This is a genomic window from Spirosoma panaciterrae DSM 21099 (genome assembly GCF_000374025.1).
Lineage (GTDB): Bacteria > Bacteroidota > Bacteroidia > Cytophagales > Spirosomataceae > Spirosoma > Spirosoma panaciterrae.
The window spans coordinates 1-99,616 of record NZ_KB893190.1 but is presented as its reverse complement, the minus strand read 5'-3'; the positions used below and the strand labels follow the sequence as shown (position 1 = coordinate 99,616).

At 48.6% G+C, this 99,616-nt stretch carries 90 protein-coding genes, 1 rRNA gene and 1 pseudogene; 47 read left to right on the top strand and 45 right to left on the bottom strand.

Going from position 1 to position 99,616, the window contains the following annotated elements; genetic code table 11:
* A pseudogene (locus B153_RS0119265) lies at positions 1-265 on the top strand (IS5 family transposase); the annotation flags it as partial.
* Between the two features lie 633 nt (positions 266-898).
* Complete coding sequence (locus tag B153_RS0119260; protein ID WP_020598379.1) at positions 899-1,273, top strand: hypothetical protein; 375 nt, start codon at positions 899-901, stop codon at positions 1,271-1,273.
* Positions 1,274-1,595: 322 nt separating this feature from the next.
* Here the strand turns inward: B153_RS0119260 and B153_RS0119255 are convergent, their stop codons facing one another.
* From B153_RS0119255 to B153_RS0119245, 3 genes are all read right to left on the bottom strand, one after another.
* On the bottom strand, positions 1,596-1,907 hold the full coding sequence (locus B153_RS0119255; protein ID WP_157634751.1) for a hypothetical protein: 312 nt from the start codon (positions 1,905-1,907) through the stop codon (positions 1,596-1,598).
* Positions 1,908-2,115: 208 nt separating this feature from the next.
* Positions 2,116-2,385, bottom strand: coding sequence for a hypothetical protein (locus B153_RS0119250; RefSeq protein ID WP_020598377.1), 270 nt, complete (start codon positions 2,383-2,385; stop codon positions 2,116-2,118).
* Between the two features lie 188 nt (positions 2,386-2,573).
* The gene (locus B153_RS0119245; RefSeq protein WP_020598376.1) at positions 2,574-2,918 is read right to left on the bottom strand and encodes a carboxymuconolactone decarboxylase family protein; all 345 of its coding nucleotides are present in this window, start codon (positions 2,916-2,918) and stop codon (positions 2,574-2,576) included.
* Between the two features lie 209 nt (positions 2,919-3,127).
* Between B153_RS0119245 and B153_RS0119240 the strand changes: the two genes are divergently transcribed.
* The 3 genes from B153_RS0119240 (at position 3,128) to B153_RS0119230 (ending at position 4,825) form a co-directional block, all read left to right on the top strand.
* Positions 3,128-3,316, top strand: a complete 189-nt coding sequence (locus tag B153_RS0119240) for a hypothetical protein (RefSeq protein WP_157634750.1) — start codon at positions 3,128-3,130, stop codon at positions 3,314-3,316.
* Positions 3,313-4,143, top strand: coding sequence for an SPFH domain-containing protein (locus tag B153_RS0119235; protein ID WP_020598374.1), 831 nt, complete (start codon positions 3,313-3,315; stop codon positions 4,141-4,143). Before B153_RS0119240 ends, B153_RS0119235 begins: the two co-directional genes overlap by 4 nt.
* Positions 4,144-4,432: 289 nt before the next feature.
* A complete protein-coding gene (locus B153_RS0119230) occupies positions 4,433-4,825 on the top strand; it encodes a hypothetical protein (protein ID WP_020598373.1) in 393 nt (130 codons plus the stop codon).
* On the opposite strand, the gene B153_RS0119225 is transcribed toward B153_RS0119230, so the two are convergent.
* The 4 genes from B153_RS0119225 to B153_RS35450 form a co-directional block, all read right to left on the bottom strand.
* A complete protein-coding gene (locus B153_RS0119225) occupies positions 4,794-5,237 on the bottom strand; it encodes a response regulator (RefSeq protein WP_020598372.1) in 444 nt (147 codons plus the stop codon). The two genes, B153_RS0119230 and B153_RS0119225, sit on opposite strands and share 32 nt — an antisense overlap.
* Positions 5,238-5,430: 193 nt before the next feature.
* Complete coding sequence (locus tag B153_RS35455) at positions 5,431-6,213, bottom strand: DUF5958 family protein (RefSeq protein WP_020598371.1); 783 nt, start codon at positions 6,211-6,213, stop codon at positions 5,431-5,433.
* Positions 6,214-6,249: 36 nt separating this feature from the next.
* Positions 6,250-6,678, bottom strand: a complete 429-nt coding sequence (locus B153_RS38580; RefSeq protein ID WP_245564910.1) for a hypothetical protein — start codon at positions 6,676-6,678, stop codon at positions 6,250-6,252.
* Entirely contained in the window at positions 6,621-7,514 is an 894-nt protein-coding gene (locus B153_RS35450; RefSeq protein WP_245564909.1) for a ComEC/Rec2 family competence protein, read from the bottom strand. The genes B153_RS38580 and B153_RS35450 overlap by 58 nt, the downstream gene beginning before the upstream one ends.
* Before the next feature lie 261 nt (positions 7,515-7,775).
* Between B153_RS35450 and B153_RS0119210 the strand changes: the two genes are divergently transcribed.
* The gene (locus B153_RS0119210) at positions 7,776-8,240 is read left to right on the top strand and encodes a hypothetical protein (protein WP_020598370.1); all 465 of its coding nucleotides are present in this window, start codon (positions 7,776-7,778) and stop codon (positions 8,238-8,240) included.
* Between the two features lie 253 nt (positions 8,241-8,493).
* Here B153_RS0119210 and B153_RS0119205 read toward each other — a convergent pair whose 3' ends face one another.
* The 7 genes from B153_RS0119205 to B153_RS0119175 form a co-directional block, all read right to left on the bottom strand.
* On the bottom strand, positions 8,494-8,796 hold the full coding sequence (locus tag B153_RS0119205; protein ID WP_020598369.1) for a hypothetical protein: 303 nt from the start codon (positions 8,794-8,796) through the stop codon (positions 8,494-8,496).
* Between the two features lie 100 nt (positions 8,797-8,896).
* Complete coding sequence (locus B153_RS0119200) at positions 8,897-10,108, bottom strand: pyridoxal phosphate-dependent aminotransferase (RefSeq protein WP_026262274.1); 1,212 nt, start codon at positions 10,106-10,108, stop codon at positions 8,897-8,899.
* Between the two features lie 232 nt (positions 10,109-10,340).
* Positions 10,341-12,341: an FAD-dependent oxidoreductase gene (locus B153_RS0119195; protein WP_020598367.1), complete on the bottom strand. Its 2,001-nt coding sequence runs from the start codon at positions 12,339-12,341 to the stop codon at positions 10,341-10,343.
* Positions 12,342-12,530: 189 nt separating this feature from the next.
* A complete protein-coding gene (locus tag B153_RS0119190; protein ID WP_020598366.1) occupies positions 12,531-14,003 on the bottom strand; it encodes a RagB/SusD family nutrient uptake outer membrane protein in 1,473 nt (490 codons plus the stop codon).
* A gap of 18 nt (positions 14,004-14,021) precedes the next feature.
* Positions 14,022-17,498 carry a SusC/RagA family TonB-linked outer membrane protein gene (locus B153_RS0119185; RefSeq protein WP_020598365.1) on the bottom strand — a complete coding sequence of 1,159 codons (3,477 nt, stop codon included), beginning with the start codon at positions 17,496-17,498 and terminating at the stop codon, positions 14,022-14,024.
* Positions 17,495-18,514: a FecR family protein gene (locus B153_RS0119180; protein ID WP_020598364.1), complete on the bottom strand. Its 1,020-nt coding sequence runs from the start codon at positions 18,512-18,514 to the stop codon at positions 17,495-17,497. Before B153_RS0119180 ends, B153_RS0119185 begins: the two co-directional genes overlap by 4 nt.
* Positions 18,515-18,538: 24 nt before the next feature.
* Positions 18,539-19,219 carry an RNA polymerase sigma factor gene (locus B153_RS0119175; RefSeq protein ID WP_245564908.1) on the bottom strand — a complete coding sequence of 227 codons (681 nt, stop codon included), beginning with the start codon at positions 19,217-19,219 and terminating at the stop codon, positions 18,539-18,541.
* A gap of 221 nt (positions 19,220-19,440) precedes the next feature.
* On the opposite strand from B153_RS0119175, the gene B153_RS0119170 reads away from it, so the two are divergent.
* Together B153_RS0119170 and B153_RS0119165 are read left to right on the top strand one after the other, a co-directional pair.
* Positions 19,441-20,259 (top strand): hypothetical protein, encoded by an 819-nt coding sequence (locus B153_RS0119170; protein ID WP_020598362.1) that lies wholly within the window; start codon positions 19,441-19,443, stop codon positions 20,257-20,259.
* A gap of 126 nt (positions 20,260-20,385) precedes the next feature.
* Entirely contained in the window at positions 20,386-21,012 is a 627-nt protein-coding gene (locus B153_RS0119165) for a cysteine hydrolase family protein (protein ID WP_040761704.1), read from the top strand.
* 95 nt (positions 21,013-21,107) lie between these two features.
* Here the strand turns inward: B153_RS0119165 and B153_RS0119160 are convergent, their stop codons facing one another.
* The gene (locus B153_RS0119160; protein WP_020598360.1) at positions 21,108-21,974 is read right to left on the bottom strand and encodes a TraB/GumN family protein; all 867 of its coding nucleotides are present in this window, start codon (positions 21,972-21,974) and stop codon (positions 21,108-21,110) included.
* Positions 21,975-22,120: 146 nt separating this feature from the next.
* Between B153_RS0119160 and B153_RS0119155 the strand changes: the two genes are divergently transcribed.
* Together B153_RS0119155 and B153_RS0119150 are read left to right on the top strand one after the other, a co-directional pair.
* Complete coding sequence (locus tag B153_RS0119155; protein WP_020598359.1) at positions 22,121-25,495, top strand: methylmalonyl-CoA mutase family protein; 3,375 nt, start codon at positions 22,121-22,123, stop codon at positions 25,493-25,495.
* A 134-nt stretch (positions 25,496-25,629) separates the two neighbouring features.
* Positions 25,630-26,703 (top strand): glutaminyl-peptide cyclotransferase, encoded by a 1,074-nt coding sequence (locus B153_RS0119150; RefSeq protein ID WP_020598358.1) that lies wholly within the window; start codon positions 25,630-25,632, stop codon positions 26,701-26,703.
* Between the two features lie 62 nt (positions 26,704-26,765).
* Here the strand turns inward: B153_RS0119150 and B153_RS0119145 are convergent, their stop codons facing one another.
* Positions 26,766-27,095, bottom strand: coding sequence for a YegP family protein (locus tag B153_RS0119145; RefSeq protein ID WP_020598357.1), 330 nt, complete (start codon positions 27,093-27,095; stop codon positions 26,766-26,768).
* A gap of 245 nt (positions 27,096-27,340) precedes the next feature.
* Between B153_RS0119145 and B153_RS0119140 the strand changes: the two genes are divergently transcribed.
* Positions 27,341-30,271, top strand: a complete 2,931-nt coding sequence (locus B153_RS0119140; RefSeq protein WP_020598356.1) for a TolB-like translocation protein — start codon at positions 27,341-27,343, stop codon at positions 30,269-30,271.
* A 78-nt stretch (positions 30,272-30,349) separates the two neighbouring features.
* Here the strand turns inward: B153_RS0119140 and B153_RS0119135 are convergent, their stop codons facing one another.
* From B153_RS0119135 to B153_RS0119115, 5 genes are all read right to left on the bottom strand, one after another.
* Positions 30,350-31,672: an ABC transporter permease gene (locus B153_RS0119135; protein ID WP_020598355.1), complete on the bottom strand. Its 1,323-nt coding sequence runs from the start codon at positions 31,670-31,672 to the stop codon at positions 30,350-30,352.
* A 90-nt stretch (positions 31,673-31,762) separates the two neighbouring features.
* Positions 31,763-32,677, bottom strand: coding sequence for an ABC transporter ATP-binding protein (locus B153_RS0119130; protein ID WP_020598354.1), 915 nt, complete (start codon positions 32,675-32,677; stop codon positions 31,763-31,765).
* 256 nt (positions 32,678-32,933) lie between these two features.
* Entirely contained in the window at positions 32,934-33,371 is a 438-nt protein-coding gene (locus B153_RS0119125) for a hypothetical protein (RefSeq protein WP_020598353.1), read from the bottom strand.
* Between the two features lie 98 nt (positions 33,372-33,469).
* The gene (locus tag B153_RS0119120) at positions 33,470-34,714 is read right to left on the bottom strand and encodes a dicarboxylate/amino acid:cation symporter (RefSeq protein ID WP_020598352.1); all 1,245 of its coding nucleotides are present in this window, start codon (positions 34,712-34,714) and stop codon (positions 33,470-33,472) included.
* 290 nt (positions 34,715-35,004) lie between these two features.
* Entirely contained in the window at positions 35,005-35,466 is a 462-nt protein-coding gene (locus B153_RS0119115; protein ID WP_020598351.1) for an SRPBCC family protein, read from the bottom strand.
* 154 nt (positions 35,467-35,620) lie between these two features.
* Between B153_RS0119115 and B153_RS0119110 the strand changes: the two genes are divergently transcribed.
* The 7 genes from B153_RS0119110 to B153_RS0119080 all read left to right on the top strand — a co-directional run bounded on the left by B153_RS0119110 (position 35,621) and on the right by B153_RS0119080 (position 44,219).
* A complete protein-coding gene (locus B153_RS0119110; protein WP_020598350.1) occupies positions 35,621-39,631 on the top strand; it encodes a hybrid sensor histidine kinase/response regulator transcription factor in 4,011 nt (1,336 codons plus the stop codon).
* Positions 39,632-39,891: 260 nt separating this feature from the next.
* A complete protein-coding gene (locus tag B153_RS0119105) occupies positions 39,892-40,245 on the top strand; it encodes a LytR/AlgR family response regulator transcription factor (protein ID WP_020598349.1) in 354 nt (117 codons plus the stop codon).
* Between the two features lie 276 nt (positions 40,246-40,521).
* On the top strand, positions 40,522-41,064 hold the full coding sequence (locus B153_RS0119100; RefSeq protein ID WP_020598348.1) for a sigma-70 family RNA polymerase sigma factor: 543 nt from the start codon (positions 40,522-40,524) through the stop codon (positions 41,062-41,064).
* A complete protein-coding gene (locus B153_RS0119095) occupies positions 41,048-41,833 on the top strand; it encodes a HEAT repeat domain-containing protein (RefSeq protein ID WP_020598347.1) in 786 nt (261 codons plus the stop codon). The genes B153_RS0119100 and B153_RS0119095 overlap by 17 nt, the downstream gene beginning before the upstream one ends.
* Positions 41,834-41,891: 58 nt before the next feature.
* On the top strand, positions 41,892-42,671 hold the full coding sequence (locus tag B153_RS0119090) for a DUF4097 family beta strand repeat-containing protein (protein WP_020598346.1): 780 nt from the start codon (positions 41,892-41,894) through the stop codon (positions 42,669-42,671).
* Between the two features lie 23 nt (positions 42,672-42,694).
* Complete coding sequence (locus B153_RS0119085; protein ID WP_020598345.1) at positions 42,695-43,402, top strand: DUF4097 family beta strand repeat-containing protein; 708 nt, start codon at positions 42,695-42,697, stop codon at positions 43,400-43,402.
* Positions 43,403-43,502: 100 nt separating this feature from the next.
* A complete protein-coding gene (locus B153_RS0119080; protein ID WP_020598344.1) occupies positions 43,503-44,219 on the top strand; it encodes an endonuclease III domain-containing protein in 717 nt (238 codons plus the stop codon).
* A 97-nt stretch (positions 44,220-44,316) separates the two neighbouring features.
* Here the strand turns inward: B153_RS0119080 and B153_RS0119075 are convergent, their stop codons facing one another.
* The 3 genes from B153_RS0119075 to B153_RS0119065 all read right to left on the bottom strand — a co-directional run bounded on the left by B153_RS0119075 (position 44,317) and on the right by B153_RS0119065 (position 46,700).
* Complete coding sequence (locus B153_RS0119075) at positions 44,317-45,054, bottom strand: hypothetical protein (protein WP_020598343.1); 738 nt, start codon at positions 45,052-45,054, stop codon at positions 44,317-44,319.
* Between the two features lie 95 nt (positions 45,055-45,149).
* A complete protein-coding gene (locus B153_RS0119070; protein ID WP_026262269.1) occupies positions 45,150-45,641 on the bottom strand; it encodes a hypothetical protein in 492 nt (163 codons plus the stop codon).
* Between the two features lie 93 nt (positions 45,642-45,734).
* Positions 45,735-46,700, bottom strand: a complete 966-nt coding sequence (locus tag B153_RS0119065; RefSeq protein ID WP_020598341.1) for an OmpA family protein — start codon at positions 46,698-46,700, stop codon at positions 45,735-45,737.
* A 263-nt stretch (positions 46,701-46,963) separates the two neighbouring features.
* Here B153_RS0119065 and B153_RS0119060 point away from each other — a divergent pair, with 263 nt between their 5' ends.
* Together B153_RS0119060 and B153_RS0119055 are read left to right on the top strand one after the other, a co-directional pair.
* The gene (locus B153_RS0119060; RefSeq protein ID WP_020598340.1) at positions 46,964-47,989 is read left to right on the top strand and encodes a threonine aldolase family protein; all 1,026 of its coding nucleotides are present in this window, start codon (positions 46,964-46,966) and stop codon (positions 47,987-47,989) included.
* A 124-nt stretch (positions 47,990-48,113) separates the two neighbouring features.
* The gene (locus tag B153_RS0119055) at positions 48,114-49,712 is read left to right on the top strand and encodes a carbon-nitrogen hydrolase family protein (RefSeq protein WP_020598339.1); all 1,599 of its coding nucleotides are present in this window, start codon (positions 48,114-48,116) and stop codon (positions 49,710-49,712) included.
* 90 nt (positions 49,713-49,802) lie between these two features.
* Here B153_RS0119055 and B153_RS0119050 read toward each other — a convergent pair whose 3' ends face one another.
* A complete protein-coding gene (locus B153_RS0119050; RefSeq protein ID WP_020598338.1) occupies positions 49,803-50,621 on the bottom strand; it encodes a peptidoglycan-binding domain-containing protein in 819 nt (272 codons plus the stop codon).
* A 116-nt stretch (positions 50,622-50,737) separates the two neighbouring features.
* The gene (locus B153_RS0119045) at positions 50,738-51,877 is read right to left on the bottom strand and encodes a DUF819 family protein (protein ID WP_020598337.1); all 1,140 of its coding nucleotides are present in this window, start codon (positions 51,875-51,877) and stop codon (positions 50,738-50,740) included.
* 156 nt (positions 51,878-52,033) lie between these two features.
* On the opposite strand from B153_RS0119045, the gene B153_RS0119040 reads away from it, so the two are divergent.
* Both B153_RS0119040 and B153_RS0119035 read left to right on the top strand, forming a co-directional pair.
* Complete coding sequence (locus B153_RS0119040) at positions 52,034-52,441, top strand: Rrf2 family transcriptional regulator (protein ID WP_020598336.1); 408 nt, start codon at positions 52,034-52,036, stop codon at positions 52,439-52,441.
* Between the two features lie 67 nt (positions 52,442-52,508).
* Positions 52,509-53,153, top strand: a complete 645-nt coding sequence (locus B153_RS0119035; RefSeq protein ID WP_020598335.1) for an NAD(P)-dependent oxidoreductase — start codon at positions 52,509-52,511, stop codon at positions 53,151-53,153.
* Between the two features lie 59 nt (positions 53,154-53,212).
* Here the strand turns inward: B153_RS0119035 and B153_RS0119030 are convergent, their stop codons facing one another.
* The 4 genes from B153_RS0119030 to B153_RS0119015 form a co-directional block, all read right to left on the bottom strand.
* Positions 53,213-54,202: a hypothetical protein gene (locus B153_RS0119030; RefSeq protein ID WP_020598334.1), complete on the bottom strand. Its 990-nt coding sequence runs from the start codon at positions 54,200-54,202 to the stop codon at positions 53,213-53,215.
* Positions 54,203-54,230: 28 nt separating this feature from the next.
* On the bottom strand, positions 54,231-55,259 hold the full coding sequence (locus B153_RS0119025; protein ID WP_020598333.1) for a zinc-dependent alcohol dehydrogenase: 1,029 nt from the start codon (positions 55,257-55,259) through the stop codon (positions 54,231-54,233).
* Positions 55,260-55,342: 83 nt separating this feature from the next.
* A complete protein-coding gene (locus tag B153_RS0119020; protein WP_020598332.1) occupies positions 55,343-56,686 on the bottom strand; it encodes an MFS transporter in 1,344 nt (447 codons plus the stop codon).
* A 54-nt stretch (positions 56,687-56,740) separates the two neighbouring features.
* Complete coding sequence (locus tag B153_RS0119015; RefSeq protein ID WP_020598331.1) at positions 56,741-57,628, bottom strand: glycerophosphodiester phosphodiesterase family protein; 888 nt, start codon at positions 57,626-57,628, stop codon at positions 56,741-56,743.
* 162 nt (positions 57,629-57,790) lie between these two features.
* Between B153_RS0119015 and B153_RS0119010 the strand changes: the two genes are divergently transcribed.
* Positions 57,791-58,810 carry an LLM class flavin-dependent oxidoreductase gene (locus tag B153_RS0119010; RefSeq protein WP_040761701.1) on the top strand — a complete coding sequence of 340 codons (1,020 nt, stop codon included), beginning with the start codon at positions 57,791-57,793 and terminating at the stop codon, positions 58,808-58,810.
* 71 nt (positions 58,811-58,881) lie between these two features.
* Here the strand turns inward: B153_RS0119010 and leuS are convergent, their stop codons facing one another.
* A complete protein-coding gene (gene leuS, locus B153_RS0119005) occupies positions 58,882-61,746 on the bottom strand; it encodes a leucine--tRNA ligase (RefSeq protein ID WP_020598329.1) in 2,865 nt (954 codons plus the stop codon).
* 140 nt (positions 61,747-61,886) lie between these two features.
* On the opposite strand from leuS, the gene B153_RS0119000 reads away from it, so the two are divergent.
* The 10 genes from B153_RS0119000 (at position 61,887) to B153_RS0118960 (ending at position 71,484) form a co-directional block, all read left to right on the top strand.
* Positions 61,887-63,737: a hypothetical protein gene (locus tag B153_RS0119000; protein ID WP_020598328.1), complete on the top strand. Its 1,851-nt coding sequence runs from the start codon at positions 61,887-61,889 to the stop codon at positions 63,735-63,737.
* Between the two features lie 178 nt (positions 63,738-63,915).
* Positions 63,916-65,115, top strand: a complete 1,200-nt coding sequence (locus B153_RS0118995) for a S8 family peptidase (RefSeq protein ID WP_020598327.1) — start codon at positions 63,916-63,918, stop codon at positions 65,113-65,115.
* Positions 65,116-65,361: 246 nt separating this feature from the next.
* Entirely contained in the window at positions 65,362-66,429 is a 1,068-nt protein-coding gene (locus B153_RS0118990) for a sulfite exporter TauE/SafE family protein (RefSeq protein WP_020598326.1), read from the top strand.
* Positions 66,430-66,502: 73 nt separating this feature from the next.
* Positions 66,503-67,696 (top strand): trans-sulfuration enzyme family protein, encoded by a 1,194-nt coding sequence (locus B153_RS0118985; protein WP_020598325.1) that lies wholly within the window; start codon positions 66,503-66,505, stop codon positions 67,694-67,696.
* Positions 67,697-67,742: 46 nt separating this feature from the next.
* Positions 67,743-68,477: a phosphoadenylyl-sulfate reductase gene (locus B153_RS0118980; RefSeq protein WP_020598324.1), complete on the top strand. Its 735-nt coding sequence runs from the start codon at positions 67,743-67,745 to the stop codon at positions 68,475-68,477.
* A gap of 83 nt (positions 68,478-68,560) precedes the next feature.
* Entirely contained in the window at positions 68,561-69,463 is a 903-nt protein-coding gene (gene cysD / locus B153_RS0118975; RefSeq protein WP_020598323.1) for a sulfate adenylyltransferase subunit CysD, read from the top strand.
* A gap of 40 nt (positions 69,464-69,503) precedes the next feature.
* The gene (locus tag B153_RS0118970; protein WP_020598322.1) at positions 69,504-69,791 is read left to right on the top strand and encodes a nucleotidyltransferase family protein; all 288 of its coding nucleotides are present in this window, start codon (positions 69,504-69,506) and stop codon (positions 69,789-69,791) included.
* Positions 69,775-69,999 (top strand): HepT-like ribonuclease domain-containing protein, encoded by a 225-nt coding sequence (locus B153_RS37750; RefSeq protein ID WP_020598321.1) that lies wholly within the window; start codon positions 69,775-69,777, stop codon positions 69,997-69,999. The genes B153_RS0118970 and B153_RS37750 overlap by 17 nt, the downstream gene beginning before the upstream one ends.
* A gap of 3 nt (positions 70,000-70,002) precedes the next feature.
* The gene (locus B153_RS38880) at positions 70,003-70,218 is read left to right on the top strand and encodes a HepT-like ribonuclease domain-containing protein (protein WP_083928223.1); all 216 of its coding nucleotides are present in this window, start codon (positions 70,003-70,005) and stop codon (positions 70,216-70,218) included.
* Positions 70,219-71,484: a sulfate adenylyltransferase subunit 1 gene (locus B153_RS0118960; RefSeq protein WP_020598319.1), complete on the top strand. Its 1,266-nt coding sequence runs from the start codon at positions 70,219-70,221 to the stop codon at positions 71,482-71,484. It begins immediately after the preceding gene.
* Positions 71,485-71,602: 118 nt separating this feature from the next.
* On the opposite strand, the gene B153_RS0118955 is transcribed toward B153_RS0118960, so the two are convergent.
* Positions 71,603-73,111 (bottom strand): glycine--tRNA ligase, encoded by a 1,509-nt coding sequence (locus B153_RS0118955; RefSeq protein ID WP_020598318.1) that lies wholly within the window; start codon positions 73,109-73,111, stop codon positions 71,603-71,605.
* A 198-nt stretch (positions 73,112-73,309) separates the two neighbouring features.
* Between B153_RS0118955 and B153_RS0118950 the strand changes: the two genes are divergently transcribed.
* Together B153_RS0118950 and B153_RS0118945 are read left to right on the top strand one after the other, a co-directional pair.
* On the top strand, positions 73,310-74,251 hold the full coding sequence (locus tag B153_RS0118950) for a ribose-phosphate pyrophosphokinase (RefSeq protein ID WP_026262266.1): 942 nt from the start codon (positions 73,310-73,312) through the stop codon (positions 74,249-74,251).
* Positions 74,252-74,342: 91 nt separating this feature from the next.
* Entirely contained in the window at positions 74,343-74,906 is a 564-nt protein-coding gene (locus B153_RS0118945; RefSeq protein ID WP_020598316.1) for a 50S ribosomal protein L25/general stress protein Ctc, read from the top strand.
* A gap of 124 nt (positions 74,907-75,030) precedes the next feature.
* Here the strand turns inward: B153_RS0118945 and B153_RS0118940 are convergent, their stop codons facing one another.
* Positions 75,031-77,322 (bottom strand): heavy metal translocating P-type ATPase, encoded by a 2,292-nt coding sequence (locus B153_RS0118940; protein WP_020598315.1) that lies wholly within the window; start codon positions 77,320-77,322, stop codon positions 75,031-75,033.
* 4 nt (positions 77,323-77,326) lie between these two features.
* On the bottom strand, positions 77,327-77,536 hold the full coding sequence (locus tag B153_RS0118935; protein ID WP_020598314.1) for a heavy-metal-associated domain-containing protein: 210 nt from the start codon (positions 77,534-77,536) through the stop codon (positions 77,327-77,329).
* Positions 77,537-77,802: 266 nt separating this feature from the next.
* Between B153_RS0118935 and B153_RS0118930 the strand changes: the two genes are divergently transcribed.
* Entirely contained in the window at positions 77,803-80,901 is a 3,099-nt protein-coding gene (locus tag B153_RS0118930) for an efflux RND transporter permease subunit (RefSeq protein ID WP_020598313.1), read from the top strand.
* A gap of 305 nt (positions 80,902-81,206) precedes the next feature.
* On the opposite strand, the gene B153_RS38275 is transcribed toward B153_RS0118930, so the two are convergent.
* The gene (locus B153_RS38275; RefSeq protein WP_211221692.1) at positions 81,207-81,380 is read right to left on the bottom strand and encodes a hypothetical protein; all 174 of its coding nucleotides are present in this window, start codon (positions 81,378-81,380) and stop codon (positions 81,207-81,209) included.
* A 20-nt stretch (positions 81,381-81,400) separates the two neighbouring features.
* Here B153_RS38275 and B153_RS0118920 point away from each other — a divergent pair, with 20 nt between their 5' ends.
* Together B153_RS0118920 and B153_RS0118915 are read left to right on the top strand one after the other, a co-directional pair.
* Positions 81,401-82,078 (top strand): response regulator, encoded by a 678-nt coding sequence (locus tag B153_RS0118920; RefSeq protein ID WP_211221693.1) that lies wholly within the window; start codon positions 81,401-81,403, stop codon positions 82,076-82,078.
* Between the two features lie 100 nt (positions 82,079-82,178).
* Complete coding sequence (locus tag B153_RS0118915) at positions 82,179-83,594, top strand: sensor histidine kinase (protein ID WP_020598310.1); 1,416 nt, start codon at positions 82,179-82,181, stop codon at positions 83,592-83,594.
* Between the two features lie 213 nt (positions 83,595-83,807).
* Here B153_RS0118915 and B153_RS0118910 read toward each other — a convergent pair whose 3' ends face one another.
* From B153_RS0118910 to B153_RS0118890, 5 genes are all read right to left on the bottom strand, one after another.
* Positions 83,808-84,032 (bottom strand): hypothetical protein, encoded by a 225-nt coding sequence (locus B153_RS0118910; protein WP_020598309.1) that lies wholly within the window; start codon positions 84,030-84,032, stop codon positions 83,808-83,810.
* A 110-nt stretch (positions 84,033-84,142) separates the two neighbouring features.
* Positions 84,143-84,457 carry a hypothetical protein gene (locus B153_RS0118905; protein WP_020598308.1) on the bottom strand — a complete coding sequence of 105 codons (315 nt, stop codon included), beginning with the start codon at positions 84,455-84,457 and terminating at the stop codon, positions 84,143-84,145.
* A gap of 95 nt (positions 84,458-84,552) precedes the next feature.
* Complete coding sequence (locus B153_RS0118900) at positions 84,553-86,148, bottom strand: peptide chain release factor 3 (RefSeq protein ID WP_020598307.1); 1,596 nt, start codon at positions 86,146-86,148, stop codon at positions 84,553-84,555.
* A gap of 135 nt (positions 86,149-86,283) precedes the next feature.
* Positions 86,284-86,661 carry a DUF423 domain-containing protein gene (locus tag B153_RS0118895; protein ID WP_020598306.1) on the bottom strand — a complete coding sequence of 126 codons (378 nt, stop codon included), beginning with the start codon at positions 86,659-86,661 and terminating at the stop codon, positions 86,284-86,286.
* A gap of 106 nt (positions 86,662-86,767) precedes the next feature.
* Positions 86,768-87,427, bottom strand: coding sequence for a YggS family pyridoxal phosphate-dependent enzyme (locus B153_RS0118890; protein ID WP_020598305.1), 660 nt, complete (start codon positions 87,425-87,427; stop codon positions 86,768-86,770).
* Between the two features lie 125 nt (positions 87,428-87,552).
* On the opposite strand from B153_RS0118890, the gene B153_RS0118885 reads away from it, so the two are divergent.
* The 8 genes from B153_RS0118885 (at position 87,553) to B153_RS0118850 (ending at position 94,316) form a co-directional block, all read left to right on the top strand.
* The gene (locus B153_RS0118885) at positions 87,553-88,494 is read left to right on the top strand and encodes a hypothetical protein (protein WP_020598304.1); all 942 of its coding nucleotides are present in this window, start codon (positions 87,553-87,555) and stop codon (positions 88,492-88,494) included.
* Positions 88,495-88,612: 118 nt separating this feature from the next.
* Positions 88,613-88,975, top strand: coding sequence for a 30S ribosomal protein S6 (rpsF, locus tag B153_RS0118880; protein WP_020598303.1), 363 nt, complete (start codon positions 88,613-88,615; stop codon positions 88,973-88,975).
* A 13-nt stretch (positions 88,976-88,988) separates the two neighbouring features.
* Complete coding sequence (gene rpsR / locus B153_RS0118875; protein WP_012925715.1) at positions 88,989-89,240, top strand: 30S ribosomal protein S18; 252 nt, start codon at positions 88,989-88,991, stop codon at positions 89,238-89,240.
* Between the two features lie 86 nt (positions 89,241-89,326).
* Entirely contained in the window at positions 89,327-89,770 is a 444-nt protein-coding gene (rplI, locus tag B153_RS0118870; RefSeq protein ID WP_020598302.1) for a 50S ribosomal protein L9, read from the top strand.
* A 218-nt stretch (positions 89,771-89,988) separates the two neighbouring features.
* Entirely contained in the window at positions 89,989-91,011 is a 1,023-nt protein-coding gene (locus B153_RS0118865) for a GSCFA domain-containing protein (RefSeq protein ID WP_020598301.1), read from the top strand.
* Between the two features lie 40 nt (positions 91,012-91,051).
* On the top strand, positions 91,052-92,155 hold the full coding sequence (locus tag B153_RS0118860; RefSeq protein ID WP_020598300.1) for an Mrp/NBP35 family ATP-binding protein: 1,104 nt from the start codon (positions 91,052-91,054) through the stop codon (positions 92,153-92,155).
* 41 nt (positions 92,156-92,196) lie between these two features.
* Positions 92,197-92,463, top strand: coding sequence for a NifU family protein (locus B153_RS0118855; protein WP_020598299.1), 267 nt, complete (start codon positions 92,197-92,199; stop codon positions 92,461-92,463).
* Positions 92,464-92,660: 197 nt separating this feature from the next.
* Positions 92,661-94,316, top strand: coding sequence for a D-alanine--D-alanine ligase family protein (locus B153_RS0118850; protein WP_020598298.1), 1,656 nt, complete (start codon positions 92,661-92,663; stop codon positions 94,314-94,316).
* 59 nt (positions 94,317-94,375) lie between these two features.
* Here the strand turns inward: B153_RS0118850 and B153_RS0118845 are convergent, their stop codons facing one another.
* The gene (locus B153_RS0118845; RefSeq protein WP_020598297.1) at positions 94,376-95,458 is read right to left on the bottom strand and encodes a Gfo/Idh/MocA family protein; all 1,083 of its coding nucleotides are present in this window, start codon (positions 95,456-95,458) and stop codon (positions 94,376-94,378) included.
* Between the two features lie 320 nt (positions 95,459-95,778).
* Here B153_RS0118845 and B153_RS0118840 point away from each other — a divergent pair, with 320 nt between their 5' ends.
* A complete protein-coding gene (locus B153_RS0118840; RefSeq protein WP_020598296.1) occupies positions 95,779-96,141 on the top strand; it encodes a hypothetical protein in 363 nt (120 codons plus the stop codon).
* Between the two features lie 82 nt (positions 96,142-96,223).
* Here the strand turns inward: B153_RS0118840 and B153_RS0118835 are convergent, their stop codons facing one another.
* The 4 genes from B153_RS0118835 to rrf form a co-directional block, all read right to left on the bottom strand.
* Positions 96,224-96,520 carry an antibiotic biosynthesis monooxygenase family protein gene (locus tag B153_RS0118835; protein WP_020598295.1) on the bottom strand — a complete coding sequence of 99 codons (297 nt, stop codon included), beginning with the start codon at positions 96,518-96,520 and terminating at the stop codon, positions 96,224-96,226.
* 107 nt (positions 96,521-96,627) lie between these two features.
* A complete protein-coding gene (locus B153_RS0118830) occupies positions 96,628-98,784 on the bottom strand; it encodes a xanthine dehydrogenase family protein molybdopterin-binding subunit (RefSeq protein WP_020598294.1) in 2,157 nt (718 codons plus the stop codon).
* A gap of 2 nt (positions 98,785-98,786) precedes the next feature.
* Positions 98,787-99,278 (bottom strand): (2Fe-2S)-binding protein, encoded by a 492-nt coding sequence (locus B153_RS0118825; RefSeq protein WP_020598293.1) that lies wholly within the window; start codon positions 99,276-99,278, stop codon positions 98,787-98,789.
* 125 nt (positions 99,279-99,403) lie between these two features.
* Positions 99,404-99,515 (bottom strand): 5S ribosomal RNA (gene rrf, locus B153_RS0118820).
* Positions 99,516-99,616: the final 101 nt, after the last annotated feature.

Below are 99,616 nucleotides of genomic sequence, written 5' to 3'. Positions count from 1 at the left end.
CGGCGATCAAGCCTACAACGGCGTGTTTGCTCAAGAGCTTGACCGTTGGAGTATCGATTTTGAGAAAGCGTCGCGGCCTGAATCAGCCCAAGGTTTTGTACCGGTGGCCAAACGATGGGTAGTGGAACGAAGCATTGCCTGGACGAACTATTTTCGGAGAATCGTCAAAGACTATGAGCATACAGCATCTTCTTCGGTCAGTTGGCTGTATCTGGCCAATAGCCAGATCATGTTACAACGAATCGAGACTTATTGCCAAAGATGATTTCCCAACATACTCTTAACTTAAGGTAATATTCTGTTTATGAGCTAGTTAAGCTAAGCTTAACTTTTAAAATTTAGCATCCGTGTTAGTCATTTACGAAACTATTTTTCAGACTTAGTGGCTGCTATTTCTTAGCGTAATGTTAGATTTCAACATGAACAAGCCATCAAAGAATTACTTTAATGGCTTGTTACGACACAAAACCTAATGATTAACATTCAAATTCCGCTTAACTCTTCTTGCTGCCTTCGCACACCGATAACAGCAGAAAGCGGTATCCATTCGAATGCTTTCGTACTTCGTGTTACAGTGTAAACACACCTTTTGGTAAAAGACTCGATCTCGGCGACGCTCGGCCCGGATGTATTTGAAATTACGCACTGGTTTAGGTTTCTCTTCTGTATTCATAGTTGGGATTGGTTATTTAAAATTGGACTCAATAATCCTTCGAAAAGCCTATAATAAATTTCTATAAGTCTGCCAAAACCCACAGCTCGTTAGAGGTGCCCCGTCATTTTTCGTTTAAAAATAGGGGTATATATAGGCGTCACAGGTGTAGAATTGATTACCGAAAAGATTAGCTTTACAAAACAGAGAGTATACAACTGGTTAGATCTAGTTTGCTACGAGAGAATGAAGAGATTTTTTTTAGCCATTTTCACCTGCTGGCTGGTTGGCGCAGGAGCCGCAAAAGCTCAAATCAGGGTAGGGAGCATTAATATTGACAGCCTGGATATTCAGTACATTGAGTTAATTGGCTTTAATCGATCTACCTGGGAGGCTAGCGTCTGGATTGACTTCGGCCGGAATTATACTACTACTAAATCAAGCGAGTTCCTGAAGCCCGTTAACGATCATGAAGGGGTACGTTTTGCTTCTGTCGTTGAAGCGCTGAACTATATTTATAAAAACGGGTGGGAGTTAGTAAACGTGTACATACCCTCCCCTGATTCTCCCCGCCATTATGTACTACAGCGGAGAAACCGGGCTGTAAAAAGAATTGACTAACTGATGTTGTTTGTCTGTGCCTAACCTATTGGCACTGATACGGCGTCAGTCCGGTTTAGCGGCACCCTGAATTTGTCCGATTTGTGAACTACGTCTGTTCAAATTGTTCAGGGCTTTGGTAGCCCAGCGATGACCGGGCTGCCAGCGCCGTGCTTTCTCACCCTAGTATAAACGACCTCAATGTAGTCGAAGCGTTTAGTATGGATCGTTTTTTCATGCCGACCGATCGGCCCGTGCGGCTGGAGGCATGGTTAAAGGGGCCGGACATTTTCTAAAACTGGAAACGTTTAAACAGGCTCCGTATCCATTTTTTCAGGGCAATCTAAAAATAGAACTGAATTACTTTGGGTCCATTCGCTACATTAGGGGCGATGTCGAACCGAATTAATTTAGCCAAATTATAGTATTCGTTAGGCGAAGCATTGCGGAATATAAGAAATCCACCTTCTATCGAGAAGGGCACATCGTATTGTTGCCGAGCGTTGCCTACGTACAGATTTGCTTTCGTGATACTATTGTCCTGAATAACAGCCTGAACGATTTTCGCCGTTTTTTCACCTTCTGTCAATACCTCTTTCTGGCAGGCACTTACGAGCAGAAAAACATTGAGTACGAATAGGATTATTGGTTTCATCGAGCCAGGATGCAATACTTCGTGAATCATCCTAACGAGTTGATCCTGCCTTTTGTTACTGAAATTAAGCTGCCCTTTCTGCCCGGCAGTTCCTCCAATTTTGCTCGAAATACATACTTTTCTCGCTCAAAAAGCGCAGCTACCAGGCAATAGGGCTTCCTTCTTTTAGAACTTATTCAGCATTGGCGGATAAACCCTTCAAATCCATTTATTTGCCTTTAAGCTCAATATCGTTAAAATCATACTTATACCGACGGGGTTGCCCTAAGTAGCTTGGTAATACCACAAATTGGCCGGTCTTGGTATCCAGAATAATACTTTCCCGTTCGCTGGTAACTGCCTGAAATCGGCGCGTATCAAGTATACCTGGTTCCGGTTGACCCGAAGGGGTGAAATTTGCGAGTAAAAGGATGCCCAACAGCGTGAGTGCGCCCAGAAAAAACGAACGGAGGTCAATGGAAAAATGAATCGCTTTCATCGTTGATCACTTGTTTTGTGTACCTGATGAAGACAAACCATCCTTGCATTTACCCGCCTTCTGGTTTAGCATTCTGAGAACAATTGTCCACTTTCTTCACCTCCTGGTAATAACTTTTGCGGTGGTTCAGACGCGATGATGATACTGAAGCTGTATGCAAAAGCAATAAAGCGCAAAAAGGTAGAAGATTACACCGATTTGGCACTGGCTTCCTCAAAAAGCCGCATAGCCATCAGCCCGGTTCCAACGGCCCCGCCTGCCCGGAGCGCAGCGGCAATAAAAACCGTTTCAGCAATTTCCTCACGAGTTGCCCCAGCCCGAACGGCATTGTCAATGTGCGATTCGATACAATAGGCGCACTGGGTGGTCAGCGCTACAGCCACCGACATCAGCTCCCGGTATTTGATGGGTATAACCCCGTCGGTTCGTTCGGCGGTATGCTTGAGGTTAAGGAATGCGGCAGCCTCTTTACGTGCCGACTGAATCAGCATTTCCGTATACGCCCGGTCTTTGGGAGTTTGATATTCGGCCATAGAATCTGGGAAGTTCGAGTGGTTGAACAATTGGTCGATCGGTTCTATGTAAATCTAGTCGTTTCGGGTATCTCGAACAAGTTTTCCAGGCGGATGCCGTCTGATTGCCTTTTTTCGCCAGCTAGTGCCTGCTTTTGCCGCTTAAAAACAAGTTATTCGTCCAATCGAAAGTGGTGCGTATTTTCATCCTGATTTCCGAACCCGATTCTATGACCCTCCTGCGAGTCCTTCAACTGTTTGGCTTTCTGGTGTTTTCGGCCCTCTTTCTGGAGGGTTTGTACTGGCTGCTCAATCAGCCCAGCGACCTGCTGCTCGTTGTAGCAGGTTTACTAATTGCCCTTTACATCTGGGTCAGCCTCAAAACGCGTTTTTTTACTAAACCCCCGTTCAAACCATGATCAAAAAACTTACCCTTGCCGCCATTCTCCTTGTCGTTATCGTGGTGTTTCTGGCCAATTCCTGCACCACAGTCGATGCCAGCCACGAAGGGATCAAAGTCAGCAAAATTGGCTCGGATCGGGGCGCTTCCGACATTGAGAACGTTACGGGCTGGATCTTCTACAATCCGTTTACTTCCTTCATTGAACAATACCCGACCTTCACTCAGACCAAGGATTTTGACCCGTTCAACGTCAGCGCCAAAGGGGGGACCCTCTTCAAAATAGACCCAACGCTGAACTATCACCTGGTGAAAGGGCAGGGAGCGAACGTGTACCGCAAGTACCGGAAGGAGTTGCCCGATATTGAAAACAACATCCTCCGCACCATCGTCTACAATTCGTATCGGGATGTAGCCAATGCGTTTACGCCCGATTCGCTGGTCAATAACCGGGTGGGCTTTGAAGAGCTGGTCGAAGCCAAGTTGCGGAAAGCTTTATCGGACGATGGGTTTGCTTTTGAGAACATCACCTCCAACCTGACGCCCCCTGAATCGCTACAGGCCATGATCGACGCCAAAAATACGGCCGTTCAGAACGCATTACGGCTTCAGAATCAGATCGCGGCCGAAAAAGCATCGGCCGAAATTGCCGTTACCAAAGCCAACGGGATTGCCCGGGCCAGAATCATCGAAGCCGAGGCCGAAGCCCGAGCCAACGAACTAAAGCAGAAAACCCTTACTCCCCTGCTGGTGCAACAGGAATGGATCAAAAAATGGAATGGACAACTGCCCACGACTCAACTCGGCTCGGGTACGTCGACGATGATTCAACTGCCCATTAAATAACTTCCTGTCAACGATACAAGGGCTTACCAACCCACCCGGATCGAATGGATATGAACCCGGATTCGGCACTACATCTTCCCATGCGGGCTACTTACTGCGATTGTGCAGGCTGTAAGCCTGGATGGTAAATCGTATAAGTACTCATGCGAATACCAAAAACCAAATCATTGAATTTTCGTTTATTACTTGTAGAGTACCACTAAGTATGAACTCGTCTATTTAACTACTTGCGCATATTGGAACAGTTTACCGAAAAATATCCCAATAAGTAATTATACTAAATCCCACAATGACGATCACGTTCACTCCTTTAGAAATTCCGTTTAAGGTGGGCGCTACCGTTTTTGTCAATCAGGAACACGGACAGCGACTTTCAACACCTAATGGACCTGTTTACCCGTATTTTGAAGCCAAAATCGAACGCATTTTCTTCGATGGACGGCTTGAAGAAATGAGTGTAATCGATGAGCCCGTCGATACCTACGAGCTGAAGGTAGCTACGGCCGTTTATGAACTCAAACCCATTGGGCCGTATAAGGATCTGGTAAAAATGCCCTTACGGCTGAGATTGCCCATCAAGGAGCCGAAACTATTCAGCACTGAACAGGAACTAAAAGATTACCTGAAATCGACCCAGACAGCCTGGCCTGTCAAGCCTGATCTGGAAGACGCACCGTCTTAAACCAGTACTCCCGAATGGAGATCACCATATCGACGAGTTGGCTGTGTGTATAAGGCTTGTTGATAACCGACTGCGCTCCCAACTGATAAGCCAGAGAAACCTTCTCGGTATCGTCAACTCCTGTCAGGATAATAACCGGAATACCAGCCAATGCCTTGTTGATCTTAAGTTGCAACAGGATTTCGATGCCATCGGGATACGGCATGTATAAATCCAGGAAAATCAGATCGGGTTTGGCAGCTGGCTCTCTGAGTACTTCCAGTAAGATAAGTCCATTGTAAAAAATCCGGAGCCGACAGTTCGGTATAAACTGATGCATGGTCATCTCAAAGAGTGCCGCATCTTCTTCGTCGTCATCAACTAGATACACTACTTTTTCAGGGGTATTCTCAGTTAGAGATGTCACGGTCATACGCAATGCCTAAAAAGTATGGATACATTTTCAGTTAGTAACCATTTGGCGACCAAACCTTCCTTCTGAATTTAGCCAGACCCCACCAACTCAGACAAAAACAACTGTAATTCAGCACATTACAGCATAATATTTATTTAGGATTCATCGAATCCCCAAACCACTTTTCAATTATAAGCTGTATAGCCTTCAATTAGGTGATGCCATCAGAACCCAATTCGCCAAACAGGCTTCGGTTATAGATTTCGATAAGGTATCTTTCCAGCACCGCAAGGACAATTTTTCGGGCTCGTTCGGTTTCTACCTGATACTTGGCCGAAAATGCATTCGTTAACGAGGAAAGTAGAATCGACAGACCGGGCGACACGGAGGGGTTAAGCGTGTTTAGAGACGCTGTCAGCACGTCGTCGTAGCTAAGAAAGACACGCTCGGACTCATCTGATGGCTCCGCCGATTTCACTGGGGTGGTAGCCCCTGTTTGATTCCACAACCGGGCCAGTGTTTCAAACTCCATCCGAAAGCTCGGGTTGTTGTACCCATCCTTGATGGCGGTCTGATGATTGACCAGAATCGCATCGACCACCCGATCGTCGGACAGATCCCAATACCACCAATTGTCTGGATTGCCTTTCAATAGCGCATAATGCCGTTGATAAACGATCCTGAACAGATAGAGAAGTATTTTATTGAGTGCATCGCAGTTGTCGCCCGGCATAAACAGTATATGCTGCATAACCGACAGCCAATGCCTTTTCAGCACCGATTCGGGTAGCTCAATCCCGATCTGTTTACGCATAGCATTCGCCTGATCGACTTCGGCCTCCGTAGGGCTCAGTTCCTGTACGAAGCCGCTGAGATCACTAAAAATCATTCGCTTTTCCCGTTCGCTCCGTTGTTGAAACCGGGCGATCAATTCGGAATCGGAGCCGACTCCCTGCGCAAACTGCACAACGCTCACTTCATCTTCCAGGCGCATATCGAATCGGATTAGGGTTGATTACAGGGTATTCGTTCATCTTGACGGATAAGGACCAAACAGGCCTTTCACGGTCAGGTTTTCATTGGCATCGTTCAGGATAATGACCTGATAAGTAGCCCCACCGGGTGCTACCCGCACCACGATATGGCCCTTATCGCTCTTCAGCCGATTTACTAATTCGCCAATAACCAGTTTATTAGCTTCGAGCATATCGGTCGCAAAAACATCCCGTTCACCTGGGTATATTTCGGGCGAATACATCCGGTCCAGTACATCATGCCCTGGATGGTCGGACGACCACACGGGAATCACAAACACCCGTGGCCGAAGTGCGGCCAGCAGGTTGTCGTTTTGGGAGTCCCGGTTGCCGTGATGATCAAGAATATGAACGTCGACGGGACCAACTACCTTCGAAACAGGCGTCTCAACGTCGTTCCAGGCAGGCGAACCAAATCGGACCACGCCGGGCAAATCGCCCCCGAAAAGTAATCGAATGCACCATAGCGTAGCCGAATGGCAATACTGCACATATTTTCCGAAGGGAGCTGCGAGGTGTTCAGCGCTGAACGGTCGGGGAAGAGCTGCCGGGTAGCGGTTCCAGAACCTGTCCATAGCTCCCCATTGGCAATGATGTTTCGGATCTCAAATGTATTCGTATAAGCAGAAGGGTCTTTTTTCAGGACAATCTGGTCAGCTCGTCCGGGCTTGCTACGCTCAAAAACGGTACCTTTCTGCCTGCTGTGCCAGTCGACAAACGCCCGATAATTCGTCATCATAGAATTGTTCTGAGGGTAAGGATAGGCATAATCAGGCCATCCCCGATCAATCAGTTTATCGATGGGTAGAAAAGCCGCTACCTGTGTAATACCCGTCAATACAAAATTGCCCTGGTCTGCTTTGGGCGAAAGCGAGGACGGACTCCCCATGTGGTCATTATGAAAGTGGGTCAACTGGGCATAATCCAGCCTGGGTGGTAACTGGCTCATGGTCATCACTTTTGTAATGTACCTTGCGATCCACTCACCGGGCTGCCGATCGGCACTGGGTACGGCCCTGGTGTTCCGTGGACTTAAGGTCCGTTCGGAAGTAGGATCCAGCGCCCCGGCGTCGATCAGGAGGGTTGTTCCATCGGGTAGAATAAAAAACGTAGCGTTTCCTCGTCCCGTGTTGATGTGATGTATATCCAGAATACCTGATTTCCAGGGAGCGAGCGTTTCCCCTATCGGTTGGGCATTTCCAGTAAGGCTACACGCGTACAACAGTGTTATCAACAGCCAGAGAGTCGCTCTTGCTTTCATGGTGAATAGATGCTTAAGAATCTCCTCCTAAAAAGTCGCTGTAGCCACTAAACTACCAACCCCCTAACCGTAACCACGCCCCTGCCACTGAACGATTTTCATCCCTGCACGGGATGCTGAAGCAAGTTCATCCGTCAATTGAATGCGTCTACCCCGTCGATTCACGAATTCACTCTCATTTGTCTGCCTGGTTGGCACGGGAGCCGTAGGTTTGTCGACAGAACATTTGTTCAGATTTTACCAATTAACCTACGATATACGATGTCTGACCGTTTGCTAATCCTGTTCATTCTCAACCTGGGCACGGCGTTTGGTGCCGGGCTTTACGAAAGCCGAATCGTTCTTCCCCAGTGGTTTCCAAAATCCGTGAGCGGTGGCTACCAGATCGATACGTCGGCAATACGCAACTCTGACGTGGGGCGTCGTTTCTGGGCCTTTGTCACAACCCTTCCGCTTACAGTACTCACGTTGGCTAATCTGGTCATTGCGTGGCAAACGAACTCACCCAATCGATCTCTGTGGCTAGCCGCAGCCCTAATTTCATTGATCGAGCGTATCAGCACATTCACTTTTTTCATTCCCACGATTATCCGTTTGCAAAACACTCAATTGCCCGAGTCTGCTCCTACCAGCCGTTTAGCGGCATTTTGGATCCGAGCCAATTACCTGCGTAATGCCCTGGTGCTTATTGCCTGGGCTTTATCACTACTAGTTATTTCTCACTAGTAGTTACTAAATGTGACTTTTAGAAAAAACGAAGTCTATTAGAATAGAATGTTTAGCACTATTCTTTTACACAATGAAACGTAAACTTCTTTTACCGATCCCTGGCCCCTGGACACTCGTTTTTGCTATCTCGTTCGCCTTATTCATGCTGTTCGTAAACTTTATCTGGCATCTGTTCAGCTAACTGTTCAACCGAATATAGGGTGAGTACAAACCACTGATTTTGCGCGCCCTTGCGTAGGAGAAAACTACGCTAGAGCATGGCCCCTCTGATCAGCCTAAGGCTGTCTACTGACTGATCTTTCAAATACAGGAACTGCATCCGTTCGGGATCGTCCCGGTAGGATTCAAAATCAGCCTGTTCCGGAAATGTAACGATATGAATTTCGTATGGGTAGCCCATTTCGGTGGCAATGACGGCCTCTTTGGCTGGTCTTGCGCGGTATACCAACACACCATTGTGTCGTTGCAATAGCGGCAGAACGTGATCTTCAAAGGCATGAAAGGTCTCTTCCTGGCCCTCTTTCACGTACAGAATCTGAATGAAGTATAGCATCGGTTTTAGGATAGAAATGGAGTAAATGAGAAGGCACAGCGCAAACAGAGAATCAATACGTTACTCTGTGTCGCTGTGCCTCGGTGTTTATTTTGGGGATTTACTTTCTTCGACTTTCCAGAAAGTGTTCAATCCGGTCGATAGCCAGGTTCAGTTCGTCGATCGTTGGCAAACAAACGATTCGGAAGTGATCATTATGCGTATAGTTAAAGCCGTTACCAGATACAACCAGTACTTTTTGCTCGGTTAGCAGATTCAGCACAAAATCGTCATCGTCTTCCAGATGGAACTGGCTGAGATCGATTTTCGGAAAAATATATAAGGCGCCTTTGGGCTTCACGCACGTTATGCCCGGTATCGCAATCATGCGTTCATAGGCCAGCATCATCTGTTTATAGAGCCGCCCCGTGGGCATCACCAGATCGTTGATACTCTGATAGCCACCCAGAGCCGTTTGAATGGCAAACTGGGTAGGCACGTTGGCGCAGAGCCGCATACTCGCCAGCAAGGTCAGTCCTTCGATATACGATTTGGCTCGCTGACGCGCCCCGCTTAGAATCATCCAGCCCCCCCGGAAGCCAGCCGCCCGGTAGTTTTTGGATAACCCACCCATCGTGATACACAGGGTATCGTGGACCATTTTGGAAATTGGATAATGAACAGCCCCGTTGTAGAGAATACGGTCATAAATCTCATCCGAAAAGACAATCAACTTATGCCGTTCGGCGATCCGGGCAATGCCTTCCAGCGTTGCCTTGTCATACACAGCGCCCGTCGGATTATTGGGATTGATGACTACCACAGCCCGTGTACGCGGGGTAATTTTACGCTCCAGATCACGAAGGTCAGGATTCCAGTCGGCGGCTTCGTCGCAGATGTAATGAACGGGCTTTCCGCCACAGAAGGCTACAGAAGCCGTCCAGAGCGGGTAATCGGGCGATGGAACCAGAACCTCATCCCCTTCGTTGAGCAGGGCCTGCATAGAAAGCATGATCAACTCACTGACCCCGTTGCCGATGTAGATGTCGTTGATCGTAATCCCTTGCATGCCGATGTTCTGGGTATGGTGCATGACCGCCTTTCGGGCCGCAAACAAACCCCGCGAATCGGCATATCCCTGTGCATTGCGGATATTGAGAATAATATCGTGAACGATTTCGTCGGGCGCATCGAAGCCGAAGGTGGCCGGATTCCCGATGTTCAGGCTGATAATCTTATATCCCTGGCTCTCCAGTTCCAGCGATTTCTCATAAATAGGCCCCCGAATGTCGTATTTCAAATGCGTGAGCCGGTCACTTTTCAGTATTTCCATCCCAGGTACTTCTACTTCCTCAGGTATTTCGAGGTCAATGCTGTCTAATTCCATCCTGCAAAAGTACAGAAACTATCGAGTAAAATCAGAGGTAAATCAGGCAGTTACCAAAATATTCTATCCGTATTACGCACCAATATCCACCTTCTGCCAAACGTTTGGGAAGTATGCATAAAAATCCCCGCAAACCAGGCGATTTGCGGGGATCGATACCAACCTATCTTCTAACGGCTTACTTGTTGGGCACAAACAGCACGGCATCCGCTACGATGACCCCATCTGCTCCCTGTGTGGATACTTCGACATAGTTTTTCTGACCGGGCGATAACGAATACGCTCCCAATGACACCCACTCACCTGCGGTCTGTCCTTCTACCCGAATATCGGCTTCCCGGATGGTGACTGCTTTGGGTTGTTTGCCATCCGAAACGGTAATGTGTGTATTGGCCGACGCACCCGCCACTTTCGGAAAATACAGATACACCTGATACGTACCCGCTTTCGTTACTTCGGGCGTAAAGCGCATGCTTTTCACGGCCCCGTCGGCAGTTGTCGAAAAATAACTAAGTCCGTAAGCTCCTTTATTGTCGCGCTTCCATTCGCCCGTATGAGTCACATGGGCGGCATCATCATTATCGACCAGAATTTCGGGCGTACTGCCATCGGCCAGCGGATTAGCTTTAAGCAGTTGCTGCAATTTCTTCACGTCAATAGCCTGTACCGATGTGTTGCCATCGATGGCCATGCTGGCGGCAATGGCCGACGATTGCGCCAAGACCATGAAAACGGGCTCCATCCGAATCGATCCGTAGGCGATATGACTGGCCGACAGACAAACCGGCACCAGCAGGTTTTTACATTCGGCCGCTTTGGGGATCAGACAACGGTAAGCAATCGGATAAGGCGGGAAGCCACCCACCTGTACATCGCCCTCGTTCTTCACCATTTTCACCCCGTTTTTTTCGATGACAATTCGCTGGCAATTATGCGAGTCCATGGTATAGGCAGCCATGCCTACGCCATCCGGCACCACTTCGCGCCCCTGGCAATTGGCCTGAGTCATGACATACTCACCTACCATCCGCCGGGCTTCGCGAACATACATCTGGGTCGACCAGTTACCCGTGTCGGTGTATTCATCTTTTGGATACCCCAGTTTGAGCATTTCGGCCTGTATATCCTTTCGCATCCGGGGGTCATGCCCAATAAAATACAGCAGCCCTTTGTTATACAGTTCATGTTGCTTCTGAATCTCCGCCCGACGGGCATAACTCCCTTCGGGATACTCGTAGTTCATCCCGATCATATCGGTCGAAAACGGGCCGTTGTTGTTGATATCGGTTTTATGATTGGGCATCCAGTCGGGCTTCAGAATCGTATTGAAGGCCAGCTTCGGATTTTTGTCGATGGCCCGCAACAGAAGTTCATATCGGGTTGAATCGTATCCCTCCGGCTTTGTAATGGGGATCATATTGGCCTGGTCGCTGGTGAGGCAAATGCGGAAGTTATACGTCTGTACCTGTTTGTTACCACTGCCCATGGGCTGCAATTGAGCCGGACTAATGCCCCACAGCAATCCGCTCTCTGGTTTTCCGGGAACTTTGTACGGGTCCACACCATCGGCAAACTGGTGTTTATCCAGCAGTTGAACGCCGTTGTAGGTTTCGTTGTAGGTCTTGTTATCTTCCCGCCCAACGGTATAGCTAACGCCCGCTTTCGCCATCAGATCACCTTCATAGGTGCAATCCAGAAACATTTTCGCATTGATCACCCGGTTTCCTCCCCCACCCGTCGATGGCTCGATGGTGATGCTTTGAATCCGATCGCCCTGTTTTTTGGCCGACGCCAGGCGGTGGTTGTAGAGCACAGTTACATCGGCCCGTTTGATGTATTCCTTAAACAAGTTTTCAGCTACGTGCGGCTCAAAAATCCACTGCTCAAATTTTCCGTAATGTTTGCCAATACGGCGGTAATAATCACGGGCAATACCCGAAATGGCAAATTTATTACCAATGTCGGTGTACCCTAACCCCCCGGATGTCAGCCCTCCCAAATGTCGGCCGGGCTCGATCAGGATCACCGATTTGCCCATTTTTTTAGCTGTGTAAGCGGCCATAACCCCTGCCGATGAACCGCCGTATACGCACACATCGACGGTTACGGGTGTGGATTGAGCATCGAGTTTCGAATGAAAGACAGAAAAACAGATTACCAGTAGAAGGAGTTTTTTCATAAGGAATGGAAACAAATTGGCAGATACCTATACCCCAAAGTAACTTATCAGGCTACCCTACCTGTAACAATGCGTCAGACATGGCCAGGTAGGGTCAGTAATAGTCAAGTATAACCAGGAAGTGGTAGGTTACAATAAATGCCATTCTTGACATACCTGACCAATCTTGACCACACTTGACTACCCTATTTAATAGCCTGGATTTTGGGTTAATTGAGGGTTCACGTCGCGTTCGGTTTGCGGAATGGGGTACAAATAATGATGTTCATCGACCAGGATGCTGGGATTCTGGGCTTTCATAGCAGCAATGAGCCGTTTGGTACGCACCAGATCATACCAGCGATGCCCTTCAAAGGCTAATTCCAGCCGTCGTTCGAGCAGCACACTGTCGCGAAACTGCGCCTGACTCAGGTTGGCCGTTAGATTGGGCAAACCGGCCCGGTTCCGAATCCGATTGACATGGGCGTAGGCATCAGCATTATTGGGGCCCTGTTCGTTTAGGGCTTCGGCATACATCAGCAGCACATCGGGATACCGGATGATGGGATAATTGTTCCCTCCATCCCCATTGGCCGTAGCCGAGGGATCAAGGTATTTGTACACATAACAGGGAAACAATACGCTGGAAGGAGCCGCTGGCGTTGTGGTAGCCGAATAGAGTTTTAGCGTCACGTTTCGGCGTTTATCGTCGGCCCGGTAGGTCTTATAGAGGTTCTCCGTTGGTGGATCGTCACCAAATCCAGCCACCCCGTTCACCCGATCAAAATTGGGCCGCATGTACCCCTGCATCCAGCTTCCTTCGTTGAATCCGCCACTCAGCGCCTGCATTTCAAAGACGGCTTCCTTCCCGTTCTTGTTGGCAATCAGAAACGCATCGGCAAAGTTGGCCCATAAATCATAGGTACCCAGGTCGATCACTTCCTTCGCTTTGGCCGATGCTTTGGCCCATTCCTGACGGGTCAGATATACTTTCGCCAGAAACGCCTTGGCAGCCCCTTTTGTAGCCCGTCCTTTATCGGCCGTCGAATAGGTTGTCGGAAGGATATTCTCGGCCTCTGTAAAATCCTGTACAATCAGGGTATACACTTCATCGACGGAGGCTCTCGCTACGTTGAGATTGTCCAGCGAGGTAGTTTCGGTGGTAATCAAGGGCACCCCGCCAAACAAACGGACCAGGGTAAAATAATAGAAACCCCGCATGAACTTGGCCTCCGCAATGAAACGAGCCTTTGTGGTTTCGTCCATGGCAATCGCAGGCACCCGACCAATAACGGCATTGGCCCGGTTTATGGCCTGATACACCGTTGACCAGATCGACTGAAACGTAGCGGTTGCCGGGGTAAATGTAAACTTGTCCAGGTCATTCTTCGGCTGATTGGCGGTCGATCGCCCGTTACCCCATTCGGCATCGTCGGTGGCCTGATCCTGTAAGATCCACATGACCTGCGCGTACATATTGGCGTTGTTCAGAGGGTCATATACCGCACTGACGGCCGCTTTGGCATCGTCTGCATTTTTATAAAAATTGGTGGGGGTAAAGCTCGATTCAGGCTTCTGGTCCAGCACTTCACAGGCAGTTAAGGTAATGAGCGGAAGAACGAAAGCGAGAAAGTGCGAACGTTTTCGCCAGCAACTCGCCATCCATTTTGTCGATAAGTTCATACTTGTAAGATGTTTTGATTAGAAACCGACATTTAATCCAAACAGAATCGTTTTGGCAGCCGGGTAGCTGGCGTAGTCAAATCCCTGGCTGCGGCTATCCTGCCCAAATCGGTTTACTTCGGGATCATAGCCCGAGTAATTAGTCCAGGTCAGGTAGTTCTGAGCGGTCACGTATACGCGCAACGACTGAATTTTCATCGACTTCACTACGGCATTCGGCAGGTTATACGCCAGTTGTATATTTTTCAGCCGCAGGTACGAGCCATCTTCGATTTGCCGGGTCGACACGCGGTTGGCCGGTCGGGTTGTGGAGGCTCTTGGAATGTCGGTATTCGTGTTGGCTGGGGTCCACCGATTCAGCATGTCACGGTCCTGGTTGGATGTTGCGTTCAGATACTCCAGTTCATACCGATTGGCATTGAGAATGTTATTGCCATAAACGCCCTGAAAAAATGCCGTTAGCTCCAGCCCTTTGTACGAAAACGTATTGCTGATCCCACCAATAAATTTGGGTTGCGCCCGTCCGATGATCGTCCGGTCATTATCGTCGATTTTTTTATCGCCGTTCAGATCCAGGTATTTGCGGTCGCCGGGTTTACGCGCCTGCGGGTCACTTAGCGCAGCCAGTTCATCGGTGGTCTGGTACAATCCGTTGGTCACATAGCCGAAGAAGGTTCCCAGCGGCTCGCCGACCCGGATAATTCCCGAGTTGAGGTTCTGTCCGATATTCGCCACCTGTCCGGCAAAAATCTGGGGCACTCCACCAATGTCCAGTACTTTGTTGCGATTGAGGGAGAAGTTCAAATCGGTCCGCCATTTGAAGGCCCCGTCAAGATTGTAGGACGACAGACTCAGTTCAATGCCTTTATTTTCGACCTTCCCCAGGTTTTTGATCGCACTCGAAAAACCCGATGTGCTGGGTATGGTCACGTTCAGCAGCAGATCCTTTGTCCGTTTCACATAGAAATCGGCGGTTAAGGTGATCCGATTGTTCAGCAACCCAAGATCAAGACCCATGTCGGCCTGGGTAGTTGTTTCCCAGGATAAATCGGGGTTGGCGATCTGACCAGGACCCAGGCCTGTTGAGACCGCATTCCCAAACACATAGTTCTGGGTTCCCAGCAGCGAATAGGCCGGGTAGTTACCGATACCATCCTGATTACCCGTTGAGCCGTAGGTGGCCCGCAACTTAAGATCACTGATAGCTGAAACACGTTTCAGGAATGGCTCTTCGGAAACACGCCAGGCTAAAGCCGCCGAGGGGAAATACCCATACTGCTTGTTGGTACCGAACCGGGACGATCCATCCGCCCGAAAGGAGGCCGTGAGCAGATACTTATCCTTATACCCATAGTTGATCCGGGCCAGATACGATTGCAGCCCCCAGGTACCGACGCCCGAACTGGGCGTCAAGGGTACCGACCCCGAACCCAGATTACTCGACCCCAGGTTATCATTCACGAAGTTACGGGCGGCCGCTGTGCTCGTCTCCGTCCGGCTGGCCTGTTGGGTATACCCCAGCAGCGCCGTCAGGTTGTGCACGGTGTTAAACGTACGGGTATAGGTTAGCAGATTTTCATTCAACCAGGTCATGGATTGGCCGTTGAAGATCGAAGCGGCTCCCCCCTGCGCCAGTCCGCTCGACACCGACCGGGGCAAATAGGCGTCCTGCTTCTGCAAGATTCCATCAAGCCCCAGCGACACCCGCAGATTTAGCCCATTGATAATCTGATAGTCGCCAAATACGCTTCCAAACACCCGGTTTGCCGTATTCCGGTTTTTACTGTCGTTTGCCAGAGCCACCGGATTGTCGGCGGTAAAAGCAAGAGCAGGGTCCGTAATCAGGTAATTACCATCGGCACCCCGAACGGGTAAAATGGGCGGAAATTGCAGCGCGGCCATCGTTACCAGTCCGGCACTGCCCAGATCGCCATCGGTGCGGGATTGATTCGTTACGGTACGGCTAACCGTCAGGCTGTTACCGATCTTGATTTTTTCGGTTAGCTTACGGTCCAGATTAACCCGAAATGAATACCGTTCAAAATCGGAGTTGACCACAATCCCGTTCTGTTTGAAATACCCACCCGATATGGCATATTGCGTACGATCGTCGCCCCCGCTCATCGAGAGCTGGTAATTGGCCATCGGAGCCTGCCGGAAAATCTGATCCTGCCAGTCGGTACCTTCACCAAAGGCATCGACCTGAGCCTGTGTATATACAGCGGGCCGTCCTTCGTTGGTATTGGCATCATTCACAAACTGGGCATATTCTCGTGCATTCAAAACCGGATACTTCCGCCGAACATTCTGAATACCATAGTATACATCCAGATTAATGGTGGACTTCCCGGCTTTTCCCCGTTTCGTTGTAATGATAACGACCCCATTGGCTCCCCTGGATCCGTAGATAGCCGTTGAGGAAGCGTCTTTCAGCACAGAAATGGATTCGATGTCGCTGGGATTAAGCGTACTGAGCACATTGAAACTCGAACCGCTTCCGGCTCCGTCGTTCTTAAAGGGAATGCCATCGATCACATATAACGGTTCGTTGTCGCCCTGAATGGAGTTGCCTCCCCGGATTCGTATGCTGGTGCTGCTGCCCGGCGCACCCGAGTTCTGGGTAATCTGTACCCCGGCTGCCCGGCCCTGAATGGCCTGATCGAGCGATGTAACGGCTACTTTACGAATCTCATCCACCGGAACGGTTGAGACGGCTCCCGTCAGGTCGCTCTTTTTCACCTGACCATACCCCACAACGACTACTTCATTCAGTGATTTAGTATCGGGAACCAGTTGTACATCGATCGTTGATTGATTCCGCACTTCCCGCTCCTGGCTGGTATACCCAACAAAACTGAAGACCAGAATTACCCTGTCATTGGTCACGGTCAGGCTGTATCGCCCCTGCGCGTCGGTGGTGGTACCTCGAGGTGACCCTTTCACCACCACACTGACACCTGGCAGGGCTTCACCCGTTTCGCTGGTGACCCGCCCACTCACCCGACTATCAGTCTGATTAAGTTCGGTCATTTGAGCAACGGCCAGATTGGCCAATCCGGATAGCTGAACAGGGCCCGCCGTTGTCGTGGTCGTAGCGGCTTCGGGAGTACGGATGATGACCCGGTCCGTGTTTTTCGGCGGCAAAATCAGGTAAGCCCCTGAACGTAGTTTCTTAAACCGAAGGCCAACGGGTTTCAGCAGGGCATTCAGATTAGTTTCGAGTCGGCTGCCCAGATTGAGCGATTCCAGTGGACTGAAGTGCCTGGCCACCACCGACTCTTCGAAAAGGATATCGACGCCATAATGGTCTTTCAACTGGAGGAGCGTCTGTCGGAGCGACTGATTGGCCACGCTGACCTCTTTCCCCTTCGTCGGCTGCCCATTATCGATCTGCTGGTTCGTGCGGGCATAAGCAAGGGTTTGGGCTATGGTATGCCCATAACCAACACTGAGCAACCAACCGGTGATCAGCGCAAACGGTAGTGATTTTGTCATTGAGTAAGCTGGGTTTCGGAAGCAGTGGAAAAAACAAGTTTCTGGTCGCGGTGGCTGACACGCAGTCCCAGCAACTCAGCCAGGGCCTCGGCTAGTTCGTCGGACGACCCGGCCCGGATGGTTCCGGTAAGGGTTCGACGGGCCAGCGCCGGATCGGTAAGTTGAACGGTTACCCCAAACACGGTCTGAATCTGATGGGCCACATCACGCAATGGGGTATTGTTGAAGCTGAACAGTCGATAGCGCCATTCCGCAAATTGCGTGGTATCGGCCTGAATATGTCTTCGCAAAGCGCCCCGGCCGTCCAGCGTAACCCGATCGCCGGGTTTCATAAGCAGTTGTTGCTCAGGCTGGTCTGCCACTGTATAATGCAGGTTGACCTTCCCTCGTTTGAGCACCACTTCAGCCTGGTCCGTTCGACTTCGTACCGAAAATTCTGTTCCCAGAACCTCAACAGCCAATCCATCCAGAGCCTGTACCACAAACGGCTGGTCATCCGGTAAATGCTTTACCGAAAATACAGCATCGCCCGTCAGCAATACATTCCGGGAGAGCCAGCCATAGCCCAGCCGGGGTATCCGTAAGTTCGAATTACTATTGAGGGCTACCGTTGACCCATCGGGCAGTTCCAGGGAGCGCAACTGGTACCGATTTGTAACAATCGTTCGGTAAAACAGGGCATTTCGGAATACCCATCCGCCCGCCAGCAAAGCCAGCCCGACTGAAGCGGCTGCCACCCACCTACCCGGCCGCCACAGGTGTTGCCTGGTTGTTTCAATTGGCCACAGCGGGGGCGCATGAATCTCGGAAGGCGAATCGAGCCGTTGCCGGAACCCTTCCAGATGGTGCGCCACATCGGGTGTATACTGCGGAAAGCTCCGTTCCCATTCATCGAGCCATTGGAAGTACAGTTCCCGGCTACCCGACTGGGCGAGCCATTCACCAATCGCTTTTTGCTGAACCGATGTTGCCTGCCCGGCAAAGTAGGTAAAAATCAATTCTTTAGAAGGTTGCATACCAGGTAGCTAGTTCGTTGAGTGTCAGAACAGGAGGGTAATCAGCAGGAGGCTCCAGCTAATCAATCGCTGATTACGAAGTAGTTGCCGTACCGTAGAGGTTGCCCGTAGAAGATGATTTTCAACGGTTTTCGGTGAAATACCCATTTCCTGGGCGATTTCCTTGTACGATTTACCCTCAAAACGGCTCAGCAGAAATACCCGCTGGCGTTGTGCCGGAAGTTGCTGAACCGCGTGCTCCAGGGCCCGATACAGTTCATCCTGTTGAAGCAACCGATCGGGCTGGGTGGTGTCGAGGTCGGGATGATCGAGATGATCGGGAAGAACTTCCTGTCGCCCTAATTCCCAGCGAAGGCTGTTGTAGGCACGGTTACGGGCTGCCTGGTAGAGGTAAGCGCGGTAAGAACCCGTGACCTGTTTATACAGCTCTTTTGTATAAAACGTGTAGAACAAATCAGCTACCAGATCCTCAGCAAGTTGCCGGTTATAGACATACCGAACCACATGGCTGCATAACGGAGCAAAATACTGCCTGAAGAGTAGCTCGCACCCGAGTCGAGGATCATCGTTGAATGCATTACGGATAAATAATTCACCGTCGTTGGGCATTGGATTCGGCGCGTCGGCCTGACTCCTGACGAGTGGTACTTGTCCATCAGAATCGGGTCCCATTGGTCGGAGAATAGCAAACACAGGAGCAGGCATTGCGTTGAGGGTCTGGTATGGTAAAGACAAGTTCAGCCCGAAAATCCCCCAATCGATTTTTATTTTTTATCCATAAAATGCAAATCAACCCGTTGAGCGTTCTCTTCTGGCGGCTGAGGTTCGGGAGTCAAATCAGGTGTAGACACCTATTGCCGAGACATGGGTTGGGTAGCCCATGGCGACTCCTGTCTTTTGGTTTAAACTAACTTATTCAGTCCTTTATGCCACTCCACCGTACCCTGCTGCTGTCTGTTCTTAGCTGTTTTTTTCTATCGGGCACGTTGGCCCAGACACCTCCTCCGCAAAAGCTGTATATGTACCTGATCTATCACAAACTGAATCCGGGACTCACGATTCAGGATGCGCTTCCTGTGGAGCGGGAGTGGAAAAAGATCAACCAGGCGGCTGTTGACGAAGGACGGCTTGAAGGCTGGTATATGACCGTCAAACAGTTTACGTCAAATCCCAACCAGACCGAATACGATTACGTCACGCGCATTATTTCGAAGGAAATGGCCATTCGTGGGGCTTCGCCCGAAGCCATGGCCCGGATCTATGGCGACAGTGTACAGGCCAAAATGGCCGACCTGCAAAAGCGGGATCGCAACACGGCTCCGGTTGTAAAAATGGAAATCTGGGAAATCAGCGACGGAACCTACGCGCCTACGTTTGCTCCCGACAACACCCAGTTTATGATCGTGGAACGCATGAAGCGTCTTACACCGGGAGCCGATTACGAGAGTGTGCTCAAACAAATAAAGAAGTTGGGCGAAGAGCGCATCAAACGGGGGAATTTGCTGGCCTGGGATTTTGCCTCGCTGGTGATTCCGAATGGGAGCGAAAAAGGCTATGAATTCAGTACCTCGCAGTTTGTCAAGAGTTTGAGCGATGTAGCCAATCCGGTTCAGGCTGATTCGCCTACTCCCATTATGCCAGCCACGGCCTATAAGCAACTTCGAAGTCAGACCGCCCAAACATTCGATGTGGTTCGGCAGGAAGTGTACCGATTTATGGAATACACGACCAAACCAGGCAACTAACCTGGTGGACTGTTGGCTCGCAACCTCCTCCCGTTTTAAACTTTCCGGCCCTTTTTTAGTAATGCAACAAAGATCCGAACGAACCGATCGGTTCTTTGTTGCTATGGCGATTACATGCTAAAAAAAATGGAAACGAAAGAGACTGACTTACATGGAAATGCTCCCGATTCGTCGCCTGTCGTTTTGTTGATTATCGATATGATTAACGACCTGGAATTTCCGGGGGGCGATGAACTGGAAACACCCGCCCGCAAGGCAGCTGATGCCATTGTTGCCTTAAAACGCAGGGCAAAGGCACAAAAGATTCCGGTAGTTTATGTGAATGATAATTTTGGGCGCTGGCGTTCTGACTTTACCGAGGTTACTGACCACGTACTGCACGATGGGGTCAGGGGCCGCTATCTGGCCGAGGTACTGACACCCGATTCCGACGATTATTTTGTACTCAAGCCAAAGCATTCGGGGTTTTACGCCACTACGCTCGATACGTTGCTGACGTATCTGAAAGCCAGTCATTTAATTCTAACAGGTATTAGTGCCGATTCATGCATTCTGTTCACGGCCAATGACGCCTACATGCGCGATCTGAAGCTGTCCATACCTGCCGACTGTGTAGCCGCCATAAAGCCAACCTACACATCGGAAGCGCTGGCTTACATGAAACGAACGCTCAACGCCGACACGACGCCTTCAACCGAACTGAATCTGGACGAATTGGTTCAAGTCGATCAGGATGCAGAGAAAGTCTGTTAGCTACATGCGCGTTATTGCCCTTCGTTGATAGAAGGGCAATAACGCGCATGTGGTACTTTCGATTGACTCAAACCAGTTTGTCAGCCAGTAGTCAGTTATTGCACAGGCGTAACGCTATAGCCTTTTTTGCGGAGAAGATTGATAACGCCGTTTTCATTGCCGAGATGGCCCGCTCCAAACGCAAAAAAGGTGGGCTTTTCCCTGGCTGCTTTTTCAATAACCGGAATCCAGCTCGTATTGCGCTTTTCGAGCAGATCACCCTCAAACTCATTCATACCTGCATCGAACTGACTGGTTTTCATTTGCTTCATCAGTTTTTCCAGATCATGGGCTTTGTAGGCCGTCAGAAAGTTCTGAAATTCTTTACTGGCCTCTTCGGGTTTACGAGCCATATCGACCAGGCTTTTGAATTGCACATCCAGCGGAATTTTGTCCAGGGCAGCCATCTGTGCCTCCAGCGATTCAAGCCCAAGTACTTCTTTTTTCTCTTTCTGAGCCATCTGCATAAAGGTCAGGTCATAGGAAGCAGGCTCACAATTCAGGATCCCCATGTACATCAGGGACAATAAGCCAATGGGTTTCATCATGCCCAACTGCGCCAGATTCATATTCATTTTCTGCTTTAAATACGATTCCAGCAGTTTATAATCATCCGCCGAGAGGTAGTCTTTCGCCGTCTTCCCGTTGGTCATCATGGCGGCTTTCATCATACCTGCCATCATAGTCGGGTCATCCAGATCCAGTTCCAGATACACCTGCTGCGCATCACTGACAGCCTTTTTTGCCTCGTCTGAAATCGACAAATCCGTTGGACAAACCATATGAAATGTCCCATAGAGATAAGACGGCTGTGTCAGACCCGGTCCTGTTACTTTATAGAGCAATGCGTGGTCCTGGGCCTGCGTACAGAAGGCACTCAACAGCCACCACACCAACGGAACCACCTTTACCTGTATTTGCATAAAATTCGTTTAAAGTCTGTATACAAATGTACTAAAACAAACCATCGTTAAATGCCGTAATTCACAGACGAACCGTTCATACGAAATACATTTCCGCCGAGTGTGTAACTTTGGAGGAGTAGCCGAGTTCTCAATCAATACCCAGCATGGTAGCCCAACAGCCTAAACCCGTTCAATCGCAAGCGTTTGCCCATAAAATCCGCCTGGTAACAGCGGCTTCCCTATTCGACGGGCACGACGCAGCCATCAATCTGATGCGCCGACTCATGCAGGCAGCCGGTGCCGAAGTGATTCATCTGGGCCATAATCGGTCAGTGGCCGAAATTGTCGACTGCGCCATTCAGGAAGATGTTCAGGGAATTGCGGTGACCAGTTATCAGGGAGGCCATCTCGAATTCTTTAAATATATGTACGATCTGCTGCACGAGCGTGGGGCTGGTCATATCAAAATCTTCGGGGGTGGTGGCGGTACGATTCTGCCAACCGAGATCGAGGAGCTTCAGGCGTATGGCATAGCCCGAATCTACTCGCCCGACGACGGCCGGACTATGGGATTGCAGGGAATGATCGATGATGTATTGCACCAGTGCGACTTTGCTCCCCCAGCTCCCGATTCGAAAACGGCGGTCCTTTCACCTACTGAACCGAATACCCTTGCCCGATTCATTACCTCCGCCGAAAATCATCCTGAGCAATTTGCCCATGCATTCCGCCCGGTCATCCTTCATTCGACGGCCGTTTTAGGGATTACGGGTACAGGCGGTGCCGGTAAATCATCGCTGGTCGATGAACTGGTGCTTCGATTTTTGCGTCGATACCCCGACAAAACCCTGGCCATCCTCTCCGTCGATCCATCAAAACGAAAAACAGGGGGGGCGTTGCTGGGTGATCGAATTCGGATGAATGCCATTCAGTCGCCAAGAGTGTATATGCGTTCGCTGGCAACCCGCCAATCGAACCTGGCGCTGAGCCGTCATGTACAAGATGCCATCGATGTGTGTAAAGCAGCTCATTTTGACCTGATTATCGTTGAAACCTCGGGGATTGGGCAGTCGGACACCGAGATTACCGAACATGCCGACAAAACGCTCTATGTGATGACCGCTGAATATGGCGCAGCAACCCAACTCGAAAAAATCGACATGCTTGATTTTGCCGATGTGATTGCTATCAACAAATTCGACAAACGAGGCTCACTGGATGCTCTACGCGATGTTCGAAAACAATATCGGCGCAATCATAATTTATGGGATGTTTCAGACGACGAACTACCTATTCTGGGAACCGTAGCCGCCCAATTCAACGATCCGGGGATGAATGCCCTGTTTGATCGGTTGATGAGTCTGGTTGGCGTGGGGCAAGGGGCTGGGGATATAAAGCCGGGAAGCCTTACCACCGCACCTAGCCCAGAGCTTCTGGCTCCCAGCCCCATCATCCCCCCAAGCCGGGTTCGGTATCTGGCTGAGATTGTCGAAGAAAGCCGACGGTACGACGCCTTTGTGCAGGAACAGACCACGCTGGCCCGGCAACTGTATCAGATTCAGGGAACCCTGGCCCTACTGGCAGAGGGTGTGGTTAAAGATGAATTGCAAACGTTATACAACGAGCTTGACGTACGGCTCCATCCTGACGGCCGCACCTTACTCAGCCAATGGCCTGCTCTACAGCAACGCTATACGGCTGAGGTTTATGAATACACGGTTCGGGACAAAGTGATCCGGCAGCCATTGTTTTCCGAAACCTTATCGCACCTGAAAATCCCGAAAGTCAGCTTACCCAAATACCACGATTGGGGCGATGTACTGCGCTGGCTACTGACGGAGAACGTACCGGGTGAGTTTCCGTATGCGGCTGGGGTATTTCCACTCAAACGCGAAGGCGAAGACCCTACCCGTATGTTTGCCGGTGAGGGTGGCCCCGAACGCACCAATCGCCGGTTTCACTACGTCTCGAAAGGGCTGCCTGCCAAGCGACTCTCAACCGCCTTCGATTCGGTAACGCTTTATGGGGAAGACCCAGCCATGCGGCCCGATATTTTTGGTAAGATTGGCAATTCCGGAGTCAGCATTTGCACCCTCGACGATGCCAAGAAGCTTTACTCCGGCTTCGATCTTTGCGATCCGGCCACCTCGGTTTCCATGACCATCAACGGCCCTGCCCCTATGCTGCTGGGCTTCTTCCTGAATGCAGCCATCGACCAGCAGTGTGAGAAATGGTTAAGGGCAGAGGGCAGTGGGCTTAGGGCAGAGGGCAATTCTTATCCTGTTGCCCCAAGCCCTCTGCCCTCTGCTCCTTCCTACAACGGGCCTCTTCCTGAGGGGAATAACGGACTGGGGTTGATGCTGCTTGGGACCACGGGCGATAAGGTATTGCCGAAAGAGGTGTACGAAAAAATCAAAGCGGATACCCTACGGCGCGTACGGGGAACCGTTCAGGCTGATATTCTGAAGGAGGATCAGGCGCAGAATACCTGCATTTTCTCGACCGAATTTGCGCTCAAAATGATGGGCGATATTCAGCAGTATTTTACTGATAACCGGGTACAGAATTTTTATTCTGTTTCAATTTCGGGCTATCACATTGCCGAAGCGGGTGCCAACCCAATTTCGCAATTAGCCTTTACCCTGTCGAACGGGTTCACGTTTGTAGAATATTACCTGAGCCGGGGGATGCATATCGACAATTTTGCACCAAACCTGTCGTTTTTCTTCTCGAACGGTATGGACCCCGAATACACGGTGCTTGGTCGTGTGGCCCGGAGAATCTGGGCAAAAGCGATGAAGCACAAGTACAAAGCCAATGACCGTTCGCAGAAACTAAAGTACCATATTCAGACATCGGGGCGGAGTTTGCATGCCCAGGAAATTGCCTTTAACGACATTCGTACCACGCTACAGGCACTACTGGCCATTTACGACAACTGCAACTCGCTGCATACCAATGCATATGATGAAGCCATTACAACCCCCACGGAAGAATCTGTTCGACGGGCGATGGCCATTCAGTTGATTATCAATCGTGAGTTTGGACTGACCAAAAATGAAAATCCATTGCAGGGAGCTTTTGTTGTCGAAGAGTTGACGGATCTGGTCGAAGAAGCTGTTTATCAGGAATTCCTGGCCATCAACGAACGGGGTGGGGTTCTGGGGGCTATGGAGCGCATGTACCAGCGTAGCAAAATCCAGGAAGAGTCGATGTATTACGAGACCCTGAAACACAATGGCCAGTTACCGATTGTGGGAGTCAATACCTTCCTCGATCCAGCCGGTTCGCCTACGGTTGTTCCCCGCGAAGTCATTCGCTCAACGGACGAAGAAAAACGATATGCCGTCGATTCGTGTCAGGCATTTCAGGCAAAGCACCAGGCCGAAGCAGCTATCGCACTGACCAATTTGCAGGCAACCGCATTGGCCAATGGCAATCTGTTCGAAAGCCTGATGGAAGCCACTAAAGTCTGTTCTCTCGGTCAATTGTCCAATGCCCTGTATGCCGTGGGAGGCCAGTATCGGCGAAATATGTAATTACCACACCACACCGCTAAACGATTCAAAAACTGATATAATCAGCTATTTAGTCATTGGCATTGGGGAACCCTTACACAAATTGATCAACTGTTCGTGAGCACGAACGAATGCCGAACCAAGGCCAATGAACGATGAACCGTAACCTGTATTTCTGTATTGTCGTACTGCTGAGTACCTGTTTCCTGGGCTGTCAGACGAAGCGCAACGACGAAACTACTTCGACCGAGGCTACACAACCCTCGGTAGCCACACTGTCCAAAAATACCTTTACTCTGGGCGATACGCTACAGATTCAACTGAATCAGCCACTGACCGAGGCCAGGGTTACATTGGGGGCCAATCCTGTACCGATTATTCAACAGACGGATAGTGCACTGACCATCCGGGCTACGTCTCGAAAAACCGGACTGCAACCACTCTTGGTTGCCGGTAAACTGCGTAATCAATCGATTATCGCCGATACGCTATCAGTTGAGTTATGGTCCGATTTCAGACCTGTATCACTTTCCTATTCGGTGCTAAAACAATTTCCGCATGAGGCCAGCAGCTTTACGCAGGGACTGGAGTTTTACCAGGGCAATCTGTATGAAAGCACAGGCCTTAATGGTCAGTCAAAACTGATGCTGGTCGATCTGGCGACGGGTGCCATCAAAAAATCGGTTCCTTTAGCCAGCCAATACTTTGGAGAGGGAATAACTATTTTCCGCGACAAAATTTACCAGCTTACCTGGACGTCGGGCGTATGCTTTCGGTACAATATGGATTTTTCACTCGAGAAGACTTTCACCTACCATACCCAGGGTTGGGGACTCACCCATACCGACTCGACATTAATTCTGAGCGATGGGACCAATCGACTTTTTTTCCTTACGCCAGATTTTCGTCGCAAAGGCGAATTATCGGTTTACGATAATTTAGGTCCGGTGATGAACCTCAACGAACTGGAATACGTGAATGGCTACGTATTTGCCAATGTGTGGCAAACCAACCGCATCGTCCAGATCGATTTAACGACCGGAAAGGTTGTTGGTGAGCTTTCGATGGAAGCTATTTTACCCAGAACGATTGATACCAAGGCCAATGTGCTGAATGGGATTGCATACCGGGCCGACGAACATGCGTTTTATGTAACGGGCAAAAACTGGCCAACCTTGTTTAAAATACAGCTAAAGAGCCAGCCGAAACAGGTTGTAGCCCTGCGCTGATACGGCAACGGATTGGCTGACCTGACAATGTGCATCAGCCAGCCAATCCGTTGCCAAACGTCTTATTCGGCTTCTTCGACAGTGGCGTCGGGAGCATTGCGCTTAACGGAGTCTATACCGTTTTCGCGGCTGGCTACAGCCTCATACATCTCACTGCTCCCGATGATCTGGCCGTTGCCCGCTTTCAGATTGAAGTAATATTTGCCGTTTGATGATTCTTTACGATCGTATCGGCCATCATCCGGTGCATTTTTCCGCACCGATTCAATACCGTTTTCGCAGGCAGCCTTGCTTGAGTAGCCTTCGCTCGATAGAATAACCTGCCCGTTACCGGCTTTCAAATTAAATTGATACTCGCCATTCTTGCGGATTGAAATAACAAACTTTCCCATTTGATACAGTGAATTAAGGGTGACATCACTGTAAATTAAGTCACTTCCTGTTGATAAAACAATGAAAATTAGTCCCGTACCTAATACGGATCTTATTTTAGCCCCTGTAATCCTATCCACTGAGAATCCCTGTCGTACTCGGGCCCAAACAGGTCTTTTACGGCCGTAATACGCAACGGCAATTTGACATCGTCTGGCTGTTCAGGGTATAAAATTTCAGTAAAAAAGCTGTATCATTGATACCGATGCATCTACGAAGACTCTTCACCGCCCTGCTCCAGTCGGTTTCGCTGACTGCCCTAGCTCAATCTCTTCCCGTTCTTGAACAGAACCCAACTGATCTGCGCTGGTATCAACTCAACACTCCCCACTTTCGCGTTCTGTATCCAACCGGACTTGATTCGACTGCCCAGCGAACGGCCAACCGGCTCGAACATCTGTATGAACCGGCAAGTGCCTCACTCGGAAAAAGCCCCCGTCGTCTGTCTGTCCTGCTTCAAAACCAAACCACGAACAGCAACGGATTTGTGACCTTGTTTCCGCGACGTTCGGAATTCTTTGCCGTTGCTCCCCAGGACCCAGGTTTGCTGGGGACCTACAACTGGCTCGATTTACTGGCGGTTCATGAATATCGGCATGTCGTCCAAAACGATAAAGCCCTGCAAGGGTATGGGCGTGTGCTCAATACATTGCTAGGAAGTACCGGGCTCTACCTTCCGCTGTTTACGGTGCCCGACTGGTTTGCTGAAGGGGATGCCGTCAGCAACGAAACCCTTTTAAGTACCACCGGAAGAGGGCGTATTCCGAATTTTGACCTCGGCATGCGGGCTAATCTACTGGCAGGCAATCGGTTCGATTACCCGAAAGCGGTGTCGGGTTCATTTCGCGACAACGTTCCGAATCATTATGTGCTGGGGTATTTTCTGACTACGTATCTAAAACGAACCTACGGTCCTGATGTGTGGAGTCGGGTATTGAATCGAAACTACCGCCGTTTTCCATGGCCTTTTGCCTTTTCGGCTAGTATTAAGGATGAAACGGGTCTGAAAACGGAGGATTTGTACCGTAAAACCATGGACGACCTGACGGAAACCTGGCAAAAACAACAGCAACAGCTTACACCTACGCCTGCTGATTTGTTTCCGGCCAGGGTTGAAAAGCAGCGGACCGCTACCCCTGTTTTTACCAATTACCAACACCCTCAGTATCTGGACGACTCGACGGTGCTGTGCCTGAAAAGTGGGCTTGGCACTACGCCCCGACTGGTGCTGTTGCGAAAAAATCAGCCCGAAAAAATAATTCAGGTACAGGGTTTTACCAATGATCCGGGGTTTTTATCGGCTAACGCATCCAAAGCCTGCTGGATTGAGTTTGGCTATGATCCGCGCTGGGGACAGCGCATCTACTCTAACATCCGTTTGCTGGATCTGAAAACCAGAAAACTCACCCGGCTGACCCATCGAAGCCGATATACAGCCGTGGCTATTTCGCCCGACAATACGAAGTTGATTGTCGTCGATAATACCGAACGCTATAAAACCCAGCTACTTGTACTCGATGCCCATACGGGCAGGGTATTGAAAACCCTTCCGAACCCCAGCAACGAATTTTACCAGCACCCACGCTGGCAGGATAATCAGTCGATTGTAACAGTAGCGCTAAAAAACGGTCAGAAAACGCTTCTGTCACTCAATACGGAATCAAATATCCGTCTCGAACTGCTTCCGCCATCCAATGAGAATATCAGCCATCCCCTACCCTGGAAACAGTATGTATTCTACAACTCACCCCGGTCGGGTATCGATAATCTCTATGCCGTTGATACCCAGTCGAAGCAGGTATTTCAGGTGACATCACGCCCCTTGGCGGCCTATCACGCTTCGGTTAGCCCTTCTGGTCATCGACTCAGTTTTGAAGACTTTTCGGCCACCGGCTACCGTATTGCTCAAATGCCCCTCAACCCTGCCGACTGGAAACCTGTGACCGAACCCGCCCGAGAAGCCCCTGTTCGCTATTTTGGTTCGTTAGCCAATCGGGAACCCGGAGCAGCCGAAGGACGCCGAATTCTAGCTGATTCCTCATTGACAACAACAGTCTATCAGCCCTCCCGTTTCCGAAGACTAGCCAATGCCTTCAATATTTACAGTTGGGGGCCTGTTTTGAGCAGCACCGGGCAGGCCCTATCCATAGGCATCAATTCACAGGATCTGCTGAGTACAACTCAACTGAGTGCTGGTTACACGTATAACCAGACCGAACAAGCCGGTAATTTTTTTACGCTTTTAAGCTACCAGGGGCTCTACCCAATTATTGATCTCAGTTTCCAGCGTGGTACCCGTTCGACATCCCTATATATCGACAAAGTGGTTCCGGCCGACAGCCTACGAACCGATCGGTGGACCTACAACCAGTTGACGGCCGGTTTTCGGCTGCCCCTCCAACTGACCAACTCCAAATACATACAGTCGATCAGCCTCTCGGCCTATTACAATTATTTGCAGGTAAGCGATTATGATCTGCCTTACCGCTACATAACCGAAGTCGGCTCATCGGGATCACTGAGTGCCCTGACGTACGGATTCAGCTATTCGCATCTATTGCGGCAAAGCAAGCGCGATGTAGCTCCACGCTGGGGGCAGACCCTTGCCGTAAATTACCGAACGACACCCTTTGGCGGTAAGCTCACCGCTGAGCAACTCGGTATTCAGGGAAATCTATTTTTACCCGGATTAGGACCGCATCACTCCCTACGTTTGCGAGCTGGTTACCAATTACAGGCGCAGGGTACGTATCAGTTTGGGGCTGCGGTATTCTATCCACGAGGGCAAGCTTATATCGCTGATGATCAGATCAAAGTGGGCAGTGTCGAATACCGGCTTCCCATTGCCGATACGCATTGGTCGTTTGGACGATGGCTGTACATTCAACGGGTTAAAGCTGCCGGATTTTTCGACGGTGTAAATGGGCAAAGTTCCATTGAAGTGCGGGATGTATATGGGCGTTTACGGGGCTATGAAACCCAGATCCATACCTTTCAGACAACGGGTCTCGATATTTCCTTTGTGTTCAATGCCTTACGCTTACGTACACCGTTCGAAGCAGGTTTCCGCAGTGTTTATAACCTCACTACGGGTCAATGGCTGATTCAACCTCTGGTGATAGATATTGGGATTTGATAAAACCTATAAACGGGATAAAAGGCAGGTGGTATATCTGCCTTTTATCCCGTTTATAGGTGTAGCACTTTCCTGCGATTATCCTTTATAAAACACCCATTTCGAGAGCTCGCGGAAAGAGACTTTTTTGCCATACATCAGGATACCTACCCGGTAAATGCGGGCCGCGATCCACGTGGTTCCTAAAAAGCCAAGTACCAGTAAGCCCATGGATAGCACCAGTTGCCAAACGGGCACACCGAAGGGTACGCGCACCATCATCACGACTGGCGAAGTAAATGGAATGATGGATGTCCAGAAAGCGAGTGGTCCATCCGGATCACGAACGGCAATCTGGGCAAACGCGATGGCTGCGATGATAGGCATCATGATCGGAAACATAAATTGCTGCGTTTCGGTCTCGCTATCGACGGCAGCGCCTATGGCCCCAAATAAGGCGCTATAGAGCAAGTACCCACCCAAAAAATAGAACAAAAAACAACTGATGATTAACGGGATATTGAGTGTTTCAACCGCTTTCATGATACTGGCAACGGGATTTTTGTCCTTCGCCATTTTCTGTTGAACTTCCTGCTGACCCGGCATTCCGTTTACCCGAGCCGACACCGCCGTTTTGGCTGCTTCCTTTTGCCCCAAGATGCTGGACCCGACTGTGATCAACCCGGTTGTTAAGGCAATCCACAACAGAAACTGGGTTAATCCTACCAAAGCAACACCAATGATTTTGCCCAACATCAACTGAAACGGCTTGACCGACGAGATAATTACTTCGACAATCCGGTTGGTTTTTTCTTCCATGACACCCCGCATCACCTGCGTACCATAAATAAGCACGGATATGTAGATGAGTAATGCACAAAAACCACTGATGATGGTTGTTGCGATACCATTGCTACTTTTTTCGCCTGCATCACTCAGGCTAATGGTCTGCGCATCCACATTGACCTTGGCATCTTCTATCACTTTTTGCGTAATACCCGCCTGCTCCAGCTTGATCGTTTCGATCTCTTTTCCGATCGCTCGTTCAATATTACTCTGTAAGGCCAGACTGACACTTTTTTCGGCAAAAATCTGAACCGTTTTGGGGTATTCGATCACATCTTTTGGAATGAACACCAGCGCATCGTAGCCCTGCTTCACAAATGACTTTTTCGCATCGGTCAGTGATTGCTTCGGATACGAAAACACCGTTTCGTTGTCGGCTTTAAACTTGTTGACAAACCGTCCGCTCTCGTCAACGACCGCTACTTTCTTCTGGTTGATGGAACTGACGGCGGCCCAGCCAATAATAGCGTAGAAGCCAAAAATCAGGACTGGTCCCAGTATCGTCATGACGATAAATGACCGTTTGCGCACCCGTACCAGGTATTCGCGTTTAATAATCAGGAAAATTGTATGCATAAGGGTTAATGATTGACTTGTTGAATGATGGGATGTTTGACTTGCTAACTACGTCAGTCGAGACAGTCAACAAGTCAGTCATGCGATCATTCAATCATTGTTTTCGCCGACGGTTTGGATGAAAATGTCGTTCATGCTGGGGATATTTTCGCCAAAAGACCGGATAGAAATCGTATCGATCAAGTGGCGGATCAGGTCGTTGACCGAGGCATCAGGCGGAATTTTAATATCGGCCCGCTGAAAATTATCTTCCAGAGGCTGGTTTCGCAGCACCTCAAAAGCCGTTGGCAGGCTCGACAGCGTACCTTGATACTCAATATGATAGGTATGCGTTTTAAACTGTTCTTTAATCGCTCGTTTCGAACCATCCAGGATTTTATGTGAACGGTTAATCAACGCGATATAATCACACAGCTCTTCAACGGACTCCATCCGGTGGGTCGAAAAAATAATGGTCTTTCCTTTCTCGCGCAGTTCCAGAATTTCGTCTTTGATCAGATTGGCATTGATCGGGTCGAAGCCGGAGAAGGGCTCGTCGAGAATAATCAGGTCAGGCTCATGGAGGACCGTTGCCACAAACTGAACTTTCTGCTGCATCCCTTTCGACAGGTCCTGAATCTGCTTATTCCACCAGGTCTTGATGTCGAATTTAACAAACCAGACCTTGAGCATCTCCATAGCCTGTTTTTCCGTCAGGCCTTTGAGCTGGGCCAGGTAAAGCAGTTGCTCCCCTACCTTCATTTTCTTATACAAACCACGCTCTTCGGGCAGGTAGCCGATTCGTTTGATATGGTCTGGCCTGAGCCGCTCCCCATCCAGAATAACCTCCCCTGAGTCGGGGGCCGTAATCTGGTTTATGATTCGAATAAGTGAAGTTTTTCCGGCGCCATTGGGGCCAAGCAGACCAAAAATACACCCTTTAGGGACAGACAAGCTCACATCATCCAGCGCCCGGTGTTCGGCATATTGTTTTATGATGTGATGGGTTTCGAGAATATTGGTCACGAGTTTCGGTAACTGATTCAGTTTAGGTTAATTCGGATTCGTTTGACGCATCAAACTACGAACATAAGGCGAGTATCTACCACCAATATACGGACGAACTGCATATGGGCCTTACGAGCGGTCATAAAAAAGGCCATACTCGAAAATGAGTATGGCCTTTTTTATGATTCAGACAATAAACAGGGAGCGACAGGACACATTCATACGATTTGCCCCTTGAAGCCGCTACCTTATTCTGTTTGAATCATAAACTTTCTCAATTATAATAGTCTCTGACCTGAAACAATAACATCAAAAACAGCAACCCTAATAAGATTCCCAGAATACTGAAGGAAAAGATACTGGTTACGATACTAATCAACTGGGCGTAATAGCTGTAGACCCAACCCGACCGCTTTCGATTGAATAAACCGGGAAGGGCCAGTATGCTTAGCACCAGGCCAGCAATCGATAAAATCATCGCTATGGTATAGCCAAATCCAACGCTAGCCCCACCCATAAACGTAGCAGGCATCAAAGCTGTCCCGATTCCTAAAAAAAGAAGAATACCAGGAGCTGCCAGAATTAATAAGACCAGCGTAACAATTGGCCAGAACTTGACAAAGCCTTCCCGAAAATTAATGGGAAATTGAAAAGGTGCTTTCGTTGTAAAATAAGGAGCTAATTCAGCTTCGAGTACGGCAGGTTGAGCCATAAGAATAAAGAGGTTTAGGGTTGTACAGTCAATCAATGATTAACCTCCTTAAAATTACAGTTTATAGTACCCGTTTACTACAATCAGCCCATGATTTATCAAACGGTAATCTCATCAGTGTCAACAGGCTGCGTCCTGAATTCCCCTTCCCATTTTGAAACCACACAGGTAGCTACGGCATTGCCAGCCACACTGGTTGCCGATCGGCCCATATCCAGTACCTGATCAATACCCAGCAACAGGCCCAGCCCTTCGAGTGGAAGATTAAACTGCGAAAGTGTACCGGCTATAATCACCAGCGAGGCCCGTGGTACACCCGCTATTCCTTTAGAAGTGATCATCAGTGTAAGCATCATGGTTATCTGTTGTCCTAACGACAAAGGTATTCCATAGGCCTGGGCAATAAAGGCGGTAGCGAAGGTCATATACAACATCGACCCATCCAGATTGAACGAGTAACCCAGCGGCAAAACGAAAGAGATAATCCGTTCTGAGCAGCCAAACCGACGTAAAGCCTCGATGGTTTGCGGAAACGAGGCCTCTGAACTTGCCGTACTGAACGATAAGATAATGGCCGAACGCACTTCTTTGAGCAGGGCAAAATACGGAACTCGGGCAGCCAGACAGATAAGCGATAGCACAACGAATATAAAGAACAAAAGCCCCCCAAAGAAGCAGAGGATCAGGTAAGCATATCCGGCCAAAATGCCTAACCCCTGTTTGGCCACTACAGCCGCAATCGCGCCTAGTACCCCAAATGGAGCAAACGACATCACATAGCCTGTGATTTTGAACATGATGTGCGAGAGTGCATCCAGCGCCTTAATCATAATTTTCCCGTACGCACCTACCGACCCTACGGCAACTCCAAAAAAGATACTGAACACAACAATCTGGAGGATTTCGTTATTGGCCAGAGCTTCGATAAAACTCGTTGGGAAAATGTGCTCGATAAAGTTAGTAAAAGTGAGCTTTTTGACTTCCAGCCCCACATCTGTTCCCTTGGCTGGCAATTGTAAATCCATCACTTCACCCGGCTTCATGATGTTGACGACCAGCAGCCCAACTACCAGCGACAAGATTGTGGCAAAGTAAAAATAAGCGAGCGTTTTCAAGCCAATTCGCCCAACAACCCCAAAATCACCCAGTTTAGCAATGCCGACCACCAGTGTCGAAAAGACAAGGGGCCCAATAATCATTTTAATGAGCCGAAGAAAAATTTTGGACAGGATGTTCAGGTCAGTTCCCGAAAAACCCGAGCCGGTATCCGGAAAAAAATAACCAATGGCAATCCCGAGCACCATGCCCAGAAAAATTCGTGTTGTCAGATTTGGAAGTTTCATGCAGTACTGGTTCAGTTCGATGGTTGATGACTTGCTAACTATTACGTTAAATACTCAATTAAGACCCTGTTTCGGAACAACTGCCGTCAGAACGACTGAAGTATACAGGAAATAGGCCTATCTGACAAATGTAACAGAATCCGTGCAGTTCCGAAAATTCGTACGTATTGGGTTTTTCGTCTCGATTTAGCAACTCGTTTAGGACAAATGAACCGTTCACCGACCGCAAACACCATTTTTTTGCATGTTAAGCAATCACCCCGTATCATGCGACCCAAACAACCATTTAATCAATAAATTCGGTTAAAAACACGTCGATAAATCGGTTTTCGGCACGCAAATTGCCCCTTCAGGATAAGATAGAAGAGATAATCGGTCACCTTGAAAGGCGTACGAAACGTAACCTCATCAACAATGACCGTTTGTTTACGGCTTTTCAGTTCAGATGGCAATCGTAGCAGGCGGTGATGATGTTCCCAGTACGTCAGAAAGAACGGGAGTTGAATACCCTTATCAATGAAGTAGATTTCCTCTGGACCCGTTTGCTGATCTGTGATCCGACTGACCCAGTCTTGGCGAAACAGGAAGAAATTTAATTGTAAATGAACCAGATCCCCGCGTGAGCAACCATCAAAACGCACCACGTTCACAGGTGGAAACGCTGGGGTTAGTTGTTCGAACAGCGCTCGATTGAAGCCTTCCCAAACCTTGGGTAATGGCTGATCTACCTTGGTTTTAAGCACAAAGCGCATAACAGGAGTACGAATAGTGGAGCAAGAAAAAAAGGAACATATTTACCTTTTACTGGAAAAGTCAATTTTAAGGTTGCCAAAAACAATCAAAGGTATATATTTACCCGTTTACCTGCTTCTTCTAACCCCCTTTGGGCGAATTTCCGGTAAGTGTATGCGTCAACTCACTCGGAGGTTAGTTTGTTGGATTTTCTCTGGTCTGCTAGGCTTTGCCAACACGCTGCAGGCCAGCCCTCCTGAGCCAGAGTACCTGACCGTACGGAATGGGCTGCCTCAGGGATTTGTCAATTCGATCATTCAGGATAAACGGGGCTTTATCTGGTTAGCAACCCGTGATGGGCTTTGCCGATACGATGGGATTCGATTTCGTATTTATACCCATGATCCACAGGTAGTGCAATCCCTTTCGTTCAGCAGTATTTACGAAATCAGGGAAGACGTACTCGGCAAACTTTGGATTCGTACGGAAAATAATCACATCGACTGCTTTGATCCGGTCACTGAGCGTTCAAACCGCATTTCTAATTCGCGTGCCTTCAGGCAGGCTCTGGGCCGTGATCAACTTATAGGCATTCAGCCCGATCGGTCCGGGAATGTCTGGGTTGCTACGCAAACAAACGGCTTTTTCCGGCTCAATGCCAATGGCTCCATCTCGCACCGGCACTGGGCCATGAAGGCCGACTCGGCTCAATCGTTTATACACGCGATCCTGATTGATCGTCAAAATCAACCCTGGCTGGCTACCCATACCGGGCTTTTTCGCTATGATCTGAATACGCAGCAGTTCATCGCCTTCAGAACAGCCCAGGGCTTGCCTCAAAACGAAGTATACCGGCTTCACGAGCGACGAAATGGGGAACTGATGCTGGGGTTTCCGGGAAGTTTCGCCCTATTCGATCCCAGAAATGGGCAAGTCCGGCGAGTCATCAATCTAACCAATGAACCAGGGCTACCTCTCTTCGCAACCGATCAGCAAGGTGTAGATTATATCAATCAGAACCGCTATACCGATCAATCGGATTTAGTCCCACTGCTCGAAGATGCTTCAGCCGAATCCCCTAAGCTGGGTCGATTTTCACCCCTAACCCTTATAGTCGATCGTTCCAACGTGCTGTGGATTGGGCTCAATGGCGATGGGGTTATCAAATACGATTTGAACAAACGCCCTTTTCAAACCTGGCCCTACCGAACCAATTTTCAGACGGATTGGCTCACTCAACAGGCAAACATACCCGCCAGCGCCATTCCTGAAGCCATACGTCAGCAGTCGCCTTCGGGGATTCGCTATTTGTTCGACGGTCGTCGGGCGCTTTGGGTCAGTAGCCTACAAACTCCTCCTTATCGATACGATGCTACCCGCCAATTGTTTGTAGCGGTACAGCCTACAGGTGTCGAAACGCGCTGGCTGCCCAACGGCAATTTTCGTTTTGCGGCACTGGCAACCGGCGCACAGGGTGAGCTTTGGGGGCTTTTAGGCCCATCAAATCAGGCCGTAGTGCGCTATAATGCCGATCTGCAAACGTTTACCGCCTTTCCACTCCCGCTACCAGCCAACCACCCTTACAACATTACCAGTATGGTTGTGGATGGAGGGCGCATCTATCTGGCAACGGAAAACCACGGGCTACTTCGAGCCGATCTGCCCAGCAAACGGCTCATTCATTGGCAAAGTGTAGCTGGCAATCCGCACGCACTCCCCGGCAACTCCTTACTCTGTCTGGCACAGGACCCGATACAGTACAACTATCTGTGGATTGGCACATTTGGCGAAGGCCTTTGCCGGCTCGACAAAATGACTGGCTATATTGAGCGGTTTCCAGTTGGTAAAGCTCTATCGACCAACGTCATATACGCCATTCGCACCGACAACAAGGGCCATCTCTGGCTAAGTACCAATCGGGGGTTATGCCGATTTGATACCCGAACACACGACGTGCGAACCTACATGGCCGATGATGGGCTTCCGAGTGAAGAATTCAAACAATTTTATGATGTTACCCTGCCCGATGGCCGGCTCATTTTTGGTGGTGTTGGTGGCTATACTACCTTCGATCCCAGCCGAATCAGCGAAGATGCTGTCAAACCCACCGTCGTACTGACTGCTTTTCGGATCAATAACCAGCTGGTAACAGCCAACACATCTGACTCACCCATCGATAAAGACATTAACGAAACGCAGGAAATTGTTCTGTCTAACCACCAGAACTTTTTATCGATTGATTTTGCAGCGCTTGAGTTCAACCAGCCCCACAAAAATCAGTATCGATATAAACTGTTGGGATTGGACAAGGACTGGATTTATAGCGGAAATATCTCAACAGCGACTTATACCAACCTAACTCCCAAAACGTACACGTTTATAGTGAATGCCTCCAATACATCAGGTGTCTGGAGTCCTCACACACATGCGTTGCGTATCGTCATTGAGCCTCCACTTTGGGCCACCTGGTGGGCGTATACCCTTTATGCCCTGCTGCTGGTGGGAGCACTGCTTTTATTTATTCGAATCCGAATCCGCCGATTACACCAGAAGAACCAAATGCAGCTCCGTGAGCAGGAGTCCATTCAGCTCAAACATCTCGACGAGGTCAAATCACGGTTCTTTGCCAATATCACTCACGAGCTTCGTACTCCATTAACCCTAATTCTAACACCGTTAGAACAGGTATTGACCGATACAGCCGATTCTCCCTATTTCAATCGTCTGGCCCTTATCTATCGGAATGCCAATCGATTACTACGACTGATCAACGAATTGCTCGATCTGGCCAAACTCGATGCCGGAAACCTGACGATCACGCCAAGCCCCGGCGACCTACCCGAGTTTATCCAGCGAGTAGTTGCTGTTTTTACAGATGAAGCCCAGCGTAAACACATACAATTAAACCTGACCCATCAGTTTACGCAGCCTTATTATTGGTTCGACCCAGACAAAATCGAGAAAATCCTGGCAAATCTGTTGTCGAACGCCTTTAAGTTTACCAACGATAGCGGGACGATCACAATTCAAATCACGGTTGAGCCGCTGGACCCGGCTCTCTCTAATTCAGCCAATACTGATCTGATTCGCGTATCGGTTCATAATACAGGTCCTCCGATTCCTCCCGAAAAACTGCCGCACATTTTTGACCGCTTTTATCAGGCCAATCCACTGGCCGAAGGGGCTGTCGGTGGGTCAGGTATTGGCCTGGCTCTGGTTAAAGAGTTGGTCGAAATAATGCAGGGAACCCTATCAGTAAAAAGTAAGCCGCTGGATGGAACCACCTTTACGGTCTCTCTTCAATGCCGACAAGCCCGAGCGGAACTCGTAGCCGAGCAAGCAACAAAATCAGAGCTGATGGCCCCATCAACTGCTACTGAACAAGTTTCGACGATACAGGAGGCCCCCGAAGAAAAAGTGTTTCGTCTGTTGCTGGTAGAGGACAATGACGAGCTGGCCGATTACATTGTATCGACTCTGAACCCCGAATGGCGTGTCAAGCGGGTTAACAATGGGCAGACTGGGGTTAATACCGCCATGGCAGAAGGTCCAGACATGATTATCAGTGATGTCCTGATGCCTGAAATGGATGGTTATGAGCTTTGTCGCCAACTGAAAAGTAATCCGGTAACGAGTCACATTCCTATCCTCCTCCTGACGGCCAAGGCATCGACTGAGAGCCGTATAGAAGGACTATCGGCTGGAGCCGATGATTACCTGGCCAAACCATTCCAGGTCGCCGAACTTCAGGCCAGGGTGCGCAATCGCCTGGAACATCAGCAGCGGATGCGTCAACATTTTCGGACCCAACTGTTGCGTCAGGGCAATTTACCTACGACCAGCCAGGACCCGCAGGACGAGTTTATGAACCGAATTTACGCGATACTGGAAGAGCGACTCGACGATTCGACGTTTGGCGTAGAACCGTTAGCGATGGCTATTGGCATGAGTCGGATGCATCTGAATCGAAAGGTAAAGGCTATGTCGGGGCTTTCGCCTAACGAACTGATCCGAATGGTCCGGTTGAAGCGGGCCGCCGAATTATTGCTAACTGGTGTATCCGTATCTGAAGTAGCCGACCGGGTAGGCTTCGATACACCTGCTTACTTCTCCAAAGTGTTTAAAGACCAGTACCACGTAACCCCCTCCGAGTACGTTGATCAGAACCGTCATGAAGTAGCCTGATCCGGTTTCCATTTAGTACAATTTTACTACAGGTTTATCCATATCAAACTGTTGGCTGGTGCTTACTCGGCTATTTGTAGCGTATTATTACCTCTATACGAACCGTATGTTACAAATTTTATAGTGCTTGTTACGAAACAGCAAGAGCAGAGCGGCCATTGCGATTAGTATTGCGTAAGTATTACTTACTCATCGATCTCAAGAAAAGTATTACGCTTATGTCAATGTCCGTCTTTTCTTTTTCGAACCGGTCAACACCAATGGAATGGCCCCCTCTCAAGCTTTACCTTCGGGAAACAGGTCGTCAGCTTTTTTCAGTATCAGATTTAGTCTATCTACAGGCCGTTGCCAACTATAGCTGGTTGAACTGGGCTGATGGTCGGCGTATGCTGATGCCCCGCACCTTAAAGTATTATTCTCCACAACTGCCTGCTGAGCTTTTCATTCGCCTTCACCGCAACTGCGTCGTCAATCGGCAGTTTGTTGAACGGTTAGAGCGGACCGAAACAGGTGGTCTGGTCCATTTAACTACGGGTGAAGTTCTACCCGTATCACGCCGTCGCTGGAGTTTGGTCCGCCGGCAATTAACGAATCAGCGTTCGTATGTAAATTAATTACTTTCTGCTTCTTCTACCAACGACTTTCCAGTGATTCATGGGGCTTCTTTAAGCGGCCACATAGGTTCACTGGAAAGTCGTTTTTTATAGGCTCTCCTGTAGCCCTCCCCTCGCGTTCACAATCAGCATCACCTAAGAAATCTACTTATTCTCCAGAACAATTTCCATGCCAGCATCACCGTCTACTTTAAAACTCCCTAGGGTTGATCTGTTCCATTACATAGCGCCTTGAAAAATTTTAAAAATTTTCAAGAAAGCCTGTAATGTTTTACTATGCCAGTCGTCTTTGCCATTGATATGGATTTACAAGCCTTCAAACAACGCATCTTACCCGTTCAGGGACGCCTGTTCCGCTTGGCGCAATTGTTTCTTCGCAACCGTGAAGAAGCCGAAGACGCCTTACAGGATGTATTGTTACGGCTATGGACCAATCGACAACAATTAGAAGCCTACACGAGCATCGAGGCACTAGCCGTACAGATGACGAAGAATTTGTGTCTGGATCGGCTAAAAGCTCATGCCAGACGCAAGTACACCGATGAATCTACACTTCTCGGCATTCAGGCTGAAGACGCTTCCCCCTATCGACAGGTTGAAGTAGCCGACAGTGCTGATCTTATGCGAACACTCATCGACGATCTGCCTGACCAGCAGAAGCTCATTCTCCACCTGCGCGATGTTGAAGAATATAGCTTCGAAGAGATCGAACAGGTAACGGGGGTCAGTATTAATAATATACGTGTGATTTTGTCGAGGGCTCGCCAACGGCTACGGCAGAATTACCTTAAAGTCAATGATTATGAAGCCGGACATTGAACAACTGCTGGAGAAATACTACGAGGGTGAAACCACACTTCAGGAAGAAAAACTGTTACGGCAGTTCTTTCAGGAGGGTTCGATCCCTGCCCATTTGCAGAGCCATGCCGATCAGTTCCGGTATTTTGCCAATGCCCGGAACCAACATCCATCCTTTGCTTTCACAAGTAAGTTAGCCGCCAAACTCACGGCGTCCGAACCAAATCGTTTTGCTGGCTTTACTACCTGGGTTCGTCGATTAGCGGCCAGTGTATCCCTGATCATCCTGGGCTTTGCCGGAGGCCTGGTTTATAACCACTGGCGCTCGGATTCAGCAGGTGGCATTACCTCGTCGGCTGAAACTCCATCTGCCATAGCGATGAAACAGGTGCTACAGTTTGAGCATTTACCGAAAACATCAGCCAGCGAGCGTATCCAGGCGGTCAATCAAAGCTATGAGCTAGAACAGATCGATCAGGACATTACCCAATTGCTCATCAACACCCTGAATTTCGATGCCAATGTAAACGTACGATTAGCGGCCTGTCAGGCACTTACTCACTTTGCCAATGAGCCGGGGGTGCGTGAAGCCCTGATTCAGTCGCTAAAAATTCAGACCGACCCTAACCTGCAAATTAGCCTGATCGATGCCCTCGTCACGATGAAAGAGAAACGTGCCGTCGATGAAATGCAGCGGTTGGTACAAAATCAACAGGTGCTGGATGCCGTTCGTCAAAAAGCGGAAGAAGGCATTAATCATCTGGTACAGGGACGGGGTTCACCTTCCTGATCTGTTAGTCATCTCTTCTCTTTCTTTTTTTAGTCTACATTTTCCAAATACAACAACCATGAAAACGCTCCTAGTATTGAGTGCCAGTCTCTTATTGTGTCTATCCAACGCCCAGGCACAGGAATACAAAGCCAAACTATCCAATACCAAAGACAAAAAAGTAACGATTGACATTGATGCGGGTGACCTAAGAATCGAGGGGTACAACGGGGATGAGGTCGTGATTCAGGCGAACTCCGGGTACGAAGCTCCTCCCGAACGCGCCAAAGGGCTAAAACCGCTTTACTACACGGCTGTAGATAATACAGGGCTCGGATTGGCGGTAACACCCGAAAGTGGTGGCCTAAAAATCGAAAAAGCGACCCGAAAGTCAATTAAGTATACGATCAAACTTCCACGAAAAGTTGGGATACTTTATCAGCAGACCAACTGGCAAAAAGCAGACGTTAGCATCAGCAACATGGACGGTGATCTGGAACTCAAGACCAACAACGGCTCGATGGAGCTGAAGAATGTGACTGGACCCGTCGTGGCAAACACGACCAACGGCGAAATAAACATCGTCTTTTCGAGTATCGATCAGGAAAAGCCGACAGCCATTTCGACCATCAATGGCGAAATCGACATTACGCTACCAGCCAGCACCAAATCGAACATGAAGCTCCAAACCATTCATGGTGAAATGTACACGGACTTCGATCTGGGTATCAAGAATTCTAAAGATGGGTTGGCACGGGTAGGTGGTAGTCATTCGATTAATGGCACAACCAATGGCGGTGGCGTTGATATTCAACTCAAGACGATTAACAGTAACATTTATATCCGTAAGCAGAAATAAACACATCGATCAACTTAACTCCCATGAAAAACAGCCTATTCCTATACTCGATTGGGGTTCTGTCCCTGCTTATGCCGTCTGCCATTGCGCAACGGATCGTTCAAAAAACAATGCCTGTATCTGCTAATCAGTCGGTCAATCTTAATCTACGTTTTGGCGACAGTATTCAGGTTCGTTACTGGGACAAGCCCGACCTGTCGGTGCACATAGCTGCCACCATCAATGGCGGTAAACTGGATGATGCGCTGGTTGTCACAACCAATTCTTCTGACAGCGAAGTGAGTGTAAAAACGGATTTCGACAAAGAGAAAGTAAAAGAAGGCAAAGCCGAAGATTGTCCGGGCGATGGCCATCGGTGGCAGACCGACTCCAATGGTAAGTCGTATTATGTATGCAGCAAAATTAACTATGTCGTCAATCTGCCCCGTCATGCCCGGCTGAAACTGGAAACCATCAATGGAAACATTGATATTCAGGGAGCTACTGAAGCGGTCTACGCTAAAACGATCAGTGGTTTTGTCGATATGAGCTGGCCCAGGTCGAAAGGCGCTAACGTAGCGATGAAAACCATTACCGGCGAGGTCTATTCCGACATGGAAATTGCCTTTAAGAACAAAAAAGATAAAAATCCGATAGTTGGTTACCTGCTTGAAGGCACGCTCAACGGGGGCGGCCCAAACGTTCAACTGGAATCAATCAGCAATAATATCTACCTCCGAAAGAAAGACTAGGTCTAGCGCTTTTCTGGTAACGGGCGGCAATCCGTAAACATTCGCTCATAGGGCGGGTTCAATCAGGCAACCATTGTTCCGTTGAATCCGCCGTGTTTACATGCCACTCCCTTCCGAATCCGCATCGAAGACCTGGGTTGCCCATGAACGACTAACCAAAGCGTATGGTACCCAGGCTATTCAGGGCTATTCTGACCCAATCCATGAGTTAATTGGGACGATTCTTTCGCATCGTACAACGCATGCCAACGAGGTTATTGCCTATAAAACTCTTCGCGAACGGTTTCCCAACTGGGAGCAGGTTCGGGACGCCCCTCTTTTAGAATTAATCGATGCGATCAAAACCGTTACGTACCCCGAAGTCAAGGCGCCTTACATACAAAATTTGCTAGCGCATCTTTTCAGGGAAACGGGTTCGGCCAACATTGATTTTTTAAACGATCTGTCCACCGAAGAGGCTATGCACTGGCTCACAAGTTTACCAGGTATTGGCTTAAAAACGGCGACCCTGCTCCTGCTTTTCAAATTCCACAAACCTGTTTTACCTGTCGATACCCATGTTCATCGGGTCACCCAGCGTCTGGGACTTATCGGGCCAAAAGTGAGTGCCGGGAAAGCCCATTCCGTACTTCTGTCCTATTTGCCTAAAGAGCCGCTGGTGCTGTTTAATTTTCACAAACATTTTTATTGGCATGGGCAACGAACCTGTACCTGGTACACACCCAGATGCAACGAATGCCTGCTACAGGATTTATGCGATTTCTATCAACAGGGGGGTAAAGCCATCTTGAGCAGCACGCCCATCCGCAAAAAATAACGCCCAAACCGACGAAACAGGAAAGTGCCTGACCAAACCGAGCGAGCCCCGATAGGCACTACTCTATCGGGGCTCGCTCGGTTTGGGTAAACGCGAATCAGTTCTTATTCCCGTATTTCTTTTTGTAGAATTCTTTTGATTGCTCTACCCAGTTATCTCGCTCGATGCGCCCAGGGAAGAATTCGATGATCTCATTAACTTTATCGATATCATCTTTAGTAAAGTTAGCGACCTGCCGAAACGTATAAATGCCCAAGCTATGGAGCTTACGTTCCAGAAATGGGCCAACCCCAACAATGTCTTTCAGATCATCAGCTTCCGAAGCGGACGCCCGACCGATTCGATCAAAGTTTATTTCACTGGCCCGAGCGGCAATCCGATTGAGTACAGCCGATTCAGAATTTCCAGCAACAATGGGCATTTCAACCGAAGCAGGCTGTATTTCTGGAACCACTGGGGCAACTGGCGTCGAAATTACCACCGGCTCCTCAACGGGCACGTTTACCAGAGGGACTACCAGATCTTCATTGATGAGTTCGGGGGTATCGTCAGGCGCTATAGCTGGCAATAACGGATCAGCATGGACGTAAGCTGGAGGAGTTTCTAAAATCGGCTCAGTACGCATTGGTTTTACACTAGTCGCCTTTCCCGAAACTTTGGCCCGGCGGCACTCTTCCAGTTCGTTCTCTTTTTCTGCTACTGCTGTCCGAAGCGCATTAATACGCCCAGCTAAAATCAAACGGCCCAACAACCAGCCAATAAAAGCGGCCAGAGCCAGTAAAATGAGTATTTCGGAAATAGCCACCGGGCGGCTAAAAGGATCTAATCCAAACATAACGGATTATGGTTTAAGGAATTTAATGGTTCAGATTCCATATTTCGTTCTATTGACCATTGCCAACTCGAAACCTGGATTCAGAGACCTGACGTTTATTTTTTCTTTGCCAACTGATTGGCCTGCCCTACCCAATCGTCGCGTTCGATGCGACCGGGAAAAAACTCAATGATATCGTTGACCTTATCAATATCTTCCTTGTTGAAATTGGCAATTTGCCGAAAGGTGTAAATACCTATCGCGTGTAGTTTCTTTTCAAGAAACGGCCCAACACCCACAATTTCTTTAAGGTCATCGGATTCAGTAGCCGATGCCATACCAATACGCGTAAAATTGAGCTCATTGACCCGCGACCGGATTCGGTTTAACACCATCGTTTCACTATCTTCAGTACTAACTACCGATACAGCTTCCCGATGGCAGTCGTCAACAGCCCGCTCAGTACTGGCCAGCTCACCTTCCAGTTCCCGAATGGTTCGTTGCCGTGAAATGTAACCGATAATAAAACCCAGTACAGCCGACACAACCAGCATAATGATTTGCTGTAGCTGTGCGTTAGGAAGATTTAGGGGATTTAAGTCAAACATAGATTCGTAGAGAAGTTTATAAGATTCGGACTTGATGGCTCCAGCCGTTCATAGCCGTCGTAAAACCATCAAGCCGGATAAGTTAGAATAGACTCACTGAACAACCACCGTTACCCGTCGATTTGCTTTTCGACCCGACATGGTACTATTATCGGCTTTGGGTTCGGTTTCACCTTTCGCTTTTACAATGATCTGCTCCGACGAAACTCCTGCTTTACGCAGTCTGGCTTTTACATCGTTAGCCCGATCACGGGACAGTTCCATATTTACATTTTCAGGACCCGAGCTATCCGTATGGCCTGTAAGCAGAAGCTTTTTGTCTTTATGCTCAGCCAGGTAGCGAATGGCTTCACCGAAGAATTTTTTCGTATCCTCGGTTTTAATATAATTCGATTCGCCCAACTGGAAATACAGGTCAATAGGCTTGAAAACTGACGTAAACTTCTCGCTGTTAGCCAGTTCCTTTTCCGTAACTTCTTTTGTAATCTTGATTGGTTCGGATGTAGTACCGGCCACTGGCTCAGCTTCGACCGGCTTCTCTACCCCGGCAAAGGCAAAATCGAGTCCACCATAAAGTGAATCTCCTTTGGCTGTAAAGGCCAGGTTCCGCTCTTCAGCCGATGTCGTAATCGATCCGGCCGGAATGCCCTGCTGAACCAGATACTGCTTTAGCCCTTCGGCTCGTGCAATACCTAAATTGGGGAAAGAGGTGGAATTCGTTTCATTTGCTGAATAATAGCCCTTAATTTCGAGGGTTCGACCTGGATTGGCTTTCAAATAAGCAACCATGGCATCCAGCGAGCCCCCCAGACTATTCATGTTGGCATTAGCTCCCGATTTCGCAAAACTAAAATTGCCCGGAAATTCAAGCTTGAACCGATCGCCATCCGCTATCATAAACGCGTTTGCGGTAGTCGGAGCTGCCGTTTCTTCGGTGGTTGCCGGAGTTGCTTTTACGTCATCTACGCATAGCTGTTTAATTTTGCAGACATGCCACCAGGTCGACCCGGCCATCCACAAACCAAGTAAGATAATCCAGGGAATTTTGTTCGTTAACATACTAAACAAGGGTTTACAGGTACTGTATACAGTTTGCTGCTTTGAGACGAACTTACGTGAAAAGGTTGCTCAAAAATACACGCAAGTCCTTCAAATCCAAATGATTTACAAAGAAGACGGTCTATGCCCGTCTTGGTCACTGTATTCGGCTTGTGGAAATCCGTTGCCAATTTGTTGATGTATCAGCCCACCCGAACCACATGACTGCTTAAACCGTATACGATTACCTGTGAATCATACATCTTTTATCATCAACTCAATTTATGCTTATTGACCTTCGTAGCGATACGGTTGCCCACCCTACGCCTGCCATGCGCGAGGCTATGTTCTCTGCCCAACTCGGCGACGACGTTTTTGGCGACGATCCTACCGTAAATGCGCTTGAAGCCAAGGCGGCTTCGCTATTTGGGATGGAGGCCGCGCTTTTCTGCGCTTCGGGTACCATGACCAACCAACTCGCTATTCGCACACATACGCGCCCAGGTGATGACGTTATTTGTGATTACCTTTCTCATGTCTATCAATATGAAGGGGGAGGTATATCGGTGAATGCTCTGGCTTCAACCAGCCTAGCACATGGTATTCGTGGCAAACTCACGCCCGACCTTATACGCGAACACATCTATAATCGTGCCGATCCGCACAAACCGCTTTCCCGGCTCGTCGTTCTGGAAAATACGATCAATAAAGGGGGGGGCTGTTACTATACAGTTCCTGAAATTGCAGCGATCCGGCAGGTATGTCAGGAGCATGGCTTGATTCTGCATCTCGACGGTGCCCGTCTGTTCAATGCGTTAGTCGAGACGGGAGAGCCAGCTACGGCTTACGGGCAGCTATTCGATTCTATCAGCATCTGTCTGTCGAAAGGGCTGGGGTGCCCAATTGGATCACTGCTTCTTGGCCAATCGGATGTTATTGCACAGGCCCGACGTTACCGCAAACTGATGGGAGGTGGCTGGCGGCAGGCGGGTTTTCTGGCAGCAGCCGGTATTTATGCGCTTGATCATCACATTGACCGACTTAAGCAAGACCATGCCCGGGCCCGAAAAATTGGTGCCTTGCTCGAACGCCTGCCCGAAGTACAGGAGATTTTACCAATCGACACGAACATCGTCATTTTCAGACTTCCCGAAACAATTCTGGCTACAGATTATGTTGCTAAGTTAGCCGATAAGGGCATCCGCAGCGTCACGTTTGGGAAGCACCTCGTGCGCTTTGTCACGCATCTTGACTTTACCGATGAGATGCTGTCGGAAATGGAACTCATTCTGAACCGGGATTTTCACTGATTTTACTGATTAGCCTGATTTTGTTGGTGTTGCACAAAGTAGATTTCATATATGGCTCCTTTGAAAGCATTTATGCAAATCAAGGTCCATCAAATAAATCATACAAATCCGGGGCCTGATAGCTATGCATATACAAACCAGAAATTTACAGAAATCGGATTACCACGACCTTAAGGAAACGATGATTGAGGTCTACAGTGGTATTGGGGGAGATTACTGGTCCAAAAGTTCGATCAATAAACTTCTGCATATTTTCCCGGAAGGACAGTTCTGCGTTGAAGTCGATGGGAAGGTCGTGGCAAGTGCCCTGGCCATCCGAGTGAAATACGACGACTTTGGCGACAACCATACCTATTACGAGATTACAGGTGGGTATACGTTCAAAACCCATAACGACGAAGGGGATTACCTGTATGGGATTGAAGTGTTTGTGCACCCCGACTACCGTGATCTTCGGTTAGGTCGTCGGCTGTACGATGCCCGGAAGGAGCTTTGCGAGCAGTTGAATCTGAAAGGAATTCTGGCCGGTGGGCGTATCCCGAACTATAACAAATATGCCGATGAGCTTACCCCCCGCGAGTACATCGCCAAAGTGAAGCAAAAGGAAATCTATGACCCAACGCTGACTTTCCAGCTTTCAAATGATTTTCACGTTCGGAAGGTCCTGCGCGGCTATTTACCCGGCGACTCCGAGTCGAAAGAATACGCCACGTTGCTGGAGTGGATCAATATTTATTACGTCAAGGAGGCCGATAAGAAGCCCCATACCGACTCCATTATCCGGCTGGGTGTGATTCAGTGGCAGATGCGGCTGTTCAAAAACCTCAATGCGTTTCTGGATCAGGTTGAGTTTTTTGTCAATGCCGTAAGCGATTATCGGGCCGATTTCATGGTGCTGCCTGAGTTTTTCAACACCCCGCTCATGGCTGACTTCAACGACTTACCCGAACCTGTTGCCATTCGAAAACTGGCCGATTTTACCGTACCTGTACGCGATAAGCTCTGTGAGCTGGCCATATCGTACAATGTCAACATCGTTGGGGGGAGTATGCCCCTGGTCGATGCAGATGGGAAGCTCTACAACGTGGCTTATTTGTGCCGACGAGACGGCTCGTATGAAGAGTATCGAAAAATTCATATTACGCCCAACGAGGTAAAACATTACGGCATGGTGGGTGGTCACGAAATCCGGGCCTTCGACACCGACTGTGGTAAAATCGGTATGCTCATCTGCTATGATGTCGAATTTCCGGAACTGAGCCGGATTCTGGCTCAGCAGGGTATGCAGATTCTATTCGTTCCTTTCCTGACCGACACGCAGAATGGGTACTCGCGGGTACGTCATTGCGCTCAGGCGCGAGCTATCGAAAACGAATGTTATGTGGCCATTTCAGGTTGTGTTGGCAACCTACCACGGGTGCATAACATGGACATCAATTATGCCCAATCGGCGGTTTTCACGCCTTCCGATTTCCAGTTTCCGACCAATGCTATTAAAGCCGAAGCCACGCCCAATACGGAAATGGTGCTCATTGCTGATGTCGATTTAAGTCTTTTGAAAGAGTTGCATGAACATGGCTCGGTTCAGGTTATGAAAGATCGTCGGACCGATCTGTATGATGTTACATTGAAGAAATCAGCCCGGAAAGCTTTGAAAGGCAAGAAAGAGTCACCCGACAATGACCCCGAAGCCGTTCCACCCGTGGTTGTCGTAGCCGATTAAAAACAGCTTATAAGCAGTCAGGTATAGTCAGGCGTATTCATAAGCAAGCAGGTCTTTTGCCAAGGCTTGACTATACCTGACAATCCCTGACTACACCAGCCCTTCAATTGAAAAAACATCCAGCTTCGACTTTCTGAAATTTCGTACCCGACTCAACACGGCATTACCGTTATTTGACCCACCATCGTTGGTATTACCTTCAATGGTTTCGATAAAATCATCGCCGATATGCGTAATTAACCCCGCATGAACCCAATCGTTTGGCGTTTTTTGCAGCAGAAAGATGTCGCCTGGTTTCATCAATGCCGGGTTTAGCCGAATCTGGTTGTAGCGAAAAAGCACCCCTGTTTGTAGCCCAGTCGTTCCAACTACGTCGCAGCTATAGGTTAGCGGCATAAGCTGCTTGAAATCTTTCCCAACCACAGAGGCTGCCTGGTCAAGAATGGTTTGCACAAATCCCATGCACCAGAGCCACTCACGCCCTTCATTTCCATCCATATACGCCCTCACCCAGGGGCCCGAGTTGGGTTGTTGGCTAATGACCAGTTCAAACGGCCGATTCAGTACATGCTGCCGGGCCGCACTGACCACGAGCCCACGCAAATCAGTTCCGGTGATCGTGCTTAAAAATGCAGCACGCATGGGAGCGGCCAGCAAATCGAACGTAGCCTGATCGACAATCCCATTCTGCGGAATGCCTTTAGCCTTTTGAAAGTTTTTTACGGCCTGCTCGGTAGCCTTCCCAAAATCACCATCGATACCTGTTGCTGTAGCTGCCCCTGCATTTGTCATGGCAAACAACGTCAGCCAGGATTGTATTTTCCGAACGTCTTTTTTGGTATTGTTCGCTCCGTTACGCTGTTGAACTGTACTGATCGTAAGTTCATTCTGGAAGGCTATTTTTTGCATATCGGGTGGTCATTGATTGAGTCTTGAAACGTTACAAGCCCAGATTTGGGATCGAATGATACAGCCAACAACCGGGTCAGAAGGGGATTTATTGAGCGAAAGGCAATCGCTTTTAGCTAGCGTAATAGTTCTGCAACCAGAATGCCCAAATAAGTGCCGATAGCGTTGCCCAGGGTTCCGACCAGAACGGCAGGCAATTGTAAATCGGGCCGATTCAGACTTCGGGCCAAGGCCAGCGCAGATGTGGCTCCTCCGATATTTGCCTGTGAGGCAATACCCAGAATATCCCAATCCTGCCGGAACAGCGCACCAATGCCAAACACAAGCAGTGCATGGATACATACCAAAAGCAGAATCATACCGAAGAGTACAAAGGCCAGCTGGCCATCACGAATTAAAGCGGCAATGTCGCAGTAGGCACCAATAACAGCCAGAAATACATAAACCCCGAAAAGACCCAACAGTCGACTGCCCCGCAATTTGTTGACGACCCGAAGCTGCGCCAGTCCTAGAGCTATTGTTGTCAGAATCAGCACAAAGGGAATTATTGGAAGCCAGGCCGTCAATTGTTTGGCAAGAAAAATAGATCCGAATCCAAGTGCCAGCAAAATGGCCAGATCATTGGGGGTCATGGTTTCGGAATCCGAAAAAGGATCATCGGTTGTAGCGGTACTGGACTGCTCTGAAGAAACAGGGCGCTGCCGGGGAAACTGACGCTGTAAAAAAACGGGTAAAGCCAGTGTCGCGATCATCCAGAGGGCTGTCATGATGTTGTCGGCAGCCGTAGCCGCAATGAACAAATTCCCCGCTTTCGACACCCCGTAATGCAGGGCCACAGCATGGAAGTTGATGCTACCGCCAATGTAGGTTCCCGTAAACATTCCCGCCAGAGCATAAAATAACCGCCCGACCGTTTGTGGAGCAGAGAACACCCATACGCTTACCAGAACGCCCAGGATAGTCCCTACTGAACCGATCAAAAACATCGACAGCATTGGCAGGCCCGCTTTACGCAAGTCTTTGAGATTCACCCCAAGTAGCAACAGAAACAATGAAAATGGGGCGACGTAGTTAAAAATCCCTTCGTAAACCGGCGTTTCAGTGGTCGGTACAATGCCCAGGTTGGCTTCAAAGGCCGTTATCAGAATAACCAGTAAGGCCGTCCCGATATGGCGAAAGCCCGGCTTTTTCGTGAGCCATTCACAAAGAATAACATTCAGGCAAAGTACGAACAGGATAAAAATAGAGTCAGACACAGCGAGGAAGGTTTTATCCGTAAAATAATCAAAAATCCGCGTTCGGGGTGGGTAAAATTTGCCTGAACCCTAATTTATAAAAGACGAGCGATCAAACTTTTTTTCACCGTCGGGAATTTTTACCAGACCAAATCTGTAACTAAATAGATTACAGTAATGAACGGACGCTTTGCCATATCGATGCATATTTTAACCCTACTGGCCAAAGCCAAGGGCGAGTGGGTTACGTCTGACTTCATTGCGGGCAGTATTAACATCAATCCGGTGCTGGTACGCAAGGAAATTAGTAACCTCCGTAAGAAAGGACTGGTCGTTAGTCGGGAAGGGAAAAACGGAGGTACCATGCTGGCGAAGCCTGCCACTCAGGTTCGGGTATCGGATGTATTTCTGGCCACTCGACAGGGAACGGTGCTAGGCAGTGCCCGTAACTCACCTAATCCCGATTGCCCGGTTGGCCGACAAATTAATCGCCATCTGGACAGTCTCTATCAGGAAGCCGAGGAAGCGCTGATACGAAATCTGGGCACCAGCACCTTGGCCGATTTTGTCCACCGTTTCGATTAATTTTTTTTAAACAAAACTGTAACATTTTTTATTACAATAATCAATTTTCAATTAACTTTTTATCCGTATGAAACTGGCACTTATTGGCGCATCGGGTTTTGTTGGCTCAGCCGTTCTGACCGAAGCCTTACATCGTGGACATGACGTAACGGCCATTGTTCCCCATCCTGAAAAAATTACCACCAGCGATCCAAAACTAACCATCAAAAAAGGTAATGCGCTGGACGCTGGCTCAATAGCCGAACTTGTTGCAGGTCATGATGCCGTTGTGAGTACTTTCAATGCGGGCTGGACCAATCCAAACCTGTACGACGATTTTTTGAACGGTGCTGAAGCCATCGAACAGGGTACGCAACAGGCGGGTGTGAAGCGGTATCTGTTTGTTGGAGGGGCCGGAAGCCTGGAAGCGGCTCCCGGTGTACAGCTTGTCGATACACCCCAGTTTCCGGTCGAATGGAAACCCGGCGCCCTCGCAGCGCGGGACTATCTGACCCGCCTTCGTCAGAATACCACCCTCGACTGGACATTTTTGAGTCCGGCCATTAATCTGGCTCCCGGCGAACGCACCGGCACGTTCCGAATCGGCACCGAGCAACCCGTTTTTGACGAAAAAGGAGAAAGTAATATTACCGTAGCTGACCTCGCTGTGGCTATTCTCAACGAAATTGAACAACCGCAATTTATCCAGAAGCGGTTTACCGTTGGCTATTAATCACAAACCCCAAAAGCCCTTCTCAAAGGTTTTGCCCCTTGGAGAAGGGCTTTTTGGACCTATCTTCGGATTAAATGATTACTCGTATAGTCTACATCCTGCGAAATCTGTAGCGGGAGATGTTTGTCAGGGTCAAAGCGTTCATACCGATACGTAACTGTGTCTGTGTAATTATTATTTCGATAATAGGTATCCCCTTCAAAAAAGCGCTTACGATCTAGTATAATAGAACTATCCAACCCACTTGAATAGATCTCCTGTTTGTTTCGCATATCAGTCGTATGCCGATGAATCTCCCGAATCAAACGATTGTGTGTATCATATACGTAGTGAATTGTATCGGGTCCTGCCGGAGAATAAGATCGCCCAAGGTACATTCGATCGTACCAGGCCAGTTTACGACGACCTAATTTATCATACGAAAAGCGTTGAGAGTAATCACTAAGCGTATCATCAACCAATCCATTCGGGGTTCTTAGCTCGTAAAAATAGTAATGACGAATAAGTTGCCCTTTCCGATTGCGCTCCCAACGGTTGATTATAATATCTTTCAGCCGATTGTATTCTCTAACAGGCCGTTCAACTTTAAGAGTATCCTGATTTGTGTACCGATAATATGTCACAAAAGACCCTTCCAACTTCGAATAATATGTTGTGTTCGTTCCAAATTCATCCCGAAACTCTCGCAACAAACGCCCTTGGCGGTCATATTCAAATCGGCGCTTGGTTATACTAATATACCCTGGTGCAGAACTATCGTTGTGGTAATAGTAGGTAGTCGCAATTTTCCGATCGTTTATGTATTCATTGTGAATTTTCTCGTTTGAGCGACCGTAAAAAAAATCCTCCAGAATACGCCCCTGGCTATCCAGGAATGTAGTTTGAAGTAATTTGCCATTTATCCATTTTGTTCGAACAGTGGCAATTTGCTCAGGGCTGCTAACAATACGAGGGATTGACGAGTCAAGATGCGGGTTATAAGGGCGCCAAAATACAATCAGAATCAGAAATGCCCCTAACAGAAGATACCTGGACTTTATACGGGTCAATTCGTAACGTATTTATGTGAAACGACATTTAAAATTCGGGCAGGGCCAGAATCATTTTGGTTTGTTCGCCCAGACAGGCAATTTCGATTGCTGTCGCCAATTTTGCAAAGGGTTGTTTCATCGAAATAATTCGACTGGGCTGCAAAAAACCACTTTCGATCAGTTGGATGGTCCGGCGGAAATCGACGGGATGCTGGTAAATGATGGAGGTAATGATCGTGATTCCCTGACGGGTAATACTAAACTCCGTCAGGTTACTGGGTTTATCTGATAAGCCAGCTACGACCACATAGGCTCCTCGCGGAGCAGCCTCAACAGCCATGGTAAACGCTGCTGCGACTCCGGCACACTCAAATACTGTATGAACCTGTGCTTCTTTCCAGAGATTGGCGATCTGATCAGTCGTCGAATCGGCCGATATGGGAATAGCTCCTAATGAGACAGCCAATGCTACTTTTGCGGGAATGCGGTCGTAGGCAAACACGGTATACCCCATTCGATGGGCCAGGTGCGTTACCAACAGTCCAATGGCTCCTAGCCCCACAACGGCAACCGTATCGCCAGGGCGGGCAGGCGACGAATAGAGTGTATGTAAGGCTACGGCAGTAGGCTCAATCACCACAGCATCATCGTCACGAATTGGCGTAGGTACTTGCCAGGCAAAGCGGGCGGGCACAACGGCATATTCGGCAAAACAACCCGTTTCCAGTACACCAATAATCCGCTTGTTCGGACAGATATTCCCGCGTCCCTGCCAGCAATAGTCACATTGACCACAGGGATAATTGGGTTCGATTACCACCCGCTCCCCAAGTCGCTGAGCGCTTACGCCCTCTCCCACCTGATCAATGTAGCCAATACCTTCGTGACCAATCACCAATGGAAAAGCCAAATCGGGACGATGCCCCTGAAACAACGATACATCGGACCCACAGATACCTACCGATTTCATGTTGATCCTGACTTCACCAGGTCCAGGTTCAGGAATTGGCCGTTGTTGTATATCAATCGACCGGGGAGCGGTTAGAACACCCGCCAGCATATGGGTTTCGTTCATTAGGTGTTAGTCATTAATCGTCATCTGTAGCCTTTTTTGTCATGCCTGGTCATGGCATGCGATCCGCTGAATGTCGGACGAATTTAAACGGTGGCCCCGGCCCGTTCTGGCAACGTTTCGATAGGGCGAAGAACAGGCAGGACCAGATGAATAACGACCAATCCAATCAAATAGGAACAACTGGCAAATACAAACATGGGTTTATACCCGAAAGAAGCCACAATGAAGCCCGTAGCCGCAGCAACGCCCATACTGATCATTCCGCCCATAAACCCGCCAATTCCAGTAGCTGTAGCCACCGAATCCCCCGGAAACAAGGTCGTAGACAATGCGTATACGTTGGTCGACCACCCCTGATGGGCCGCCGTTGCCAGTGCCAGTAAGGCGACTACACCAGCAAAGCTATGGACGGATGGAATCAGGTAAATGGGTGTAACGGAGAGCGCACAAAGGAGCATAGCCAATTTACGAGCCCTGTTTTCAGACCAGCCGTTTTTCATCCAGTAGGTTGCCAGCCACCCAAAAAAAACGCTCCCTATATCGGACACAGCGTAGATGATCAGGAACGGAATCCCGAAGTTTTTCAGATCCAGTTTTTGATCGAGCTGGTTGTTGGTTAACAGAAAATCTGGCAGCCACGTCAGGTAAAAGAACCAGACCGGATCGGCAAAGATTTTGCCAGAGCAAAACGCCCAGGTTTGTCGGAATCCAAGTAGTTTCCCCCACGAGTACCGACTGTTCGATACCGCTTTACGGGGCGCGTCTCGTTCTTCCTGAATATACTGAAACTCCGACTCAGAAAGGCCGGGGGTTTCTTCAGGCTTCGCATAACTCACCCACCAGATCACAAGCATCAGCACACCCAGCACGGCCGAAATAAGGAAGGCGCCCCGCCAGCCAAACTGCTGCATCAGAAATGGGACCAGCAAGGCCGTAGTAATCACCCCCATATTGGACCCTGCATTCAGGATACCCGTAGCCGTTGACCGCTCACGCTTGGGAAACCACTCGGCAATGGCCTTCATCGCCGACGGAAAGTTAGCCGCTTCGCCAAGGCCCAGTACAGCCCGGACAACCGCAAACTGCCCGGCCGACGACACAAATCCGGATACAATACTAGCCAGACTCCAGACCGCCATCCCAATCGAAAACCCTTTCTTTGTACCCACCCGGTCGATAAGCCAGCCAATCAGCAGAAAACCGATGGCGTAGGTGGCTTTAAATGCCGAATCGATCAATCCCATCTGAATTCGGAACTGCTTCAGATGCTCGTCAGTCAGCAGGGCATCAGGAGTTAGCCCCAACAAGGTTTTCTTGAACCCTTCATCCGTCATAACGAACGAAAGCACCTGTCGGTCAACGTAATTGATGGTGGTAGCCAGAAACAGCAGCGCAATAATCCGCCACCGATAATTCGAATGTAACAAAGGATCAGGATGGGTTTAGGAACGTGAGGAGTACCTGTAAGCAACGGTTTAGCTTTACTTACTTGCCGGATACAATACGCGCGCCATTTCGAGCGGGCGATCGGTCGACATAACATCGGCTCCGTGTTGAACGAATGTATTGTATACCTGATCGCCCCTGGCAGCCGCCTGCTTATCAAGGTTGCCGAGCGTGCCGAGAATCGTGGCGATACCTTTCTGATGCAAAAACGAATAGAGATCAGCATCGGGTTCTTTGACCCCTACGAAAGCCACCATCCGGTTATCGGGAACGCCAGCTTCGCGCAACCGATCGTATTCGGCCCGATTCCGAATCGTGACCGAAAGCATCAGGTTCGGGTCCAGCTGGTGGATTTTACCCGCATCCTGTGCATTGTAGGTAATCACACAGGCGTCATCGCTAGCTCCCGTCCTGTGAATCATATCCACCACGCTGGCAAACGACACGTTTCGCTTTACATCGAGCGTAAACCGGACTTTGTTCTTTCCCCAGCGCAGTACCTGCTCCAGGGTTGGAATTTTGTAGGGAGTCAGATTGCCCATATTATCCTCCAAACGGTACTGGCCCAATTCAGCATAGGTTTTATCAATCAGCTTACCCGTACCGTTGGTCGTCCGATCGAGGGTAGCATCATGCATCATTACCATCACACTATCTTTTGTCAGGTCAATGTCACATTCGATAATAGCCGGGTGTGAGGGCGAACCGATCTGCTGGGCGACGTAGGCAAACGATTCGATGCAGTTTTCGGGGTAACCTTTCAAATCGCCACCACCCCGGTGTACAGATATAAGGGGGGCACGATTCGGCTTGTACTGAAAAAAATCTTCAGCACTGCTCTTCGACAGATTTGTCGATGTTCTGGGAGCGCAGGCAGACACCCCAACGATTACCCCCGCAAGTAAAAGATGTGTTAAACGCATTTTCCGTAAAATGGTCGGTTTCTTCCAGCATACAGTAAGCGTGCAGAAGGAACCGATCGAATGAGATGTATTGTTGATAAACTACAAATGTACGCCGAATCTAGGCGGATTCAGCATCGGGAGCCCGATGATCTCCCGCACACATCACAAGCTTATCCTGTTATGATTCCCTTTTCAATTCTGGATTTATCGCCCATCGTTGCCGGAAACACGGCTTCTCAGGCGTTACGCAATACACTCAATCTGGCGCAACATGCCGAATCGTTAGGCTATAATCGGTACTGGCTGGCCGAACACCACAACATGCCGGGTGTAGCCAGTGCTGCTACCTCAGTCGTGATTGGGTATGTAGCAGGTGGTACCAAAACCATCCGCGTGGGTTCGGGCGGTATTATGCTGCCTAATCACTCGCCCCTGGTCATTGCCGAGCAATTTGGTACGCTTGAATCTCTTTATCCCGGTCGTATCGATCTGGGCCTGGGCCGCGCTCCGGGTTCCGATCAGGTTACTGCACGCGCTCTACGACGGGATGCCAACGGCCCGGATACGTTTCCGCAGGATGTGGTTGAGCTGATGCAGTATTTTCAACCCGACGATTCCAATCAGTTTGTTCAGGCTGTTCCTGGCAATGGACTCAATGTACCGATCTGGATACTCGGTTCCAGCCTGTTTGGAGCCCAACTGGCCGCTATGCTTGGGCTTCCCTATGCCTTTGCTTCGCATTTTGCGCCCAAAGATCTGATGCACGCCCTGCATGTGTACCGCACCCACTTCACCCCATCGGCCCAACTTGACAAACCGTATGCTATGGTAGCCGCCAATGTAATTGTGGCCGATACCGACCGGGAAGCCGAACGGTTGTTCACCTCGGTTCAACAACAATTCCTGTACATCCGTAGGGGGAAGGCCCGCCAGATGCAACCACCCGTCGATGATCTGACTGCTCAATGGTCGGACTACGAACTGGCGGGCATCGATTCGGTTTTCAAATACGCGGTGGTCGGTTCACCCAAAACGGTGCAGCGGCAACTAGGAACCTTTCTGGAACAAACCCAGGCGGATGAATTGATCCTCTCTGCCCCCATTTTCGACCACGACGCCCGCCAATATTCACTTACCCTGACGGCTCAGGTACGTGATGCACTGGCCACTCAGCAGCCCCAGTTTATGCCCGTTTCGTAAGCTTGATTTCAAAAGTTTAAACAGCTTTATAAACGAAGAAGGGGTGGTTCGCTGAACCACCCCTTCTTCGTTTAGATCACGACGTTTACGATGCGTTTGGGAACGACGACCACTTTTTTGGGTGACTTTCCGTCCAGCCATTTCTGAACGATCTCATCGGCCAGCACTTCCTTTTCAATATCGGTTGGTGCCCGGTCCAGCGAGAAGCTAATGGTGGTACGCACTTTCCCGTTGATCTGAATTGGGTATTCAAAGGCATCTTCCACCAGATACGCCGGATTGAATATCGGGAAGTTCGCTTTCGAAATCGTGCCGGGTTCGTTGCCTAGTGCAGCCCAAAGCTCTTCCGTGATGTGTGGAGCATAGGGTGACAAAATCAGCACCAAATCCTGCAAAATGGCCCGTTTGCGGCAATTTAACGCTGTTAACTCGTTGACACAGACCATAAACGCACTGACCGATGTATTGAACGAATAGAGTTCAATATCGCCTTCGGCCTTCTGAATTGTCTTGTGCAGAATCTTCAGCTCGGCAGGCGTAGGCTGCTCGTCCGTCACCAGCCAGGTATTCGTACCGTCGGCATTATCTTTATAGAACAACCGCCAGAACTTTCGAATAAACCGATATACCCCGTCGATGCCGTTGGTATTCCAGGGTTTCGCCTGCTCCAGCGGCCCCAGAAACATTTCGTACAACCGAAGCACGTCAGCGCCATACTTTTCAACGATCATGTCGGGATTGACGACGTTGAACTTTGACTTCGACATTTTTTCAACCTCAGCCCCAACGATGTAACGACCATCCGGTTCAGTAATAAACTCAGCATCCTCTGTTAAATCGGGCCGGGCTGCTTTGAAGGCTTCAAGATTCAAAACGTCGTTTTCAACCATATTTACATCGGCATGCAAGGGTGTTACGTCCTGCCCGTTAATTTGACTCAGCGAGACGAAAACAGGGGAAACTCCCTCCTGTCCGGTTCCTTTTATCCGGTACACGAAATTCGACCGACCCTGAATCATGCCCTGGTTGATCAGCTTTTTGAATGGTTCTTCCTGCGGTACATAGCCCCGGTCTTTCAGGAATTTGTTCCAGAAACGACTATACAGCAGGTGCCCCGTCGCATGTTCGGTGCCGCCGATGTACAGATCCACATTCTGCCAATAGTTAATTGCTTCCTTACTGGCAAAGGCCGTATTGTTGTTCGGGTCCATGTAGCGGTACCAGTACCATGATGAACCAGCCCAACCCGGCATAGTACTCAATTCATACTCGTATTGCCCCTTGTATTTCCAGTCCTCAGCCCGCCCTAGTGGCGGCTCACCCGTTTCGGTGGGCAGGTATTTATCAATAGCGGGCAGTTCCAGCGGCAAATCGCTTTCGTCAATTAAGTAGGGCAACGGTTGGCCGTTGCGATCATTCTTGAAATAAACCGGAACCGGCTCACCCCAATACCGCTGGCGGCTGAATACGGCATCCCGCATCCGAAAATTCACCTTACCCCGACCCAGGCCACGCTCTTCAAGCCAGGCGATCAAGGTAGCGGTTGCCTCTTTATAGGTCATGCCATTGATAATACCCGAATTGATGTAATGGCCTTCTTTGGTATTGTCAGCCTGCTGATCGATGTCTTTCTGAGCATCCAGAATCGGGATGATGGGCAACCCGAAATGCGTGGCAAAATTCCAGTCACGTTGGTCACCGGATGGTACGGCCATCACGGCCCCTGTACCGTAGCCAGCCAGTACGTAGTCGGCCAGATAGATAGGAACCTTCTCGTTGTTGAATGGATTGAGGCAGTAGCTACCCGTAAACACCCCTGAAACAACCTTAGTTTCGGCCATACGATCCCGCTCCGAACGCATTTTGGCCGCATGGATATAGGCTTCTACGGCTTCGCGTTGATTGGGTGTAGTCAATTGTGGAACCAGCTCATGTTCAGGCGCCAGCACCATAAACGTAACCCCATAAATGGTATCTACGCGGGTAGTAAACACTTCGATATAGGGGTGAGAATTTGCTGGCGCATCACTCCCCGCTCCTCGTTCCTCGCTACTCGCTACGGCAAATTTCACACTGGCCCCAACACTCTTACCGATCCAGTTGCGTTGCTGTTCCTTCAGCGATTCGGTCCAGTCGATGGTATCCAGACCCGTGAGCAAACGGTCGGCGTAGGCGGTAATGCGCATCATCCACTGACGCATCAATTTTTGCTCGACTGGGTAGCCACCCCGTTCCGAAACGCCATCTTTCACCTCATCGTTTGCCAATACCGTACCCAAAGCCGGGCACCAGTTCACGACAGCATCGGCCAGGTAGGTCAGGCGGTATTTCAGGGTAATTTTATACGATTCTTCGGCCGACATGGCATTCCACTCGGCGGCTGTAAAGCTCGGTGCATCATCGTCACATACGGCGTTGACATCGATAGTCCCGTTGGTTGCGAATTTTTCCAGCAACGTTTCAATCGGTTCGGCCCGGTCGGTATCACGGTTATACCACGAGCGAAACAATTCCATGAATATCCACTGAGTCCATTTATAATAAGCCGGATCGGAGGTGCGAACCTCTCGGCTCCAGTCGAAGCTAAAGCCAATATTTTTCAACTGTTCGATATACCGGGCGCGATTTTGCTCGGTCGTAATGGCCGGGTGCTGCCCTGTCTGGATGGCATACTGTTCGGCCGGAAGCCCAAACGAGTCGAAGCCCATTGGGTGCAAAACGTTGTAGCCTCTCAGTCGCTTATACCGCGCCACAATGTCCGACGCAATGTAGCCAAGCGGGTGACCAACGTGTAATCCGGCCCCGGATGGGTACGGAAACATATCGAGCACATAATACTTGGGCTTGCTGGTGTTGGCTTCGGGCTGGTAGGTCTGGTGTTCGTCCCAAAACCGTTGCCATTTTTGTTCGGTTTCGCGGTGGTTATAGTCGGCCATAATGATAACGCGGCTGAAAAGCCGCAAACGATTGCAAAGATTCGTCGGCTTTTCAGCCGCATGACTTGTTTTCTTGCAAAAATAGCCGTTTACCAAGACTTTTGCCTATCGCATCGGCCGATGAATGCATAAACTTCCTGATGAATCGAATCCGCCCGTCTGTTTCCTCTACCCTAACCAGTTCATCTGTAGTCGCTACTGATCCGTACTACTGGGTCTGGCTGATCGGTTTAGGCACCCTGACGACTCTACTCGGCTGCGGAATTATCGGTGACTTTCACCATCCACTCTCCGATGGAAATGACACCGATCAATTTGAATACGTTGGCTATTTTTTTACAAAGAATCTGTCATTCAATCCGTTTCCTCATCTGAATCTGGTCAATACCCAAACGTTTTATCCGTATGGTACAAATCAGGTTTTTCTGGATTGGGGATTCGAGCGGGATTACTGGTACCGAGCCTGTTATCTCTTTTTCAAGGGACCAGGGCCTTACCTTCAAAGCTATTATCTATATACTCTACTGGTAGCAGCGATTGGCACGTTTCTACTGGTACAGCCCCGATTTGGCAAACTGAAAGCGTCTCTGACAGGACTCATCGTATCGGTATTGAACATTTACGGAATCTACAAATTCCCCGTTCACATGAACGTGGGCGTTGGTCATTGGACAATTCTGTGTATGATTGCTACGTACCGATTGTTGTACGATGCTGCCGAAAAAAAACCAATTTCACTGCCCTACGTACTCGCCTGGGTCTGGCTGCATGTTCAGGTACTGGGTCAGGAGCTGGGTTATGTTGCAGGCTTCGCTCTTACATTTACGACACTGGTTGCCCCATTTCTGGTTTTTGTTCTATACCGTAACATACGGGATCAACGGATAACGCAACCAGAAGCAGAAAGCTTGGTTCCCCTTTTCACAGGCTATCTACACGAACAGTGGCAAACTCAGAAGACAGGTATTGCTCTGTGGGCGTTGCTGATTGGTTTCAGCCTGTATCTATACTTACCGCTGACTTTACAAATTGCGTTTACAGCCTGGGCGTTCGATTTTGATGCGGTTCCCGAAATCCGGGCCTGGTCACATCCGATCCGGCTGTTGATCCCTCACGTACCGGGTCTGCACACCTATGCTCTGCCTTATCACCAATGGTTTCAGGACGCCTATGAGAGCTACGGGCAAGGTAGTCCAGGCCTGTATCTGATTATAGCGGGAGGCCTTGGACTCTGGCAATTGCGCCAACGGGTTGCCATTTGGTTGCCTATCCTGCTGATGCTGACCTTATGCCTGTTCTATCACCCTGTTCTTTTGCCCACGCTAAAAGTTTTTCCCTGGTTCAGTTTCAATCGGCATGGTGGCAGGGCCAGTCTGATTTATCCCGTTCTCTTCTGTCTTTTAGCGCTTCCCCTACAATGGCCACAGCGGCTTTCCAGCCAACTCCTACTTTTACTACTATCCATCCTGATGCTAACCGAATGGATTACAGCTTATTATCCGCGTACGCGCTATCCAGGTTATAGCCTTTCGGATCGGGTATTGGCGTACTGTGCTGTCGTTCGGCGGCAACCGGGCCAGGCCGTACTCGATTGGCCCTTCTGTGCAATCGGAGCAAATGGTCCCGGGGGGCCTGAGGGGCTTTGCCCATATTATGACCAGCAAAATGCGGTGTTTACTTTTCGTCGGTTTTATGATAAAAGTGGAGTCGGACAGTATTTTGGGCGGCTCCATCCCGATCAGATTCAGCCTTTGCTTCGGGATGGCTGGCCCCGGCTCCTCAAACCTGGCCGACGATTTACGGAACAGGATTGGTTATTTCTAGAAAATTTCCTGAAACAGAACCACTTCGCCGGCATAAATCTATACCCCGACTTACTAACTACCGGCCAGGTTGCTCAATTTCATGCACACTTTGGTCAGCCCATCGCCATAACCAACTTTCCTGGCGCCGGACGGGTTGAGTTTTTACCAATCACCCTCCAAAAATAGTCGACTAAAAAGCAAGAGTTGCAACAGGGGTTTCGTTTTATACGTATAGCGAATAAAGTGGGTGGAGGGGTTCTGGCATTCATCTCTCCATCCGACCAGTTTTCGTACCGTTCGCTTCCCTACATGGCCTAAGACTCTACAAGTCAGCTTTTCATTGTTCTATCTCTGTTCGTACGTTATGCGACGTTTTTCCTCGTTCGCGACGTTTGTCAACGTCGCCCTGGCTGGTATTGGCTTGTTTGGCTGTCAGACCGATAGCCGTGTCGAACCCATCAGCGTTTCTGCCGATTGTCTGGTGAAAGCCTCATCCAATAGTGGAGTTGCCATTGCCGGTTCTTATATTGTTACGTATCAGCCAACTCAAACGCTATCTGGGGTAGCTGGAGCCCGAGTAGCCGCTACAGAAGCCCGCTTCGAGCAACTTCTGACCGATTATCAGATTTCCGATACACAGGCCGATGTTTTGGTATCTAGCGAACAAACCAGTTTTTTGACCCATCTCAGTGAGCGTGAATCCGAGCAGTTGCGGCAGGACCCCAATGTACTAATGGTAGAACCCGACCGGATTATGTCGATCTGTAGCTGTGTCGATGTAGCAACGACCTCTACGCTGTCGTGGAATATCAAACAGACCGGCTACGGGCGGGGTGACTTACAAACGGGCAAAACCGTCTGGATTATCGACACAGGCATTGACCTCGACCATCCTGATCTGAATGTAGACGTCAATCGAAGCAAATCGTTCATCAGTGGGAACACCTCAGCTGACGATGAAAATGGACATGGCACGCACATTGCGGGTATCATTGGAGCTAAAAACAACAGTATTGGCGTAACCGGCATCGCATCGGGCGCCACTCTGGTTTCTCTCCGCGTACTGGACGATGAGGGAGAAGGCCGTCTTTCCGGCATTATTCAAGCCATCAACTACGTAGCACAAAATGGGAAGTCGGGCGATGTCGTCAATCTGAGTTTGGGTGGTGAAAGCACATCGTCGACCCTTGATGCCGCCATTACCCGAGCCGCCAATCTGGGAATTTTGTTCGCCATTGCGGCTGGAAACGATGGCAAAAACGCCGATAACTATTCACCTTCAAGAGTTAATCATGCTAATGTCTTTACCGTTTCGGCCATGGACAGTAAAAATCAGTTTGCTTCCTTCTCCAATTTTGGCAGTAGTGTCGATGTCTGCGCATATGGAGTACGGATCACATCAACCTACAAAAATGCGTCCTATGCTACGTTAAGTGGTACATCAATGGCGGCCCCACACGTTGCCGGTTTGCTGTACATTCGTGGAGCCAATATACCCACGCATGGCACTGTCACGGGTGATCCTGACGGCAAAGCAGACCCGATGGCAGGTGAGGGTAACTAAGTTGTTCAAGTTCCATTCCCTCGTTCTGACATAAGCTATACAGATAAATAGAAAACGACTGGTGTAACGTCGTGAGTGATAGCTCAGTCGTTTTCTTGCAACTTTCCGCATTCATAGTGTATCTTTGTGGCACTTTCAAGTCTTGTTCGACGTTACAGACTCAAAAATACCCGAAAACCAGCGGCACGTGGATGTGCCGTTTTTCATAAATACATTACTCCATTAATTCGATAGGTTTTATACTGTATGAGCCAACCCCTAGCGCCCATTCCTGATTCGTCAGGGAATACGATTACGCTGACCGAGCCAGAAATCGACCTTAGTGGACTCACTATCACCCTGAAAGGAACTAATGCGGCAAAGCAGGCGGAGGTTTTGCGAGCAGCCTATCCAACGGCCACTATCGAGACTGGCAGCGCTCAACCCCTCCTTCGCCGTCGGAATCGAACTGAAATAGCGATTTACGTTTTTGCAGCGCTTGCCCTGATGATTGTCGGGCATTTGCTTTTCAGCTATTTCACCCTCGACCGGCTCACGATCATTGCCGATACCATTCATGTCACACCCGACATTTTCTATTTCATCATGGCCGGTTTTGTGGCCCAGATGATCGATGGAGCCCTGGGAATGGCCTACGGCGTAACGGCTACAACGTTTCTGACCAGTGTGGGCATTAGCCCGGTATTTGCGACGGCTAGCGTACACAGCTCTGAAATTTTTACCAGTGGTGTGTCGGGCTATATGCACCTCAAGTTCGGGAATGTGAATAGTCGCCTGTTCAAGGTCGTATTGATTCCGGGGGTTATTGGGGCGGCTCTGGGCGCATTTCTTATCACGAAGCTGGCCGATATGGAACTAGTTGCCAACTACTTAAGCCCAGCCATTTCTGTCTACACCGCTATTCTTGGCATACTGATTCTCAAAAAGGCACTGGTCAAACACCAAAAGAAAAAGCCAGTTCGTCAGATTGGGCTGCTGGCCTGGTTTGGTGGATTTGTAGATGCTATCGGCGGTGGCGGTTGGGGACCTATTGTCAATTCAACCCTTATCGCGGCCGGTCGGCATCCTCGCTACACCATTGGTTCGGTCAATCTGGCGGAGTTTTTTGTTTCGTTTGCGTCGTCGGTTGTCTTCGCCCTGTACGCGGGTCTCGATAACTACGGACTGGTTATTATTGGCCTGATCCTTGGTGGTATGATCGCGGCCCCGATTGCCGCCCGACTGGCTCAAAAACTGCCCGTTAAAACCATGATGATATTAGTTGGGATTGTCATCATCATCGTAAGTTTGCGAAAAATTATCAAGTTTTTCTGACAGGCTAGTCAACTCGTACAGGATTGAAGCGTAGAATCTCTGTACATGCTGTTTAGCCTGCCAAAATAAGTTTATGAAAAAACAGACCAAAGCCATTCGTATTCAAACGGCTAAATCGCTTAACCGCGAGCACTCCGTTCCGTTATACCTCACATCAAGTTTTGCTTTTGACAGTGCTGAACAGGGCAAAGCGCTGTTCGATGAGACCGAAGAAGGCAATATTTACTCACGTTTCTCCAATCCGAACGTTTCGGAGTTTGTCGAGAAAGTATGTATGCTGGAAAATGCCGAAGACGGTATTGCAACGGGAACTGGAATGGCTGCGGTTTTTGCCAGCATGGCTGGTCTGTTGAAATCGGGCGATCATATTGTAGCCTGCCGGGCGCTGTTTGGCTCAGCCCACCAGATCATCACACAGATTCTGAGCAAATGGGGTATTACACACACGTATGTAGATGCCACCGCCACCGAAGCTGATTGGGAAGCCGCCATGCAGCCCAATACGAAGATGGTATATCTGGAAACGCCATCCAACCCCGGCCTCGAACTGGTTGATCTGGAAATGCTGGTCCGCCTGAAAGCGAAATACGGCTTTATTCTGAATGTCGATAATTGCTTTGCTACGCCAATCCTGCAAAATCCAATCGACTATGGCGCCGACCTGTCGGTGCATTCTGCGACAAAGTACATGGATGGACAAGGCCGGGTTCTGGGCGGTATTGTTGTGGGTCGGGCCGATCTGATCCAGCCCATTCGTTTCTTTGCCCGCCATACCGGCCCTTCACTCTCTCCGTTCAATGCGTGGGTATTATCGAAGAGCCTGGAAACACTGGATTTACGCATGGAACGGCATTGCCGCAATGCCTTGCAACTGGCCGAAGCGTTGGAGAGCCATCCCGACGTCGAACGGGTTCTGTATCCCTTTTTGCCCTCGCATCCACAATATGACCTGGCAAAGAAACAGATGAGTGCGGGTGGTGCCATTGTTACCATCGAGCTGGAAGGTGGGTTTGAGCGGGTAAAAGCATTTTACGATGCGTTGACGATTCCAACTCTTTCGTCGAACCTGGGCGACTCCCGTACCATCGTAACAAACCCCAATACCACTACACACGCCAAACTAAAACCGGATGAGAAAGCGGCTTTAGGTATCACACCAGGTCTGATCCGAATTTCAGTTGGTCTGGAAGACATTGAGGATCTGATCGAAGACTTTGCTCAGGCGGCTACCAAGTCGGCCGAAGTACTAAAAGAGAAAGTGGCCTGATGTAAAGCCCTATTTTTGACAGACAGCCGTTTATTGTCATTTGCTTATGATAGTTGAACCTACCCCCCATACGCTCGAAAGTCTTACGGAGCAACTCCATGGTCTGAGCAACGTTGAAGCCATGCGAACACTGGCCGAGTTATTTCCCGGTCAGATCGTCTTCTCGACAAGCCTCGGCTATGAAGATCAGGTTATTACCGATCTGATTGCCTCAAATGAAATTCCTGTTCGGATTTTCACGCTCGATACCGGCCGGATGTTTTCGGAAACGTATTCCGTCTGGAAAAAAACCAACGACCGCTACGGTATCCACATCGAAACCTACTACCCACAGGCCGACGCCGTCGAAAAGCTTATGACTGGCAAAGGTCCCTACAGCATGTACGAATCGGTCGAAAACCGGAAAGAGTGTTGCGGCATTCGAAAGGTTGAGCCCTTGAATCGGGCCTTGAAAGGCCAGAAAATCTGGATCACGGGCATCCGCGCCGAGCAGTCGGCCAATCGCCAGGGTATGGCCCAACTGGAATGGGACGAAGCCCATCAGCTTTTCAAATTCCACCCGCTGATGGACTGGACATTTGACGAGGTAAAACAATACGTAAAAGAGCATAACGTACCCTACAATCCACTGCACGATCGGGGTTTTGTCAGTATCGGTTGTCAACCCTGCACGCGGGCCATTCAGGAAGGCGAAGATTTCCGGGCGGGTCGCTGGTGGTGGGAGGATAACTCCAAGAAAGAATGCGGTTTACATACGCATGAAGAAGTGTTTAAAGCTTAATGAGCGAAAGAGTGAAAGAGTGAAAGAGCGTTTCTAAGGCGTTTATCACTCTTTCGCTCATTCGCTCTTTCACTCATTAAAAAATGAAACTCGATTATTTAGATCAGCTTGAATCGGAAGCCATCCACATTATGCGGGAGGTAGCGGGGCAGTTTGAACGTCCGGCGCTTCTGTTTTCGGGCGGTAAAGACTCCATTACGCTGGTCCATCTGGCTCTGAAGGCATTCCGACCAGGTAAATTTCCATTTCCGCTACTGCATGTCGATACGGGACATAATTTTCAGGAAGCCCTGGATTTCCGCGACAATCTGGCCGAACGGATTGGCGAAAAACTCATCGTTCGCTACGTAGAAGATACCATCCGCGAAAAGAAACTCAAAGAGCCAACGGGACGCAATGCAACCCGTAATGGCCTCCAAACCTTTACGTTGCTCGACGCCATCGAAGAGTTTGAATTCGACGCCTGTATCGGGGGAGCTCGTCGGGATGAAGAGAAAGCACGCGCCAAAGAACGGGTGTTTTCGGTACGGGATGAATTTGGCTCCTGGGACCCCAAACGCCAACGCCCCGAACTTTGGAACCTATACAACGGCCGGATTCACAAAGGCGAGAATGTCCGGGTATTCCCGATTTCAAACTGGACGGAACTGGATGTCTGGAATTACATTCGCCGGGAAAAAATCGACTTGCCAAGCATCTATTTTGCCCACGAGCGCGAACTGCTCGTACGGGACGGGAAACTGATGGCTACGGCCGGCGGAGTGATCAAACCTGAGCCAGACGACCAGATTGTCACGCGTCGGGTACGCTTCCGTACGGTCGGTGATATTTCCTGTACGGCAGCTTCTGAATCGGAAGCCGATACGCTGGATGCCGTTATCAACGAAATTCAGGCCACGCGGATCTCCGAACGGGGCGAAACCCGTATGGACGATCAGCTCTCCGAAGCCGCCATGGAAGACCGCAAGAAAGGCGGGTATTTTTAAATGTGATGGGGTATTGATAGGCTATCATTCTCTCTTTACTATGGTCAATAACTTTCAGTCTTTTCAGGCATACTTGACGCAGGAAAACATTTTTGACCGTTACGGCCTTAGCCGGATTGGTGTATTCGGCTCATTTGCCCGTGGTGAGACATACCGGGATATTGACATTCTGCTGGAGGAGCCTATCCCCTACCCACTGCTTATCGCGCTGAAGGAACAACTGCAGGATGATCTGCAAATCCCTGTTGATGTAATGCTCAGGCAATATGCCGAACCGATCATTCTTCATCGGGCATTGAAAGATGTTAAGTATGCCGTTAAATCATAAAACTGATCTTGTTTATTGTCTGCGGATTCTGGAAGCCATTGGCAAAATCAAAGTATATGCAGCAGGTTTTGATGATCCGTTTGTTTTCTTTGAAGCGAATGAGCAGAAAGATTTTAACGCCAGCCTTTTGCAATTACTTCACATTGGCGAGCAGGTGAACAGATTGAGTGAGCAAACAAAGTCTGCTTATTCACAAATCCCCTGGTAGAAAATCAAAACCTTTCGAAATATTGTAGCCCATGATTATGTAGGTATCGATAAGCTTATAGTTTTTCAAACGATTGCCGTTCATCTGCCCGATTTAAAGCAATCAATAGAACATCTTATTCGTACCGAACTTGATCAACATAATTTCGAAACGACTGATTACGAGTTATCAAAAGCCAGTGACTTCTACCGTCACATTGACTTTAATCAAATTAAATAAATGGATCTTCTCCGATTTATTACCGCCGGTTCGGTCGACGACGGCAAAAGCACGCTGATTGGGCGGCTTCTTTACGATTCTAAATCAATTCTGGCCGATCAGCTCGAAGCCATTGAGCGTGCCAGCAAAAGCCGCGACGATGGTGAAATCGATCTGGCGCTTCTGACGGATGGGTTGCGTTCGGAGCGCGAGCAGGGTATCACGATTGACGTAGCCTATCGCTATTTCCAAACCCCCAAACGTAAATTTATTATTGTCGACGCTCCAGGACACATTCAGTATACACGGAATATGGTAACCGGAGCCTCGAACTGCCAACTGGCCATTGTTCTGGTCGATGCGCGGCACGGGGTCGTTGAACAAACGCGTCGGCACTCGCTCATTGCTTCCCTGCTGGGCATTCCACACATTGTGGTCGCAATCAATAAAATGGATCTGGTCGATTATTCGCAGGATGTGTTTTCCGACATATGCATTCAGTATGCGGATTTAGCCAAAAAGCTGAATGTCCATCAGGTCACATACATTCCGATGAGTGCCCTCAACGGGGATAACGTCGTGGATAAATCGTCGGCGATGCCCTGGTACGAAGGGGTGACGCTGTTGGAACACCTGGAAACCGTGACCATCGACGATGATGCGAACGGCGAAACCGAAGATCATCACCCGGCCCGGTTCCCGGTTCAATACGTTATTCGCCCCCAAACAGCCGATCTACACGATTATCGGGGGTATGCCGGTAAAATCACCAGCGGTGTATTCCGGAAAGGTGATGCCATTACGGTACTTCCTTCGGGCGAAACCTCAACCATTGATGCTATCGAAATTGCCGAAACGCACTTTGATGAAGCGGCCACCCCTATGTCGGTCGTATTGCATCTGGCAACCGATGTCGACATCAGCCGGGGTGATCTGATCGTCCGTTCGGATCGCCAGCCCATCATTAGCCAGACGGTCGAAGCCATGCTCTGCTGGATGGATACGAAGGAGTTTAAGGCGGGTAACAAATACTTACTCCAGGTAGGTACGTTCCGTACACGCTGCTCGGTACGGGAAATTGCTTACCAATTGAACGTAAATACCTACGAAGAAACCGAAGGGGTTGACAGCCTGAAACTGAATGATCTCGCAAAGGTTGTTCTACGAACAGCTCAACCCATCAGTTTCGATCCGTACCAGAAAAACCGGGCTACCGGCGGGGCCATTCTTATCGACGAAACCTCAAATGTAACAGTAGGTGCCCTCATGCTTGTGGGCGAAGCCTAAGTAAAGCGGAAGCAACCCGCCTTCTAGTAAAAAAGGTCAACGTGCGCACGTTGACCTTTTTGATTGTATCACTTCCAGAACGTTTTCAAACTGACACCAATAGCTGGTACAGTTTCCTTTATAATTGTTCCAGAATCCGCTCCATTGAAACCTCGTGTCCGATGCGTGCCTTTAATTCGCTGATAGGGATACGGATTTGTTCGGTGGTATCGCGGTAACGGATGGTAACCGTATCATCTTCAAGCGTCTGGTAATCCACGGCAATGCAGAAGGGCGTACCAATCAGGTCCTGACGCGTGTAACGCTTGCCAATTGCATCGCGCTCTTCATAAATAACCCGGAATTCTGAGCGCAGGCTTTTTACAATGGCTTCGGCCTTTTCGGGCAGACCATCTTTCCGAACCAGCGGGAACACAGCCGCTTTTACAGGAGCTAAGGCTGGATGCAATTTTAGGTACGTTCGTTCTTTCTGCTGATCGCCCTCACCAACCGTCTCTTTCGTAAACGCATTGCAGAAGGTTGCGAGGAACAACCGATCTGCCCCAACAGACGTTTCGACCACATACGGAATGTAATTCCCATAGGGTTTGCCCGTGGCTTCGTCAATGTCGTTATCGAAATACTGTTGCTTTTTCTTGCTCAACTCCTGGTGCGACTTCAGATCAAAGTCGGTACGCGAGTGAATGCCTTCCATTTCGCGGAAACCAAACGGAAATTCATATTCAATATCCACGGCTGCATTGGCATAGTGTGCCAGCTTTTCGTGGATGTGAAATTTCAGTTTTTCGGCCGGTAAGCCCAATGCCTGATGAAATTTCATGCGGGTATCGCGCCAACGCTCATACCACTCCATTTCGGTACCGGGGCGTACAAAAAACTGCATTTCCATCTGTTCGAACTCACGCATACGGAAGGTAAACTGCCGGGCCACAATCTCATTTCGGAAGGCTTTCCCAATCTGGGCAATCCCAAACGGAACCTTCATCCGACCCGTTTTCTGCACGTTCAGGAAGTTGACAAAAATCCCCTGGGCCGTTTCAGGACGGAGATAGATCAGGCTGGCATCTTCAGCCACCGAGCCCACCTGCGTCGAAAACATCAGGTTGAACTGACGCACTTCGGTCCAGTTGGCTGTTCCCGAAACCGGATCTTTGATACCCTCGGCAATAATCAGATTCCGAAGCCCTTCCATATCGTCGGCACTCTGCAATCGGCCCAGTTCATTACGTAAAGCCTGCCCCCGATCCGGATCACCTGCCTTTTCATAGTCTTCGGCCTTTAGCTCAATGAGTTGGTCAGCGCGGTAGCGTTTTTTGGAGTCTCGGTTATCGATCATGGGATCGTTGAATGAGTCAACGTGTCCCGAGGCTTTCCAGGTGAGCGGGTGCATAAAAATGGCCGCATCGATTCCCACAACATTGTCATGCAGTTGGGTCATGGCCTTCCACCACAGCGTTTTGAGGTTATTTTTCAGTTCAACCCCATTCTGCCCGTAATCATACACAGCCTGAAGGCCATCATAGATTTCAGAAGATGGGAAAACAAAGCCATATTCTTTGGCATGTGCGATAATATCTTGTAAAGCAATCGCGGGCGGTCCGTCGTTACGGGCTTGTGTAGTATTCATAAGTAAATGCAAAAGTACAAAAGTTCTTCATGTACCTCCAAGACACTCAGGCGGCTAATTATGCAGGAATGGTCAACAATATTCGCTTAAATTCGAGTCCTAGACCTCAATATTTTCTTATAAGGCAAAGAAACTTCGGCCTATCCCGGCAACTTGGCGGATTTTTCCGTACCTTTGCGGAAAATTTGGCAGGCACCTATGGCATCGTTTAATCCGGTTAAGATTTTTTCGGGAAGTCAATCAACTTACCTGGCCGAAAAAATTGCCCATTATTACGGCAAAGACTTAGGCGGGTATACCTGCCGCCGGTTCAGCGATGGCGAGATGTCGCCAAGCTTTGAAGAGTCGGTACGAGGCTGTGATGTATTTCTGATCCAATCGACCCCTCCTCCCGGCGATAACCTGCTGGAGTTGCTCCTGATGGTCGATGCCGCCCGTCGGGCTTCGGCGCACTATGTAACCGTAGTCATTCCTTATTTCGGATACGCCCGTCAGGACCGGAAAGATAAACCCCGCGTATCGATTGCCGCCAAGCTGGTTGCCAATATGCTGGCTGCTTCGGGAGCTGATCGTCTGATGACAATTGACCTGCACGCGGGTCAAATTCAGGGCTTTTTCGATTTTCCGGTCGATCACCTGGAAGGAACGTCGGTATTTGTCCCGTATATCCGCAGCCTGAACCTCGACAACCTGGTGATTGCTTCACCGGACGTAGGTGGCGCCAACCGCGCTCGTGTCTTTGCCAAGCATTTCAATGCGGATATTGTGCTTTGCGACAAGCACCGCAAGCGGGCCAATGAGATTGCCTCGATGCAGGTCATTGGCGATGTGGAAGGAGCAAACGTCGTACTGGTCGATGACCTGATCGATACGGGGGGGACGATGGCGAAAGCAGCCCAGATCATCATGGATAAGGGGGCTAAATCCGTTCGTGCTGTGTGTACCCATCCGATTATGTCGGGGAAGGCGCACGAAAACATTTCCAATTCGGTTCTGGAGGAACTGGTCGTTGCCGACACCCTCCCGCTTAAACAACCGAATCCTAAAATACGCGTGCTGTCGGTAGCTGAGTTATTTGCCAAAGCCATCGGCCGTATCCGAGACCATGAATCTATTAGTTCACTGTTTATAAAAAATTAAAGAGCGAAAGAATGAAAGAGTGAAAGTGCGTTATTTCAGCGCTTATCACTCTTTCGCTCATTCGCTCTTTCACTCTTTAAATTATTTTGTCATGAAAAAAATCGAGATTGTAGGGTATAAAAGAGCGAATCTCGGCCGCACAGAATCACAGGCGATTCGGGCCGAGGGCAATGTTCCCTGTGTATTGTATGGTGGCGCTGAGCAGGTTCATTTCTATGCACCTGTTATTTTGTTCCGTGAATTAATTTACACGCCTAATATTTTTGAAGTTGCCCTGAATATTGAGGGTGAGGAGTACCGGGCTATCCTTCAGGAAACCCAGTTCCATCCAGTTAGCGACATTCTGTTGCACGCTGACTTCCTACTTGTTACCGATGATAAGCCCGTTAAAATGGCGGTTCCTGTTCGGTTGACAGGTTCGGCACCGGGCGTACAGAAAGGGGGTAAACTGGTAACCCGCGTTCGGAAACTGCGCGTAAAAGGTACCGTAAGCAACATCCCTGATTTCATCGATGTTGACGTATCGGGTCTTGATCTGGGCAAATCGGTTCGCGTAGGTCAAATTCCAGTTAAAAATATCGAAATGCTTGAGCAGGCGTCAAACCCTGTTGCCAGCATCGAAATTCCACGGGCACTGCGGGGTTCTCTCAAATAATCTCAGCAGCACTGCCTTTTTCCTTACTAATAGAGCCAAAAAATGCCCTCCTGATGTTCGGGAGGGCATTTTTGTTTTATCGGGCGGGCAAGCTATTTTCTTTACATTCAGACCCTTGAAACCCTCACAACCGCATCCCTCTTAGCCGTAGACTGTTACTAACCACTGACACCGAACTCAAGGCCATAGCCGCCCCGGCAATCATCGGATTTAGCAGAAAACCAAAGGCGGGGTATAAGACACCGGCTGCAATCGGAATACCAATCACATTATAGATGAACGCCCAGAATAAGTTTTGACGAATAACCTGTACGGTTTGTTTCGACAACTGTAAGGCTTTCGGTATACTGTTTAAGTCGGCCGTGATAAGCGTCATACGCGCTACGTCCATCGCAACGTCGGAGCCTTTTCCCATGGCGATGCTCACATCCGCCTGTGCCAGGGCCTGTGAGTCGTTGATACCATCACCAACCATGGCTACCAAATGGCCTGTGGCCTGTAACTGCTTTACGAAGTCAGCTTTGTCGGAAGGCATCATCTCCGATTCAACCTGTTCAAGGCCGACCTGTCTGGCCACAGCCGCAGCGGTTTGGGCATTGTCGCCGGTGAGCATATACACAGCTATACCCCGGTTTTTCAGCGTTTCGATGGCCTGTCTGGATGTAGGCTTTACCGGATCGGCGATAGCGATAACTCCTGGAATTTCTGCTTCTTTATTCGCTCCAATGCACGCAAAAAAGACGACCGTTTTCGCCTGATTTTGCCAGTCCGTAACCTGTTGTAGCACGGCATCGGGTATTTGAATCTGATTTTCGTCTATCAACCGTCGATTACCGACCAGATAAGTAGCCCGCTGATAGGTAGCCCGGACTCCCAGCCCCGTTAGGCTCTCGAATGTGTCTAGCCTGACCGATTGGGAACTGGACAGAAACGAGGCAACAGCAGCAGCCAATGGGTGCTCAGAACGCGACTCCATCGAAACTAAAATTCCCTGTAGCGTTGCCCGATCGTTCTCAGCACCAAGCCATTTGAGGTCGGTTACTACCGGTTTCCCTTCGGTTATCGTACCTGTTTTATCGAGCACCACCGCATTGATACGATGCGCGAGTTCAAGACTTTCGGCATCTTTGATCAGAATATTGTTTTCAGCTCCTTTCCCAACACCAACCATAATAGCCGTAGGCGTGGCTAGTCCCAATGCGCAGGGACAGGCAATGACCAATACGGTGACTGAGGTAATCAATGCCGTTGTAAACGGATCAGCATTCGGTACGAGGTAATGCCCTAAGGTCATCCAGACAACAAAGGTCAGCAAAGCCATGCCTAAAACGGTAGGAACGAAAATTCCGGCGATCCGATCAACCAACTGCTGAACAGGTGCTTTACTCCCCTGTGCCTCCTGAACCATACGTATAATCTGGGCCAGTACGGTATCTGCCCCAACTTTCTCGGCCCGAAACTGAAAACTGCCTTTCTGATTGATGGTTCCGGCAAACACAAACGAACCGCTCTGTTTTTCAGCAGGTACAGGCTCTCCACTGATCATACTTTCATCTACATACGAATGACCGGCTTCTACCCTACCATCAACCGGAATCCGCTCGCCCGGCCGAACCAGAATCAGCTGTCCTGCCTGAACAGCCGAAATCGGAACTTCCCGCTCAACGTTCCCGTCGATCAGCCGTACGGTTTTAGGCTGCATGCCCATCAGTTTTTTGATAGCCGACGAGGTATTCGATTTGGCCCGCTCTTCCAGTAATTTACCCAGCAAAATAAAGGTGATTACTACTGAAGCGGCTTCAAAGTACACATGCGGATGAAGACCCCGATCGTGCCAGAACGATGGATAGAGCGTGTTAAAGGCACTAAATAAAAAGGCGATCCCTGTGCTTAGGGCCACCAGTGTATCCATATTGGCTTTACCATGCCGCGCCTGCTTCCAGGCATTTACAAAAAATGGCTGCCCTAAGCCGAATACAACCACAGCGGCCAACCCCATCGCAATGAAATTGCCATAGGGTAAGTCCATGAGCAACATACCCAACACAACAATGGGTATTGAAAGCCCCAACGCCCAGTAGGTTCGCTGTTTTAATTGCCGATAATACGCTTGCTGAGCCTCGGCCTGTACTTGCTGAGGGTCTTCTGCGTCTATGACCAAGTCGTATCCGATGGAACGAACAGTCTGCTGTAGACTGGCTTCCGATAAGAGCTTTGGGTTGAAGACAACCCAGGCTGTCTGATTGGCATAGTTTACCCCGGCCTCGCGAACACCCGGTGTGTTTTTCAGCATCGACTCCACACTCACCGCACAGGCTGCGCAACTCATCTCCAGAACAGGAAATGTTTTGCGCACCTCCGGCGAATTTGTTTTCCGATCGGTTTTTCGCGTCGAAACTAGATCACCAGTAGTCATTGTCTTAAGCCAATTGCTCAGCCTTATAGCCAGCTTTTTCGACAGTCTGTTTCACAAGGACCGCATCAACGGTATCTACGGTCAGAACTTTATCCGGATTTTGGATATCTACTTTCCAGTTCCCTTCTCCAACAGCCTCGTTCAGAAAAGGCGTTACAGTGGCCACACAGCCCCCACACTTAATATTTGTTTTAAATTGAATTGACTGATTCATAATGAGTTGACATTTATACCCCTCCAGCTATCAGGCCCTGCGGAGTTGACTTGTTTATATACATAACAAAGGTCGTACTCACTCCATTCAACACTGTTACATAATTGTTGACGGGTCTTATAAGATTATCCTGCCTGCCGCCTACAGGCTATACCCCGACCGAAGCAATTCTTTTAACGTCCTTTTAACAATCCGTTAAGGCTAATTTAAGTCCGGTAGAGCATTTTTGCCCATGTAAAAATACCCGTACTCGCATCGCCACCGGCATGAATAAGTTCATTAAAAGTATCCTATCCTTCTCGCTTAAGAATAAGTTTTTTATCTTTTTTCTGACGGCTCTGGCTGTTGTGGCGGGAATTATCAGTTATCAGAATACCCCCATCGAGGCCTTTCCAGACGTTACCAATACACAAATTACGTTAATCACCCAATGGCCGGGCCGATCGGCCGAAGAAGTCGAGAAGTTTGTTACCATCCCTATTGAAATTGGCCTGAACTCCGTTCAGAAACGAACGGATATTCGTTCGACCTCACTCTTTGGTTTATCGGTGGTAAAAGTGATGTTCGATGATGGGGTCGACGATGCTTTTGCTCGCCAGCAGGTCAATAACCTGCTCAGTGGGGTTGAATTACCCGAAGGTATCCGCCCCGATGTGCAGCCCCCTTATGGCCCAACTGGTGAAATTTTCCGGTACACTCTTCAGTCGCCAACCCGCACAGCCCGCGAACTTAAAACCTTGCAGGACTGGGTTATTGACCGCCAGCTGAAAGGCGTGCCCGGGGTAGCGGATGTTGTGAGTTTTGGTGGCGAGGTGAAAACCTACGAGATTTCGGTGGACCCCCGCCGACTGATGGATTACAACATTACCCCATTACAATTGTACCAGGCCGTAGCCAATTCCAATGTAAACGTGGGGGGTGATGTCATTGAGAAAAATTCCGAAGCGTATGTGGTTCGGGGCATTGGCCTGTTGCGCAATCAGCAGGATATCCAGAACATTATTATTAAAAATGCCAATGGGACGCCCATTATGGTGCGGAATGTGGCTCAGGTTTCTCAATCGGCATTACCGCGATTAGGGCAGGCCGGGCGCGACCGTCAGGATGATGTTGTGGAGTGTATTGTAATCATGCGGAAAGGGGAAAATCCCAGCGAAGTCATTGAACGGGTAAAAGACAAGATCAATGACCTGAACACGAATATTTTGCCTTCCGATGTCCAGATTAACACATTCTATAATCGGGAAACCCTTATTCACTTTGCTACGCATACCGTAACCCACAATTTGATTGAGGGTATCATTTTCGTAACGGTTATCGTTTTTATTTTCATGGCCGACTGGCGAACCACCGTCACCGTATCGATCGTGATTCCGCTGGCCTTGTTGTTCGCCTTTATCTGTCTGCGTCTCAAAGGGATGTCGGCCAACCTCCTCTCCATGGGTGCCATCGATTTCGGGATTATTGTGGACGGTGCGGTTGTGATGGTCGAGGGCATTTTCGTAACACTCGATGAACTGGCCCATAAAGAAGGCATGCCGAAGTTCAACCGATTGGCCAAACTTGGTTTGCTTCGCAAAACGGGTACCGAAATGGGGAAAGCCATTTTCTTTTCCAAGCTTATCATTATCACCTGTTTAGTACCCATTTTCTCGTTCCAGAAGGTAGAAGGAAAAATGTTTTCTCCATTGGCCTGGACGCTAGGTTTCGCTCTGCTCGGTGCCCTGTTGTTTACACTCACCCTGGTGCCCGTACTTGCGAGCATGCTGCTCAATAAAAATGTAAAAGAGAAGCACAATCCATTTGTCAACTTTGTGACCCGGTATGCAACGCAGATCTTTGGGTTTACGTTTGCTCACAAACGAATTAGCCTGATTGTAACGACTATAGTTGTTGCCATTGGCTTATCTGGGTTTAGCCTTCTGGGTACCGAATTCTTACCCGAACTAAATGAAGGTTCCATTTACGTGCGGGCTACCATGCCTATGGCGATCTCCTTACCAGAATCGGTACGACAGACGGTCCAGATGCGGCATATTTTTGAGGAGTTTCCAGAAGTTAAAGGGGTTATTTCGCAGACAGGCCGCCCCAACGATGGAACTGATCCAACGGGGTTCTACAACATCGAATTCCTGGTCGACATATATCCCCAGGAGGAATGGAAAAGCAAAATCTCAAAGGAGGAGCTTGTCGATCAGATGCAGGCAAAACTGGCCGTTTTTCCGGGGGTGAACTTCAACTTCTCGCAACCCATTATGGATAACGTAGAAGAAGCGGTTTCAGGCGTAAAAGGGTCTATTGCTGTAAAAATCTACGGCCCCGATCAATCCATTCTGGAAAATAAAGCCACTGGAATTCAGAAGCAGTTAGCCACCGTCAACGGGATTGAGGATCTGGGGGTTATTCGAACTACCGGGCAGCCTGAGATGCGCGTTGAACTGGATGAACGAAAGCTGGCGTTGTATGGTGTCAATAAATCCGATGCCGAAGCGGTAATCGAAATGGCGATCGGTGGTAAAGCCGCCACTCAAATCTATGAAGGTGAGCGCAAATTTGATTTACGGATTCGGTACGATCTACCCTTCCGCTCCAACGAAGAGCAGATCAGCCGATTGATGGTACCGACCGAAACGGGGAGCATGATACCGATTAAGGAAATTGCGCAAGTCTATACGCAGACAGGTCCGGTCCTGATTTTTCGGGAAGCGAACCAACGGTACGGAGCCGTGAAATTTTCGGTACGAGGACGGGATATGGGTAGCGCCGTAGCCGAAGCGCAGCAAAAAGTTCAGGCAAATGTGAAGCTTCCGGCAGGATATACGGTAAAATGGGCTGGTGACTTTGAAAATCAGCAGCGAGCCACTGCCCGATTGGCTCAGGTAGTCCCGATCAGTTTACTGGCCATCTTTTTCATATTGTTTGTCTTATTTGGTAATGTGAAGGATGCAGGATTGGTTCTGTTTAATGTTCCCTTCGCCATCATTGGCGGTATCGCTGCCTTACTCGTAACCCACGTAAACTTCAGTATCTCAGCAGGTATCGGATTCATCGCGCTCTTCGGTATTTGTATCCAGAACGGCGTTATCCTGATTTCGGTCTTTAAGAAAAACCTACGGAGCGGCTTAAGCCTCAATAACGCCATCCGGGAGGGCGTTGTATCTCGTATCCGTCCCGTTGTGATGACAGCCATGATGGCGGGTATCGGTTTGATCCCTGCAGCTATATCGCATGGTATTGGTTCAGAAACAGCTCGCCCGCTGGCGATTGTTGTTATTGGCGGATTGATTACCGCTACATTACTGACCCTGTTTATTTTTCCACTTATTTTCTACAGTTTCTACCGTCAGAAATTAGATGAGAATTAAAAACACGCCGTTAGGTAATTTTGCGCTCGGTTTTTCCGTTTTATTTCAAAGATTATTATAAGATTTGTAATCAAGAGTTCAGGCAAGAATTTTAAGACCAAAAACTCATTTAAAAAAAAACTTGCGTTGAATTTAAAGAAATTGCGTAGTTTCGCATAACAATCCTTTACAAAGGGAAGGTTGAACATCAAGATCTGGCGGCCGCCCGGTCGTCAATCTTGAAATGGTGTGGATAGAAGCGGAAAGCCGCCCCGATTTTCGGAGCGGCTTTTTTGTATTATATCCATTTGTTCATTTAATCATTTTTACACTAGCTTTAACGGATTTTTAATAACCTTTTCAACTCCTTTTAATTCGCTCATCCGACCTTGAACTTGCAAGCAGGCACGTTCTTTTGATTTCTGATCTTGTTGCCAAATCAACGTGCATCTAGCTTTTTGGAAACTAATAATTTGTTCTGCCGTTTTTAAATCAGACAAGAGCTATGTATGTTGCCGACATGAAAATTCTGGTAGTTGAAGATGAGCCAAAATTGGCATCCTTTGTGCGAAAAGGATTGGAAGAGCAATCCTGTGAAGTGGACGTTGCCTATGATGGCCAGCTTGGTCGTACAATGGCCCTCAATAATCTCTATGATGTGATTATTATGGACATTAATCTACCGAAGATGAACGGCTTTGATGTCGTCCAATCCATCCGACAGGAGAAAAATCGTACCCCTGTCCTGATGCTTACGGCAATGGGCTCTGTGGATGATAAACTGACTGGCTTCGAAGCGGGTGCCGATGATTACTTAGTTAAACCGTTTGAGTTTCGCGAACTTATGGCTCGCCTGCGTGCCCTTACCAAGCGTAACACGGAAGGGAGTATGCAGGCAAATGTTCTGAAAGTAGCGGATTTGGAACTGGACCTAAACGAAAAAATAGCCCGCAGAGGAGCTAAACGAATTGAGTTGACAGCCAAAGAATTCGGGCTGCTCGAATACCTGATTCGCAACCGGGGTCGTGTGGTTTCCCGTGTCGACATTGCTGAAAAAGTCTGGGATATTCATTTCGATACAGGTACTAATGTGATTGACGTATACGTTAATTTCCTTCGTAAGAAGATTGACAAAGACTTTCCGAAAAAACTCATTCACACGGTAATCGGAATGGGGTATATGTTGAAAGAAGAATAATTAGGAATTAGGAGTGAGAAATGAGAATGGCTGGCGCAAACTTTTTATAGAGTGCCAGCCATTCTCGCTTCTCGCTAGTAGCGCTTAAGTTCTTAAAAATATGAACATTCGTACTCGTCTTACGTTGCTGTTTATGCTGCTGGTCGCTTCGATCATGCTGCTCTTCACCATCTCGGTTTATTACCTCTACGATCAATTCCGACAGCAGGAGTTTGAACAACGATTGGTAGAAAAAGCCCTGACAACCGTTCGATTACGGGAAGACGTTGGCGAAGTACCGCAGAATGATCTGCCCGTTATGGCCGATGAGCAGGTGACCGTTTATAATTCGCGAGGGGTTATTCTATATAATCAATACAACCAGCGGCCCCGATTCCCAATCTCACCCGATTTTTTGTCAAAAATAACCCTCCGTCATCCTCAATATGCCCGCACTGGCGACCTGGAAGCCATTGGGGTCCGGTACATAAACTCAAGAGGAGAATCTTTATTTATAGTTGCTTCTGCCAATGATCGCTATGGATTTAGTAAACTGGATCGGTTACGCGAGATTTTGTTTTTTGGGTGGTTGTTAAGCCTGTTTATCGTTGGTATTGCTGGCTATCTGTTTGCCACCGATGCGTTGCGGCCTGTGGCTGAACTGATTACCCAGGTAAACGCCATATCTGCCACCAACATCCATGAGCGCTTACGGGTTGGTCGGCAGCGCGACGAACTGGCCGATCTGGCCCGCACCTTCAATGACCTGCTTACCCGACTCGAAGAAGCCTTTGTGTTTCAGAAAAGTTTTGTTTCCCATGCATCGCATGAGTTACGGACCCCCCTAACGGTAATGATGGGCCAGATTGAAGTTACACGCCTGCAAGCCCGATCGGCCCATGAATATGAGGTTGCGTTCGATGCCTTACTTGATGAAGTAAAAAGTATGATCAGACTGGTAAATGGGTTGCTCGAATTAGCCAGAGCCAGTTCAGACGTTGTTACGCTTAACTATCAACCTGTTCGAATCGATGAATTGTTATGGCAGGCTCAAAGTCTGCTTGTCAATAAAAAACCAGCCTATCAAATCGATATTGACTTTGATAATTTACCTGATCAGGAAGAGGACTTAGTGATAAATGGGGAAGAATCACTCTTGCAGACTGCCTTCCAGAACTTAATGGAAAATGGTTGCAAATATTCTTCCGATCAGCGTGTATCCGTTCGTATCGCTTTTGAAGCTGGCCAAGTTCAACTCACTTTCTCCGATAATGGGTATGGAATTCCAGCCAGTGATCTACCGCATATTTTCGAACCCTTTTACCGATCTGAGACAACGATGACAATAAAAGGTCATGGGATCGGCCTGGCCCTCACTCAACGAATTATCGAACTCCACCGGGGACAGATTAAAGTTGATTCAACCGTTGGGGTAGGTACAACCTTCCGAATTACTCTACCCAGTTCACATCGTCTTTTGCCTATTCCTTCTGAAACCAGGCCGACCGAAGAGAAATCTGCGAAGTCCTATTCGTAGGTTGCAAGGAGATATCCTCTCCTAAGGGGGTTTAATTAACGTTTTTACAACTTCTGCCGTAGTTAAGTAAACTTATTGTATCAGCCCAATGACAGGCCAGTATGTATGCTCTGCCATTGAACCTATTTTGACTTACAGCCTTTTTTTTACTGGCAATGACATAAAAAAACCTCCCGAACAGGAGGTTTTGGGAAAAAGTGCGAGTAGATTCAATTACTGCTTAACGTCTTTTTTCATGGCTTTGGCCTCTTTCTTCATATCCTTTGCGGCATCCGCTTTAGCATCATCGCCTTCTTTTTTAGCCTCTTTCTTCATCATCTTGGCGTCGTGCTTCATTTTTTTGTGCTCCATTTTGGCGTCTTTCTTCATGTCATCCTGAGCATACGCTGCACCCGACATCAAAATGGCTGCCACAGCAGCAATCATTAACTTCTTCATTAGTCTATCTGGTTTAAGTGGTTCATTACATTCATAGAACCTACCGTACGGCGAATTGTTATTAAACCTTGATTAAAGAAGTGTATGCAAAAACGACTATCTGGACTCGATCAGTTTCCCGATTTAGGGGATTTTTTTCGGGCTTTTACTGACGATGGCCCTGTTCGAACACTACTGGCAGCATCTACTTTCGTCGGTTTATCCGTCGAATTATCGGTTGCCTGAGTTTGGTACTGATCGTTTGTTAAACCCGTTCCGGCAACGGTCCCCTGCTCCTTCTTATTCGAGGCCGATGCTGCATCCGTAGACGTACTCGTAGTGGTGGGTGTTTTTGCGCCAGTAGAACGTTTGCCTGGCTTTTGTTGTGCAACGGCCGTGCCGGTCAACAGCAAAGCGACAACCAGGGTGGCAAGTGTATGTGTCATAGGTATAACTCGTTTTAACGTGAGTAATACCTATAACAACTCAACAGGTAAGGAGGAGTTTTCGTGAATTGAAGAATCTACGGCAACGGTCCTAGCTACGCAATAACTTTAAACTCTGATGTCAGGTGGAATAGTATATCAGGGTTATTCTGCTGATTCATTCGCAGCATCCAGTCCGATTCGGCCAGAAAAACCGGATTTTGGTCCTTATCGTAGGCAATTTGGTTCCCTTTCAGACGAATAAATTCAGCCAGTTTAGCCGGATTTTCGGACGTAATCCAGCAGGCCTTGGTATAGTTTAGCGGTACCCAGCGACATTTTGCACCGTATTCGTTCTCCAGTCGATATTGAATAACCTCAAATTGCAGTTCACCCACTGTACCGACAATTTTTCGGTTACCTAACTCCAGATTGAACAATTGGGCCACCCCTTCATCGGTCAACTGCTGAATACCTTTATCCAATTGCTTCGACTTCATCGGATCAAGATTAACCAGTTCCTTGAAGATTTCGGGCGAGAAACTGGGAATCCCCTGGAATTGTAAGTCTTCACCTTCAGTCAACGTATCGCCGATTTTAAAGGTACCTGTATCATACAAGCCAACGACATCACCCGGAAACCCTTCTTCTACCACGCTCTTGCTATCGGCCATGAAACTGAACGGGCTGGCGAATCGCACGTTTTTATCGAGCCGGGTATGATGGTAAAACTTATTCCGTTCAAACACGCCCGAACAGATGCGCAGAAAGGCAATCCGGTCGCGGTGGCGCGGATCGAGGTTGGCGTGGATCTTAAACACAAATCCACTGAACGCTTTTTCGTCGGGCAGCACTTCACGCTTGTCGGTTGGGCGTGCAATCGGCTCGGGCGATATATCGCAGAAGCCTTCCAGTAGCTCTTTTACTCCGAAGTTATTCACGGCCGAGCCAAAGAATACCGGAGCCAGTTTCCCATCCAGATAGGCCTGTCGGTCGAATGGATCATAAACCCCCTCAATCAGCTCAACATCTTCCCGAAGTTGGGCGGCATCGCGCTCGCCTACTTTTTTATCAAGCAGCGTATCTTCCAGCTCGATCGGCAGCACGTCGTCTTCTACTTTCGTTTTATTGACTTTGAAGAAATATAACTTTTTCTCGATCAGACTGTATACCCCTTTAAAATCCGACCCCATATTGACCGGCCAGGTCATCGGCCGAACCCGGATGTTCAGCTTTTCTTCCAGCTCGTCCAGCAGGTCGAATGGATTACGGCCTTCCCGGTCCAGCTTATTGATAAATATGATTACGGGAGTGTCGCGCATCCGGCACACTTCCATGAGCCGCTCAGTTTGTTCCTCTACGCCTTTCACGCAGTCGATCACCAGAATCACACTGTCGACGGCCGTCAGGGTCCGGTAGGTATCCTCCGCAAAATCTTTGTGACCAGGCGTGTCTAGAATATTGATTTTCAGATTATCGTACTCAAAGGTCATCACCGAAGTAGCTACAGAAATACCGCGCTGCTTCTCAATTTCCATAAAATCTGACGTGGCTGTCTTTTTGATTTTATTGGATTTAACAGCTCCAGCCGTTTGAATAGCTCCTCCAAAGAGAAGCAGTTTTTCGGTAAGTGTGGTTTTCCCGGCATCCGGGTGACTAATGATGGCGAACGTCCGCCGACGGGCGGTTTCTGCCTGTATGTTCGTTTGCATTATTCTCAGAATCAGTGCGCAAAGTTACGAAAAAAGGAGCAGGGAGGAAAGGGAGTAGAGGGAGGAAAGGAGAAAAGCTATTAAACCAGCAAAACCTTTCCTCCCTCTACTCCCCTTCCTCCCTGCTCTCCTTCCCTATAAAAACGCCCAGAATAAAAGCGCCCAACCGGCTATCATCGCCAGCCCGCCCAGGGGTGTAATGGCCCCTAGCCAGGTTATGCCGGTAAAACACAGCACATACAGTGAGCCGGAGAATATAATTACTCCACCTAAAAACGAATAACCTGACCAGGTAAGCAATTTTACTATCGTCGGGTTACTACCAAACGTATGCATCAATAAGCCAACCAGTACGAGTGCCAGCGCATGATAAAACTGGTATTTAACGGCCGTTTCAAACGTCGCCGTTCGGCCCGATGCTTCCAGCATAGTTCGCAGGGCATGCGCTCCAAATGCTCCCAGGGCTACCCCTAGCAAGCCCAACAAAGCACCTGATTGAAGAAAAAATTTCATAGTAACTAACTGGTATTTAAAAGGGCTTTACGGATTATCGGATACGACTCTTACGGTGAATTGACTACACAATCAGCGTAATCAATCAAATCACAAAAACCCTGGTTTAGTTTCGACTGCCAAAAATAGCACTCCCAACCCGAACCAGGGTACTGCCCTCCTCAAGGGCGATGCGATAATCTCCACTCATGCCCATTGAAAGCTCCCTGAATCGTACATTCTTTCGCTCCTGTTGAGCCAGTTTGTCGTAGAGTTGCTTAAGTCCACGAAACTCCTGCCGGATTTTTGCTTCGTCATCCGTATTGGTAGCCAGCCCCATCAGCCCAATCAAGCGAATATTTGAGAGCGTATCTAAGGCAGGTTCATGCAGTAATGCCTCTGCTTCGTCGGGCGAAAGGCCATACTTCGTTTCTTCATCGGCAATGTGAATCTGCAATAAGCATTGAATAATCCGGTGATGTTTAACTGCTTGTTTATTCACTTCCTGCAGCAGCTTCAGGCTGTCGATCGAATGAATCAGCGTAACAAACGGGGCAATGTATTTTACCTTATTACTTTGCAAATGCCCGATCAAATGCCATTCGATATCGGCAGGCAACTGGGGCTGTTTCTCTACCATCTCCTGCACTTTATTTTCACCAAATCGATGACAACCGGCCACGTAGGCTTCACGAATCAGCGCCACTGGTTTGGTTTTTGTCACAGCAATTAATTTGGCATGTTCGGGCAATGAACCCTCAATTTGATGAATAGCTTCGGCAATCATAGGTGCTTATTTTATGACCTTCTACGAATCGTTTAGTATTATTGTGCAAAACAAGACAATAAACAGCCTTCCAGGCTAGTTTTGGTAAGGATTTTAACCATACTTGATCGTTTAACCCATAGTATATGGAACCTAGACCTCAGCCTCGAAATAACAGCCGCAGCTATTTACTGGTCGCTCTGCTCGTGTTAGCGGCTCTTAACGTGCTGCTATTATACTTTTACTATCAGGAGCGGCAAGACAATAAAACCAAAGACGCTACCATTGCCGCCAAAACCGAGGAAGTGTTGATTGCTAAAACAAAGCTCGACTCGATTTCGGCGCAATTGGACGCTAAAATTGCTGAAATCCAACAACTTGGCGGCAACATCGATTCGCTGATGAAAGTAAAAGCCCAGTTGGAAATTGATAAAAATCAACTCAGGAATGTAGGTTCCTTCGACAGCAAAAAATACGATCAGAAAATCCGAAACTATCAGGCAATACTCGCTCAGAAAGATCAGGAAATTGCTCGACTGAAAGAAGAAAATGGCGTATTAACTCAGCAAAACGCCAGTCTTGCCCAGGAAAATACAGGATTAAAAGCGGAGCGGCAAACACTTAGTGATTCGGTTGTGGCTGTGGCGGCTAAGAATCAGGAGTTGAACGAAAAAGTAACCATAGCTGCTGCGCTCCGAGCCGAGAACATATCGGTAGATGCCATCAACAAGCGCGGCAAAGAGAAAGATGGGGGTACGTACAAAGCAAAACGGATCGACAAAATTAAAGTATCGGTTCGACTGGCTCCCAATGGGTTAGCCAAACAGGAAGAGAAAGAACTCTATATGCGTATCCTGGATCCGACGGGTGCCGTCATTTCCGATCTGGCAACAGGCTCCGGCGAATTTACTTATGGCGGGCAAGGTATGATTTACACGGCCATGCAACGGTTCAATTTCGACAACAGCCGTCAGACGGTAGACTTCATTTATGGTCGTGGTGGTCAACGCTTCAACGAAGGCAAGCATATCATTGAAATCTACTGCGAAGGTTTCCGAATTGGAGAAGGCGAATTCACAGTGAAGTAAAAAATAGCAACTAGTAACGGGCAAGGGGGATTGGGTGGACGATTGTTTTACTCAATCCCCCTTGCCCGTTACTATTTTTTTTCCTATCTTTGCGCCCTCATTTCAACCAATTCAAAAAATGTTTCTGAATAACTACGAAACGGTGTTCATTTTAACTCCCGTTTTATCTGATGCTCAGATGAAGGACACCGTTGACAAGTTCCGGAAAGTGCTCACCGATAATGGTGCGGAACTTGTTCATGAAGACAGCATGGGTCTGCGTAAACTGGCCTACCCAATCCAGCACAAGAACACGGGTTACTATCAACTCTTCGAGTTTAAGGCTCCGGGAACGATCATCGAGAAGCTCAACACGGAGTATCTGCGCGATGAACGTGTGATCCGTCACCTGACGGTTTCGCTCGACAAACACGCTGTTGCCTACAATGAAAAGAAGCGCAATGGCTTAGTGGGTAAGAAAAAACAAACCGAAAACGCCTGATAGGTCCCTGATCATGAGCTTACAAAACGAATCCGTCTCGAAAACCGAGAATCGCAAAAAGTACGACCGCTTTAAGAAAGCCGGTATCAAATACATCGATTATAAGGATGGTAACTTCCTGCTGAAACTGCTGAACGAACAAGGCAAGATTCTGCCCCGTCGGCTAACCGGCACAAGCCTCAAAAACCAGCGTAAAGTGGCCCAGGCTGTCAAACGCGCTCGTCATTTAGCCATCCTGCCTTACGTAGGCGATTCACTAAAATAGTTTTCAGTAGTCTGTTTTCAGTATTCTGCCGCCTTCCGGTACCAGAGCTGTAAACTGTAAACTGTAAACCGAAAACTTTTTCAAAAATGGACATCATTTTAAAAACTGATATTGCCGGCCTGGGCTACAAAAACGATACCGTTACGGTGAAGCCCGGCTACGGCCGCAACTACCTGATTCCTCAGGGATATGCAGTAATGGCAACCGAATCGAATAAAAAGATTGTTGCCGAAAACATCCGCCAGGCTGCTCACAAAGCCGAGAAAATCAAAAACGATGCACTCGCTTTAGCTGAAGCCATCGGCGATATTACGCTCTCTATCCCTGCAAAAGCGGGGGAAAGTGGCAAAATTTTCGGTCGTGTAACCAATACCCAGGTTGCCGAAGCCCTTCGCGAAAAAGGTTTCGACATCGACCGGAAGAAAATCACCGTTGACGATGTGAAGACTCTCGGTACTTACGAAGCTTCGCTCGATTTGCACAAGGATGTGAAGCATAAAGTGAAATTCGAAGTCGTTTCTGCTGAATAAGCCATACCGACTCATCCTGAAAACGGCCTGCCTGTCGAACGACAATGCGGGCCGTTTTTTTTTCTGTTATTAACTGACCAGGAACCCTGTCCGAAGTCCCATAGAACAACCATCACAAAGCACTAGTTTGATTATTATGCGCTGATAATCAAGAGGTAATGGCGTATTATTTTTAGCAGTAAACGGAGCTAATCAACCCGTTTTTTTGTTAAAATAGTATGAAGCTCCATACTGATTTTTCGCCCGAAGCCCTCCCCAACCGCATGGGTCTAAAGAGCCGGATCGTAACCCTCGGCTCTTGTTTTGCAGACGTAATAGGAAGCCGATTAGCCGACCATAAACTATCCGTTCTCAACAACCCGTTCGGTACCGTTTTCAACCCTGTTTCTATAGCAAAGCTAGTAGCAATGGCACTAGCTGGAAATCTACCCGACGAAAATCGGTATGTAGAGCGTGATGGTGTCTGGTTTCATTACGATTTCCATTCATCGTTCTGGGCCTTTAGTCGGGATGAACTCCGCCCAAAATTGATGAGCTGTCTGAAGGCTACGGCTGAAGCCATTCAAAAAGCAGACTTCCTGCTCCTAACTCTCGGCTCGGCGGTTGTTTATCGACACATTGAAACCGGGAAAGTGGTGGCCAACTGCCACAAAATGCCAGGGCATCTGTTCGAGAAATACCTTTATCAGATCGACCACCTGCGTGACGACATGGCACGGCTGCTGAAAACCCTGCATAAAGTTAACCCTACTCTTAAAATCGTTCTGACGGTTAGTCCGGTCCGTCATACCCGCGATACACTCCCCTTAAACAGCGTCAGTAAATCGATTTTACGCGTTATTGCCCATGAGCTTACCATCTGGAACAACTGGGTGTTCTATTTCCCGGCTTATGAATTAATGATGGACGATCTGCGCGATTATCGTTTTTACGAAACGGACCTGATTCATCCCAATGCACAGGCACAGGATTACATTTTCGAAAAATTTGCTGAAAGTGCCTTTGATTCCGACCTTAGGGCCTTTATTCCTGAGTGGGCACAGATACGAAAATCGCTGGCTCACCGACCGCTTTATGGTGAAACGAGTCCGGCCCATCAGGCATTTCTGACTAAGTTATTGTCGCAATTAGAAACATTATCGAACCGAATCGATGTGTCGGCGGAACTGGCTGACGTACGTGGGCGTTTAATTTCTCAGGAGAAGGGAGAAAAGGAAAAAGGAGAAGGGATATTTGCCTGACACAGCTTCCTTTCATACCCTTCTGCCTCTTCCCTTTTTTATGTCTGATTATCGATTATCACAAGAAGCCGTTCTGCGGGCGTTAAGTACCGTTGAAGAACCTGATTTAAAGCGCGACATCGTTTCGCTCAACATGGTCCGCGACGTAACTCTGGGCATTGGTTCCGTTCGGTTCACGGTCGTACTAACCACCCCGGCCTGCCCGCTAAAGGAAGTCATTCGAAAACGCTGCGAAGATGCCATTCATACACACATTGGCGCCGACGTTCAAGTGACCGTCGATATGACATCCGATGTAACGTCAACCCGGAATAACGCCCCTACGCTACCGGGCGTAAAAAATATCATCGCAGTTTCATCAGGGAAAGGTGGCGTGGGCAAATCGACCGTTACGGCCAATCTGGCGATTGCATTGCATAAATCCGGTGCAAAAGTCGGGATTATTGATGCGGATATTTACGGCCCATCCATGCCTACTATGTTTGGCGCTGAAAATATTCAGCCGCGTATTTTTCAGGTTGATGGCCAAACCAAGATGGAGCCTGTTCAGCAATTTGGCATCAAAATGCTGTCGATGGGTTTTCTTGTAGACCCTAACCAGGCCATTATCTGGCGTGGAACAATGGCTGGACGTGCTTTGCAGCAATTTTTCTCGGACGCCGACTGGGGCGAACTAGATTATTTACTGATCGATATGCCTCCCGGTACGGGCGATATTCACCTAACGCTGGTCCAGACGGTTCCGGTAACAGGTGCTATTATCGTGACTACCCCGCAAAAAGTAGCACTGGCCGATGCTACTAAAGGTCTGGCTATGTTTCGTCAGCCGCAAATCAACGTACCTGTGCTAGGGGTTATCGAGAATATGTCGTACTTCACCCCTGCTGAACTACCTGATCATCAGTATTATATTTTCGGGAAAGGGGGCGGGCAATTCCTGGCCGATCAATTCAGTGTCCCTTTATTGGGTCAGATTCCATTGGTACAGGGGATTCGGGAAGCTGGTGATGAAGGTCGCCCGGCTATTAGTGTTGGCGAACCCATTGCTAGCGAAGCATTCCGATCAGCAGCCGAAGCAGTGGCTCAGCAGGTAGCCATCCGTAATGCAAACCTCGACCGAACTGAACGGGTACAGGTTGCATAAATCGCATAGAACATATAAATTTACCGTAAATCAATTATTTAATGGAAACGGTAGTTACCAACAACGAACTGATTACGAAAATTGAACGTGCCCTCGATAGTATGCGTCCTTATCTGGCTGCCGATGGAGGTAATGTGAAAGTACTGGAAGTTACTGATGATAAGACTGTTCGGCTCGAATTGGTTGGTTCGTGTGGTTCATGCCCTATGTCGTCCATGACTTTCAAAGGTGGCCTAGAAGAGGCCATTCTACGGGCCGTACCCGAAATTACTAAAGTAGAAGCCGTTAATATTACTCCAGCTTTTTAGACGAATTTTATGGGTTACATTAGGTAATCCACGTAAGCATAAAATCCTTATCAGCCATAGGCACAAGTCTCTGTGGCTGATAAGGTAAAACATGATTTCCGGCTGGCTCTTATCACAGATGGCCTTATGCATTAATCTGAACGCCAAAAAAGGCGTTTTTTTTGTTTCTTTGCATCCGTACATTCTCATCAAGTTCAGTGAAAATAGGCATTTTCTTTGGAGGTCCAGCGCGCGAACGCGAGGTATCATTTGCGGGTGGCCGCACAGCATTAGCCAACTTAGACAAGGGCTTATTTGAGCCAGTTCTGATCTTTGTTGATGGACGGGGGCGTTTTAGACTCGTTACGCCCGAATTCCTGCAGGCTTCATCGCTTCGGGATGCGTTACCGCAGGATGATTCCGGCTTTTTAGTCTATGATGAATCGCTCGCAATCAACCAACTGGAGGCTATCTTTCCCGAGCTACGTCCTGAACATTTTCGGGACTATTTTGATATCGCTTTTCTGGCGATGCACGGCCCAAACTGCGAAGACGGTGCAATTCAGGGGCTTCTGGAATGGTATCATATGCCTTATACAGGTCCGGGTTTGGTTGGATCGGCTGTCGGTATCAATAAAATTCTGCAAAATGAACTGATTACGCTGGCCAATGGGCAGCAGAAAAAAACGGCCACCATTAGCCGGGATGCCTATGAACAAGCTGATAAAACCCAGTTTTTTCAATCGCTTACGGAGCATTTAGGATTACCTATCGTCGTTAAGGCTCCACATCAGGGTTCATCGATTGGCGTTGCGATTGTCCGCGAGAATGATTTAGAGCAGTTTTGCCGGGCTGTGGAGCAATGTTTTTTCACCATGACGATACAACCCGATGGCTGGAGTAAGCTGAGTGAATGGAGCCAGTTATCGTCGGAAGAAAAACAGGAACTAGCCCAGAAAATGGTTAGTCTTGATTCAGGCATAAGCTTTCCCGTTGTCGTTGAACAAACAGGTGAAATAATCAATCACCCTAAGGACTTTATTGCAAAACTCGACGCTATTCAGAATAATCCAGCCATAAGTCTCGCTTCATTGAATGCCGAAGATGAAGTACTTTTCGAGGAATTTATCAGCGGTCAGGAGTTTTCATGCGGGGTTATTCAGGATGATGACCAGGTTGCCATTGCCCTTCCGCCCACCGAGATTTACAACGTGACGAGTTTTGATTTTGAGTCAAAATACAAGCTCAGTACCACCAAAAAGCGTATCCCTGTTGAAACAAGTCTGGAAAATAACCGTAAGATTCAGTTGGCTGTAGAGCAGGTCTTTGCCCGTCTGGGTATAAATGTGTATGCGCGAATTGATGGATTTCTTACGCCGGCAGGCGACGTCCTTCTGCATGACCCCAACACGATACCAGGTATGTCGCCTTCGTCCCTCATTTTTAAGCAGATGGCCGAAATCGGACTCAATCTGGCCAATTCACTGACTTATCTTATCCGGCAATCGCTTCGGGAGCGTATTCGTACTGGAAAAGATACGTTTCATCTTAAAAGCCTGCTGGCTGATCTGGATGCCCAGCTAGCTCATCGTAAATCAAATCCATTGCCGGAGCGTGTAATTTCGTTTGGCAATAGCGATGAGCAATTCGTAGCGGCCAAACAGCAATACAATGAATTAGCAGCCTCGGGTACGGTTCGCCCATCGCTGATGTACATCAAAAGCAAACAGGAAGCCTACGAAATCCCGGTCAACTTACTTTTTAAAGATACCATAACCGAGCTAGAGGCTGCACTCAGCCAACCAAGGCATCCGCTACTCGTCGAAACGACCGAACGGACCCGGCATATCACGGAGCGGTATTTAGTCAATTAATTTACGGTTTGATTGGTTAGTAAGGAATACGAACACCCTTACTAACCAATCAACTCTTTCTATAGCATTACCGGCTGACCAGTCCGTACCGATTCGTCGCAGGCAAACGCAATTTGCAAACTGTTAACAGCGTCCTGCATATGATCCGTCAGATCAAGGTTTTCCTGAATGGCCTTTAAAAAATAGCGCTGCTCCCGATTACACAACTCCTGATGGTCAGGCTCATCCTGCATATCGATCCAGGTATCGCTTTCTACAAATTGGTCCTGCTGGTCAAGTTTAGCCCGATGCACCCGTAACGATTCCGTTTTGGTGTGAGAGTCCACATTGTCTGACTTCCCGGATGCGCCTGCATTTTTGGCCACAATCGACACACAACCATCCGGTCCAATAACATCTTTTACAAAAAAAGCGGTTTCACTCATCATTGGCCCCCAACCTGCTTCATACCAGCCCACCGAACCGTCTTCGAACCGAATCTGTAACTGACCATAATTGTAATTATCAACCGGAATATCATTCGTGAGTCGGGCCCCTATTGCGTTGACCTGCAAAGGTTTCGAACGCGTCATCTGGCACATTACGTCAATATAATGCACACCACAATCAACAATCGGGCTCAGACTTTTCATCAAATTCCGATGCACCGTCCACATAGATCCATGACTCTGTTGATTAAGGTTCATCCGCATTACGAGCGGTTTCCCTAATTGCTGAGCGATTTCAACAAATTTTTCCCAGGATGGATGATGCCGTAAAATATACCCGATCACTAGCTTCTTATCGGCCCGCTGGGCGGCTTCCATCACACGTTTAGCTCCCTCCACGGTATCGGCTATCGGTTTTTCCATAAACACATGGCAGCCCTGCTCAAACGCCATCAACGCAAAAGCCTCGTGGGTATCAGGGTATGTCGAAATACAGACCGCATCGGGTTTGGTGGCGTCAAGGGCCGTTTTATAATCATCATAGAGGGGGTATCCTCCACCCAGGCGTTCATTCAAGACAACCTTACTATTTCCGGTCGATACGAGACCACAAATTTCGAAGCCCCCGATGGTTTTATACGCAATAGCATGCGATGCTCCCATGTTGCCGCAGCCGACAACGAGCACCCGCAAGGGTTTAGCAGAACTTGACATAATGTTGGTTTAAACCTGTGAAAACAACTCTGAAGCAACAAAAATAGTGTACTGTTTTCATTTTACCCTGTTGCATTTCCGTCTTATACGTCCCTTTGCCCGGATACAGCCCGATCTGAGAGCAGCTAACGTATCAGTACATATTCTGTCCGGTTGCGAACGAGCTTTGTCCAGTAGCGGACATGCCAGCAATACCCAGTCAGACACAACTATCTATATATCAGACACTTATTAACTTGGCATACGCTTTGGATTAGTATACGAGAACAGTAAACAACCATTTATAACATACTAAACACAATACAGCCATGTTAACGCTAATGAGCAAAGTTGTCGCAACCATCCTGGTAAGTACCTTTACCTTCACCAATCCAACTACGCCGAAAGGTCTTTCATTCGATGCCAGTGCTTTTGTCACTGCCAATAATCAAATTCGGCTTGCTGTCAATAAGAGTGGTGAGAAGCCTGTTTTGATCGTACTTCGGAATAAAAGTAATGAGGTGTTATTTCGCCGGAGTCTAAGCAAAAATGAATCGACCTATGCGGTAAAATTGAATATCGATGACCTGGTAGATGGGACGTATGAATTAGAGTTTAAATCTGACGAAGGCAGCATCATTAAACAAATCACTTTAGGCCCTGCACCCGTTCAAAAGATATCCCGAATTGTCGCCATGCAGTAAGTCCATATTTCTAATAACTACACAACCCAGATGAGCGCTCATCTGGGTTGTGTAGTTATTAGAAATATGGATTCTGCGCTGATTACGGAACCTGTACACTGACCTCATAATAGTCGATGGTAGGCGGTCCTGCAAAATAATTACTCATGTGTTTAATGACTCCCTGCAAAAAACCATTGCTTTCAGCAGCCTGTCTATTAGCTTCTGTATCCCAGAGGGTGACCATTAACCCTTTATTTGTTTCAGGATTGCTTAGCATCCGGCAGTTTTTAAACCCTTCATGATTCTGTAAAGCAGGAGCAACTGTACTCTGAAAATAGCTTACAGCTTCATCAATACTGTCTGGCTTAAACGAAAATTGGATAACGCGTGCGTACATTGATCAACAGGTTAAACGTGAGGATTATATAAAAAGAAAATCTATTCTGTAACTGGAGTCGCCTGCCTTTACTAAGCCAGATCGACCTATCAGACTAGTCAACGGGGTTAAGACACCCCTTTAAATTCGTCCTGTTCAACAAAAGGCTGGCTACGCAACCGTTTGCCCGTTGCTTTAAAGATAGCATTGGCAACAGCAGCTCCAGCCGGTGGCAATGACGGCTCACCAAGACCCGTTGGCTCGATTTCGTTCTGTACAAAGTATACTTCAACCTCGGGTATCTCCGCCAATCGAATTAATCGATACTCATTGAAATTCTTCTGCTGTGGTACACCATCCTTAAACGTGATGTTTCCATACATTGCATGTCCAATTCCATCTACCACACAACCACGAACTTGCTGCTGTGATCCACTCTGGTTTATCACAACTCCACAATCGGCAACCGAATACACTTTCTGAAGCACTGGCTTCCCTTTTTGCATCACCACTTCGCCTACCTGAGCAACATACGACCGGTGCGAAAAATAGACACTAAAACCCTGAGCAAGTAGTTTCCCGTCGGGCCCTTTCTTTTTGCCCCAGCCCGATTTTTCAGCCGCTAATTCGATTACGCCCTTCATCCGGTCAATGTCGTACTTAATTTCTCCAACGGGTTTTTGTTTGGCCTTATCCAATAATTCCAGTCGAAACTGTACAGGGTCTTTGCCAGCGGCATGGGCTACCTCATCTAAAAACGACTGCTCTGCAAAGGCCAGGAAATTTGTAACGGGTGCCCGCCATGGGCCAATCGTAATAGGCGACTTATGGTATACGCTATCGATCAGCAGGTTATCAACAGCTCCTGACGGGAAATTATCCTGGCGTGTTGCATTAGCCTCATTCATACCTACTCCACGAAGCTTATAGCCAATTATATTCCCCTGTGCATCCAGAGCGGCTTCGAACCGATAGCGAACGGCTGGGCGATAACTTCCCCCGGTCATATCATCTTCTCGCGTCCAGATTAGTTTAACCGGCGCCTTAACTAACTTCGAGACCTGCACCGCTTCGAGCACGTAATCGGCTTTCAGGCGACGCCCAAATCCTCCACCCATACGAGTAAGCTGCACCGTCACTTTATCGGGCGATATACCCAGTAGCTTAGCCGTTTCGTTGCGGGCTAGTTCGGGAGTTTGCGTTGGCCCTACCAGTTCTACGCCATCCGGGCGAACATGCGCGAAGAAATTCATCGGCTCCAGCGGATTATGTGGCAGGAATGGACACTGATATTCCGACTTAATTATCTTAGCAGCATTTTTAAAAGCCGCTTCTACATCACCATCCTTCCGTCGAACTGTTGCTTCGGAACTATCCAGCATTTCTTTGAATAGTCGATTATGATCCGCCGTACTTTCGAGGGCATCCGCTTTTTCCCAGTCAATTTTAAGGGCATCTTTAGCCTTTTTCACTTGCCAGGTCGATTTCCCTACAACGGCTACATTATTATCGAATGTCACAACATCAATAATTCCCGACATGGCTTTGGCCGCACTGGCATCCAATGATTTCAATTTATAGCCAAAAGCGGGCCGCTGCAACATGGCAAACACCATACCTTCCCGGTAGAAGTCCAATCCAAACAGTGGTTTGCCCGTAATGATTTTGGGGTTATCAACGTTTCTGACTGTACTACCAATCAATTTAAAATCTTTGATTTCTTTAAGCTTTACATCAGCAGGAACCGGAATCTGAGCGGCTTCAGAAGCTAACTCCCCATAAGGCAACTGGCGTTTACTAGCCGAATGCATCACCACCCCTTTCGTGGTCGAGCATTCCGATACAGGCACATTCCAGCGTTTAGCAGCCGCTTCTAAAAGCATCTGGCGAGCAGTTGCCCCCGCGACGCGCAATCGTTTCCACGAATGTGGAATCGAGCCACTCCCTCCAGCCACTTGTCGCTCAAACTTTTTTGTATCGAGTGGGGCCTGTTCAACAACCACCTTTGTCCAATCGGCATCGAGTTCTTCAGCGACGATTATCGGGAAAGCGGTTTTGATGCCCTGACCAACTTCGGGATTGGGTGACAAAATAGTAATTATGCCCTGGGGGTTAATAGACAGATAACTATTGAAATCAACACCCGGTGCAGCAGCCACTCCAGCTTCCATCACAGGTGCAGCCCCATCGGCATTCGTCCAGTTAAAACCTAAAACCAGGCCTCCACCAGCCAGCGAAGCAATTTTCAAAAAATCTCTTCGATTGGTATTAGCTATCTTCTGCATAACTATTTTGTTTTTGGCGTTTTAGAAGAACCAGATACAGAATGATCAGCGGCAACCTTTACGGCTTCCCGAATTCGATGATAGGTACCACAACGACAAAGATTACCCGTCATCGTTTCATCGATTTCGGCCTCTGTTGGTTTCGGATTCCGCTTCAGAAGGGCAGCCGCTGTCATAATCTGACCTGCCTGACAGTACCCACACTGAGGCACATCAATCTTATCCCAGGCTAGTTGCACCGGATGAGTTCCGTCAGAGGACAGTCCTTCTATAGTTGTTACTTTCGACTTACCCACTACAGAAACCGGCAATACGCAGGAGCGGGTGGCTTCGCCATTCAAGTGGACGCTACAGGCCCCACACTGGGCAATACCACAGCCGTATTTTGTACCGACTAATCCGAAATGATCGCGTAGCACCCATAAAAGTGGGGTGTCGGGATCTACATCAGCCTGATAGCTACGACCGTTTACGAGTAGTTTGAAGAGAGCCATGAATTTGCTGGATTGACAAAGTAGAGCTAATGTACGAAAAGTAGGCAGTTTCTGATCTCTACTTATTCAAGAAGGTTGTAAAACAGAAAAGGCCTGTCCTACTTGGACAGGCCTTCCGATTTCATAGGTGGCACCTACCTACTCTCCCGCTTGTGACAGCAGTACCATCGGCAGTACGGGGCTTAACGGCTCTGTTCGGGATGGAAAGAGGTGTTCACCCGCCTTAACAGCACCAACCTATTGACTCTTCTGAGTACAGATCCCCTGCACTCTATATCAATGTAGCTTTCAAAGACCCCACAGAAAGAGATTGCCAATCACTCTATCAACACAAGTTT

Coding starts and splice junctions, on each gene's coding strand:
- B153_RS0119260 (WP_020598379.1), top strand. CDS start 899: ATGAAGAGATTTTTTTTAGCCATTTTCACCTGCTGGCTGGTTGGCGCA.
- B153_RS0119255 (WP_157634751.1), bottom strand. CDS start 1,907: ATGAAACCAATAATCCTATTCGTACTCAATGTTTTTCTGCTCGTAAGT.
- B153_RS0119250 (WP_020598377.1), bottom strand. CDS start 2,385: ATGAAAGCGATTCATTTTTCCATTGACCTCCGTTCGTTTTTTCTGGGC.
- B153_RS0119245 (WP_020598376.1), bottom strand. CDS start 2,918: ATGGCCGAATATCAAACTCCCAAAGACCGGGCGTATACGGAAATGCTG.
- B153_RS0119240 (WP_157634750.1), top strand. CDS start 3,128: ATGACCCTCCTGCGAGTCCTTCAACTGTTTGGCTTTCTGGTGTTTTCG.
- B153_RS0119235 (WP_020598374.1), top strand. CDS start 3,313: ATGATCAAAAAACTTACCCTTGCCGCCATTCTCCTTGTCGTTATCGTG.
- B153_RS0119230 (WP_020598373.1), top strand. CDS start 4,433: ATGACGATCACGTTCACTCCTTTAGAAATTCCGTTTAAGGTGGGCGCT.
- B153_RS0119225 (WP_020598372.1), bottom strand. CDS start 5,237: ATGACCGTGACATCTCTAACTGAGAATACCCCTGAAAAAGTAGTGTAT.
- B153_RS35455 (WP_020598371.1), bottom strand. CDS start 6,213: ATGCGCCTGGAAGATGAAGTGAGCGTTGTGCAGTTTGCGCAGGGAGTC.
- B153_RS35450 (WP_245564909.1), bottom strand. CDS start 7,514: ATGAAAGCAAGAGCGACTCTCTGGCTGTTGATAACACTGTTGTACGCG.
- B153_RS0119210 (WP_020598370.1), top strand. CDS start 7,776: ATGTCTGACCGTTTGCTAATCCTGTTCATTCTCAACCTGGGCACGGCG.
- B153_RS0119205 (WP_020598369.1), bottom strand. CDS start 8,796: ATGCTATACTTCATTCAGATTCTGTACGTGAAAGAGGGCCAGGAAGAG.
- B153_RS0119200 (WP_026262274.1), bottom strand. CDS start 10,108: ATGGAAATACTGAAAAGTGACCGGCTCACGCATTTGAAATACGACATT.
- B153_RS0119195 (WP_020598367.1), bottom strand. CDS start 12,341: ATGAAAAAACTCCTTCTACTGGTAATCTGTTTTTCTGTCTTTCATTCG.
- B153_RS0119190 (WP_020598366.1), bottom strand. CDS start 14,003: ATGAACTTATCGACAAAATGGATGGCGAGTTGCTGGCGAAAACGTTCG.
- B153_RS0119185 (WP_020598365.1), bottom strand. CDS start 17,498: ATGACAAAATCACTACCGTTTGCGCTGATCACCGGTTGGTTGCTCAGT.
- B153_RS0119180 (WP_020598364.1), bottom strand. CDS start 18,514: ATGCAACCTTCTAAAGAATTGATTTTTACCTACTTTGCCGGGCAGGCA.
- B153_RS0119175 (WP_245564908.1), bottom strand. CDS start 19,219: ATGCCTGCTCCTGTGTTTGCTATTCTCCGACCAATGGGACCCGATTCT.
- B153_RS0119170 (WP_020598362.1), top strand. CDS start 19,441: ATGCCACTCCACCGTACCCTGCTGCTGTCTGTTCTTAGCTGTTTTTTT.
- B153_RS0119165 (WP_040761704.1), top strand. CDS start 20,386: ATGGAAACGAAAGAGACTGACTTACATGGAAATGCTCCCGATTCGTCG.
- B153_RS0119160 (WP_020598360.1), bottom strand. CDS start 21,974: ATGCAAATACAGGTAAAGGTGGTTCCGTTGGTGTGGTGGCTGTTGAGT.
- B153_RS0119155 (WP_020598359.1), top strand. CDS start 22,121: ATGGTAGCCCAACAGCCTAAACCCGTTCAATCGCAAGCGTTTGCCCAT.
- B153_RS0119150 (WP_020598358.1), top strand. CDS start 25,630: ATGAACCGTAACCTGTATTTCTGTATTGTCGTACTGCTGAGTACCTGT.
- B153_RS0119145 (WP_020598357.1), bottom strand. CDS start 27,095: ATGGGAAAGTTTGTTATTTCAATCCGCAAGAATGGCGAGTATCAATTT.
- B153_RS0119140 (WP_020598356.1), top strand. CDS start 27,341: ATGCATCTACGAAGACTCTTCACCGCCCTGCTCCAGTCGGTTTCGCTG.
- B153_RS0119135 (WP_020598355.1), bottom strand. CDS start 31,672: ATGCATACAATTTTCCTGATTATTAAACGCGAATACCTGGTACGGGTG.
- B153_RS0119125 (WP_020598353.1), bottom strand. CDS start 33,371: ATGGCTCAACCTGCCGTACTCGAAGCTGAATTAGCTCCTTATTTTACA.
- B153_RS0119120 (WP_020598352.1), bottom strand. CDS start 34,714: ATGAAACTTCCAAATCTGACAACACGAATTTTTCTGGGCATGGTGCTC.
- B153_RS0119115 (WP_020598351.1), bottom strand. CDS start 35,466: ATGCGCTTTGTGCTTAAAACCAAGGTAGATCAGCCATTACCCAAGGTT.
- B153_RS0119110 (WP_020598350.1), top strand. CDS start 35,621: ATGCGTCAACTCACTCGGAGGTTAGTTTGTTGGATTTTCTCTGGTCTG.
- B153_RS0119105 (WP_020598349.1), top strand. CDS start 39,892: ATGGAATGGCCCCCTCTCAAGCTTTACCTTCGGGAAACAGGTCGTCAG.
- B153_RS0119100 (WP_020598348.1), top strand. CDS start 40,522: ATGCCAGTCGTCTTTGCCATTGATATGGATTTACAAGCCTTCAAACAA.
- B153_RS0119095 (WP_020598347.1), top strand. CDS start 41,048: ATGAAGCCGGACATTGAACAACTGCTGGAGAAATACTACGAGGGTGAA.
- B153_RS0119090 (WP_020598346.1), top strand. CDS start 41,892: ATGAAAACGCTCCTAGTATTGAGTGCCAGTCTCTTATTGTGTCTATCC.
- B153_RS0119085 (WP_020598345.1), top strand. CDS start 42,695: ATGAAAAACAGCCTATTCCTATACTCGATTGGGGTTCTGTCCCTGCTT.
- B153_RS0119080 (WP_020598344.1), top strand. CDS start 43,503: ATGCCACTCCCTTCCGAATCCGCATCGAAGACCTGGGTTGCCCATGAA.
- B153_RS0119075 (WP_020598343.1), bottom strand. CDS start 45,054: ATGTTTGGATTAGATCCTTTTAGCCGCCCGGTGGCTATTTCCGAAATA.
- B153_RS0119070 (WP_026262269.1), bottom strand. CDS start 45,641: ATGTTTGACTTAAATCCCCTAAATCTTCCTAACGCACAGCTACAGCAA.
- B153_RS0119065 (WP_020598341.1), bottom strand. CDS start 46,700: ATGTTAACGAACAAAATTCCCTGGATTATCTTACTTGGTTTGTGGATG.
- B153_RS0119060 (WP_020598340.1), top strand. CDS start 46,964: ATGCTTATTGACCTTCGTAGCGATACGGTTGCCCACCCTACGCCTGCC.
- B153_RS0119055 (WP_020598339.1), top strand. CDS start 48,114: ATGCATATACAAACCAGAAATTTACAGAAATCGGATTACCACGACCTT.
- B153_RS0119050 (WP_020598338.1), bottom strand. CDS start 50,621: ATGCAAAAAATAGCCTTCCAGAATGAACTTACGATCAGTACAGTTCAA.
- B153_RS0119040 (WP_020598336.1), top strand. CDS start 52,034: ATGAACGGACGCTTTGCCATATCGATGCATATTTTAACCCTACTGGCC.
- B153_RS0119035 (WP_020598335.1), top strand. CDS start 52,509: ATGAAACTGGCACTTATTGGCGCATCGGGTTTTGTTGGCTCAGCCGTT.
- B153_RS0119025 (WP_020598333.1), bottom strand. CDS start 55,259: ATGAACGAAACCCATATGCTGGCGGGTGTTCTAACCGCTCCCCGGTCG.
- B153_RS0119015 (WP_020598331.1), bottom strand. CDS start 57,628: ATGCGTTTAACACATCTTTTACTTGCGGGGGTAATCGTTGGGGTGTCT.
- B153_RS0119010 (WP_040761701.1), top strand. CDS start 57,791: ATGATTCCCTTTTCAATTCTGGATTTATCGCCCATCGTTGCCGGAAAC.
- leuS (WP_020598329.1), bottom strand. CDS start 61,746: ATGGCCGACTATAACCACCGCGAAACCGAACAAAAATGGCAACGGTTT.
- B153_RS0119000 (WP_020598328.1), top strand. CDS start 61,887: ATGAATCGAATCCGCCCGTCTGTTTCCTCTACCCTAACCAGTTCATCT.
- B153_RS0118995 (WP_020598327.1), top strand. CDS start 63,916: ATGCGACGTTTTTCCTCGTTCGCGACGTTTGTCAACGTCGCCCTGGCT.
- B153_RS0118990 (WP_020598326.1), top strand. CDS start 65,362: ATGAGCCAACCCCTAGCGCCCATTCCTGATTCGTCAGGGAATACGATT.
- B153_RS0118985 (WP_020598325.1), top strand. CDS start 66,503: ATGAAAAAACAGACCAAAGCCATTCGTATTCAAACGGCTAAATCGCTT.
- B153_RS0118980 (WP_020598324.1), top strand. CDS start 67,743: ATGATAGTTGAACCTACCCCCCATACGCTCGAAAGTCTTACGGAGCAA.
- cysD (WP_020598323.1), top strand. CDS start 68,561: ATGAAACTCGATTATTTAGATCAGCTTGAATCGGAAGCCATCCACATT.
- B153_RS0118970 (WP_020598322.1), top strand. CDS start 69,504: ATGGTCAATAACTTTCAGTCTTTTCAGGCATACTTGACGCAGGAAAAC.
- B153_RS37750 (WP_020598321.1), top strand. CDS start 69,775: ATGCCGTTAAATCATAAAACTGATCTTGTTTATTGTCTGCGGATTCTG.
- B153_RS0118960 (WP_020598319.1), top strand. CDS start 70,219: ATGGATCTTCTCCGATTTATTACCGCCGGTTCGGTCGACGACGGCAAA.
- B153_RS0118955 (WP_020598318.1), bottom strand. CDS start 73,111: ATGAATACTACACAAGCCCGTAACGACGGACCGCCCGCGATTGCTTTA.
- B153_RS0118950 (WP_026262266.1), top strand. CDS start 73,310: ATGGCATCGTTTAATCCGGTTAAGATTTTTTCGGGAAGTCAATCAACT.
- B153_RS0118945 (WP_020598316.1), top strand. CDS start 74,343: ATGAAAAAAATCGAGATTGTAGGGTATAAAAGAGCGAATCTCGGCCGC.
- B153_RS0118940 (WP_020598315.1), bottom strand. CDS start 77,322: ATGACTACTGGTGATCTAGTTTCGACGCGAAAAACCGATCGGAAAACA.
- B153_RS0118935 (WP_020598314.1), bottom strand. CDS start 77,536: ATGAATCAGTCAATTCAATTTAAAACAAATATTAAGTGTGGGGGCTGT.
- B153_RS0118930 (WP_020598313.1), top strand. CDS start 77,803: ATGAATAAGTTCATTAAAAGTATCCTATCCTTCTCGCTTAAGAATAAG.
- B153_RS0118920 (WP_211221693.1), top strand. CDS start 81,401: ATGAAAATTCTGGTAGTTGAAGATGAGCCAAAATTGGCATCCTTTGTG.
- B153_RS0118915 (WP_020598310.1), top strand. CDS start 82,179: ATGAACATTCGTACTCGTCTTACGTTGCTGTTTATGCTGCTGGTCGCT.
- B153_RS0118910 (WP_020598309.1), bottom strand. CDS start 84,032: ATGAAGAAGTTAATGATTGCTGCTGTGGCAGCCATTTTGATGTCGGGT.
- B153_RS0118905 (WP_020598308.1), bottom strand. CDS start 84,457: ATGACACATACACTTGCCACCCTGGTTGTCGCTTTGCTGTTGACCGGC.
- B153_RS0118900 (WP_020598307.1), bottom strand. CDS start 86,148: ATGCAAACGAACATACAGGCAGAAACCGCCCGTCGGCGGACGTTCGCC.
- B153_RS0118895 (WP_020598306.1), bottom strand. CDS start 86,661: ATGAAATTTTTTCTTCAATCAGGTGCTTTGTTGGGCTTGCTAGGGGTA.
- B153_RS0118890 (WP_020598305.1), bottom strand. CDS start 87,427: ATGATTGCCGAAGCTATTCATCAAATTGAGGGTTCATTGCCCGAACAT.
- B153_RS0118885 (WP_020598304.1), top strand. CDS start 87,553: ATGGAACCTAGACCTCAGCCTCGAAATAACAGCCGCAGCTATTTACTG.
- rpsF (WP_020598303.1), top strand. CDS start 88,613: ATGTTTCTGAATAACTACGAAACGGTGTTCATTTTAACTCCCGTTTTA.
- rpsR (WP_012925715.1), top strand. CDS start 88,989: ATGAGCTTACAAAACGAATCCGTCTCGAAAACCGAGAATCGCAAAAAG.
- rplI (WP_020598302.1), top strand. CDS start 89,327: ATGGACATCATTTTAAAAACTGATATTGCCGGCCTGGGCTACAAAAAC.
- B153_RS0118865 (WP_020598301.1), top strand. CDS start 89,989: ATGAAGCTCCATACTGATTTTTCGCCCGAAGCCCTCCCCAACCGCATG.
- B153_RS0118860 (WP_020598300.1), top strand. CDS start 91,052: ATGTCTGATTATCGATTATCACAAGAAGCCGTTCTGCGGGCGTTAAGT.
- B153_RS0118855 (WP_020598299.1), top strand. CDS start 92,197: ATGGAAACGGTAGTTACCAACAACGAACTGATTACGAAAATTGAACGT.
- B153_RS0118845 (WP_020598297.1), bottom strand. CDS start 95,458: ATGTCAAGTTCTGCTAAACCCTTGCGGGTGCTCGTTGTCGGCTGCGGC.
- B153_RS0118840 (WP_020598296.1), top strand. CDS start 95,779: ATGAGCAAAGTTGTCGCAACCATCCTGGTAAGTACCTTTACCTTCACC.
- B153_RS0118835 (WP_020598295.1), bottom strand. CDS start 96,520: ATGTACGCACGCGTTATCCAATTTTCGTTTAAGCCAGACAGTATTGAT.
- B153_RS0118830 (WP_020598294.1), bottom strand. CDS start 98,784: ATGCAGAAGATAGCTAATACCAATCGAAGAGATTTTTTGAAAATTGCT.
- B153_RS0118825 (WP_020598293.1), bottom strand. CDS start 99,278: ATGGCTCTCTTCAAACTACTCGTAAACGGTCGTAGCTATCAGGCTGAT.